At 45.3% G+C, this 115,343-nt stretch carries 100 protein-coding genes, 15 tRNA genes and 3 rRNA genes (1 of these 118 running past the window's edge); 36 read left to right on the forward strand and 82 right to left on the reverse strand.

The genetic code is table 11. The features are described from left to right. Positions 1 to 988, reverse strand: partial view of a beta-aspartyl-peptidase gene (gene iadA, locus ACV3PA_RS14680; protein WP_456125138.1) — the 5' portion only. The gene continues 146 nt to the left of window position 1, outside the view; the window shows 988 of its 1,134 coding nt (coding positions 1–988); it begins with the start codon at positions 986 to 988; its stop codon lies beyond the left edge, outside the window. A gap of 63 nt (positions 989 to 1,051) precedes the next feature. Next, positions 1,052 to 1,246 carry a YjzD family protein gene (locus tag ACV3PA_RS14685; protein ID WP_023467415.1) on the reverse strand — a complete coding sequence of 65 codons (195 nt, stop codon included), beginning with the start codon at positions 1,244 to 1,246 and terminating at the stop codon, positions 1,052 to 1,054. A gap of 198 nt (positions 1,247 to 1,444) precedes the next feature. On the opposite strand from ACV3PA_RS14685, the gene ACV3PA_RS14690 reads away from it, so the two are divergent. Continuing rightward, complete coding sequence (locus tag ACV3PA_RS14690) at positions 1,445 to 2,254, forward strand: Cof-type HAD-IIB family hydrolase (protein WP_053452694.1); 810 nt, start codon at positions 1,445 to 1,447, stop codon at positions 2,252 to 2,254. 47 nt (positions 2,255 to 2,301) lie between these two features. Here the strand turns inward: ACV3PA_RS14690 and ACV3PA_RS14695 are convergent, their stop codons facing one another. From ACV3PA_RS14695 to ACV3PA_RS14725, 7 genes are all read right to left on the reverse strand, one after another. Then, positions 2,302 to 3,153: a YitT family protein gene (locus ACV3PA_RS14695; protein WP_053452693.1), complete on the reverse strand. Its 852-nt coding sequence runs from the start codon at positions 3,151 to 3,153 to the stop codon at positions 2,302 to 2,304. Positions 3,154 to 3,339: 186 nt separating this feature from the next. Beyond that, positions 3,340 to 5,640: a glycoside hydrolase family 65 protein gene (locus ACV3PA_RS14700; protein ID WP_053452692.1), complete on the reverse strand. Its 2,301-nt coding sequence runs from the start codon at positions 5,638 to 5,640 to the stop codon at positions 3,340 to 3,342. A 225-nt stretch (positions 5,641 to 5,865) separates the two neighbouring features. Then, a complete protein-coding gene (locus ACV3PA_RS14705) occupies positions 5,866 to 6,897 on the reverse strand; it encodes a LacI family DNA-binding transcriptional regulator (RefSeq protein WP_053454489.1) in 1,032 nt (343 codons plus the stop codon). A 35-nt stretch (positions 6,898 to 6,932) separates the two neighbouring features. Next, the gene (locus ACV3PA_RS14710; RefSeq protein ID WP_053452691.1) at positions 6,933 to 8,456 is read right to left on the reverse strand and encodes an alpha-amylase family glycosyl hydrolase; all 1,524 of its coding nucleotides are present in this window, start codon (positions 8,454 to 8,456) and stop codon (positions 6,933 to 6,935) included. 22 nt (positions 8,457 to 8,478) lie between these two features. Further along, the gene (locus tag ACV3PA_RS14715) at positions 8,479 to 9,312 is read right to left on the reverse strand and encodes a sugar ABC transporter permease (protein ID WP_053452690.1); all 834 of its coding nucleotides are present in this window, start codon (positions 9,310 to 9,312) and stop codon (positions 8,479 to 8,481) included. A 1-nt stretch (position 9,313) separates the two neighbouring features. After that, on the reverse strand, positions 9,314 to 10,669 hold the full coding sequence (locus tag ACV3PA_RS14720) for a carbohydrate ABC transporter permease (protein WP_053452689.1): 1,356 nt from the start codon (positions 10,667 to 10,669) through the stop codon (positions 9,314 to 9,316). A gap of 126 nt (positions 10,670 to 10,795) precedes the next feature. Then, a complete protein-coding gene (locus tag ACV3PA_RS14725; protein ID WP_053454488.1) occupies positions 10,796 to 12,052 on the reverse strand; it encodes an extracellular solute-binding protein in 1,257 nt (418 codons plus the stop codon). Positions 12,053 to 12,507: 455 nt separating this feature from the next. Between ACV3PA_RS14725 and ACV3PA_RS14730 the strand changes: the two genes are divergently transcribed. Both ACV3PA_RS14730 and ACV3PA_RS14735 read left to right on the forward strand, forming a co-directional pair. Continuing rightward, positions 12,508 to 14,295 (forward strand): glycoside hydrolase family 13 protein, encoded by a 1,788-nt coding sequence (locus ACV3PA_RS14730; RefSeq protein WP_456125139.1) that lies wholly within the window; start codon positions 12,508 to 12,510, stop codon positions 14,293 to 14,295. Between the two features lie 140 nt (positions 14,296 to 14,435). After that, complete coding sequence (locus ACV3PA_RS14735; protein ID WP_053452687.1) at positions 14,436 to 15,587, forward strand: cation:proton antiporter; 1,152 nt, start codon at positions 14,436 to 14,438, stop codon at positions 15,585 to 15,587. A gap of 56 nt (positions 15,588 to 15,643) precedes the next feature. Here the strand turns inward: ACV3PA_RS14735 and ACV3PA_RS14740 are convergent, their stop codons facing one another. Next, the gene (locus tag ACV3PA_RS14740; protein ID WP_053452686.1) at positions 15,644 to 16,417 is read right to left on the reverse strand and encodes an enoyl-CoA hydratase/isomerase family protein; all 774 of its coding nucleotides are present in this window, start codon (positions 16,415 to 16,417) and stop codon (positions 15,644 to 15,646) included. Positions 16,418 to 16,610: 193 nt separating this feature from the next. Here ACV3PA_RS14740 and ACV3PA_RS14745 point away from each other — a divergent pair, with 193 nt between their 5' ends. The 7 genes from ACV3PA_RS14745 to ACV3PA_RS14775 all read left to right on the forward strand — a co-directional run bounded on the left by ACV3PA_RS14745 (position 16,611) and on the right by ACV3PA_RS14775 (position 23,311). Continuing rightward, positions 16,611 to 17,993 carry an MATE family efflux transporter gene (locus ACV3PA_RS14745; RefSeq protein ID WP_053452685.1) on the forward strand — a complete coding sequence of 461 codons (1,383 nt, stop codon included), beginning with the start codon at positions 16,611 to 16,613 and terminating at the stop codon, positions 17,991 to 17,993. Beyond that, a complete protein-coding gene (locus tag ACV3PA_RS14750) occupies positions 17,953 to 18,420 on the forward strand; it encodes an aminoacyl-tRNA deacylase (protein ID WP_053452684.1) in 468 nt (155 codons plus the stop codon). Before ACV3PA_RS14745 ends, ACV3PA_RS14750 begins: the two co-directional genes overlap by 41 nt. Before the next feature lie 21 nt (positions 18,421 to 18,441). Further along, positions 18,442 to 19,188: a CDP-diacylglycerol--serine O-phosphatidyltransferase gene (pssA, locus tag ACV3PA_RS14755; protein ID WP_200904889.1), complete on the forward strand. Its 747-nt coding sequence runs from the start codon at positions 18,442 to 18,444 to the stop codon at positions 19,186 to 19,188. 136 nt (positions 19,189 to 19,324) lie between these two features. Beyond that, complete coding sequence (locus tag ACV3PA_RS14760; protein ID WP_053452682.1) at positions 19,325 to 20,080, forward strand: carotenoid biosynthesis protein; 756 nt, start codon at positions 19,325 to 19,327, stop codon at positions 20,078 to 20,080. After that, positions 20,049 to 20,750, forward strand: coding sequence for a lysophospholipid acyltransferase family protein (locus ACV3PA_RS14765; RefSeq protein WP_053452681.1), 702 nt, complete (start codon positions 20,049 to 20,051; stop codon positions 20,748 to 20,750). Before ACV3PA_RS14760 ends, ACV3PA_RS14765 begins: the two co-directional genes overlap by 32 nt. Beyond that, complete coding sequence (locus tag ACV3PA_RS14770) at positions 20,747 to 21,823, forward strand: glycosyltransferase family 2 protein (protein WP_053452680.1); 1,077 nt, start codon at positions 20,747 to 20,749, stop codon at positions 21,821 to 21,823. The genes ACV3PA_RS14765 and ACV3PA_RS14770 overlap by 4 nt, the downstream gene beginning before the upstream one ends. 15 nt (positions 21,824 to 21,838) lie before the next feature. Then, on the forward strand, positions 21,839 to 23,311 hold the full coding sequence (locus ACV3PA_RS14775; protein ID WP_456125140.1) for a phytoene desaturase family protein: 1,473 nt from the start codon (positions 21,839 to 21,841) through the stop codon (positions 23,309 to 23,311). Between the two features lie 422 nt (positions 23,312 to 23,733). Here ACV3PA_RS14775 and ACV3PA_RS14780 read toward each other — a convergent pair whose 3' ends face one another. The 9 genes from ACV3PA_RS14780 to addB all read right to left on the reverse strand — a co-directional run bounded on the left by ACV3PA_RS14780 (position 23,734) and on the right by addB (position 39,293). After that, positions 23,734 to 24,567 (reverse strand): phytoene/squalene synthase family protein, encoded by an 834-nt coding sequence (locus ACV3PA_RS14780; protein WP_053452678.1) that lies wholly within the window; start codon positions 24,565 to 24,567, stop codon positions 23,734 to 23,736. Next, positions 24,527 to 26,008, reverse strand: a complete 1,482-nt coding sequence (locus tag ACV3PA_RS14785) for a phytoene desaturase family protein (protein WP_053452677.1) — start codon at positions 26,006 to 26,008, stop codon at positions 24,527 to 24,529. The genes ACV3PA_RS14780 and ACV3PA_RS14785 overlap by 41 nt, the downstream gene beginning before the upstream one ends. Then, complete coding sequence (locus ACV3PA_RS14790) at positions 26,005 to 27,495, reverse strand: phytoene desaturase family protein (RefSeq protein ID WP_053452676.1); 1,491 nt, start codon at positions 27,493 to 27,495, stop codon at positions 26,005 to 26,007. Before ACV3PA_RS14790 ends, ACV3PA_RS14785 begins: the two co-directional genes overlap by 4 nt. Positions 27,496 to 27,601: 106 nt before the next feature. Beyond that, positions 27,602 to 28,600 (reverse strand): class I SAM-dependent methyltransferase, encoded by a 999-nt coding sequence (locus tag ACV3PA_RS14795; protein WP_456125141.1) that lies wholly within the window; start codon positions 28,598 to 28,600, stop codon positions 27,602 to 27,604. A gap of 140 nt (positions 28,601 to 28,740) precedes the next feature. Next, positions 28,741 to 29,121 carry a DUF1516 family protein gene (locus ACV3PA_RS14800; protein ID WP_035409357.1) on the reverse strand — a complete coding sequence of 127 codons (381 nt, stop codon included), beginning with the start codon at positions 29,119 to 29,121 and terminating at the stop codon, positions 28,741 to 28,743. 84 nt (positions 29,122 to 29,205) lie between these two features. Then, positions 29,206 to 31,749, reverse strand: coding sequence for a sensor histidine kinase (locus ACV3PA_RS14805; protein ID WP_082318508.1), 2,544 nt, complete (start codon positions 31,747 to 31,749; stop codon positions 29,206 to 29,208). After that, complete coding sequence (locus tag ACV3PA_RS14810; protein ID WP_023467390.1) at positions 31,730 to 32,107, reverse strand: response regulator; 378 nt, start codon at positions 32,105 to 32,107, stop codon at positions 31,730 to 31,732. Before ACV3PA_RS14810 ends, ACV3PA_RS14805 begins: the two co-directional genes overlap by 20 nt. 206 nt (positions 32,108 to 32,313) lie before the next feature. Further along, positions 32,314 to 35,865, reverse strand: coding sequence for a helicase-exonuclease AddAB subunit AddA (gene addA, locus ACV3PA_RS14815; protein ID WP_053452674.1), 3,552 nt, complete (start codon positions 35,863 to 35,865; stop codon positions 32,314 to 32,316). After that, positions 35,862 to 39,293 (reverse strand): helicase-exonuclease AddAB subunit AddB, encoded by a 3,432-nt coding sequence (addB, locus tag ACV3PA_RS14820; RefSeq protein WP_456125142.1) that lies wholly within the window; start codon positions 39,291 to 39,293, stop codon positions 35,862 to 35,864. The genes addA and addB overlap by 4 nt, the downstream gene beginning before the upstream one ends. Positions 39,294 to 39,429: 136 nt before the next feature. On the opposite strand from addB, the gene ACV3PA_RS14825 reads away from it, so the two are divergent. Both ACV3PA_RS14825 and ACV3PA_RS14830 read left to right on the forward strand, forming a co-directional pair. Next, complete coding sequence (locus ACV3PA_RS14825; protein WP_053452672.1) at positions 39,430 to 39,807, forward strand: truncated hemoglobin; 378 nt, start codon at positions 39,430 to 39,432, stop codon at positions 39,805 to 39,807. A 60-nt stretch (positions 39,808 to 39,867) separates the two neighbouring features. Then, entirely contained in the window at positions 39,868 to 40,209 is a 342-nt protein-coding gene (locus ACV3PA_RS14830) for a hypothetical protein (protein WP_053452671.1), read from the forward strand. 44 nt (positions 40,210 to 40,253) lie between these two features. Here the strand turns inward: ACV3PA_RS14830 and ACV3PA_RS14835 are convergent, their stop codons facing one another. From ACV3PA_RS14835 to ACV3PA_RS14900, 14 genes are all read right to left on the reverse strand, one after another. After that, positions 40,254 to 40,661: a hypothetical protein gene (locus ACV3PA_RS14835; protein ID WP_053452670.1), complete on the reverse strand. Its 408-nt coding sequence runs from the start codon at positions 40,659 to 40,661 to the stop codon at positions 40,254 to 40,256. A 97-nt stretch (positions 40,662 to 40,758) separates the two neighbouring features. Beyond that, on the reverse strand, positions 40,759 to 41,232 hold the full coding sequence (locus ACV3PA_RS14840) for a competence protein ComK (RefSeq protein ID WP_053452669.1): 474 nt from the start codon (positions 41,230 to 41,232) through the stop codon (positions 40,759 to 40,761). 110 nt (positions 41,233 to 41,342) lie between these two features. Further along, on the reverse strand, positions 41,343 to 42,737 hold the full coding sequence (locus ACV3PA_RS14845; protein ID WP_053452668.1) for a sensor histidine kinase: 1,395 nt from the start codon (positions 42,735 to 42,737) through the stop codon (positions 41,343 to 41,345). Further along, positions 42,734 to 43,396 (reverse strand): response regulator transcription factor, encoded by a 663-nt coding sequence (locus ACV3PA_RS14850; RefSeq protein WP_023467381.1) that lies wholly within the window; start codon positions 43,394 to 43,396, stop codon positions 42,734 to 42,736. The genes ACV3PA_RS14845 and ACV3PA_RS14850 overlap by 4 nt, the downstream gene beginning before the upstream one ends. A gap of 134 nt (positions 43,397 to 43,530) precedes the next feature. Beyond that, positions 43,531 to 43,686 (reverse strand): hypothetical protein, encoded by a 156-nt coding sequence (locus ACV3PA_RS14855; protein ID WP_200904888.1) that lies wholly within the window; start codon positions 43,684 to 43,686, stop codon positions 43,531 to 43,533. A 96-nt stretch (positions 43,687 to 43,782) separates the two neighbouring features. Then, entirely contained in the window at positions 43,783 to 44,217 is a 435-nt protein-coding gene (gene mgsA / locus ACV3PA_RS14860) for a methylglyoxal synthase (RefSeq protein WP_053452667.1), read from the reverse strand. A gap of 66 nt (positions 44,218 to 44,283) precedes the next feature. Then, a complete protein-coding gene (locus ACV3PA_RS14865; RefSeq protein ID WP_053452666.1) occupies positions 44,284 to 45,831 on the reverse strand; it encodes a fatty acid--CoA ligase family protein in 1,548 nt (515 codons plus the stop codon). A 124-nt stretch (positions 45,832 to 45,955) separates the two neighbouring features. Then, positions 45,956 to 46,843, reverse strand: coding sequence for an SDR family oxidoreductase (locus ACV3PA_RS14870; RefSeq protein ID WP_456125143.1), 888 nt, complete (start codon positions 46,841 to 46,843; stop codon positions 45,956 to 45,958). A gap of 50 nt (positions 46,844 to 46,893) precedes the next feature. Further along, on the reverse strand, positions 46,894 to 47,883 hold the full coding sequence (locus ACV3PA_RS14875; RefSeq protein ID WP_456125144.1) for a lipoate--protein ligase: 990 nt from the start codon (positions 47,881 to 47,883) through the stop codon (positions 46,894 to 46,896). A 40-nt stretch (positions 47,884 to 47,923) separates the two neighbouring features. Beyond that, positions 47,924 to 48,604 (reverse strand): DsbA family oxidoreductase, encoded by a 681-nt coding sequence (locus ACV3PA_RS14880; RefSeq protein ID WP_456125145.1) that lies wholly within the window; start codon positions 48,602 to 48,604, stop codon positions 47,924 to 47,926. 144 nt (positions 48,605 to 48,748) lie between these two features. Further along, positions 48,749 to 50,404, reverse strand: coding sequence for a glycerol-3-phosphate dehydrogenase/oxidase (locus ACV3PA_RS14885; protein WP_053452662.1), 1,656 nt, complete (start codon positions 50,402 to 50,404; stop codon positions 48,749 to 48,751). Positions 50,405 to 50,537: 133 nt separating this feature from the next. After that, a complete protein-coding gene (glpK, locus tag ACV3PA_RS14890; protein WP_053452661.1) occupies positions 50,538 to 52,028 on the reverse strand; it encodes a glycerol kinase GlpK in 1,491 nt (496 codons plus the stop codon). 30 nt (positions 52,029 to 52,058) lie between these two features. Further along, positions 52,059 to 52,883, reverse strand: a complete 825-nt coding sequence (locus ACV3PA_RS14895) for an MIP/aquaporin family protein (protein WP_053452660.1) — start codon at positions 52,881 to 52,883, stop codon at positions 52,059 to 52,061. A gap of 195 nt (positions 52,884 to 53,078) precedes the next feature. After that, on the reverse strand, positions 53,079 to 53,642 hold the full coding sequence (locus ACV3PA_RS14900; protein WP_023467370.1) for a glycerol-3-phosphate responsive antiterminator: 564 nt from the start codon (positions 53,640 to 53,642) through the stop codon (positions 53,079 to 53,081). Between the two features lie 170 nt (positions 53,643 to 53,812). Here ACV3PA_RS14900 and ACV3PA_RS14905 point away from each other — a divergent pair, with 170 nt between their 5' ends. Next, a complete protein-coding gene (locus ACV3PA_RS14905) occupies positions 53,813 to 54,454 on the forward strand; it encodes a YczE/YyaS/YitT family protein (RefSeq protein ID WP_053452659.1) in 642 nt (213 codons plus the stop codon). Between the two features lie 58 nt (positions 54,455 to 54,512). Here the strand turns inward: ACV3PA_RS14905 and ACV3PA_RS14910 are convergent, their stop codons facing one another. Then, positions 54,513 to 55,256 (reverse strand): ABC transporter permease, encoded by a 744-nt coding sequence (locus ACV3PA_RS14910; RefSeq protein ID WP_053452658.1) that lies wholly within the window; start codon positions 55,254 to 55,256, stop codon positions 54,513 to 54,515. Beyond that, positions 55,234 to 56,151 carry an ABC transporter ATP-binding protein gene (locus ACV3PA_RS14915; RefSeq protein ID WP_456125146.1) on the reverse strand — a complete coding sequence of 306 codons (918 nt, stop codon included), beginning with the start codon at positions 56,149 to 56,151 and terminating at the stop codon, positions 55,234 to 55,236. The genes ACV3PA_RS14910 and ACV3PA_RS14915 overlap by 23 nt, the downstream gene beginning before the upstream one ends. A gap of 151 nt (positions 56,152 to 56,302) precedes the next feature. Between ACV3PA_RS14915 and ACV3PA_RS14920 the strand changes: the two genes are divergently transcribed. From ACV3PA_RS14920 to ACV3PA_RS14930, 3 genes are all read left to right on the forward strand, one after another. Next, entirely contained in the window at positions 56,303 to 56,773 is a 471-nt protein-coding gene (locus ACV3PA_RS14920) for a GNAT family N-acetyltransferase (RefSeq protein ID WP_456125147.1), read from the forward strand. Positions 56,774 to 56,798: 25 nt separating this feature from the next. Beyond that, positions 56,799 to 58,382, forward strand: coding sequence for a diguanylate cyclase domain-containing protein (locus ACV3PA_RS14925; RefSeq protein ID WP_053452655.1), 1,584 nt, complete (start codon positions 56,799 to 56,801; stop codon positions 58,380 to 58,382). Between the two features lie 86 nt (positions 58,383 to 58,468). Then, the gene (locus ACV3PA_RS14930; protein ID WP_456125148.1) at positions 58,469 to 59,935 is read left to right on the forward strand and encodes a glycoside hydrolase family 32 protein; all 1,467 of its coding nucleotides are present in this window, start codon (positions 58,469 to 58,471) and stop codon (positions 59,933 to 59,935) included. 49 nt (positions 59,936 to 59,984) lie between these two features. Here ACV3PA_RS14930 and ACV3PA_RS14935 read toward each other — a convergent pair whose 3' ends face one another. Further along, positions 59,985 to 60,482 (reverse strand): GNAT family N-acetyltransferase, encoded by a 498-nt coding sequence (locus tag ACV3PA_RS14935; RefSeq protein ID WP_053454486.1) that lies wholly within the window; start codon positions 60,480 to 60,482, stop codon positions 59,985 to 59,987. Between the two features lie 237 nt (positions 60,483 to 60,719). Here ACV3PA_RS14935 and ACV3PA_RS14940 point away from each other — a divergent pair, with 237 nt between their 5' ends. Next, the gene (locus ACV3PA_RS14940) at positions 60,720 to 62,882 is read left to right on the forward strand and encodes an ATP-dependent helicase (protein ID WP_456125149.1); all 2,163 of its coding nucleotides are present in this window, start codon (positions 60,720 to 60,722) and stop codon (positions 62,880 to 62,882) included. Between the two features lie 51 nt (positions 62,883 to 62,933). Here the strand turns inward: ACV3PA_RS14940 and mscL are convergent, their stop codons facing one another. The 7 genes from mscL to ACV3PA_RS14975 form a co-directional block, all read right to left on the reverse strand. Continuing rightward, positions 62,934 to 63,326: a large-conductance mechanosensitive channel protein MscL gene (gene mscL, locus ACV3PA_RS14945; RefSeq protein WP_053452652.1), complete on the reverse strand. Its 393-nt coding sequence runs from the start codon at positions 63,324 to 63,326 to the stop codon at positions 62,934 to 62,936. A gap of 12 nt (positions 63,327 to 63,338) precedes the next feature. Then, a complete protein-coding gene (locus ACV3PA_RS14950) occupies positions 63,339 to 64,220 on the reverse strand; it encodes a Cof-type HAD-IIB family hydrolase (RefSeq protein ID WP_053452651.1) in 882 nt (293 codons plus the stop codon). A gap of 75 nt (positions 64,221 to 64,295) precedes the next feature. Further along, positions 64,296 to 65,747 carry a cardiolipin synthase gene (gene cls, locus ACV3PA_RS14955; RefSeq protein WP_456125150.1) on the reverse strand — a complete coding sequence of 484 codons (1,452 nt, stop codon included), beginning with the start codon at positions 65,745 to 65,747 and terminating at the stop codon, positions 64,296 to 64,298. A gap of 138 nt (positions 65,748 to 65,885) precedes the next feature. Continuing rightward, positions 65,886 to 67,295, reverse strand: coding sequence for a protoporphyrinogen oxidase (hemG, locus tag ACV3PA_RS14960; protein ID WP_053452649.1), 1,410 nt, complete (start codon positions 67,293 to 67,295; stop codon positions 65,886 to 65,888). Then, positions 67,285 to 68,217, reverse strand: a complete 933-nt coding sequence (gene hemH, locus ACV3PA_RS14965; RefSeq protein WP_456125151.1) for a ferrochelatase — start codon at positions 68,215 to 68,217, stop codon at positions 67,285 to 67,287. The genes hemG and hemH overlap by 11 nt, the downstream gene beginning before the upstream one ends. After that, positions 68,214 to 69,260 (reverse strand): uroporphyrinogen decarboxylase, encoded by a 1,047-nt coding sequence (gene hemE, locus ACV3PA_RS14970; protein ID WP_053452647.1) that lies wholly within the window; start codon positions 69,258 to 69,260, stop codon positions 68,214 to 68,216. Before hemE ends, hemH begins: the two co-directional genes overlap by 4 nt. 143 nt (positions 69,261 to 69,403) lie before the next feature. Next, positions 69,404 to 69,706, reverse strand: a complete 303-nt coding sequence (locus tag ACV3PA_RS14975; protein ID WP_023467353.1) for a MerR family transcriptional regulator — start codon at positions 69,704 to 69,706, stop codon at positions 69,404 to 69,406. A gap of 117 nt (positions 69,707 to 69,823) precedes the next feature. On the opposite strand from ACV3PA_RS14975, the gene ACV3PA_RS14980 reads away from it, so the two are divergent. Further along, positions 69,824 to 71,122 (forward strand): ammonium transporter, encoded by a 1,299-nt coding sequence (locus ACV3PA_RS14980; RefSeq protein WP_053452646.1) that lies wholly within the window; start codon positions 69,824 to 69,826, stop codon positions 71,120 to 71,122. A gap of 65 nt (positions 71,123 to 71,187) precedes the next feature. Here ACV3PA_RS14980 and ACV3PA_RS14985 read toward each other — a convergent pair whose 3' ends face one another. Together ACV3PA_RS14985 and ACV3PA_RS14990 are read right to left on the reverse strand one after the other, a co-directional pair. After that, positions 71,188 to 72,324 (reverse strand): ABC transporter permease, encoded by a 1,137-nt coding sequence (locus ACV3PA_RS14985; RefSeq protein ID WP_456125152.1) that lies wholly within the window; start codon positions 72,322 to 72,324, stop codon positions 71,188 to 71,190. Beyond that, the gene (locus tag ACV3PA_RS14990; protein ID WP_053452644.1) at positions 72,321 to 73,055 is read right to left on the reverse strand and encodes an ABC transporter ATP-binding protein; all 735 of its coding nucleotides are present in this window, start codon (positions 73,053 to 73,055) and stop codon (positions 72,321 to 72,323) included. Before ACV3PA_RS14990 ends, ACV3PA_RS14985 begins: the two co-directional genes overlap by 4 nt. Positions 73,056 to 73,372: 317 nt before the next feature. On the opposite strand from ACV3PA_RS14990, the gene ACV3PA_RS14995 reads away from it, so the two are divergent. Together ACV3PA_RS14995 and ACV3PA_RS15000 are read left to right on the forward strand one after the other, a co-directional pair. Continuing rightward, the gene (locus ACV3PA_RS14995) at positions 73,373 to 73,621 is read left to right on the forward strand and encodes a GlsB/YeaQ/YmgE family stress response membrane protein (protein WP_053452643.1); all 249 of its coding nucleotides are present in this window, start codon (positions 73,373 to 73,375) and stop codon (positions 73,619 to 73,621) included. A gap of 32 nt (positions 73,622 to 73,653) precedes the next feature. Beyond that, positions 73,654 to 73,905 carry a GlsB/YeaQ/YmgE family stress response membrane protein gene (locus ACV3PA_RS15000; RefSeq protein WP_029340936.1) on the forward strand — a complete coding sequence of 84 codons (252 nt, stop codon included), beginning with the start codon at positions 73,654 to 73,656 and terminating at the stop codon, positions 73,903 to 73,905. A gap of 37 nt (positions 73,906 to 73,942) precedes the next feature. On the opposite strand, the gene ACV3PA_RS15005 is transcribed toward ACV3PA_RS15000, so the two are convergent. Next, positions 73,943 to 74,995 (reverse strand): TcaA second domain-containing protein, encoded by a 1,053-nt coding sequence (locus tag ACV3PA_RS15005; RefSeq protein ID WP_053452642.1) that lies wholly within the window; start codon positions 74,993 to 74,995, stop codon positions 73,943 to 73,945. A gap of 129 nt (positions 74,996 to 75,124) precedes the next feature. Between ACV3PA_RS15005 and ACV3PA_RS15010 the strand changes: the two genes are divergently transcribed. The 4 genes from ACV3PA_RS15010 to ACV3PA_RS15025 all read left to right on the forward strand — a co-directional run bounded on the left by ACV3PA_RS15010 (position 75,125) and on the right by ACV3PA_RS15025 (position 77,836). Beyond that, a complete protein-coding gene (locus ACV3PA_RS15010; protein ID WP_053452641.1) occupies positions 75,125 to 75,550 on the forward strand; it encodes an HIT family protein in 426 nt (141 codons plus the stop codon). 114 nt (positions 75,551 to 75,664) lie between these two features. Beyond that, positions 75,665 to 76,006: a hypothetical protein gene (locus tag ACV3PA_RS15015; protein ID WP_053452640.1), complete on the forward strand. Its 342-nt coding sequence runs from the start codon at positions 75,665 to 75,667 to the stop codon at positions 76,004 to 76,006. A gap of 83 nt (positions 76,007 to 76,089) precedes the next feature. Next, positions 76,090 to 76,659: an HTH-type transcriptional regulator Hpr gene (locus ACV3PA_RS15020; RefSeq protein ID WP_023467344.1), complete on the forward strand. Its 570-nt coding sequence runs from the start codon at positions 76,090 to 76,092 to the stop codon at positions 76,657 to 76,659. Between the two features lie 259 nt (positions 76,660 to 76,918). Next, positions 76,919 to 77,836, forward strand: coding sequence for a peptidylprolyl isomerase (locus tag ACV3PA_RS15025; protein ID WP_456125153.1), 918 nt, complete (start codon positions 76,919 to 76,921; stop codon positions 77,834 to 77,836). Between the two features lie 53 nt (positions 77,837 to 77,889). On the opposite strand, the gene namA is transcribed toward ACV3PA_RS15025, so the two are convergent. Further along, entirely contained in the window at positions 77,890 to 78,921 is a 1,032-nt protein-coding gene (namA, locus tag ACV3PA_RS15030) for an NADPH dehydrogenase NamA (protein ID WP_456125154.1), read from the reverse strand. A 12-nt stretch (positions 78,922 to 78,933) separates the two neighbouring features. Continuing rightward, positions 78,934 to 79,854: an HD domain-containing protein gene (locus tag ACV3PA_RS15035; protein WP_053452637.1), complete on the reverse strand. Its 921-nt coding sequence runs from the start codon at positions 79,852 to 79,854 to the stop codon at positions 78,934 to 78,936. A gap of 104 nt (positions 79,855 to 79,958) precedes the next feature. Between ACV3PA_RS15035 and ACV3PA_RS15040 the strand changes: the two genes are divergently transcribed. The 3 genes from ACV3PA_RS15040 to ACV3PA_RS15050 all read left to right on the forward strand — a co-directional run bounded on the left by ACV3PA_RS15040 (position 79,959) and on the right by ACV3PA_RS15050 (position 82,278). After that, on the forward strand, positions 79,959 to 80,864 hold the full coding sequence (locus ACV3PA_RS15040) for a magnesium transporter CorA family protein (RefSeq protein WP_053452636.1): 906 nt from the start codon (positions 79,959 to 79,961) through the stop codon (positions 80,862 to 80,864). Positions 80,865 to 80,927: 63 nt separating this feature from the next. After that, entirely contained in the window at positions 80,928 to 82,007 is a 1,080-nt protein-coding gene (gene dinB, locus ACV3PA_RS15045) for a DNA polymerase IV (protein WP_053452635.1), read from the forward strand. Between the two features lie 58 nt (positions 82,008 to 82,065). After that, positions 82,066 to 82,278, forward strand: coding sequence for a YhzD family protein (locus tag ACV3PA_RS15050; RefSeq protein ID WP_053452634.1), 213 nt, complete (start codon positions 82,066 to 82,068; stop codon positions 82,276 to 82,278). A gap of 55 nt (positions 82,279 to 82,333) precedes the next feature. Here ACV3PA_RS15050 and ACV3PA_RS15055 read toward each other — a convergent pair whose 3' ends face one another. Together ACV3PA_RS15055 and ACV3PA_RS15060 are read right to left on the reverse strand one after the other, a co-directional pair. After that, positions 82,334 to 82,708, reverse strand: coding sequence for a YlbF/YmcA family competence regulator (locus ACV3PA_RS15055; RefSeq protein WP_023467337.1), 375 nt, complete (start codon positions 82,706 to 82,708; stop codon positions 82,334 to 82,336). 20 nt (positions 82,709 to 82,728) lie between these two features. Beyond that, positions 82,729 to 83,865, reverse strand: a complete 1,137-nt coding sequence (locus ACV3PA_RS15060) for a DUF445 domain-containing protein (RefSeq protein WP_456125155.1) — start codon at positions 83,863 to 83,865, stop codon at positions 82,729 to 82,731. Positions 83,866 to 83,939: 74 nt separating this feature from the next. On the opposite strand from ACV3PA_RS15060, the gene ACV3PA_RS15065 reads away from it, so the two are divergent. The 5 genes from ACV3PA_RS15065 (at position 83,940) to ACV3PA_RS15085 (ending at position 87,906) form a co-directional block, all read left to right on the forward strand. After that, complete coding sequence (locus tag ACV3PA_RS15065; protein WP_053452632.1) at positions 83,940 to 84,773, forward strand: PucR family transcriptional regulator; 834 nt, start codon at positions 83,940 to 83,942, stop codon at positions 84,771 to 84,773. 118 nt (positions 84,774 to 84,891) lie between these two features. Beyond that, positions 84,892 to 85,998 carry an ABC transporter ATP-binding protein gene (locus tag ACV3PA_RS15070; protein ID WP_053452631.1) on the forward strand — a complete coding sequence of 369 codons (1,107 nt, stop codon included), beginning with the start codon at positions 84,892 to 84,894 and terminating at the stop codon, positions 85,996 to 85,998. A 163-nt stretch (positions 85,999 to 86,161) separates the two neighbouring features. Beyond that, positions 86,162 to 86,929, forward strand: coding sequence for a transporter substrate-binding domain-containing protein (locus tag ACV3PA_RS15075; RefSeq protein ID WP_053452630.1), 768 nt, complete (start codon positions 86,162 to 86,164; stop codon positions 86,927 to 86,929). Continuing rightward, the gene (locus ACV3PA_RS15080; RefSeq protein ID WP_053452629.1) at positions 86,926 to 87,576 is read left to right on the forward strand and encodes an amino acid ABC transporter permease; all 651 of its coding nucleotides are present in this window, start codon (positions 86,926 to 86,928) and stop codon (positions 87,574 to 87,576) included. Before ACV3PA_RS15075 ends, ACV3PA_RS15080 begins: the two co-directional genes overlap by 4 nt. Before the next feature lie 141 nt (positions 87,577 to 87,717). Next, entirely contained in the window at positions 87,718 to 87,906 is a 189-nt protein-coding gene (locus ACV3PA_RS15085) for a hypothetical protein (protein WP_053452628.1), read from the forward strand. Between the two features lie 195 nt (positions 87,907 to 88,101). On the opposite strand, the gene ACV3PA_RS15090 is transcribed toward ACV3PA_RS15085, so the two are convergent. After that, on the reverse strand, positions 88,102 to 88,998 hold the full coding sequence (locus ACV3PA_RS15090; protein WP_053452627.1) for an aldo/keto reductase: 897 nt from the start codon (positions 88,996 to 88,998) through the stop codon (positions 88,102 to 88,104). 137 nt (positions 88,999 to 89,135) lie between these two features. Further along, a complete protein-coding gene (locus ACV3PA_RS15095; protein ID WP_456125156.1) occupies positions 89,136 to 90,872 on the reverse strand; it encodes a phospho-sugar mutase in 1,737 nt (578 codons plus the stop codon). Between the two features lie 92 nt (positions 90,873 to 90,964). Here ACV3PA_RS15095 and ACV3PA_RS15100 point away from each other — a divergent pair, with 92 nt between their 5' ends. Continuing rightward, entirely contained in the window at positions 90,965 to 91,783 is an 819-nt protein-coding gene (locus tag ACV3PA_RS15100) for a sulfurtransferase (protein WP_456125157.1), read from the forward strand. Between the two features lie 43 nt (positions 91,784 to 91,826). On the opposite strand, the gene ACV3PA_RS15105 is transcribed toward ACV3PA_RS15100, so the two are convergent. The 4 genes from ACV3PA_RS15105 to ACV3PA_RS15120 are packed head-to-tail and all read right to left on the reverse strand — an operon-like array spanning position 91,827 to position 98,019. Then, a complete protein-coding gene (locus tag ACV3PA_RS15105) occupies positions 91,827 to 94,250 on the reverse strand; it encodes a glycogen/starch/alpha-glucan phosphorylase (RefSeq protein ID WP_456125158.1) in 2,424 nt (807 codons plus the stop codon). A 28-nt stretch (positions 94,251 to 94,278) separates the two neighbouring features. Further along, positions 94,279 to 95,730 carry a glycogen synthase GlgA gene (gene glgA, locus ACV3PA_RS15110; RefSeq protein ID WP_053452623.1) on the reverse strand — a complete coding sequence of 484 codons (1,452 nt, stop codon included), beginning with the start codon at positions 95,728 to 95,730 and terminating at the stop codon, positions 94,279 to 94,281. Between the two features lie 14 nt (positions 95,731 to 95,744). Beyond that, on the reverse strand, positions 95,745 to 96,845 hold the full coding sequence (gene glgD / locus ACV3PA_RS15115) for a glucose-1-phosphate adenylyltransferase subunit GlgD (RefSeq protein WP_053452622.1): 1,101 nt from the start codon (positions 96,843 to 96,845) through the stop codon (positions 95,745 to 95,747). A gap of 13 nt (positions 96,846 to 96,858) precedes the next feature. Further along, a complete protein-coding gene (locus ACV3PA_RS15120) occupies positions 96,859 to 98,019 on the reverse strand; it encodes a glucose-1-phosphate adenylyltransferase (protein ID WP_053452621.1) in 1,161 nt (386 codons plus the stop codon). Between the two features lie 205 nt (positions 98,020 to 98,224). On the opposite strand from ACV3PA_RS15120, the gene ACV3PA_RS15125 reads away from it, so the two are divergent. Continuing rightward, positions 98,225 to 100,000, forward strand: a complete 1,776-nt coding sequence (locus ACV3PA_RS15125; protein ID WP_456125159.1) for a transglycosylase domain-containing protein — start codon at positions 98,225 to 98,227, stop codon at positions 99,998 to 100,000. A 1-nt stretch (position 100,001) separates the two neighbouring features. Here the strand turns inward: ACV3PA_RS15125 and ACV3PA_RS15130 are convergent, their stop codons facing one another. From ACV3PA_RS15130 to ACV3PA_RS15240, 23 genes are all read right to left on the reverse strand, one after another. Next, complete coding sequence (locus tag ACV3PA_RS15130; protein WP_053452619.1) at positions 100,002 to 100,568, reverse strand: DUF5366 family protein; 567 nt, start codon at positions 100,566 to 100,568, stop codon at positions 100,002 to 100,004. 248 nt (positions 100,569 to 100,816) lie between these two features. Then, the gene (trmL, locus tag ACV3PA_RS15135; protein ID WP_053452618.1) at positions 100,817 to 101,290 is read right to left on the reverse strand and encodes a tRNA (uridine(34)/cytosine(34)/5-carboxymethylaminomethyluridine(34)-2'-O)-methyltransferase TrmL; all 474 of its coding nucleotides are present in this window, start codon (positions 101,288 to 101,290) and stop codon (positions 100,817 to 100,819) included. Between the two features lie 3 nt (positions 101,291 to 101,293). Further along, positions 101,294 to 101,773 (reverse strand): methylated-DNA--[protein]-cysteine S-methyltransferase, encoded by a 480-nt coding sequence (locus ACV3PA_RS15140; RefSeq protein WP_053452617.1) that lies wholly within the window; start codon positions 101,771 to 101,773, stop codon positions 101,294 to 101,296. Further along, the gene (gene queG / locus ACV3PA_RS15145; protein ID WP_053452616.1) at positions 101,748 to 102,908 is read right to left on the reverse strand and encodes a tRNA epoxyqueuosine(34) reductase QueG; all 1,161 of its coding nucleotides are present in this window, start codon (positions 102,906 to 102,908) and stop codon (positions 101,748 to 101,750) included. Before queG ends, ACV3PA_RS15140 begins: the two co-directional genes overlap by 26 nt. Positions 102,909 to 102,997: 89 nt before the next feature. Beyond that, positions 102,998 to 103,068 (reverse strand) — tRNA-Gly (locus ACV3PA_RS15150). A gap of 38 nt (positions 103,069 to 103,106) precedes the next feature. Beyond that, a tRNA-Gly gene (locus ACV3PA_RS15155) sits at positions 103,107 to 103,177 on the reverse strand. Between the two features lie 4 nt (positions 103,178 to 103,181). Continuing rightward, positions 103,182 to 103,262, reverse strand: a tRNA-Leu gene (locus ACV3PA_RS15160). Between the two features lie 36 nt (positions 103,263 to 103,298). Further along, positions 103,299 to 103,372 (reverse strand) — tRNA-Cys (locus ACV3PA_RS15165). 6 nt (positions 103,373 to 103,378) lie between these two features. Further along, positions 103,379 to 103,453: transfer RNA gene (locus ACV3PA_RS15170), tRNA-Gly, on the reverse strand. An 8-nt stretch (positions 103,454 to 103,461) separates the two neighbouring features. Then, positions 103,462 to 103,533 (reverse strand) — tRNA-Gln (locus ACV3PA_RS15175). Between the two features lie 10 nt (positions 103,534 to 103,543). Continuing rightward, positions 103,544 to 103,616 (reverse strand) — tRNA-His (locus tag ACV3PA_RS15180). Positions 103,617 to 103,625: 9 nt separating this feature from the next. After that, positions 103,626 to 103,696: transfer RNA gene (locus ACV3PA_RS15185), tRNA-Trp, on the reverse strand. Between the two features lie 4 nt (positions 103,697 to 103,700). Next, a tRNA-Tyr gene (locus ACV3PA_RS15190) sits at positions 103,701 to 103,784 on the reverse strand. Between the two features lie 31 nt (positions 103,785 to 103,815). Next, positions 103,816 to 103,891 (reverse strand) — tRNA-Phe (locus ACV3PA_RS15195). A gap of 7 nt (positions 103,892 to 103,898) precedes the next feature. Further along, positions 103,899 to 103,974, reverse strand: a tRNA-Asp gene (locus ACV3PA_RS15200). 8 nt (positions 103,975 to 103,982) lie between these two features. Beyond that, positions 103,983 to 104,056 (reverse strand) — tRNA-Met (locus ACV3PA_RS15205). Positions 104,057 to 104,066: 10 nt separating this feature from the next. Beyond that, positions 104,067 to 104,141 (reverse strand) — tRNA-Glu (locus tag ACV3PA_RS15210). Positions 104,142 to 104,162: 21 nt separating this feature from the next. Next, a tRNA-Ser gene (locus tag ACV3PA_RS15215) sits at positions 104,163 to 104,253 on the reverse strand. A gap of 26 nt (positions 104,254 to 104,279) precedes the next feature. Next, positions 104,280 to 104,354, reverse strand: a tRNA-Asn gene (locus ACV3PA_RS15220). 6 nt (positions 104,355 to 104,360) lie between these two features. Continuing rightward, positions 104,361 to 104,476, reverse strand: a 5S ribosomal RNA gene (gene rrf / locus ACV3PA_RS15225). A gap of 102 nt (positions 104,477 to 104,578) precedes the next feature. Continuing rightward, positions 104,579 to 107,491, reverse strand: a 23S ribosomal RNA gene (locus ACV3PA_RS15230). 165 nt (positions 107,492 to 107,656) lie between these two features. Beyond that, a 16S ribosomal RNA gene (locus ACV3PA_RS15235) occupies positions 107,657 to 109,218 on the reverse strand. Together the 16S, 23S and 5S rRNA genes with 15 tRNA genes alongside form the textbook arrangement of a ribosomal RNA operon. 349 nt (positions 109,219 to 109,567) lie before the next feature. Further along, positions 109,568 to 110,437: a nucleotidyltransferase-like protein gene (locus tag ACV3PA_RS15240; protein WP_456125160.1), complete on the reverse strand. Its 870-nt coding sequence runs from the start codon at positions 110,435 to 110,437 to the stop codon at positions 109,568 to 109,570. A gap of 114 nt (positions 110,438 to 110,551) precedes the next feature. On the opposite strand from ACV3PA_RS15240, the gene ACV3PA_RS15245 reads away from it, so the two are divergent. Further along, positions 110,552 to 110,914, forward strand: coding sequence for a DUF2614 family zinc ribbon-containing protein (locus ACV3PA_RS15245; RefSeq protein ID WP_029340912.1), 363 nt, complete (start codon positions 110,552 to 110,554; stop codon positions 110,912 to 110,914). A 14-nt stretch (positions 110,915 to 110,928) separates the two neighbouring features. Here the strand turns inward: ACV3PA_RS15245 and perR are convergent, their stop codons facing one another. Further along, a complete protein-coding gene (perR, locus tag ACV3PA_RS15250) occupies positions 110,929 to 111,351 on the reverse strand; it encodes a peroxide-responsive transcriptional repressor PerR (RefSeq protein ID WP_369792039.1) in 423 nt (140 codons plus the stop codon). Positions 111,352 to 111,526: 175 nt separating this feature from the next. Here perR and ACV3PA_RS15255 point away from each other — a divergent pair, with 175 nt between their 5' ends. Further along, positions 111,527 to 112,825, forward strand: coding sequence for a glutamate-1-semialdehyde 2,1-aminomutase (locus ACV3PA_RS15255; protein ID WP_456125161.1), 1,299 nt, complete (start codon positions 111,527 to 111,529; stop codon positions 112,823 to 112,825). 42 nt (positions 112,826 to 112,867) lie between these two features. On the opposite strand, the gene ACV3PA_RS15260 is transcribed toward ACV3PA_RS15255, so the two are convergent. Both ACV3PA_RS15260 and ntdP read right to left on the reverse strand, forming a co-directional pair. Beyond that, entirely contained in the window at positions 112,868 to 114,601 is a 1,734-nt protein-coding gene (locus ACV3PA_RS15260; protein WP_456125983.1) for an ABC transporter ATP-binding protein, read from the reverse strand. Between the two features lie 90 nt (positions 114,602 to 114,691). Continuing rightward, the gene (gene ntdP, locus ACV3PA_RS15265; RefSeq protein ID WP_023467311.1) at positions 114,692 to 115,234 is read right to left on the reverse strand and encodes a nucleoside tri-diphosphate phosphatase; all 543 of its coding nucleotides are present in this window, start codon (positions 115,232 to 115,234) and stop codon (positions 114,692 to 114,694) included. Positions 115,235 to 115,343: the final 109 nt, after the last annotated feature.

The raw sequence follows: 115,343 nt of genomic DNA on the forward strand, positions 1-115,343 counted from the left end.
CGACATGTCGCGTGATCGTCGCAATTGCACTATCGAAATCAACACCATGCGTCACCGCATCACGCACGGCTTGCATCAGTGAAGACGGTTTCCCCGTGTCGATCCGGACTAGTCTTCCGGCATCGTCAAACGCTGGAAGACTAGCACCAGCATCGCTCGACATCGTAATCTGATCGAGTCGAACTCCTTCTGCCAAAGCACGAGAAACTGCCTCACCTGCTGGAATCTCGCCTTCTGCAATGAAGCTTTCTGTCGTACACGCCGTGAAATCAATCCGCCCCCCTCGTTTCGCCCAAGCGAGCCCCGCTTCAAAAATCCGCTCACTTCGATTGATATGCGTCGGCAGGAATTGTCCGATTGGTAAATCAGTCGTGTCGATCACTTCATGTAACAAATCGAGCCCTTGCTTGCCGTCTCCGATATGGACGTTCATCGTTCCCGACACTCCTTTGACCATTCCAGCAATTCGGGCTTCTGACGCCAACCGCGCCAACTCATGGGCAGTCGGTTGGGTCGACCGATGATCATTGATCGCAATCTCTCCAATACCGATCACTTCATTGATAAGAACGATATCATGTCCTGTCGATTGGGTTAACGTCACCGGCGGTACAGCATAACTTCCACTTAATAGAAACGGACGGATCCCAGATGCGGCATACCCGCGTATGTGTGCGAGGAGATCAATTCCCGTCCGTGTCCAGCCATCTGTGCCGAGTAACCCGACGACCGTCGTCACACCACCTTCAAAGATGTCACGCACGGTCAAAGGTGCCGTTCTTGTTGCGAAACCACCCTCTCCACCACCACCGATTGGATGTAAGTGCCCATCAATGAATCCAGGTACTAACCGTTTGCCACGACCATCGATTCGGTGGGTAATCAGCGCTTGATCGATGGTATAGGAACCGATACCGATGATTTGATTTCCTGCTATGTAAACATCTTGGGGCGTCTGCCGCCACAAGACTTGTTCAATGATAATCATTGATTCTTCCTCCTTAAGACAAAAAGCGAGCCTATCGTCCATATGACGACATCTCGCTTTTCCTTATTCTGCCTTAGTCCCTTGACCAAGACCTAAATCTTCATTGACGGCATCAAGTGCGAAGACGACAAGTGAAGTAACGACAGACATCGCTGTCGCGAATCCGAAGCTATACGTTACTGCATCAACCGCTGATACGATGAACACAGCAGTGTTCACGAGTAAGAATGACCAAAAGAATGTAACGAGAAAACGCATGATTTCCCCTCCGTTTCCATAACGTACTATAGTGTTGTCCTACGATTTGTAGTATACCATTTTTTAATCCAAGCAACAGCCTTTCTCTATTTTTTTCAAGCGCTTTCTTTTACTTGAAAAACTTAATCGTTTCATACAAAGGACAATCGCTTCATGTGCTACAGTAGAATTAACGAAAAGAAAGCGGAGGATTTCATCATGACCCGTCACTTAATCGCTGTCGATCTCGACGGCACCCTTTTAAAAGATGATAAAACGATCAGTGCTGCGAACATCGCTGCGCTGCAACGTGCGCGTGCGAACGGTCACGAAGTCGTCATTGCAACAGGACGACCATTTCGTCACGCTCGCAAATACTATGAACAGCTTGGTTTGACGACACCAATCGTTAATTTTAACGGTGGTCTCGTCCATCACCCGCAAGATGCGCACTTCGAAGTCCAGCATCATCCGATTCCGCTAAAGACTGTTCAACATATTTTGGAATCGGTCGCTGAAACAAAGACACAAAATATTGTTTGTGAAGTCACGGATCATGTCTATTTTCAATATGATCCAGTCGGTATCTACGAATTTTATACCGACCATGCCCTATCCGTCACTACAGGTGATTTACGTAAGGTACTTCTTCACGAACCAACGTCTCTTCTGATTCATGCGAAGGGTGAACATGTTGATGAGATTCGCTCTGAACTATCTGGTGTCCATGCCGAGACCGTTCTCAATCGCCAATGGGTCAAACCCGAGTTCATGGTCGAAGTGATGCGAAAAGGGACAAGTAAAGCAGTCGGACTCGCACACATTGCGCGCCATCTTGGCATTGACTCGAAACAAATCGTCGCGTTCGGTGACGAGGAAAATGACTTAGAGATGATTGAATATGCGGGACATGGGGTCGCGATGGGGAATGCGATTCCTACTCTAAAACATCTCGCGAACGGTACGACGAAACGAAACGAGGACGACGGGATTGCTTACTACTTGAGACATGTCTTAGGACTCGCTTAAAGACTAAAAAAGCACTTGCCTGCATTTCGCAGAGCAAGTGCTTTTCATTATCCTTTTCGGAAATATCCAACGACTGAATCCGTCGCCACGACGTTGATGAAGACTGTTTCATCTGCATCCCGGCAAATTCGTTCGATATCCCGCAATTCGTGACGCTCGATGACCATCATCAATGTCGCTTTTTCAGCTCGTGAATACGTACCAATCGAAGGAATCTGCGTGATTCCGCGAATGATATGCTGATGTAGCGCCGTCGTGATGTCATCTGCATGGTTCGTGACGATGAAGATCGTTAAACGCTGATTGCTTGTATGAATCTCATCGACGACCTTAGACGTCACGTAGATGAAGACGATCGTATACAAAGCAGTCGACCAACCGAATAATGCGCCTGCTAATAAAGCGATCAAGAAGTTCAAGACGAACAAGTATAATCCGACGCTACGATCGGAGAAACGGGCGAAGATTAAAGCTACGATGTCAAATCCGCCGGTCGAAGCACCGAACTTGATCGTAATCCCTGTACCGATCGCAAGCAAAACCCCACCGAACACTGCGTTCAGTGTTTGGTCACCTGGTATGACAGCATATTGAGGAATCAAACCGATAAAAATCGTCGTTGCTAAAACCGAAACTAACGTAATGATTGTAAAACTCCGACCTAGCATGATCCAGGCGAGTACGATCAAAGGCAAGTTCAACGCTAAGAACCAGACGTTCTCCCCAAACGCAAATGCTGTATTTTGAAGTACTTGCGTCAAGATTTGAGCAAGTCCTGTAAATCCAGTCGAATATACACCACTAGGAATCAAAAACCAGTTCATGGCAACGGCGATGACTAATCCTCCAATTGAAGCCACGATCACTTTTAACATACTTTCCTTTACTACTGCTGTCACACGCCGTTCTCCTCTCATTCATAACTATCTTGAAACACTTTAGCACATTCAAATGTCGTCGGATAGTCAAGATTTCCAAAGATTGATGTTCTTTTTGATGATGGCGTTTTCATTTGTGACAAAGGTGTCTTGATTCTTGTTACACAAAAAAAGAACCGACTAAAAAATCGGTTCTTTTTATCTTTCTTACACTGTCATTGAAGCAGGAACCGTAATTTGTCCTCCTGCTGGAACTTCTACAGTCGTTCCGTGGACGTTTAGGCTAAATGTCTCGCCTTCTGTTTGAGCGATTTCGACGGCATTCGGCTGTACATGGACATGGATATGATGACCGCGCCATTGCATCCGGAATGTATAACTCGTCCATCCTTTTGGCAACATTGGTTTAAAGGATAGCGTATCATTTGCTACTCGTAGTCCAGCAAATCCGTGAACAATCGACATCCACGATCCAACCATCGACGTGATATGCAACCCGTCTTCCGTGTCATTGTTGTAGTTATCAAGGTCTAGTCGCGCCGAACGTTGATACAATTCGACTGCTTTTTCCTCATAGCCAACTTCTGCTGCGATAATCGAATAGATACATGGAGACAATGACGATTCGTGAACGGTACGTGGTTCATAGAAATCGAAGTTCGCTTTTTTCTCTTCTAGACTGAAGCGATCCGTCAAGAAGTAGAGACCTTGCAAAACATCCGCCTGTTTGATAAAGACAGAACGAAGAATCCGGTCCCAAGACCAATTCTGGTTCAGCGGGAGATGTTTTGGATCGAGTTCAGCGACCAAGATTTGTTCTTTATCCATGAAGCCGTCCTGTTGCATGAAGATGCCAGGAGCTGCTTCGTCTTTTGGATAATACATCTTCGCATCGATATCCGCCCATTTCGCCAGTTCCTCATCCGTCAACGCTAATTGATGCATCAGTTCTTGTAGACGTCCTGGTTCTTCCTGTGCTAGATGACGATGAACGGTCTGTGTATACTCGAGACACCATGCCGCAATCAGGTTCGTATACCAGTTGTTGTTGACGTTGTTCTCGTATTCGTTCGGTCCCGTCACACCAAGAATCATGTAGACGTCTTTATGCGGCACGTAATTGACACGACTTGCCCAATAACGAGAAATTTCAACCAATACTTCAAATCCGTATTGTCCGAGATACGACGTGTCTCCCGTGTAGTTCGTGTAATTATAGATTGCATGTGCAATCGCACCGTTTCGGTGAATCTCCTCGTGAGTGATTTCCCACTCGTTGTGGCATTCTTCTCCGTTCATCGTCACCATCGGATAAAGAGCACCCTTCATTCCAACATTCTTATCCGCATTTTCTTTCGCTTGCGGCAATTGATTGTGACGATACTTAAGGAGGTTCCAAGCCACTTCTGGTTTTGATGTCGCAAGATAGAAATTCAAGCAGTATGCTTCCGTATCCCAATACGTCGCACCACCATACTTCTCGCCTGTGAATCCTTTTGGACCGATATTGAGGCGAGAATCTTCGCCTGTGTAGGTCTGGAACATATGGAAGATATTAAAGCGAATTCCTTGCTGCGCTTCAACATCTCCTTCAATCTTCACGTCTGCTTCTTCCCAGTGGTGTAACCATGCTGCTTCATGTGTCGCAAGTAATGGTTCAAAACCTGATTCAAAAGCAACATGAACCCGTTTCATCGCTTGTTCGAGTAACGCCTCGATGTCATGATCACGATTCGTTACGAGCGCAACGAATTTCTCGACTGTGACGCCTTCGCCAACTGCTGCTTGTTTCGTGAAGCGATTCGCTACATATTGCGTATTGCCATCGACGACTTCACACTGTGCGCCTTCAACATCTGTGATCATCGCTGCTGTTACGTGCCAATCGAGCTTTTTTGTCTTTGATGTGACGTAACCGAAACGCTCTTCGATCCCATGTTCAACGGGGAGCCAGAACTTTTCATCATAGTTCGAGTCTTCATTCTCAACATCCGCATCAAGATACGATTCGATGACGATCTCTGCCTCAAAATTGACTGGTGTCACTGTATATTGCAATGCGGCTACTTCCTTATCGACAATCGAAAAGAAACGCTTTGATTCAATTTTTGTTTCTTCGACACCATTCTTCAATAGCATCGTCCGTGTCAATACGCCATGTTGCATGTCTAGTTCACGTTTGAAGTCGATGACTTCCCATGTATTCAAATCAACAGCTTTACCATTGACAGATACTTTCAAGCCCATGATGTTAATAGCATTGAGTACTTTCGCGAAGTATTCCGGATAACCATTTTTCCACCAACCAACACGTGTTTTATCCGGATAGTAGACTCCTGCAACATACATTCCTTGATGCGTATCACCTGTATATTCTTCTTCAAACGTACCACGCATTCCCATATGACCGTTTCCAATCGATGTCATGGACTCTGCTAGTCGATTATCTTCTGGATGAAAACCAAGCTCTGTAATTTTCCACTCATTGACCTCAAAAAGTCGTTTCATCGTCAAGTCGCTCCTTTTATGCTACGCATGCCGGATTCACCGTTCATGTAAGCGTTTCATCTATACTCTACATCCTTTATTGTACACATAAAAAGATTCAATGCAATCGTTTGCACGAAAATAAATTTCTTTTTCTGCAACCGCTTCCTTTTACTAGAAATACGCGTTTAAACTTAAGCAAAAAAGTCTATTTCCAAACCATTCGGTTTAAAAATAGACTTTATTTCATGCTTCAACTTTTCCGCCACATGACTGTCGGACAACGAGATAATGTGGAACGATGACGCGTTTTCCATAAGGTGTCGCATCCTCATTGATTTGTTCAATTAAACAATTCGTTGCTTCAAAACCTAGTCCAAAGATATTGATTTCAACAGAAGTCAGTGGTGGACTTGAAAATTCAGCGATGAACAAATTGTTGAAACTGACAACGGCCATTTGATCAGGAACACTGATCCCCATCTCATTCAGTGTACTCATGACACCAAGTGCCATCATATCGTCACTGACGACGACAGCAGTCGGAGGATGTTCAAGTGACATCAATCGTTTAACTGCTTCTGCGCCACCTGTCGTCATGAACGGTGCACTTACGATATAGGATTCATGAATCGGAATGCCCTCTTCCATCAGAGCTGTCTTGTACCCACCAACACGTTCTTGCGTCACGGCTAAGTCCTGTGCTCCTCCAACGAATGCAATGCATTCGTGTCCGAGTTGATGAAGATATTTTGTCACTTCACGTCCTGCTAGATAGTTGTCCGTGTCAACATACGTGACATGTGATGAATCGCTGAATGGTTTTCCGACAACGACGAATGGAAATTTCGAGTCTTGCAAAAATTGGACGACTTTATCATCCGTACGTGAATAGAGGACAACTACACCATCGACTCGACGACCCTGAACCATCGAGACGACTCCTTCGTACACTTCTTCTTCCGAAACACCTGTCGTCATGTACAATGAATAACCATTTTGATGTGCTTTTGTACTAATCCCTCGAATGACTTCCGAAAAAAATGGATTTTGAAGCGTTTTTGTTGCTGCACTTGGCATGACGAGACCGATCGCCTGTGTCGTCCGATTTGCTAGGCTACGTGCATGAACGTTCGGATAATATCCGAGTTCATCCATCGCCTGCCGAACACGTTCTTTTGTCTTTTGACTGATGCGTGAACTGTTCGCAATGACGCGTGATACCGTCGAGGGTGCGACATTCGCTTCCCGTGCTACATCCTTGATTGTTACTTGCATCCCCTTCACCTCACCATTTCCCCTACTTGAGTATTTTATTTTGTTTGACGTTGCATGCGTTTACGATGAACGAGAAGAAGAACGAGTGCTAAAATCGGAGCAATTGCACCAATTGCGATGATCGACCACCAGTTGACTTGTGATTTTTCAATGACATAGCTGTTCGCACTACTCGCATCGAGCGTGATTTCATAAGCGTCACCATCTTGACGCACTAAGTCTGAGAACAATAGACCTCTTAGGCGCTTGTCATCACCGATTTCTTTCGCAGATACGCGCAAGCTCGTTTTTTTCTCTCCAAGATTGATGGCGTAAACGACTTGTTGTTGTTTCGTCTCCCGTGAGTAGACTGCCATATGATCTGTCTTTGCAATCAAGCGTTGCTTCCCTGTTGCAAACGCTGGATAATCTTGACGCATCTCGTTCAACGTCTTGACGTACTGTTGCATCTTCTTGTTTTGATCAAATATCATCATCATCCGGTTTCCGGGATCTTCACCGCCTGGCATCGCGATTTCTGTTCCTTGATAGACGATCGGCATACCAGGTGCAGCGTAGAGTGCGAACAATGCTAACCGCAACTGACGCTCCTCTTCATCCGCTCCACCAACCTTTGCTTCTGTGATGAAACGTTTAACATCATGATTGTCAATGAAGGTTGCAAGTCTCTTAGCATTCGGGTTAAACGTAGTATCTCGATTATAAACTGAATCTAACTCTTCCGCCGAACCATTTTTCCGAGCAAATTGATCCTTCACGCCATAATAAAACGGGAAGTTCGTCACGGAATCAAAACCTAATTTCGAATAAGACGCGATTTTTCGTGGATCTCCATCAAAGACTTCTGCTAACAAGAATAAGTCTGGATGCTTTTCCTTTACTGCAGGAATGAATGTTTTCCAAAATGCGGCTGGCACATGGCGAACCGTATCCAGTCGATAACCGTCTATACCCGTTTCATCGACCCAGTAGTTCGCAACATCCACTAAGTAATCCACGACTTCCGGATTTTCCGTATTGAAGTCTGGTAAATCAAATAACCAATTATTTTCGACTTCCGATGCATTATTCCAGTTCATGATTGGTTGATTTTTATGGAACCAGTCCGGTTTTTCTTTGACCATGGGGTGATTCGGTCCTAAGTGATTGACGACAAGATCGAGAACGACCTTGATATCCCGTTCATGCGCTTCCTTGACGAGACGCTTGAACTCTTCTTTTGTTCCGAAGTGCGGATCAATCTCGTAGTAATCATCCGTCCAGTATCCATGATAGCCATTCGGGCGGTTCTTGAAGATTGGCGTCAACCAAATCGAAGTAAAGCCTTTTTCCTTAATGTAATCAAGACGTTTCGTCACCCCTGCTAAATCTCCACCTTGGAAGGCTTTTGGATTTTCAGGATCCGCCTCTTTATCATTACTCGGATCACCATTCTCAAAGCGATCGACCATGATGAAATACATCCGTTCCTTTTCCCAACTTGCTGCTTCTCCGGTCATCGGTTGAAGTCCGATAGACAAGAGAAGCGGCAAGAGGAGAAGCATTATGCCTCGTCTCATGCCGCTGATTTCCCCCTTATGATTATCCTTTCGTTCCACCTGCTGTCAAACCAGATACGAAGAAACGCTGGAATGCGAAGAAGAGAAGAACGATTGGAACTGCTGATAATACGGCACCTGCCGCGAATAACGTAAAGTTATTGTCGAACTGCTCCGACACCATGTTGTACAACCCGACCGCAAGCGTCTGTTTCTCAGGAGAACGCAGAACAAGCGATGCTAAGATGAAGTCGTTGAATGGTGCCATGAAGTTGAATAACGCGATGACGGCGACCATCGGTTTTGCGAGCGGTAAGATGATTTGCCAAAAGATTCGTAAGTGACCGGCACCATCCATCCGTGCTGCCTCATCAAGTTCTTTTGGAATCGTATCGAAATATCCTTTTGCAAGATACGTATTCATTGGAATCGCGCCACCTGAATAGAGCAAAATAAGCGCCAGATGCGTATCAAACAATTCTAACATATTAAGCAGGACATAGATCGCAATGATCGCAACGAATTGCGGTACCATTTGCAAGACGAGGAACAGAATCAGTGAGTTTTTCCGACCGACGAAACGGTAACGTGAAAAAATGTATCCCGTTAACGTGATCAAAGCGACAGAAACGACCATCGTGATGACAGCGATTTTAATCGTATTCAAGTACCACATGCTATAATCCGTTTTCGACGGATCAAATAAATCAAAGTAGTGAATCAATGTCGGATTACTTGGGAAGATATCCGATGTAATACTTTTCCCTGGGTTGAGTGAAGTACCCACAACCCAAAGAAGTGGATAGACGATAATGATGGAGGCGATCGTCAAAATGAGATATGACAACGCCATATTGATTCGGTTTTGTTTTCTCATATTAGATCATATCCTCATCTTTGAATGATTTTGAACGCTTGAACTGAATGACGGCAATCGTCATGATGAAGAACGACAACACAAGCGTGATAGCTGCTGCAAATCCATACTGTGGATTGGAGCCAAGTGACAATTTGTAAATCCATGAAATCAAGATATCCGTTCCACCTGCCGATTGACCTGGTACTGCAGGTCCACCGTTGTTGAAAAGATAGATGATATTGAAGTTATTGAAGTTAAACGTATACTGCGTGATCAAAATCGGTGCCGTTGCAAACAAAATCATCGGCAATGTAATCAAGCGGAATTTTTCACCTGATGTAGCGCCATCGATCGTAGCAGCTTCATAGAGATCCTCTGGAATCGACTGTAAGATACCTGTTGTCAACGTCATGATGTACGGGAATCCTAACCACCACTGAATTCCGATCAAGGCAAGCTTCGTATAGGTCGGATCCGTCATCCAATCAATACCATTATTAAGACCAATTGCTGGTAGTAACGTCGTATTGAAGACACCAAATGTTTCATTGAACATCGAGCGGAAGATCAAGATCGTGATGAAGGCTGGTACTGCCCATGAAAGAATCAAGATTGAACGGAAGAATCGTTTTCCTTTGAGTCCTTTTTGGTTCAGTAAGACAGCAAGTCCAATCCCGATTGCGATGACTCCTGTCGTTGAAGCGACAGTCCAGACAAGCGTCCAACCAAGAACACTGACGAACGTATCACGGAAAATATCGACCGTAAAAATGTTCAGGAAGTTTTGAATCCCAATCCATTCGACCAACTTCGCTGGTGGTGAGTTGTTAAATTTATAGTTCGTAAAGGCAATCAAGAAAGTAAAAATCAACGGTAAGACGACCGTGAACACTAAAAGTACTAACGAAGGAATCAACATCGCGTATGGGAATCCGTTATCGCGGAAGTTGCGAAGTTGCATTTTCAAAGAAGGTACTTCAAGGTTCATATCACGTAACTTACCGATTCGATACGCATCGATAAAGTTCCAGACGTAAATGGCGATACCAAAGATAAGTAAAATCAAGGCAATGATGCCCTCGACCATTAGAAAGATCGAGTGATCCCCTCTTACGCCTGGTACCTCACCGAGTGTAATCAAGCCCCAGATCGCTCCGCGATCGCCAGGACCATTTCCGGCTCCTTTAAAGAACAATTCAAAATTGACGAGGAAATATGAAAGTACAACGACAAAAAATGTCGCGCCTTTAAGGAATTGTTTATTGTATAGTTGTCCCACTCCTGGAATGATCGACATCAGCGCCGCAATCGTGCGGTGGTTCGTCTTTTTTTCAGGCGTTGGATTCGTCGGGTGTGGTGTTGCAATCGCAGCCATCGTCCGTTCTCCTTTCCAAAGGTCATGTCTGACCTCAGGCTTCTCTTCCAACCATAAAGATGAGGGGGAATCCAAGATCCCCCTCTCTTTATCTCTTTGTCATGGATTCACGCGTTCCACTTACGCTTATTGATTGTTTGCTTCGATTTGTTGCTTGATTTGTTTCACAGCGTCATCAGCTGATTTTTGTGCGTCTTGTTTGTTCGTTGCAACAAGCTGGAGTGCTGCTGCCATTGGCTCCCAAACTTGACCCATTTCAGCGATGTTCGGCATTGGTACACCGTTTTTCGCTTGTGCGAAGACTGCTGCTGCAACTTCGTTATCTTTGATTGCTGCATCTTCTTGGAGCTCAGTAACTGGTGGGATCTCGTTGTATTTCTCAAACATTGCTTTCGCATTGTCTTTACCAGTAAGTGAAGTTAAGAACTTCTCAGCCCACTCTGCATTTTCCGAGTATGCAGAAATCGCGTACGTTTTTACACCAACGAATGTTTTGATTGGCTCACCGTTAGGAAGTTTCGGAAGCTCAGACGCTCCAAGGTTGATGCCTTTTTCTTTGTACCCTGCGACAGCCCAAGGACCGTTCATAACAGCTGCAGCTTTTTTATCGCCGAAGAGTTGGTCCATAGCTTGACCACCGCCACCACCGATAAGCCCTTTCGGGAAGAGACCTTCTTTGTACCATTTACCGATGTAATCCATTCCTTCGACTGCACCTTTATTATTCAAGCCGATATCCGCTGGATCCAATTTACCACCGTTGTCTTTGAAGACATAACCACCGTATCCACCAATTGGACCGTGTGCGAAGTAGAAGTTATCCCAAAGTGCGAGGAAACCGTACTGACCGTCTTTTTTCTTTTCAGTAGACAGTTTGTATAAGTCATCCATTGAAGTTGGCGCTTCTTTTAGTTCATCTTTATTGAAAAGGAGGATTGGTGTTTCAATTGCTTTTGGATATCCGTAGACTTTACCGTCAAACGTAACTGCTGATTTCGCTGTATCAATGAACGGGTCAAGTGCTTTTTCACCATCTTTAAGTTCAGCGATCAACCCTTGGTCGACGACTGTACCAATCTGATCGTGTGGAAGAAGCATGATATCTGGTCCTTTACCTGCTGGTCCGTCAAGTGCTACTTTCTTCTGCTGATCCGTCATTTTGACTTCTTTGACTTCGACTTTCACGCCTTCTTTTTCTTCAAATGCTTTTGCTGCCGCTTTTGTCGTTTCAGCTTTATCAGTATCTTCCCAAACGACGATTTTAGATGGTTTTTTGCTACCTGATTCTGAAGATGAAGAATCAGAATCTGATCCACCGCCACATGCTGCAAGAGCACCGATTGCCATGACAGATACAGAAAGACCTGCTACGAATTTTTTCATTTCCATGATTGAAATTTCCTCCCCAAGTTAACTTATAAATGATAAGTTTTAATGCACAACGTTTGCATAAAGGCACAACCATTTTCTCATGATAACAACCGGGAGGTTGTAAGCGTTTTATGAAAACGTTTGCATCACCTTTACATTTTTATTATACAATCTAAAATCCTTTTGACAAGACCTTTTGATCAATTATTTTCTTACATTTCAAAAACTTTTTATTTCTGAATTCATTATTTGAATCAAATGCTATCTTGAATAAGTGAGCAAAAAGAAAACGTTTTCATTTTTAATGTTTGCACAACATGATGCAATCGTTTGCATCATACTCTCGACTTTTATCAGGAATCCTTGATTTCATAGGATTGCAATTGACTTTAAGAAAGCGCTTTACTATTCTTAGAGCGAAGACATAATCAATACGATGCAAGCGATTGCGTTAAGGAGTGACTGCCATGTTCAAAGAAGCTGTGTTCCACCGTGCGATGTCTCCATTCGTCTACAAGTACGATGAGCGAACAATCCACATCCGCCTACAAACGAAAAAAAATGACGTTGATCGCGTCGATTTGATTTGGGGTGATCCGTATGATTGGCATACTGAAAATCCAGATGCTGCCGACTGGAACTTTGACCCTTCGAAATCAAACTACTGGAATACATTTGAAACACCGATGAAGCGTAGTGGCTCAGATGAGTTATACGATTACTGGTTCATCGATGTTGTTCCTCCGTTTCGTCGTTTACGGTACGGTTTCCGCCTCCATGACGGTGCAACCAGCCAAGTCTTTACGGAGCGTGGCTGGTTCGATGAAAAACCACTCGATGATACAGGATACTATTTCTGTGTCCCTTTTCTTAACGCAGTCGATGTATTTACTGCACCAGATTGGGTCCAGAATACGGTCTGGTATCAAATTTTCCCAGATCGCTTTGCAAATGGTGATACTGCGAATGATCCAGCCGGTACGCTTCCATGGAACAGTACCGAACCGACGACGACAAATCTATTTGGTGGAGACTTTCAAGGTGTCATCGACCATATTGATTACCTCGTTGAGCTCGGTATCACCGGAATCTACTTCTGTCCAATCTTCTTAGCAAAGTCGAATCATAAATACGATACGATTGATTACTTAGAAATTGATCCACAGTTCGGCACAAAGGAAAAATTCAAAGAAATGGTTGATTTATTACATGCACATGGCATTCGAATCATGCTAGACGCGGTCTTCAATCACGCCGGCTTCCACCATAAAGCATTTGCTGATATCCGTGAACATGGTAGTCATTCCACCTATAAAGAATGGTTCCACCTGCGCGACTTCCCGCTCGTGACCGAGCCACTCCCAAATTATGATACATTCGCTTTCGTACCTGAGATGCCGAAATTCAATACCGAAAACGATGAAGTAAAGTCATACTTACTCCATGTCGCGCGCTACTGGGTCGAAGAATTTGGAATAGACGGTTGGCGTCTCGACGTCGCCAATGAAGTTGATCACGCGTTCTGGCGTGACTTCCGCCAAGTCGTCAAAGACGTTAATCCTGAAACCTATATCCTTGGTGAAATTTGGCACGATTCACAGGAATGGTTACTTGGAGATCAATTTGACGCTGTCATGAACTATCCATTTACAAATGCTGCTTTGAACTTCTTTGCATTAGATAAGACTAAAGCAACCTCGTATGCGAATGATATGTCACACGTGTTGTTCTCAAACACGATGAATGTTAATGAAGTGACCTTTAATTTGATTGGTTCTCACGATACACCGCGTGCATTGACGCGTGCAGGGAATAATAAGAGTAAGTTACGTCTCTTATTACTTTCGATGCTGACATTCTCCGGTAGTCCGGTCATTTACTATGGTGATGAGATTGGTCTGGATGGAGATCAAGATCCGGGATGTCGAAAATGTATGCCATGGGATCCTGAGGATCAGGATCAAGAATTGTTTGCCTATACGCGACATTTATTACAGCTTCGCAAGCAACATAAGACGCTTGCGAATCAAGGGCATATCTCGTTTGTTCATGCTAATGACGAGACAAATACAATCATCATGCGCCGCATGAGTCAGGACGGATTGTATTACATCTACTTTAACAATTCAGATGTTGCCGTTTCCTTGACTGCCCCACAAGCCGGTCGTGGACTCGACTTATTAACGAATTTACATCAGCAGACGCTTGATGTCTCTCTCCCTGCGTATTCAGGAACGATTGTTCAAGTCTTATAACCATCTAAAAGCCTGTACACTTACCTTCTAATATAGAAGTTTTGTGTCCAGGTTTTTTCTGTATCCGTTCTCTAGGATAGAAACGAGTTAATGAATGTCAGCGAATTAGGGTATAGGGTACAGAAAGGAGGACATCCTCCATGGAAATTTTCTTTTACGCCGGTTTAATTCTGATCGGCTTGTTTAGTATTAGTTATTTAAGTGAGCGTTTCCATGTTCCCAGCATTCTTGCCTTCATCCTGATTGGTATCGTTCTCGGATTTTACTATGATCCACCAGAAGAGCTAAAGCTCGGTGGTGAAGCAGGAATCATCGTCTTATTCTTTTTACTCGGTCTAAAATTTTCAGTGGCGGACTTGCTGATTCAGCTCCGTTCCATTTGGAAAGCGGGAGTCATCGATATTCTACTTTCGTTTGGTGGAACAATCCTGTTGACCCTATCGTTTGGCTTTTCAGTCGCCGAATCGTTTTTGATCGGCTGTGTCTTGTATGCGACGAGTTCTTCGATTTCTGCTCGGCTGCTCGACCGTGAACCAGATAAACACCAAGACGTGAATCGCTTCGTGCTGTCCTTACTCGTCTTCGAAGATTTGATGGCACCAATCCTACTGACGACGGCACCGTTCGTTTTAGGGACTGCGACGTTCTCAGTTGCCAAAATCAGTATCATCTTTCTCGGGTTCGCCTTCTTCTTCATTGCTCTGATGATCATGACGTTGTTTATCCGAAGACGTGGGCGGCTAGTCGACTCCCTCTATCGACATCCCGATGCTGGGATCGGGATCATCGGCTTGATCTTATTGTTTTCTGGAATTGGAATCTTATTTGGTCTATCGGAAGTACTCGGTGCCTTCATCATCGGTATTCTGCTAACCGAACTGGATGAGACGCGTTATCTTAAACGGCTAGTCACTCCGTTCCAAGACTTATTATTACCATTGTTCTTTATCACGTTCGGAATGTCCTTCGAGTTAACTGAGGGATTACCGATTGATTTCTTTTTCTTTGCTCTTGTCATTTGGGGAGTCGTCTCTAAATTCTTAGTCGGTTACCTCGGCGGAAGGTCCTTTGGTTTATCCAATTATCATGCGATCGAATCAGGCTTTTGTCTTGGACCACGGGGTGAATTTTCAATTCTCTTCATTACACTCGCTAGTGGCGCATTCGTGACGTTGACCGGGATATATATTTTCGTTTCCGCTTTTCTCGGAATTCTACTATTCCGTATCTCTACGGGATTGACGAATCGTACACATGCGACTGCACGAAAAATCAAAAAGAAATTGAATTAAAAAGACGTCGGCGCATGTGCGTTTCCGACGTCTTTCTTCTATATATGTTTTTCAATTCATCGTCCGACAAAAACAGGTCGCTTTTTTTCAATGAACGATTCGACCGCATGGCGATGATCTTCTGTCTTTCCTGCACGTGACTGGTAGATGATTTCTTGAGCAAGCATCTCTTCTAAATTATTTTCATAGCTCGCTGCTTGAAGTTGCTTAATATATCCAATCACCTTCGTCGGACGATTAGCAAGCGATTGAGCAAACAACGTGACTTCCTCGTCAAAGCGATCAGCTTCAATGCGACGTGTCGCAAGATTGAGCGAAACGGCTTCGTCTGCTGAAATCGTGTCCCCAAGTAACGCAAGTTCCATTGCTTTGGCGGCTCCAATTAGACGAGGCAAGAAATACGGCGCACCTGCATCTGGGACAAGACCAATATTAATGAAACCAAGCGACAATTTTGCTTCCACATGGACTAGTCGAAAATCACAAGCTAGCGTTAAGGATAAACCAGCTCCTGCTGCAACGCCATTGATGGCAGCGATTGTTGGTTTTTTCGATTTAGCTAACGCACGGACGACCGGATGGTAGTACTGTTTGAGGTATTCACCGTGATCAAGTTCAGGTGAAACCGTCTTTAAATCCTGCCCTGCACAAAAGCCTCGTCCTTCTCCGGTCAGAACGATGACACGTACTTCCTCATCCTGATTCGCTTCTTCTAAGGCGTCTGCGAGTTCTTCTAATAAGTTCGAAGTTAAGGCATTCAGTTGTTTTGGTCGAGCAAGGGTGAGTGTTGCGACCTGATCCTTGACGACATAATTCATTTCTCGTTTCATCGGATTCCCCTACCTTTTAAAAATGAATGATTGTTCATTATGATGTATTCGTGATATTTTATGAAAATCCTTTTAAATCTCTTTTTTTTTAATGAAAGACAAAAAAGCCTCTTTCATTATGAAAATCGAAGGCGTATAGTTTCAAAAAGATAAAGAAACACTATTCGTTTTATGAAACAAAGGGGATTTATTTATGAAAACAGTCAAGCAACCTAGCTTATTCCACATTACGTGGCCATTATTTATTGAAATCGCATTGCACATGAGCCTCGGGATCATTGCAACGTTGATTTTAAGTTATTACTCAGATAGCGCTGCTGCCGCAGTTGGCGTATCTAATCAAATTTTGAACATCTTCATTATTCTATTTAACATCACCTCGGTCGGTGCAACGATCATTATTGGTCAGTACCTTGGTGCAAGAAAAACGCAAAACGCTCGTCAAACTGCTCGTTCTGCTTTTGCGATTAACTTGTATACTGGTTTGATCGTTTCTCTGACCGTCGTGTTGTTCGGAAGACAACTCCTTGGATTTTTCTCTTTAGAAGGAGAGACACTCGTCTATGGCGAAACGTTCATTAAGATCGTTGGTCTATTCCTTTTCTTAGAAGCAATTTCACTGACACTTGGCGCGATTCTTCGAAGCCACGGATTCACAAAAAACGCCATGTACGTCACGTTACTCATGAATTTCGTCAGTGCCTTTGGTAACGTCATCGCCGTTCTCGGTCTCTTCGGCATCCCGGTTCTCGGTGTTGCCGGTGTCGCTTGGTCGATCGTCATCGCTCGGACAATTGCTGTCCTCGTCTTGTTTTTTGTCGTTTACCGCAAACTTTCATTACGTTTTACAGTAAAAGATTTGATTCATTTCGATCGTGAAGATGTAAAACGGATCATGAACATCGGAATTCCATCTGCAGGAGAAGGGATTTCGTATCAATTTTCACAACTCATCATCACTGGATTCATCGCAACAATCGGTGAAGCAGCATTGTCGGCTCGTGTCTATGTATCAAACATCACGATGCTTTGTTTCCTATTTACACTTGCGATTGCTCAAGGAACGCAACTCCTCGTCGCACGCCAAGTTGGTGCTCAACAATTCGAACAAGCATACGGACGTGCTGTGAAGACATTAAAAATCGCTGTCTTCGCAAGCTTCATCTCAGCTGTCGCTCTCGCTTCGTTCGGTTCGTCGATTTTATCAGCGTTCACATCGAGTCCTGAAATCATCGCAATCGGTATTCCATTACTCTGGGCAAGCGTCATTCTTGAACCAGGACGTGCAATGAATATCGTGCTTATGGGAACTCTTAAATCTGCAGGAGATGTTCGTTTCCCTGTCGCGATTGGTATTTTGTCGATGTGGGGTATCGCAGTCGTGTTGAGTTACACGCTTGGTCTCGGTTTCGGTCTTGGTTTACTTGGAATCTGGATTGCCTTCTCTGCTGACGAATGGTTCCGTGGCGTTTTTGCCATGAAACGTTGGCATGGACGGAAATGGGTCCAATACTCACTCGTCAAAGGAGAAACACATGAGCAAAACGAACGTCGAGAGGCTACTGAAGCAGTCTAAAATTGACTTCGAATCTCTCACTTACCCTGTTGATCTCGATGATTTATCTGCTGAAGCTGTAGCTAGAAAGATTAATTACCCGCTTTCGACCATTTTTAAAACCCTTGTTTTGAAAATGGTCGAAAATAAATATGCGTTCGTCGTCATTTCGGGGGAAGAAGAACTCTCTTTGAAAGCGGCGGCTAAAGCATTGCACTCGAAAAAAGTCGCACTCGTTCCGATGAAAGACTTAGAAGGATTGACTGGTTATGTTCGAGGTGGCGTCTCTGCCATCGGTGCCAAAAAGAACTTTCCGGTCCTCCTATCGGATCGTGCTATGAATGAAGCATTCATCATCCTATCTGCCGGCAAGCGTGGACATCAAGTTCGGTTGAGTCCTTATGATTTTTTAGCTTTTACTCAAGGGATTCTCTTTACGAACGGCTGAATTCCACCTCCTAACTATGATATGATGAGTAGTATCGATGAAGTGGCAGGAGGAATCATTTTGTGGAAAGATCGTGTTCGTAATTCAATACCTAATCTATTTACGTTCGGAAATCTGTATTGTGGTTTTTTAGCCATCGTCATGGCAGCAAAAGGTGATTTTCAAAACGCCACCTTACTGATCGTCATTGCGATGATGCTTGATAGTCTTGATGGACGCCTAGCTCGTATGCTTGGTGTAGCAGGCGACTTCGGAAAAGAACTGGACTCATTGGCAGATATCGTGACATTTGGTGTCGCGCCAGCGATGATGGCCTACTATACGTATTTTTATGAATTCGGAGAAATTGGTTTACTGATTTCAGCCCTGTTCCCACTGTTCGGTGCCTTTCGTCTTGCCCGGTTTAATTTATCGGCAACGAATGTCGCTTCCGCCTACTTCTCTGGCGTACCGATTACGGCTGCTGGGGGTATCCTCGCCGTCGTCACTTTGTTCAGTGGACGAATGAATGACTTGATGGTTCCACTCGTCTTCACAGGTCTTGCTTTCTTGATGGTCAGTCGTGTCAAGATTCCGAGCTTCAAAGACATTCCCGTTCCACGTCATACATTCGTCATTACTTTTACGCTACTATATGTAACGTATGTCATGATTGCTCGCAACAATGAATGGTCAACGTTTTGGTTCGTTGCTGTTCCATTGTACATCGCGTTTCTTCTCTTCTCGTTCATTAAAAAGAAGAAACAAAAACAACATTCAAACGGATGATGATATCAAGTGGTCTAGTTCCTCGCATGAGAAGCTAGACCACTTTTTTAATAGGACCGCTTCTCCCTCGCTCGTTTTTAAGATATATGGGTATACTTATGACAGAAGCTATCTTTGAAATGGAGGAATGTCACGCATGGAACAGTTCCATAAACGTCTTTGGATTTTTTTCTCGATTTGGTTCGCCATCGGTTTGATCCTAGTCGGTTTTTCTTTACTCCCCCCTTGGCTTGAGTGGGCAAATGCCGTCTTTCTATTCGCTTCCGGATTATACGCAGCACTTTACTTTTGGCATGTCTTACCGAAAGGACGTCTCGTCATCCTATTCATCTTCTTCGGTTCCATCATCATCGAATCGATTGGTGTTCATACCGGTTGGCCGTTTGGAACGTATCGTTATGAGTCTGATTTTGGGGTGCAATTACTCGGTGTACCGATTACGATTGGGGCAGCATGGCTTTCTGTCATGGGCGCGAGTCTCGCCTTCTCTCGTTTGTTCTCGTTTCGTTATAGTACGCTGATTCTTGTCCCACTGTTTGCCGTCTGGCTCGATTTAGCGATCGATCCCGTTGCTGCTAACGTAAAGTCTTATTGGCTCTGGCAAGACGGTGGATGGTATTACGATATTCCAACACAAAACTTTCTCGGATGGTACGGAACGGCTCTTGTCTTTTCGATTTTCATCCATCGTTATCAAGTAAGAGCGACAGACAACGTACTCGAGCAAAACAATCAGTATCTCTTTTTAATGTTGCACACCTTATTTGGCGTGACGGCAGGTGTTGCCGGTCTATATGGTGTCACCCTAGTCAGCTTAAGTGCATTCATCATCTATTTCATTGTGAAACGAGGGGTTATCGTTGAAAGAAGCAAACAAAAGCAAATTAGCTGAGTCCGTATTTCATACGTATGTGGATCATGCCTTAATCCGTCGTCACTTTCATCGCGTCTTATATCGTGCAGACGATTTACCACTTCCGGGACTTATGCTTGCCACTCACGGTTCTTGGTGGGATGGCATGATTTTATTTCACTTGGACCAGACCTGTCTTCGTCAAGATCCATATGTCATGATTGACCAAGCGGGTCTTGCTCGCTTTCCTTTCTTCTCACGCTTAGGCGCATTCTCTGTTGATCGAACATCGTTCGCTGATATTAAGAAAAGCCTCCATTATGCAAAAGAACAACTGCTAAACGGTAGTAGCGTCTGGATGTTTCCTCAAGGTGAAGAGCGCCATCAAGAGGAACGTCCACTTCGCTTAGCGAGTGGCGCGACACATTTGACACGACATACGGATCACGTGTCTCTCGTCGCTTTTTATTATTCCTATGGACATGAACAGCAACCGGATGTCTACATCCGGACGCGACGATTTCACCCAATGCCCAACGAACGCTCGAGCGATCAGGCAAAACGTCTGACAGCTGAACTAACTGCCTTGTACGACGACATTCGGGCGGATGCCATCATGGAACGCACTGATTTATATCGTCGTGTCACTACACGAAGGGAGCCACTCCCCGCTCGAACGGAGCGCTGGTTACGGGCACTCCGTCCATGAGTTGGTTCTTTCTTTTCTTCGCTCTAGCAGTCTGTCTCTACACATGGATTAACTTGGCTTTCCTGCCTCGGTTAGTGGACCAAGTCCAACCAGACAGTCTAGCGATTTGTATTCCTTTACGTAATGAAGAACGCAATGTACAAAAGTTATTAGACTCATTAGCGCCTGCACTGACTCAAGGAATGCACGTTTATTTATATGAAGATCGATCGACCGATCGAACGCGTGAGCTACTGATAGAACGGATTGGTCAAGACGATCGTTTTACGATCATTGACGGTCTCCCTTTACCGGAAGGCTGGGCTGGAAAGGTTCATGCATGCCATCAGCTTGCGCAACGGACAACAGAAGATCATTTGTTATTTCTTGATGCGGATGTCACCTTGCAATCTGATGCGATTTGTCGCTTGTACGGAACGTTACGAGCAGAACAAGCCGTGTTTCTTTCCGGATTCCCATCATTTCCTGTACCGACGTTTCTCGGAAAATGTCTGATTCCGATGCAACATGTTCTCATAGCACAGCATCTCCCGATTCCTTTTCGTAAAGTGAAGCATCCAGCGTTTGCTGCTGCTAACGGGATGGTCGTCCTCGTCGAACGACGGGCGTATGAACAAGTCGGTGGACACAAAAGTATTCAAGCCGCTCTCGTTGACGACTTAGAACTTTGTCGTACATTTAAACGGCACGGATTGACGACGACACTTGTCGAAGTCGCTCCAGCAGTGTCTTGTGATATGTACGCGACGAACGAAGAAGTCTGGCAAGGTTTTTTAAAGAATGTCTTTCGTGGGATGAACGATTCTTATAGTGTCGGTTTGTACTTTCTTTTCTTTTACCTTATACAAGCAAGCGTTCTTCCTCTTTTCATCATTCAGCCCTCTTGGCAAATGGGAGGAGCACTGATTCTTCTTTACTTGGCTCGATTCCGGATCGATGCTGCTGCAAGGATTCGGCATGTTTGGTGGCTCCATCCGCTAGCGACACTCTTGTATGTTGTCTTATTAGCAAGTGCGATGGTTCGAAGTTTCAGGAAACGGGAAATCACATGGAAGGGTAGGACCTATTCATAAGGAGGAATCAGTACCATGAAACATATAGCTGTCATCGGAGCCGGTCTCGGTGGACTAAGCGCTGCAATTTCATTAGCGGCAAAAGGGTTCCGCGTTACGGTCATCGAGCGAAATACACACATTGGCGGTAAGATGATGCCGATCGTCACGGAAGGACATCGTTTCGATTTTGGTCCGAACACGATTACGATGCCGGAAGTCTTTCAGTCTGTCATTCTCGAATCCGGCGCGGATCCCGATGAATACTTTACATTTACGAAACTCGAGCGCCATACGGTTAATCATTTTTCAGACGGACGCACCTTAACCTTTTCGTCTGGACGCGAAGCGATGCGAACGGAAGTAGATCGTTTTACGAACGGTCAGTTAGCGAAAAATGATATTACAGGTTATCAAGAGGAAGTAGCAAAGTTGCATACGATTGCGAAACGACAATTCTTTACGAATATCGATTCGTTTCTACGCCCTTCCCTTTGGCGAGACATGTTGAAAGTGCATCCATTCCAAACCCTTCACGGTCTTCATAAACATTATTTTAAGGATAAAGGATTGATTCAAGCACTTGATCGTTATGCCACGTATATTGGTAGTAGTCCATATCAAACGCCCGCTACCTTCAGTTTAATCGCTCATTTAGAGCTGAATGATGGTGTTTACTTCACGAACGGCGGCAACACAGCAATCGCAGAAGGATTCGCTCGGCGTGCAAAAGAACTCGGAGTCATTTTCCGACTCGGAGATGAGGTGACACAAATCGAAGTCGTCGATGGACAAGCGACGGAAATTGAATTGAATCACTTAGAATATCTACCAGTCGACTTTGTCGTCATGAATGGCGATTTGTTGACACAATATCCACGTCTCATCTCAGAAACAGTACGACCTGACTTTAAAAACCCAACGCCTGCTCAAGTGGAACCTTCGATTTCTGCCTATGTCCGCTGTATTGGTCTTTCGCGGCGTATTGAAGGCCTTGCTCATCATAACGTCTTCTTCTCTTCTGATTATGAAGCTGAGTTCAAGGCTCTATTTGATGAAAAACGTTACGCGGAGGAACCGACGATCTATATTTCAAACTCTTCCGTCACAGCACCGGAAATGGGAAAAGCGGGTGACAATTTATTCGTACTCGTCAATGCACCGGCAACAGATACTGGAAATGCGATTGATTTTGATACGTATGACCAAGTCATCAATCAACGACTCCAGTCATTTGGAATTGATATTTCGTCTGATGTCGTCTTCGAACAACGTGTCACACCACAGGATATCGAAAAAACCTTCTTTGCCTATCACGGTTCTTTATACGGCTTGTCTTCCAATGGCATACGCTCGTCTTTCCTTCGTCCTAGCAACCGTTCAAAGAATGTTCACAATTTGTTTTTTGCTGGTGGATCAACGCATCCTGGTGGTGGTAGTCCAATGGTGACGCTTTCAGGAAAATTAGCGAGTGAACGAATTGTATCTGCTGTCGCCGCTACCCTGTGAACGTTATGTGAATTGCATATCAATCACTTGTACGGACAACTGAGATTTGATACGATTACTTCGAGTTCAAGAGGTAGTGATTGACCCCACATCCTCAATCAAGCGCAAGGTGACTTCCCCGAGTCAAGAGCGTTGAAGAACTTACTTTTTCTAACCAGCGAAATCAAATGGGACCCACCCATTTCATCACGTGACTCATCGTGTGTTCATTCGCATGACTTACGACGTTCCCCCTTAGATCGTCTCATCCGAATGGACCACAGATAGCTCGATAAAGAAAAGACCATCCCCGTGGTCGAAACAGACCTATCTCCGTAGTCCAGATGTTCGCTCTGGTGTAGAAGTAATCTGAGACTCCCCGGTCTCAGACCATAGAAAAAAGACCTTGGTCCCCGCCGAGGTCTTTTTTCTATGGTCTGAGATTAAATCGTTGCGAGTAACTTCATTTTTTGCCAACGGCTGACATAAGCACGTTTCGTAAAAACATCATAGTGATTGTCCCGCGCCGCATCAAGAATACCACGATAGAGGAATGCAGCAGCTTTTAGAGCGCGACGGCTCTCCCGTGGATACCGTTCAAACGATGGAATTGCCGCATCGTATAGATGCTCTGCTCGGAGTGCGACCTCTTCCCAGAGCCCAATGAAGTCTCCCGACGGATGACCAGCGAGTAACGATTCTGGTGTGACACCATACGTTTCCATCCAAGAATGTGGTAAGTAGATACGACCACGCTTGGCATCTTCACCGACATCTCGCAAAATATTCGTCAATTGCATCGCAATTCCAAGATCAATGGCAGACTTTCGGAGATCTGGTTGTTGCGGCGCAAGAATCGGTAATAGCATCAAACCGACGGTGCTTGCTACGTAATAGCTGTATTGCTCCGTCTCTTCGAGCGTCTGGTAGCGATTCTTCTCGATATCCCAGCGCATGCCTTCCGCAAGTTCGAGGAAAGGCGTCTCATCCATTTCATAGCGTTCAAATACATCTGCTAAAGCAATCCATAATGGCTTATCGAGTACTTCACCATTACGGAATCGTTTGAATTCATTCAAGAAAGCCATCAAACTTTCTTTTGGTGTGTCCGATTCATCGACGGTATCGTCGAGGAATCGGCAAAATGTATAGATGGCATAAACAGCTTGTCGATCTGCTTTTGGTAAGAGTGAAAAGGCTTTATAGAACGTCTTAGATCCGGATTGAATGACTTCCTCACATTTGATATACGCGTTCTGGATCGTCACTGAATTCATGTTTCCACCCCATCTCTTGTTCCATTCGGTCTACAAGTATCGTTGCACCCATCATGACGACTGGTACCCCTCCACACGGATGCACCGATGCACCAACGGCATACAGTCGATCAATATCAGGATACGGTTTTGCCTGTGTCTTTAATGCAGCCGATTGACGAATCGTCGGAGCAATCCCAAAACTGCCTCCCTGATATAATCCAAAGGCCTGTGCATCATTCGGTGTACGAACCTTCATTTCTTGTATCTTTTCCCGGAATCCCGGATGATGATGCTCAATTTTTCCAAGTACAGTCTCGATGAAGCCAACTTTTTCATAATCTTCTATGCCGTAACCACGCGGAGAAGGTATCAATGAGTAGACGACGCTATCCTCAGTCCCTGTCAAACTAGAGTCAATCTGACTCGGGTGGAATAGGTATACTGCCGGATAATCTGGTAAACGTCCTTTTTTAAAGATGTTCGTCATGAGTGGTTCCAAATCATTTGGCATCAAGAAACGATGCACCGGCAAATCGACTTTCCCCTTCATTTTGAAATACAGCAACAACGTGCCGCCTGAAGGAGCATACGTTTTTGGTTTCTTACCTTCCACAAGACGCTCCATCAATGGAAACTCACCGTTTAGTACGATTTGATCGAATGCCTCATGTGTTCCATCTTGTAAGACGATTTCCTTTGCCCGTCCTCGATCGACGACGATCCGTTCGACTGGTGTTTCAAAGACGAATCGGACACCGCGCTCGACCAACGTGTCATACATACGCTCAGCAAGCGAGAAATAACCGCCTTTTACATACCAAACACCTTCTGCTTGTTCCCGGTATGGAATCAGACCATAAATCGATGGAGTCGTATATGGGTTCCCACCGATATAGAAGGTTGGGAAGCTATATGCCATGCGTAAATATTTACTTTTGAAATAACGCTTCAAATGGTCATGTGCTGTTTCTAAAGCATGCATCTGTAATAATGGACGCATCATTTCTGGATGCAACAACTCCGTTTTGCGATGATATCCACGCTCTAAAAATTTCGATACACTCGTCTCATAATCCTTTTCTTTTTGATGCATGAATTCGTAAAATCCACGACCTTCTCCAAATTGGCGTTCAATCGCGATGGCTTGATCCACGACATCCGCTACTTTCGTAACGACTGTTCCATCATCAAAGTGAAGATCATATAGTGGATCAACTCGCTCAAGTTGTACTCCCGTTACACCGGCTTCTGCCAACTGTTCTTTTAACTTACCTGGCATCAAGACGATTGTTGGTCCTTCATCGATTCGTCCACCCGATTCAAAATCGACGGATTGTAATCGTCCACCGACTCGTGATTCTTTTTCAAAAATCGTAATCTCGACTCCAGGGTGTCTTGCTGTCAACAAAAGCGCTGCATGCAATGTACCAACGCCTGCTCCTACGAATCCTATATTCATGTCCGCACCCCTTCTTTTTTGAGCACGAGTTCTGCTGTAATGCGAGCGGATTCGAATATCGTCGGTAAGCCGCTCCCAGGATGCGTGCCCCCGCCAACGAGATACAAGTGATCGAGCTCTTCGAATTTGTTGTGCGGTCGGAAATACATCATCTGTGTCAACTGATGACCGAGATTGAATGTTGCCCCTTGATGAATCCCCATCGCTTCCCAGTCGTCCGGTGTAAACATCTCTTCAACTTCGATTGCCGCTTCAATGCCTTGATACGGTGAGCGCGTCTCGAGCGCATCAAGAACACGACGACGTAGTTTTGGTCCTTCAATCGACCAATCGAGTTCAGAGTAATTGTTTGGCACTGGCACTAAGACATACATAGCAGACTTACCTTCAGGTGCTAGTGTCGGGTCAAGGACGGATGGATTTTGGACATAAAATGAAAAGTCATCTGAGAGTTCTAGGGTTTGTGTCATTTCCCGAACGTTTTTCTCGTAATCTTCCGCAAAATAAATCGTGTGGTGAGGTGCATCAAACGTTCGGTTGACACCAAGGTATAGCATGAACGTCGAACACGAGAACTTTTTACGATCGATTTTTGGTCGGGACCATTTTTTCAACACACCTTCTGGAACGAGATGATTCATCGCATGTGCAAAATCAGCACCGATGATGACTTCATCGAATAACTCATGTTGACCTGACTCGAGGATGACTCCTTCAACGGCTTTCCCGTCTAAGATCAACTGTTTAATTCCCGCACCTAACTGGATTGTCCCACCGAGCTCTTCGATTGCGCGTTGCATTGCAAGCGGTACTTGATGCATCCCGCCAATCGGATGGTGGACACCGTAAGCATGTTCCATATATGACAAGATAGAAAAGCCACCTGGACATTCCCAAGCTGACATGCCTAAATACTTCGCTTGGAACGTAAAGGCATACTTCAGTTCTTCGCTCGTAAAGTAATCGGATAAAACGTCATAGAGGGATCGACCGAGCGAAAGACGCGGAAGTGCCGTTAAGACACGCGATGATAAGTAATCCGTCAGCCGATCGTGACGCGTCTGCAAGATTGGCATGAGTTTTCCAAGCTTAAGTGCTTGCTCTGCCATGAATCGATCGTATCCTTCTCCATTTCCAGGGAAGTGTTGTTCAATCGTCTCTTTCATTCGATCCCGATCCGTCGTCATCGTGAAATGCTCCGTCCCGCCTTTAAAATAGAGCGTATACATTGGATCAAGTGCCTTTAGATTTAAATAATCTTCTAACTGTAGACCAGATTCACGAAAAACATTTTCTAAAATATGCGGCATATTAAGGAACGTTGGTCCTCGATCAAACGTGTAGTCACCTAGCTTGACGGCAGAAGTTCGTCCACCGACTTGCGTTTGTTTTTCGTAAACGGTGACGTCTACTCCTTTTCCTGCTAATAACAAAGCACATGCAAGTCCCCCAGGTCCTGCTCCTATCACTGCTACGCGTCGCTTCACCCAAATCTCTCCTTTTTATCTCTCATCGTTTCAACTATTATACTAAGCACATAGTAAAAGCAACAAATTTAAACTGTTTGCTAACTGTAAAAACGCCAGACTTCGCTTAGGAAGTGGCGTTTGCAGTGACAATATACCAGGCACCTTCTTTTAAGAACGGTGTGATCGAAATGTTTTCAAACCCAGCTTTTGATAAATCTTCTTTCAATTCTTCCTTACTTGGTAACGGATACAGATTCTCATGCAACGTCATGAATGCATTGAAAGCTGCCGAGAACGGTGCGCCATGTGAACTGTCACGTAATGGTGTGACGAGAATGACCGTACCATCATCCTTGACGAAACGACGAACTCCTTCTAATAGCGCAAGTCGTTCTGGTTGCGGGAAATAATACAAAATATTATTCATCATGACTCCATCATAGGTCTCTTTGACATCATAGGTCTTGATGTCACCGACAACAAAATCAATCTCCTCGCTCGTGTCTCGTCGTTTTGCTTCTGCAATGACTGACTCTTCGATATCAATTCCGGCAAGTCGCAAGTCAGGCAACGCCTCGTGAATTTTGCGAAGATATCCACCATACGCACAACCGATATCGAGCAGAGATGTTAGATTGCGACTCCGAATGATATGGCGTACGGCTGGAAAAGCAACAGTCTCAACGAGAGCTGAAGTTTCAGCTACGATGTCTCCATGTTCCTCTCCATTAAAAGTCTTCTGTTGACCATCTTCTAAAAACTGTGGATAAGAGAAGAGTGCTGGTAAATGTAGTTCCATCATTTCAGATAACATAAATCCAATACTTCGATCGTCTGATTGAGAGAGTTCCGGAAGAACGTGGCGCGTCGCCGTATATCGTAAGTCTTTTTTCTTCAAGTGACCGACTGCAACCCCAACTTCGAACCAGCGGGATAATGCTTCCTGTGTCAGCGGACGCTGCATCCGTAGCTGCGCCTCTGCTTGTGTCGCTCCCGTTTGAAGAGCATCGAATAATCCATATTTATAACCGATATACCCATGCCAAAGTGGTAACACCGGTTCTGCGCGTTTCATCCATTTTCGTGCCCGGAAAACTTTCGTCCATTCCTTCAACTGTGCCACAAGCGTTCCCCTCTCTACTGTGTAATACATCCCTTTTCCCAAATAACAACCACTTGTAAACAAAAATTACTAAGCGACACGACAAAAAGAGTCCTTTCCAACCTGTGAGGTCGAAAAGGACTCTTTGATCCCGCATGAACTTAGAAGAACTTCATACCGTATGGGAGTGAATAACCGAGGAATACGGTAACAAGGACGAGCACGATGAAACCGATGACGAAACCGGAGTAAGCTTTTCCTTTTTTAACACGAACAAGTGTCAACTCTCCGAAGATGAGCGTCAATAATCCTGCTGTGATCTTCGCATGGTAGAGTGGATCTGGATTTTCAGACATCCCCATGATTTTGATGTACAGATAAAGACCTGTTGCGAACGTCAATAAAAGTAGAAGACGGAACGCCATATGAATGCCTTTTGCGGCTTTCTTATTGTTCTTGTACATCGAAAATGCAACGAAGAACGTGACCAATAAAAGTACCCAAAGTAAGACGTGTGTGTGAACGAATGCTGTGATTGGCATTTCATTTCCTCCTTTCTTTTCCTATTTCATCGTATCTGATTTCAAGGCGAACACCTAGTGTTATTTTGTTGATATATGGTTTTTTCAGGAGATTGTCACATGTGTCGACTGGACGAGTGGGAATTTGACAGTGAAAAGACTGCCTTCCTTCACAACCGACTCCACATGAATTTCTCCACCATGACCGGTAACGATTTCCTTACAAATCGCTAGACCTAGACCAGTACCACCAATTTTTCGACTATCTGAGTTGTCGACGCGGTAGAACTTTTCAAATAGACGACTGAGCGACTGTTCTGGAATTCCGATTCCCTCATCTTGAACTTGAAGAATGACTTGATCAAGTGATGTCGTCAGTACAACATCGATCGCACCACCAGACGGTGAATACTTCACCGCATTATTCAATAAATTATTGAGCAACTGTCTGATTTTTTCTTCATCTGCTTCAATGACAGGCAACTGACTTCCTTCATGACGGAATGTAATCTGATGTGCTTTTGTCGAAGCGGCATAAAACTGTGTCGTTTCTTCAGCAATCGTATAGACGTTCACCGCTGCTTTTTTATACGATTGTGTCCCTGACTCCATACGCTGGACGTCTAAGAAATCGTTGACGAGATTCGCAAGACGTTCCGTTTCCGAATGAATCGTTCGTAAATATCGATCTTGACGCGATTCTTCGATATCGCGGTTGAGCATGAGCTCTGTAAAACCATAAATCGAAGAGAGTGGCGTCCGAAGTTCGTGCGATACAGTTGAAACGAGTTCTGATTTCAATCGATCCATCTCAGTCTCTTTCGTCACATCTCGCATGACGAGCATCGTTCCTTTATGCACGTGATGGATTTGGATCACCTCGACATAAAATTGAATGAATACTGTTTCGTTTCGAATCGAGAACTGTAAACTATCCGTCGGTAATTTTCCACGAAGAACTGAATCGACGTATCGACTGAAGACTTCCGGTTCGTCGACAACGGATCGAATGACTTCTAAGCACGATTGCAATGTCTCCTGTTCAGTCTCAACACCATAGCGTAATTCCGGGAATAAATCATATAAAGGTCGATTGACGAAGACCTCTTCTTTACCCGGTTCAAGATAGATGACAGCCTCTCGAATCGAATCGAGAATCCGCTCCGTCTTTGTTTTCTCTTTCGTCATTTCGTCAAATAACCGCATCCGTAAAAGGGATAGCGATAATTGCCGGGAGAAAGACATGACATCACGCATCTGTTCGTTCGTGAACTGATCACGATAACGAACTAAATAGATGTAGGCGATGATATCACCTGACGTCGGTTCAAGAATCGGTACCGCCGTTTCGTACATATAGTACGGGTAAGGTAAGGGATGATTACTTGCGACTTGTTTAGAAGAATGGACAGGCGCTTTCAGCGATTCGGCTCGTTTTAAGAGTGACGCATCGTTTTGAAGTAATTGTTCTGCCAATTCATCCGTCATTCCATACGTAACGACAGAATAACTATCTTCTTCATCAACAAATACTAATGCACCAATCTCAGAATCCGTGATCGTGACGAGCTTCTCGATGATTTCCGGATAGGCAGTCAACGACTCACGTGCCGCTAATGTCTCCGTCAAATCATTACGATATTGAAGATGTTGCTCATTACGCATCGTCAACTCGAGTGCTTCTTCGAGCTCCTCTTGCTGTGCTTGAAGTTCTTCTTGTTGCGCCTGTAATTCTTCCTGTTGCGCCTGTAATTCTTCATTTTTCGCTAACAAATGCTGTTTGTTCTCAGAAATCGAACTTGCCATCTGATTGAAGGATAACGCGAGAATACCAATTTCATCTTTACGATTTGGCACTTTTACACTCGAAACGTCCTCACCGTTTGCAAGCCGCTGACTATTTTTGACGAGAGATAGCAATTCCATCGTAATCCGGCGAATGAATGGATAGATAAAGAAAATCAAAACAGCAATCAAAACGACGATATTCGCTAACCAAATCAGTTGCGTCGTACGGATTTCCTGTTCTAACTGATCACTTGTCCGCTGGGCCCAATCTTCCAAGAACTCACGATAGCCACCGAGCGCTAACTCACTTTTATTGATTTCTGACAGTACGTCAATGTTTCCTTGAGCATCTAATTGAATTTGACCTTCAGCTAACAATTGCCGACCGAGCGGTAACTCAGCAAGCGTTGTTCCTTTTAAAAATGATTCCGTGACGTCTCCTGACTCTTTCGCTTGAACGTAGGATTGGATCAGCGGCAAGATGGCATCGAAGTAATACTGATACAATTCTCTCGAGGACTGGGCGAATGCCTTTCCTTGAGCATAAATGGCATTTTCTTCGAACCACGCTGTCTGTTGATCAATCTTATCTTGTTGAGTCATGACTTGATTGTATAATTCTCCATTTCCCATCAAGGCATATCCACGCATGTTGAACTGGACATCCTGCCATTCTTCCCATAATGCACCCGCACGCGCGCTCCGATCACGAATGTCTTCTAGTTTCGCCCGTGTCGCCTGCAATTTCGTGTCAGTATAGTTGTAGACGATCAATGATGAAATCATCAATGTAGCTAATACGACATAAAAGGATGCCATGAGTTGGCGTCCGATTTTTCGATTAATCCACTTGGTGATCACTCAGTATTCCTCCCACGACATCAATCAGTTCTAAAGGACTAAATGGCTTTGAGAAGAAATAGTTCGCACCGATTTCTTCTGCTCGTTCTCGATCTGATTGTTGGCTCTTAGCAGTCAGCATCATGATTTTCAGATGTTGCTTATCCGGATGTTGTCGTACTTTCTCGATGACTTCAATTCCCGTCATTCCAGGCATCATATAATCGAGTAGAACGAGATCGTATTCTGCGTTCATAATTTTTTGATACGCCTCGTCTCCGTCAGTCGCTTCATCGATTGTATATCCTTCATCTTCTAGTGTATCGAGTACCAACATTCGTAAGACATCTTCGTCTTCCGCTAATAAAATACGTGCCATCTATTAAAACCTCCCAAAATTATCCATCATCAAAGTGACATATCTTCTTTATTTTACACAGTTCCTTCACAATAAGAAATGGAAATCACTTAAGAATCTGATTTTATCCCTTTATTCCTCATCCCTCTTTCGACCTATACTAAAACCTCCTTCGTCTCTACCTTAAGTAGGAGGACGAAGGAGGTTTCGATAGTAGCAACACTAAATCAAACTAAATCAATCGTTTCGTTTAAAGCAAACGCATAAATGACTTTGCGTGAAATTTGAATATGCAGAATCGCTTCTAATGCTTCTTGATACAGGTTCAACTGAGTCGCATACCTTTCCCGTAACATGTCAGCAGGTGTCTGTCCGATTTCAGTCGTAACGATTTGATCCGATTTATAGTCTAGTAGAATATACGATTCTCCATCCTGAATCAAACAATCGACGATTCCTTGCATGACAGCATCATCTGACGGCCCTGCCCAATCTTTCCGGAAACGTGACGCTTCGATTTTATAGGTAAATGGCAACTCTCGATAGACTTGGTTCGTCCGCAATCGTTCACAGAACAGCTGACCGATTTCTGAATCAAGGAATCCTTGTAATTGCACTGTTGCCTCCCGCATCGTCGTCGCTTCGATTGGCGTGATCCGCTCAGTCGCTTCCCATTGATCAATTTGTAGCGCAATCGCTTCATCCGGTTCATACAATTGCATCGCTAAGTGTAAGACCGTTCCTCGTTCCGCCCCACTTAAAATAGGTCCGAGGAATTGTGGTGTTCGGTAATACGTCGTCTGACGATATGTCGTTTCAAATGCCGCACGCTCAAGCTGTTCCGCACGTTTGAGTTCCGTAACGGTCTGCTTCGCTGCCGTTTCCGTCGCAAGTAGGTGTGGATACTGATACGCAAACGCCGATTCGACAAGTTCTTTCACTTGAGAATTAACTGGCACATCAATTTTTTCAAGCTTCTGGACATGTTCAAGCTGCTCTACAAGTGTTGAAATTTCTTGATACGGTGCCAATTCTTCTAGGGACATCACACGAATGGACCAATCCGTCTCATCTGGGCGCAATAAGCTGCTGCGTAACACTGCCGGAACAACCCATTCCGCGTAACTTTTAGCTTGCCTTCGGTCATTTTCAGGTAGTAAAACTTCATCCGGTGGCGTCATCTGCCAATTTACCATTTGATCTTCTAGATCCTTGACGGTTCCGACAAGAATTAATTTTTCCTTCGCTCGCGTCATCGCAACATACAGAACCCGCATCTCTTCTGCTTTCATCTCTCGATCCATTTCGCGGCGAATGACTTCCTTCAAAAGTGTCCCAGATCGCAAACGACGAATCGGATCGATAGCGTCTAAGGCAATACCATATGTCTTATGCAACTGAATCGCCTGCAGTTGATCCTGTTTGTTAAATTGTTTCGTCAATTGACTGACGATTGTTACTGGAAACTCAAGCCCTTTTGATTGGTGGATCGTCATGATTCGAACAACGTCCTCGTCTTCTCCAAGTGAGCGAGCTTCAGCAAAATCTTCTCCTCGTTCAATCAATCGATTGATCAGACGAAGGAAACGATATAGTCCACGATAACCGGACGTCTCATACTGCTTTGCTCTCTCGTACAGGGCATTCAAATTCGCCTGTCGACTTCTCCCTCCGGCGAGGCAACCAACATATTCAAAATACCCAGTTTGATCAAAGAGCGAACGAATGAAAGCAGGCAGTGCACTTCCACGTGCTTCTGTTCGCCATGCTTGAATCTGACGGATGATTTCATCGATTCGGAGACCGAGAGAAGACTCCTCTGTCGCCATTGCTAGCGCTGCCTCATAAAAGCTTCCCTCTTTTTGTTTGGCACGAATCCGTCCCAAATCACGATCCGCCACTCCGAAAATCGGAGATCGGAGTAGACTCGCAAATGGAATGTCTTGGAGTGGATTATCGATCGTCTTGAGCAATGCCATCATGATTTGAATTTCCGTCGCTTGGAAATAGCCACCGGTTGTATCTGCATAAACAGGAATCTCATACTGTTCGAGTACTTCAACGAGTGCCTGAACGCGCTTGCCGCGTGAGCGTGCTAACACGACGATGTCACGATATTCACAGGTTCGGAATCGATTTGCTTTTGCATCATAGATGAGATGCGGATGCTTCGAATCAACAAGTTCGAGAATTCGTGTCGCAATCGCTCGTGCTTCCACCTCTTCCTTTTCACTATCAAGTGGATCGATCAATAGCAACTCTGGCGCTACTTGCTCCGATTCTAGATAACTCAGATTCCCGAGTCGAAGGTGCGCCGCTTCATCGTAATCAATTTCGCCAACCGTCTCATCCATGACTTGGCGGAAGATTTGATTCGTTCCATCCAGCACCTCAAGACGACTTCGGAAGTTTTTTGTTAAATCGATGCGTGTTCCGACATCGGTCTGCTGGAATCGTTTGAATTTCTCAAGGAATAATCCCGGTTCAGCATGACGAAATTTATAAATCGATTGTTTGACATCACCGACCATGAATAAGTTTCCTGTCGCCTCATCTGTTTTCGAGACCAATTGAATGATTCGTTCCTGGACTTCGTTCGTATCTTGATATTCATCGACGAGAACCTCAACGAAGCGTTCTTTGAGAAGTTTTGCTACATCTGACGGTTGATCTTCTTCCGTCAAAATCTCTAGTGCAAAATGTTCCAAATCCGAAAAATCGACGATCCCACGTTGTTGTTTCGCTTCGAGATAATCGCTTGCGAATTGACGTACGAGTGTGACGATCGTTTCCACATGTCGGAGCTGAGACCGTAAGTCCTCTAAATAATCGACGCCAGTTTTTTGAACGAATAGTTCTTTCATTTTCTTAAACTCTGCAACAAGTCGCGTTCGCTCTGTTTGAAACGGTTTGATGCCTTCATCTCCGCGTGGACTCTTCCAGCGACCAAATTCTAATGCTTGAAAAGCAAGTGCAACCATCGACCATTGTCGTACCGACGTCTCAAGTGAGGTAAAAGGCGCAATATCCTGTCGCATCATGTTTCCCATTTCCACGTATCCAGATTGCTCCAGCTCAAACGCCAGTTCTCGGTAACGCCCTAATAAATTCGAGAGACTCTCCCATTCTAGTTCGACCAGTCGCTGCATGAGTGGAGAATCATCCGGGTCAATCGGCTGATCGTACTGACTGATTAAGTGTGCATAAAAAGCTTCTGGATCCGGTAAGGAACGAGAAAAGCGATAAAGATTCGAAATCAGTGACAACATTGCTTGATCATCTCGATCTGACGTATAACTATCGATCAAATCATAGAATCCTGAATCCTCAGAGGCATAAAAGGACTCAAAGACTGCTTCTAAAACATCGTCTTGTAATAATAGTAGTTCAGATTCATCAGCGATTCGAAACGCCGGATCCAGACCGATCCGGTAATAGTTTTCGCGTAGAATCGATAAGCAGAATGAGTGGATCGTCGTGATTTGGGCTCGGTTCATCAATTGACGTTGTTTTTTTAAATATAGATCGTCCGGTGCCTCTTTAATACGCTGATCCATGACCTCGATGACCCGAGTCTTCATTTCACGTGCTGCCGCATTCGTAAAGGTAGCGACAAGAATCCGGTCTGCAGATAACTCATCTTCAGGATCAATCAATCGTTGTGTCAGTCGCTCGACCAGGACGGCTGTCTTCCCTGACCCTGCTGCCGCTGAGACTAGGATATGTCCACCTCTTGCTGAAATGGCTTGTTGTTGTTCTTCCGTCCAACGTACACTCATTCTTCTTCCTCCTTCAGCCGTTCCAGTACTTCTTTTTCAGACATCGGTTTTAGTGGGCGATAGTGATTACCGAGTGATTCATCGAACTGACAAACTGAGCGATACTCACAAAAACTACATGGTGTCCGCTCCTGATAATCAAATGGATTGATGGCGATATCTCCGTCATAAATATCTTGACTACTCTCTTTTAATGCCTCCCACGCATGATTCATCAATGCCGATAAGTCTTCCTCTTGTACGACACCTTTCGTTTGTGTCTTATGAAGTCCATTTTTCGTAAACGTCACTTTGACAAGCGGTGATTTTTTTCGTTCGTCGTACGCAATATGATCCATCGCTCGTAGTACCTCGTCATTTTCTAGGATGACGCCTTGCATCTGATAGGACTCGAGTAACAATCGATTGCGCTCTTCTTCGTCAGCAGATAGATCGCCCCGCAACATCGGATTTTTGACGTGGAAGTAGAGTGCACCAGCTGGTTTTGCCTGCTGTTGATACAGTAACTCCGACTGTTCTACGACCGTCTTCAAATAAAGCAACATTTGAATGGCGAGCCCGTAATAGATTTCCGCGAAATCTAGTCCTCGTGCACTGGACTTATAATCAATGATTCGAACGTATAACTGATCACCGATCGTCGCCTGATCAATCCGGTCGATTCGACCCGTGAATTCAATTTCGGTTCCGTCCGGTAACGTAAAGCGTAATGGTGGGAAGGTCGCATTCCCAAAACTGATTTCAAATAAGTCAGGTTCAAAATCTGTTCGTTTTGCTTGTTCGACGAGCATTTTTGCTGTTTGCTCCACGACATCCGTCAATTTTTTCTTAATATATCCGAACCGACTCGAACTCATCAAGATCGCGTTCTGAATTTCCGGTGTCACCTTTTCGACAGCTTCCTTCGCGAGTGTTCCACATGTTTCTCCATCAATGTCTTTCCAATGTCGTCCCGAAGACTTGATACTGAGTGAAAGATCATTTAGTGCACCGTGGAACAAATTCCCGATGTCCGGCGCTTCGAATTTATACAGCTTCCGCTCGCGTAAACGAAGACCATACCGAGCAAAATGCTTATACGAGCAGGCGTTATACGTTTCAAAACGCGAAACGCTCGCTTGTAACGAATCACCGTATAAACGATGCGCTAACCCTTCTGGCAAGGCTTCTGCTTGATTTTGATAGAACAATGCGCTCGAGAATAGTCCCATTCGTTCGCGTCCCTGACCGTTCTCAAGAAGCGTATTGTATACTTCGAACCAAATCGGCTGAATCGGATAACGTCGTTGAAGACGACGGAGTTCGATTGCTGTCGCTGCTGCTGCACGACCCGGACTCGTCACGAAATCGAGTTGTTCTTGCGGGACGTGTTCACCAGCCTCCGCAAAGTGTGTCTTAATCGGACGGTCCAGCAACAGTTGTCGCTTTAATTGTTTCGTGATGGCTGCTGGCTGAAGCGCCTTTCCTTCTTCATCGACAAGTGCATAACTAACATACAATGCTTCGCTTGGAGCCATCATTCCTTGATAGAGATAAAACAGCTCATCATCAAACACGTCGAGGGACGCCTTTCCGACCGGAATCCCATGTTCGTGTAAAAAGTCATGATCACTTTCAGACAGTAACTTCGATTGATCTTGAACAAACGGAACCAGTCCATCATTTGCGCCAAGTAAAAAGACGACTTTCACCCGTTGGAGCCGTCCACGGACATAGTCCGTCGCGATGACTTGATCGAGCGATGGAGGAACAAGCGCAAAACGAAGGCTCTCGAGTCCTGTCTCGACCATTTGAACGAATAGGTCTGTCGATAACGTATGCTCGGGTGCAGCAGCTTCCAACTGTTCAAATAGGTGCAGCATCGCTTCATACACTTGATCATGCTCTCGGGCAGCAAGAAGCTGGTCTTGCTCTAGTGCTTGTTTACGCCACTCCATCAAACGTGCTGCAATTTTTTGTTCTTCAAGGAATTGATAGAGACCTTTCGTATAGGCACTCATCGTCTTCGCCTGCTTTAATCGACGGTGCAACGGTTCAATCAATTCGACTACGAAAGTCCGGAGTCGATTCAATTCCTCTTCTTGTACGAGTTCTTCTTCCGTCAAGCGAACTTCTTCTGCTAAGCGCCGCTTTAATTGCCACGGTTGTTGCCACATCGATCCTTTGATTCCTCGTTCGAGTACGAATGTCTCGAAACGATCGAGCGCTAGACGCGCATCTACTGCTGGAATTGGTAGTAGCTCCGTTTTGAGCAAACGAAATACCGTTTCCTCCCGATATCCCGATGTCACAATGTCTAAAGCGGATTGAATGAGGTCAACGAGCGGATGATGTACCATCGACTCACGTTGATCCAAGAAATACGGGATATCATACATTTGGAAGGCTCGTTCCAAGTGATCCGCATACGGCTCTAAGTGTCGCACGACGAATGCCATTTGATGGAAGCGATATCCTTTTTGCCGCACGAGTTGAATGGCCTTCCGAACAGCCGCCTCTGCTTCAACTTGACGGTTGACCGCAGCTGTCATCTGAAAGCCGTCGACGTCGTGATCGACAGATGGATATCCTGGCTTTAACAGTGCCTGCTCCAAATGTCTTAGCCCTTCAGAGCGGAACTTAACCGGCTGTTCATACAATACTTCTTCGTATGGAATTGATTGTTCTTGCATTTGACCAATCAACTGCATATAGCACCGCTGCGAAACGCCAAACGAGGTTTGCTTCGCATATGGATCCGTTGCGTCCATCGTAAAACTGATGTGCATCTCACATACTTGTTGCATTAAGGCAAGCAATACTTGCTGTTCCTGGAGCGAAAACTCGTAAAATCCATCAACGATGATCGTCGCTTGATTCAGTCGTGCTTTAGGAAGTAGCATGAGTAACGTCGTGTAGTAGTCGTCTGCATGAAGTGCTTTATTCACAATACGCTCCGTAAAGCGTTCATAAATCAAAGCGAGATCGTTTAATTTTGGCGATCGTTCGAGGGAGCGATCACTCACTTGGCGTAACATGTCTGGCTCAATCAACGAACGTTTAAATGATGCAATCAGTTCATCGAGTCCTTGGAAGAATCCCGGCATATTTTTCGTTCGTTTAAAGATTTTCAGTTCGTCTTCTGATTCCTCGACGACTTGCCGGAGTAATAACTGCGTCCCCGTCTCATCAAGAAATGGAATGGCTTGATTCCCGTAATCGCGTAAAATATGAAACGCAAACCGACGTAAACTCATGACCTCAAGGCGAACAAGACCAGCAATCCGTTCGTCCGTCGCAATCCGACGCTCCATTTCAAATGACATCTGATCTGGAACGATAAAATACATCTTCTCACCGAGTGGTCGTTGCTCGAGTTCTTGTACGACGCGTTCGATCAACTGTGTCGTTTTCCCGCTACCGGCACGTCCAATGTGCATATGGTTCATCAAGAAAACCTCCTCTTCGTTTTATCTACATCTAGTATCGCATAAACAAGAACAAATGTACTGTTTCTGACGAATGTCTTTTCCATCCGCATTTGCTATAATCAGGACAAATCTTATGTAAAGTTGGTGATGGTCCATGTCACTCTATGCAATGATCGGCGGCGAGCACGTTCTCGCATCCTTGATTCGTTCGTTCTATCATCAAGTCTACCATGATTCGTTGTTGCGTCCGTTGTTCCCTGACGATCGACATCGTGTCGAACAAGCACAGCTCTCTTTCTTGACCCAGTTGACGGGCGGTCCTCGTGATCCGGATCAAGAACCAACGAGTTTAGCAATGATTCACCGTCTCTTACCGATTCATGAAGAGCACGCCATTCGATGGTTAGAATTGATGGAAGTCGCTTCCGTCGATGCGATTCCAAATATAGAGGCACGGGGACAACTCATGGAGCGACTACGGATTGGTGCGATGAATGTGTTGCGCGTTTGTGAAGCACACCAGATGGATTGAGGGATTTTCCTTTCTCATCTGTCCAATTCCATGTAAAATAATAAATGGAGGCGATAAAACATGACGGAAGAACAAGAACAACGACCGGAACTCGTAAAGAATGCGATCGAGCAAGCAGAAGCATCGACGAACCAGGACGATACACTCGAAGAAGAGCAAACCGAGGAACAAAAAAAGTTAGACCATATTAAAGGTCTCGTAACACTTGAACGCGGATCTGATTACTATCGTGTCGTTTTTTATGACGACCATAAACATCTGATTTTCAAGGAACTTGATTACGATCGTGTAGACTTCGTAGGTCGTTTCTACAATGATAGCTTTGATCCGACAAACTTGACGGAACTAGAAGAAATCGCAGAAAAAGCACTCTCGACTTCTTTACGGAAGCGATTCCTTTAATGCATAAAAGAAGCCGCACTCCTAAGGGAGAACGGCTTCTTTTTTTATTGCTCGGATTGCTTTTTCTTACGACGGAGGACGTAAGCCAAAACACCACCAGCAACAGCGATTCCTGTTGCTGCCAAGATTGGGAATAAGACTTTTTTATTCGATGTAAGTTTTTGTTTGACCTGTTCGAGACGCGATGTGTTCGTCTCTTTTAAAGCGATTGATGTCCGACGATTCATCGTGACGTGTTTCGCAGCATCTGTCACGACGATTCGTTTCGTGACCCAGCGACGATTTCCACCATCATCAACGACCAATTGTCGTGCTCGTTTAATTCCCTTGATTCGTTTACCCGGTGTATTTTCTGGACGCACGATGCGGGAACTGATAAAGCGTCTGCCACCTGTCGCACCAAATCCAGGCTGTAATTTCCGGCGATTTAACCATTCATATGATTCATTCATTGTGTCGCGGTAAAAGTTACCGCTTCACCTCCCTATGATTTCTCTCTCTACTGTTTCTCCTTACGTAAGTAAGATTCCTGTTATGTGATTCCACTTTTCATCGATTCTTAAACTCAGATATCTGAAAACGACGTTGCATTTCATACGCTAACTCAAGTGTTTTAATCCGTTGTCGTTCGATGCTGTAAGCAGATGCGTCCGTATCAATGCATTGACCAGTCTGAAATTCGACCTGTACTTTACCGGATTTTTTCTGAACAGTCTTCATCTGCTTGAAATTAATCCACACACATTCTTCTTTTTCCTTAGCTGTCGTCGGAAAAAAGATTGTCTGCGCCTGCCAATCAATTAAAACAGGTGTTTTTCGATTTGGTCCAAGAACATGTCTTGCCGCTTCAATCCTACCACGCATTGATGAACCAAAATATAAGCACGATTCTTCAATCAATTTAATCGGATGTCCCTCTAAAATACTTTCAGAGTGCTCTTTGATGACAAGTGTCTGTGGTTCTCCGTACTGACCATATCGTGGAATGAGGGCAAGTGTCTCTTCAGTGATCGGATATGACATATTCTTCGCTCCCTTCTTGGATTAAATTGGTTATATCAAATTTCCGTTGCCTCTGCATGAATATGACGATTATTTCCTACTCAAAAAAACGAGATCAAAAGATCCCGTTTTTAGTATTCTTTCCTATTTTTTTCATCTTGTTCTTCATTCTGTTCAATAAAATGACGTGGAAAATTAAAAATCACACAAACTTTTCCGACTCCATTTCCCGCAGACCGATTCTCAATTGCTACCGTACCGTCATGACGTTCGACGATTCGTTTGACGATATAGAGACCAAGACCAAACTTCCCTTCCTTGCCCCGTGAAAATTGATGGAACAGTGGTGAAGAGGCATCGAGCGGTGGTCCATCATTTTCAATTTCAATATGAACGTGATCTGCTGTTCCAGACAATCGGATGTCAATCTGTGTTTCGGCATAACGAATCGCATTGTCCATGACATTTTCGAGTGCAACTCTTAATTGTTCCCCTTCCCCAAGAACAATTCCAGCTTCTCCACTGACATGCCATTTTAGTGACTTCGTTCCGGAAAAGCGATTTTGCAACAGATGGATCATCCGGTCAATATCAACATTATCCCACGTCGAACGGTCGAGTTCGAAATAATCGAGTTTCGTGACGTAAAGAAGTGCTGCGACTTTTTTCTCCAACCGTTCCGCTTCCTCATCGATAACCGATACGGATCCGGTTAAATCACCGTCGGGGTAAATACCATCTGAGATGGACTGAGCATAACTTCGAATGACCATGATTGGCGTCTTCAAATCATGCGAGATGTTTTGAAGTAGTGATTTTTGTGCTTTATCTTGTTTTTCAAGATCCATCCGCATCGCATCGACGGATCGTGCCAGTCGTCCAATTTCATCCCCACGATCGAGCGGTAGTGGTGTATCCCATTTTTGAGCCGCGATTTTTCCAACTGCTCTTTCGATTTCGACGAGCGGATGCGTCAGACGACGCGCCAACCAAAAAGCAATGAATAACGTAAAGATACTACCAATGATCACGACAAAGCCGATTTTTGAAAAGAGTTGTGTAATCAATTCTTGTCGATAAGCATCCCATACGTATGAGACACGATAGTAGGTTTCGCCGCTTTCTTCCATTTTACGAATACTATAATAGACATCTTCTTTATCAAGACGTGTCGTATATTTCGCCGTAATCGTTTTTTGATCAATCGCGTCACGATACATCTGATTAATCAGTTGTTGCGGCGCCCCACCGTAATAAAGTTTTCCGTTTTTTGAAAGGAGAAGAATATTAACGGAACGGGATTCTTGTTTTCGACGATCGAATTCAATCGGATTATCTTGTAGCATCTCGATGACAGAGGCATCCTTTGAGAAGAATACTTCGCTATTCTCGAGCGTCGCATAGACTTGTTCATCGATGAAGTTTCCAATCGATGAACGGATGACAAGGAGAATGACTGCAGATAAGGTGACGATGACGAGCAGAAACATCGCCCAAATCTGAAATCCGAGACTGCGATTTTTCATGCAGACACCAGGCGATAGCCGATGCCGTAAATCGTTTCGAGTTCTAGTTTCGATAATTTTTTACGGACACGACGGACAAGATCATCGACGACGCGGTCCGAACCGAAATAATCGTCACCCCAGACACTGACTAGAATCTGCTCGCGAGACATCGGCGTCCCGATTTGTGTCGCAAATAAAATTAAAAGATCATACTCTTTCGACGTTAGATCGATTTCTTGACCATTTTCCTCGATGATTCGTTTCTCAGGATAAATCATATAATCGCCGTATTGAATGACGCCACTTTTCGGTGTCGCATACGTGCGTGCCAAGATTTTTTTGACACGAATGACCAGTTCACGCGGAAGGAACGGCTTCGCGATATAATCGTCCGACCCCATCTCGAGACCAATGATTTTATCGATATCCTCATCACGCGCTGAGATGAAAATGACGGGTGTCGTTTCATCATGTGCCTTGATTCGTTTAATCAATTGAAAACCATCCATATCCGGTAACATGATATCTAAAATCCATAAATCTGGCTTCTCTACGATGGCAGAGGCTGCTGCCTCACCAGACGTAAACGATTTAACTTGCCATCCTTCTTGTTCCAAGTACTTCACGAGTACACGATTCAAGTTCACTTCATCATCAACCAAATAGATTGTATGCATGGCTCTCACTCCTCGACTAATGTGCTTTGTTTCAGTGTATCAAAGGAATTCCGCAAAATTATGGGAGAGTGGATAATAATTCAAAAAAACCTTTCTTTTCAAAAGAAAAGAAAGGCGAAGTCATAAATTTTCTATTATTTGACGAGACGGAGCGCTGGATACGCTACTTGCTCGTTCTTTGAAGTCACAGGTGTTACCTGTTGACGCCGTTCGATTTTTACGACGTGCGTCAAAAATCCGACGCCGCCTCCTAGTAATACCGTTACACCCGTCATTAATAGAATCTCCATTTTCTTCGCCACCTTTTCCATCGCAATTGATAATCAGTATCATCCTCAACCTGACTATAGCATGCTTAAACGAAAATGAGAAGCGTTCTCATAAAATTAATCGTCTAAAAACTTTTTTTGTTCCAGTTCATGACGTTTTCGGATGATTTCCTTCCAATCGAATTGCCCTTGTTCGAGTCCATTGATTAAAATTTCAGCTGTCCCGACATTCGTTGCGAGCGGCAGATCGTACACATCGCATAATCGAATGAGTGCCGAGACATCCGGTTCATGCGGTTGCGCCGTCAGCGGATCGCGTAAAAAAATCACGATATCAATCTTTCCTTGCGCCACGAGTGCTCCGATTTCCTGATCACCGCCAAGTGGACCTGATTTACAGCGATGGACATGCAAATCTGTCGCCTCCATGATTCGTTGCCCAGTCGTTCCTGTCGCATACAATGTATTTTTCTTGAAAAACTCTGCGTAAGCTCGAGTAAAGCCCATCATCTCGTCTTTTTTTTCATCATGCGCGATCAAAGCGATATTCATCTGTATCCCCTCCTTCTTGTCTATGCACAGAAAAAGAACTTCAGAAACCTGAAGTTCTTAAGCCACTTATGAATTCGTCGGTTGTTTCTTCAACACGGTCCGTAAAATTTTACCGGTCGTATTACGAGGCAATTGTTCGATGAATTCAATCTGTGTCGGACATTTATATTTGGCAAGTGATGTCGCACAGAACGTCTGTGCTTCCTCTTCCGTCATGGGCTCTCGGGCGACGACGAACGCTTTAACAGCCTCTCCCATCTCCTCATCTGGTATGCCGATGACCGCTGCTTCAATGACGTTCGGATGCTGGTAGAGCACTTCTTCGACTTCGCGTGGGTAGACGTTATAACCACCAACGATGATCATGTCTTTTTTCCGATCTACGATATAAAAATAGCCATCCTCATCTCGACGTGCTAGATCACCCGTATACAACCAGCCATCTCTTAACGTCGCTTGTGACTCTTCTGGCATCTTATAATAGCCCGTCATGACGTTCGGACCACGAACGATCAATTCTCCGACCTGACCATCTGGTAATTCTTGTCCGAGTTCATCGACGACTTTATTTTCGACATCAACGATCGATGTCCCAATCGAGCCTGGCTTCTGGACACCATTGACCGGGTTAAAACAAGTAACAGGTGACGCCTCTGACAGACCGTACCCTTCAAGGATATGACACTGGAACGTCCGGTCGAATGCTTCAAGAAGCGGCACCGGAAGACTTGCTCCCCCTGAGACGAACAAACGCGTCGACTCAAAATAAGTCGCATATTCCGGATGTGCTTTCACAGTTTGCAGTAAGAAATTATACATCGTCGGAACACCTGCAAAGATTGTGACCTGTTCTTTTTTCGCTAACTCGAATGTCTCTTGTGGCGAGAAACGTGACGCAATGATGATTGATGCCCCATGTGCGAGTGAAGCATTAACGACGACCGTCAAACAAAAGACATGAAACATCGGTAACACAGCAAGTGTCCGGTCGCTACTCGATACATGTAGATAATCGCCGATCGAGCGCGCATTTGATGTCAGATTTCGATGCGATAACATCGCGCCTTTTGGTTTTCCTGTCGTCCCACTCGTATAGAGAATGACAGCGATATCGTCCAGTTCATTTGTTACTTCAGTCAATGGATGCTCGATTTCGAGCCAGCGATCAAGTGTAATGAATGTCACTTGTTGATGCGTCTCGTTTGGTCCTTCCTGACCCGCGTAAGGAACAGATACGACGATCTTGAGGTTTGGTAAATGGACAAGACGATCTTTTGCTGCTTCGACGAGCGGCGCAATTCCTAAAATCCCTTTCACATCACCGTTCATCAGGATATACCCGATTTCATCTGGCGTGTATGTAGGGTTAATCGGAATCGCAATAGCGCCTTGTTTCATGATGGCATAGTACGCGACTAGGAAGGATGGACTGTTTCCTAAGATAAGCGCAACATGATCACCCTTTCGAATTCCGTTCGCTTCGAGCGCGCCGGCTGCCCGGTGAAACTTCTCGACGAACTCACGATAGCTGACTTGCGTGTCCTCAAACACATACGCCGTTGAGTCCGGATGCGTCCGAGCTGTTTCCTCAACGGATTGAATCAATCCAAGCATGAGCAAAATTCCCCTTTCGAATGAATGACTATTCATTTTTTACGTAAAAAAAATCCATACGTAGTCAAAAGCGACCGTATGGATAGTGTAACACTTTTTGGAAACGTTTTCACCGAGTTTCTTTTTAACCGTTAACGATGACACCGCCATTTAAATGAAGGACCTGTCCTGTCATGTAACTCGAATCATTACAGGCGAGGAACACGTAAGCAGATGCCATCTCAGCCGGCTGACCTGGACGATCCATTGGCGTGTTTTTTCCGAATGTCTTGACTGATTCATCCGGGAACGTCTCCGTGATGAGCGGTGTCCAGATTGGACCTGGCGCGACGGCGTTGACACGAATGCCCTCTTTTGCCAGATTCATTGAAAGACTCCGCGTGAAGCTGACGATTGCTCCTTTAGTAGCAGAGTAGTCGATCAATAATGCGTTCCCCTCGTATGCTGTCGAAGAAGTCGTATTGATGATAGCAGAGCCAAGTGAAAGGTGCGGTAAAGCAGCACGCGCAAGACGCATCATTCCGAAGATATTCGTTTTAAATGTCTTCTCCATCGACTCATCCGTGATGTCCTTCAGACTATCTTCTGGTTTTTGCATACTCGCATTGTTGACGACGATATCTAAGCGACCAAAACGGTCGATCGTTTTTTGAACAAGTGTTTCACAGTAGTCTGCGTCCCCAATATCTCCTTTAGAAAGTAGGACTTCGCCTCCCAATTCTTCAAGACGCGCCTTCGTTTCTTCCGCCCCCTCTTGATCGCCATAAAAGGCAATCACGACTTTTGCCCCTTCTCGGACATAAGCAATTGAGACAGCGCGTCCAATCCCAGAGTTACCTCCTGTGACGATTGCGACCTTGCCTTCTAGTTTTCCCGCTGCTTTATAATCATCACGTTCATAATATGGTAACGGCTGCTCGTCCTCAGTCTTTGGTAACCCTTCAGAAATGCGTTCAAAATTAATAAAGTCCGTCAAAGAACCTTCTAAAAAGTTATCTTTATTGTAGCCCATGAAAAAAACTCCCCCTATGCAGTTGATAGAAGGAGTTTTCCCATAAAGACTTATGCTAAAACGTCTAGGACCTCGTCGAGTTCGACAGCTCCAAAATATTTTTTCAATTCATAACGACCCAGAACTTCACGAAGTGACGCGCGATCATAACGTGAACCTTCTAGCGCCCGTGCGATTTCTTCCGCGTCTTCGACCCCGAAGAAGTCGCCATAAATCTTTGCATCTTCGATGATGCCTTTTTTGACGTTCAATCGGAAGTCAATCGTCCCGATCGGGAAACGCTTCTTATGGATGACGTCGAATTTCGGGGATTTCCCGAAGTTCCAGTCCCAGTTGCCATAACGTTCTGCTGAAATGGCGTGTACTTTATCCCAGTCTTCCTCTGTCAAGATGTACCGTTCAATCTCTTTCCCTTCATAGATCGAGGCAAGGAGATGGTCAACGAATTGTTCCATCGTCAACGGTTCTGTTAGAAATTCCGAGATATTCGCGACGCGGCTCCGAACTGATTTAATGCCTTTTGAGCGCATTTTTTCTTCGCTAACGACAAGCGCATTGACGACTTCTTCGATGTTTGAATCGAGCATTAATGTACCATGGCTAAACATCCGTCCTTTTGTCGTGAACTGAGCGTTACCACTGATTTTTCGGCTTCCGACATGGATATCATTGCGACCAGAAAGCTCTGCTTCGACACCGAGCTTATGCAATGCTTGTACAACCGGTTCCGTGAATTTTTTGTAGTTGTTGAAAGAATCGCCATCATCTTTCGTCAAGAAACTGAAGTTCAAGTTTCCTTCGTCATGATAAACAGCACCACCGCCGGAAAGACGACGGACGACGTGGATGCCGTTTTCTTCGACATACTTCAAATTGACTTCTTCATTCGTGTTTTGATTTTTTCCGACAATGATGGACGGACCATTAATATAAAACAAGAAATAGTCTTCTTCATTGACGTTCAAGTTGTTCAAGATGAATTCTTCGACAGCGAGATTGATTCGCGCATCGCGAATCTCAGGATGGAAGATGAATTTCATTGGGGATTCGTGCTCCTTTTATAATGGAATCAAAATACGATCAGTTACAGCCGTCAACACCACAAGCATCGCCTTCCGCGATGATTTCAAGTGTTTGTTCTTGACGCATCTTCGCGAAAACTTGTTCAAATGCTTCGACTGGTTGGGCACCAGAAATGGCATATTTCCGGTCAAAGACGAAGAATGGAACACCGCGGACGCCCAGTTGTTGCGCCATTGCTTCTTCTTCCCGAACATCTGTCGCTAGTTCTTGTGACGCGAGAAATGCTTTGACGTCTGCTTCAGCAAGTCCTGCTTCTACTGCGATTCGTGTCAGAATGGTTGGGTCATTCAAGTCTTCTCCATTCATGAAATAAGCTGTGAACAAGGCTTCTGATACTTCATTCATCTTACCATGTTTCTTAGCGAATTGAGTCAGACGATGAGCCTCGAATGTATTGGCTGGGATGACTTGATCCATCTCGTAATGTAATCCTTCTTCGCGTGCCGTATCAACGACACCTTGCGACATATTTCGTGCTTGCTCGAGAGTCGTTCCATATTTAGAAGCAAGAATTTCATACAATCCTTGCGTCGGCACTGCCGGCGCATTTGGATCAAGTTCAAAACTCTTGAATTCGACCTCGACATCTTGCTTTTCGTTCACAATCGCTTGTTCTAAGCGACGCTTCCCAATATAACAAAACGGACACGCGTAATCAGACCATACTTCTACTTTCATCAGTGTTCTCTCCTTTTTGTGCAGTATCATACATTAAGCATAGTCGCCTCTAAGCAGAGTTGCAATCTTTCCGCCCAAGTCACTCTTAATCCATACAAAAAGAGCCAAGATCGTTTTGATCTTGGCTCTTTAACTACTTATCGTTTATTCTGTAACGATTGCATGTGCTGCATCTTCGATTTCGATATCGAGTTCTTTCGTGTAAGCAGCCGTTTGATCTGCTGTCCAGTTTAGAACAGATTTCATCTCTTCGATGACCGCGTCTTTATGAGCACGAGCCCATGCGATGTCAAAGAAGACGGCACCTGTACGACGAATGAAGAAGTCAATCGGACGAGCGACCATTTCATGTTCGATACCATAATGAAGTTGAACGTAAACCGAACGTGGAAGAGCTGTCGTAGCTGCATCGTATGCTGCTGCATATTCAAGCACTTTCGGTAGGTTCGAACCGTAGCGTTTCGCTAAGAATTGAACTTCTTCTGTCGATAAACCATTTGAAGCCGTTTGAGCTTTTAGGAATTCAGCAAATCCTTTTGCTCCACCGACGTGTCCACCAGACATTGGCATGTTTTTCGTCGAGCAACGTGCATATGCGACGTTGTCTTCTTTTTTCAAGAGTTTTGCGACGAGATCAACGACATGTTCGCCCATTTTACGGTATCCTGTCAATTTCCCACCAGCAATCGTGATGAGACCTGACTCAGATTGCCATACTTCGTCTTTACGCGAAATTTCAGAAGGATCTTTTCCTTGTTCATAGATCAACGGACGTACACCAGCCCAGCTTGATTCCACGTCTTCCGCTGTTACTTTGACGTCTGGGAACATATAGTGAATCGCATCTAAGACGTAGTCTTGGTCTTCGACTGTGAACTTCGGATGTGCTGTATCTTTATCGAAGAACGTATCTGTTGTACCGACGTATGCTTTTCCATCACGTGGAATCGCAAAGATCATCCGACCGTCCGGTGTATCAAAGTAGACTGCTTGTTTGAGTGGGAATTTCGATTGGTCGATAACAACGTGGACACCTTTTGTCAGGCGAAGTTGTTTTCCGACTTTTGATCCATCTTTTTCACGTAATTCATCGACCCATGGACCTGTCGCATTGACGACTTTTTTCGCACGGATTTCATGTACGTCACCAGTTAAAAGATCTGTTACACGCATCCCAACGACTTTTCCAGCATCGTAAATGAGTTCTTCTGCTTTTGTATAGTTGACGACGCGTGCGCCGTGCTCGACCGCTTCTTTCATGACTTCAATCGTAAGACGAGCGTCATCTGTACGGTACTCGACGTAGTAACCGCCACCTTTAAGACCTTGTTGTTTAACGAGTGGTTCTTTTGCTAATGTTTCTTTCGCAGATAACATCGAACGCCACTCGGAACGTTTAACACCTGCTAAGAAGTCATAAACACGAAGACCAATTGACGTACTGAACGGTCCGAACGTACCGCCTTTATGCATCGGAAGTAACATCCACTCTGGTGTCGTGACGTGTGGTCCGTTTTCGTAAACGATCGCGCGTTCTTTACCGACTTCAGCGACCATTTGAATTTCGAATTGTTTTAAATAACGTAGACCACCATGGACTAATTTCGTTGAACGACTAGACGTACCGGACGCGAAATCCTGCATTTCGACGAGGCCAATCTTCATACCGCGTGACGCTGCATCGAGTGCGATTCCCGCACCTGTGATCCCGCCACCTACGACGAGTAGATCGAGTTCTTCACGTGTTAATCGATTGTAGACATCTGCGCGGTTTTTGCTTGAAAATGGTTGGTTAGCCATGAATAGTTCCTCCTGTTTAGGTTCGAAAAAAAAGAGACCACAACAAACACGCTGACTATGTCAACTGCTGCTGTGGTCTCTCCATATTCTCCGACCGATTTATTAACTTGACCTTACTATAACATAGATCACATCATTTGAACAACATCGTAGCTTGAACAGCTTTTTTCCATCCACCGTAGAGTGCATCCGTCTCTTCTTTTGCCATGCTTGGCTCAAAACGACGTTCTTTTTTCCATTGGGTAGCAATCTGTTCACGGTTCTCAAAGAATCCGACAGCAAGACCTGCGAGGTATGCTGCACCTAACGCTGTTGTTTCATTGATTTCCGGACGTTCAACCGGTGCTTGAATGATGTCACCTTGGAACTGCATCAAGAAGTTATTCTTCACCGCTCCACCGTCAACACGAAGTGTCTTCATCTCGATTCCTGAATCTTGCTCCATTGCCGATAGGACATCACGCGTTTGGTAAGCAAGTGATTCAAGTGTTGCACGGATGAAGTGTTCTTTTTCCGTCCCACGTGTTAAACCAAAGACCGCTCCACGGACGTCAGAATCCCAGTATGGTGTTCCAAGACCCACGAAAGCAGGTACGACGTAAACGCCGTCTGATGACGTGACACGTGTCGCATATCCTTCTGATTCTTTAGCATCATCAATGAGACGTAATCCGTCACGTAACCATTGAATCGCAGAACCTGCGACAAAAATACTTCCTTCTAAAGCATATTCGACTTTTCCGTCGACACCCCACGCAATTGTCGTGAGCAATCCATGGTCTGATTTCACGGCCTCTTCACCTGTATTCATTAACATGAAGCAACCTGTACCGTACGTGTTCTTCGCCATTCCTTTGTCGAAACACGCTTGACCAAATAATGCGGCTTGCTGATCGCCTGCTGCTCCTGCAATCGGAACCGCCTCACCAAAGAAATGATATCCTGCTGTTTCAGCATAGACTTCTGAAGAAGGACGAACCTCTGGAAGCATTGCTTTAGGGACATCTAAGATTTCAAGTAATTCATCATCCCATTTTAATTCGTGGATGTTATACATTAACGTACGACTTGCATTCGAATAGTCGGTCACATGTGCTTTTCCGCCGGATAATTTCCAGATGAGCCACGTATCGATTGTACCGAACAAGAGTTCACCACGTTCAGCACGTTCCCGTGCTCCTTCGACATGATCCAAAATCCATTTGACTTTCGTACCAGAGAAATAAGCGTCAATCAATAGACCTGTCTTCTCACGGAAGAGCTCGGCATGACCGGCTGCTCGAAGGGCTTCACAAATTTCAGCCGTTTGTCTCGATTGCCACACGACTGCGTTGTGAATCGGTTTCCCTGTTTCCTTTTCCCAGACAACGGCCGTTTCACGTTGATTCGTGATCCCGATACCGGCAATCTGTGACGGTTTTACGTTCGCTTCCGTCAGACAAGTCGCCACGACCGCAAGGACACTTCCCCAAATCTCGTTTGCGTTGTGTTCGACCCAACCTGGTTTCGGAAAATACTGTGTGAATTCCTGTTGCGCTGAATGTACGATCTCACCGGCACGGTTAAACAGGATCGCACGTGTACTCGTCGTACCTTGATCCAATGACAAAATGTAGTTCTCCATCTCTTCCCCATCCTTTTGTATCTAAATAAGTTAAGCTGACTTTGACTCCACTGACGTTGTTTTGTTCGGACGAACACCGAATCTATAGCATAAGCCTAATATGATGATTGTCACAAGTCCTACAATCCAAAAAGCTGGTGTGTCTTTTCCTGTGAAGACCGAACGATAAAACAATCCACCAAGACTTCCACCAAGAACTGGTCCGAGAACCGGAATCCAAGAGTAAGCCCAGTTTGAGGATCCTTTACCATGAATCGGTAAGATGAAGTGGGCGATACGTGGACCAAGGTCCCGCGCTGGATTCATCGCATATCCTGTCGTTCCTCCAAACGACATACCGAGACTGACGATCAAAAAACCGACAATCAAAGGATTTAGACCATCTGAGAACTTATTCGCTCCGATCGATAACAACCCAATGACAAGTAAGAACGTCGCAATCATTTCACTCATTAGATTGGCGAATGTATGTGGAATCGCTGGTGACGTCGCAAAAACACCAAGCTTTGTTCCTGGATCTTTCGTCTCTGCCCAGTGTGGTAAGTAATGGACGAAAACAAGACTCGCACCAAGTATCCCACCCGCAATTTGAGCGACGATATAGCCCGGTACATCTGCCCATGCAAATGAACCGTCAAAGGCTAAGCCAAGCGTCACTGCAGGGTTAAGATGAGCGCCACTAAACTGACCAACGGCATATGCTGCAATCGCTACGGCAAAGCCCCAGGCAAATGTAATGACAATCCAGCCTGCGTCCTTCGCAAACGATTTCGTTAAACTAACGCCTGCACCAACACCATTTCCAAGTGCGACAAGTAAGGCTGTGCCTAAAAATTCCGCTAATATGGGTGACATATGTGTTCCTCCTTTTAATTATGTGAAAAAAGCAACATAAAAAGAAGATCCACGTCAGCTCATACTTGAAGTTGCTTCAAGCAGAACTCACACGTGAATCTCCCTTTTCTCCGTCACTTTGTATCAACTTGATATCACTATAACAATCAGTGAAAACGCTGTCAAACATTCCGAATGATTTTCATCACATTCCGATTAAGAACGTGGTTCAAAATGACGCCATAAATCCTTATTTGAGGTCGTAATACTTGAGGCACCGGCTTCAATCGCTTGTTCGACTTCTTCGACCGTATCGATGAGCCCACCCGCAAATACGAGGCGTCCCGTCTTTTCTTTCACTTCTTGAATGTACTTTGGCATTAGTCCTGGAAGCACTTCGATGTAATCAGGTTGTGTTCGTTCCATGAGTTGATAACTTTTTTCAAGCGAACTGGAGTCAAGTAAAAACATGCGTTGCATCGTCTTGACCTTTTTTTGACGTGCTTTTAAGATGACGCTCGCCTTCGTTGATATGACGCCATACGGCTTCAACTCCTGGCAGACATACTCGGTTGCATACTCATCATTTTTTAACCCTTGAACAAGATCCATATGCAAAAACATTTTCTTGTCGTAACGATGTGCCATTTCATAAACTGCTTTCAGACGCGAGACATGCATTTCGAGTAAGACCCCATATTCATACGGACTCTTAAGCATCTTTTCGAAGTCTTCTAATTTTCTAACGGAAGGCAGGATCTTCTGTCCAAAATATGTCATACGTTCTCCCCCTGATTCGTAATGTGTCCTAAGTATGTCGTGAAACCTAAGGATTAGGCAATGCTCTTTTCATGAAAATAAGTGAAAAGAGCGCTACGATTAGGGTATAGCTTAACGAAACGATTTATTATCAGGAGGTGAACGCGCAGTCCTACCGTCTGTGCACGTCAATGAGTCAGCAAAAACGGATCATCATTTATTTATTCTCAATTCTAATCAATGCCTTAGGTAACAGCTTCATGGTGACCGCCTCGATCGGAAGTGCACCTTGGACTTCCGCAAGCGAAGCCGTCGCCGCCATTTCACCGTTAACCGTCGGACTAGCGATTATTGTCTTACATGTGCTCGCCTTGATTGCGGCACTTTCTCTTGGGAGCCGCTTCAGTTGGTGGACGATCGTCCTCAGTTTTGCACTCGTCGTCCTCTTTGGTGCCGCGATTGATTTCTTCTTATCGATCCATCAATTGATCTACACACCCCAAGGACTTTGGATGCGTGCTTTGTACATGTTGATTGGTATGCCATTAATTTCACTTGGACTCGCACTCTATCTCCAAATCGGATTTGTATTAATGCCACCGGATTACTTGATGAAGTCACTCATTAGTCGATTTAAAAGTACATCGCTCGGAGCAACGATTAGTCTTGGGATTCCTTTCGTAATCGCTAGTCTCTTTTCACTGATCGAACGTGAACTGATTGGAATCGGTGTCGGAACTTTTATTTTCTTATTGTTGAACGGTCCACTGATCGAATGGTTCCAACGAATCTTCCCGATTACGGCACGTCCGCCAAAACGAACCAGTTCTTAATACTGCAAAAGAGCTTCTGCTGATTGATGAATTCATCGATCAGCAGAAGCTCTTTCATTTACGTGTATGATTTTCTTTGGAAGACAAGAATCGATGCACCTAACAGGACAATGATATGTGCCAATACGAATAAGATAGAGAATGTCAAAGATGTCCCCATTGCTTCACTGATACCATAAGTCATAGAATCCTTGAAATACATCGACCAGTCTAAGTGCATGAATACGATCCACTTAGCGATTGCTGGCTTGAAGTTGATCAGTAAGTTACCAGCAATGCTCGTAAAGAACTGTGCCAGTACAGTGAAACCGATGATCATTCCAACAGAACGGAATAACAATGAGAAGAATAGCGTCATGAATATCGTAAAGATCGGACTAACGACTCCAACGATTGTGTCTCGGAACAGAATCGGATCTCCTGCCTCTGAAAACGCAAATGAGCCTGCATAGACGATTGCAGCGATGAACACGAATTGAAGTAACATGATCAAAACCGAGAAAATCAGCTTCGAAAAATAAATCGTCATTCGTGAATACGGGCTCATCAATAAATGCTTCATCGTATCATAACGCACTTCATTCCCAATGGCTTCTGCTGTAAAGACGATTGTTATGATTCCTAGTAGCGATGTCAGCAAAAGGAATGTCAGTGAATAATAGTCATAACGTGTGAACTCAAAATCATTCGTCTTTGCAACGATGATAATACCAACTGCGATAACGACATATAGCGCTAAAACGATCTTCGCTTTTTTAGTCACCCACCATTTCATCCATTCATTTTGTATGAGCGAAAGCATGTGAATCCCCCTCTTTTTTCGTTACTTGTAAGAATTGTTCTTCGAGCGTCAAACGTTTGACCGTCAGTTCATGTAAATCAGCAATCGGCACGACAAGTCGGGCAATCGCTGGACATTCGCTTTCTGGTGCCGTGATGATGATTTGCTCATCCAGCACTTCTGACGGATAGTTTGCGACGCGAAGCGCTTCAAGGACGTCTATTTTCGCTTCCGCATTAACACGAAGAGCGATTTTCGCTCCCGTTTCATTACGAACCGATTCGACCGATTTAATGACACCTTGGTCAATGATGGCATAGCGATCACTGATTTGCTCCATTTCACTTAACATATGGCTAGATATTAAAATCGCGATATCCTGCTCACGTGCCATTTGTCGTAAATATTCACGGAGCTCTGCAATCCCTGACGGATCTAAACCGTTCGTTGGCTCATCTAGAATCAAGACCCGCGGATTATGTAACAGTGCACGTGCGATACCAAGTCGCTGCTTCATCCCGAGCGAGTACTCACCGACCTTCTTAGACAGTTTCCCTTCTAGACCAACAAGACGCGCTAATGCGTCATAATCCACTTGATCGAGTCCTGGAATTAAATTTTTCGCATGAATCAGGTTTTGTTTTCCTGTCAAATAAGGATAAAAGGCTGGATTTTCGACGATTGCTCCGATTTGCGTCAACGCTTTCGAACGCTCTTCGACGACATCGAACCCATTAACCGTAACTTTCCCTGCATCCTGTTCGAGTAGACCCGTGATGATACGAATCGTCGTCGTCTTCCCTGCCCCGTTTGGTCCGAGGAAACCGAATACTTCACCTGGGGATACCTCAAAACTGACGTCTTTTAAAATTTGCTCTTTTCCAAGACGCTTTGAGATATTTTCAATTTTTAACATCAACTCTTCCTCCTTATTCATATTTTGTCTATGCTATTAGTGTACGTGATTTTAACAAGAAAAGTTCCATTCCTTACAAATCTGTAATCTGATTCCAAATATAAAGCTTTAATGTTAGAAACTTTATATCAAAAAGGAAAGGAGCCTTCAGATGATTCTTTTTGAAGAAGTGACACGCAATCACTTCTCGATCATTCAATCTCTATATAAAAGCGTACCTGAATATGCATTAATGGAAGAACGTATACTTCCGCTCTCTGATTCAATCTTACAAGAAGAGTTCCTAAATCCTGATACGGTATCATTGATTGGGTATCTTGAAGGAGAACCTGTCTTACTAGTTGATTATCTACCGAAACATCCGCAAGACGGTACGCCTTGGATTGGACTATTCTTACTTGATGCTTCTCAGCACGGTACGGGCACTAGTAGTCGGTTACTCTCCGCTTTTTGTGATCAATTCCTAAGTCAGGAACCTCACATCCATCTCGCAGTCTTATCTGATAATTTTAAAGCCCAGCGTTTTTGGGAAAAACACGGTTTCCGCTACGTGCGAACGAGCATCTCAAACCGCGAGCAACAAGTAGACGTTTATGTATCTGATTCGAACGCGAACAAATGAAAACGTATGAATGGAGTATGACACAATGTCCAGACCCTCAATTCGCTTTGACATCCTGTTAGCAGGATTGATTTCCCTATTATTTTTCAGCATGACACTCTTGTTGACCTTCTTTATTAGTCAACATGCGACAAGCCGGCTTCGATCAGAAGTTGGGATGAATCTGTCAACGACCGCTCACCAGCTATCCGATAAGCTCGATCATTACATGTGGTCACGCTATGCGGAAGTGAAATTGCTCGGCTCCTTGTCAACCATTCAAAAAGAAAATCAAACAACAGAAACGCGCCAAACACTCGAAGAATTACAACGGCAGATCCCTGACTTTTCTTGGATCGGTCGCTTAGATGTCGAGGGTAAGGTCATTGCCTCAACGAATCAGATTCTTGAAGGAACGTCAATTAAAGAACGACCTGTCTTTCAAAAAGCCTTATCACAGCCATTCATTGGTGATGTCCATGAAGCCGTCCTATTAGCGAAATTATTACCAAACCCAAGTGGTGAACCGCTACAATTCGTTGATATCAGTACGCCATTATATGATAAAGGACGATTTTCCGGTGTCCTCGCGACTCATCTCAGCTTCGAATGGGCAAAAGCAATCGAACAAAGTTTTCAGAGTGCTACGTCCTCTCTTCAACAAGTAGATGTCTTCATCATTAGTCAAGACCGAAAAACGATTTTGCTTGGACCGAACGGATGGAGCGGTCAGACATTGCCCGGTAATGTCACACTTTCTGAGAACGCTTCTATGACCGCCTCCTGGAAAGGAAAAGAATTCGTATCAGGTCAAAGTACAAGCAGTGGCTATAAAGAGTATGATGGACTCGGTTGGACGGTTCTCGTGCGTCAACCGACTTCAGTTGCATTCGCTGATGCTGATGCCTTACGTCAAACGATTTTCATCGCTGGATTGATTGCTTCTCTCATTACAGCGGTACTCGGCTGGATGTTAGCAAGACTATTAACACGACCGCTACTAAAAATCACCCACGCGGCACAACAAATGCAGGATGATCCCTCAAAATCACTTCCGAACCATCGCGGAATTAGAGAAATTGAGACCCTAACGGACGCCTTACAACAACTGATTCACCGGTTACTGCATACAGAACAAGAGAAATTAACGTTCGAACGATTGTCGCAACGCGATAGCCTAACTGGTCTTGCGAACCGAAATGGTCTTGCGCAATACATCGAGCAATTGCCTACGGATACGCATTCTATCTACCTCTGTCTGGATTTAGATGGTTTTAAATCAGTTAACGATACATATGGTCACGCCCTTGGTGATCTTCTCCTGATTGAAGTCAGTCAACGGCTAGAACAGTTGCTTCCGCCTGGTGGCTTCGTGGCTCGTCTTGGTGGTGATGAGTTCATCATCGTCTTAACGACACAATCGTTAGTAGAAGCACAATACTTAGGTGAGCAGTGGATTGCTCATGTCTCGATGCCGTATCATTTAGAAGAACAGACCGTAAACATCGGAATGAGTATCGGACTCGCTGAACAAGTGACAGGAGAATCCCTCGAACAGGTCATGCATCGGGCTGATTTAGCACTCTATCGTTCGAAGCAAAACGGCAGAGGATGTATGTCGGTTCATTGACCATTCCGGACGGAGGATTGACAAGCGTTGCTCTCCTCCGTAAGGTGAACGAGAAGCGTATAAATTTTCAACAAGGAGCTGTCAGCATGAATCAATGGACACGTGAAGCACGATATCGTCCCCTCTCGGATGTCGATCCGAGCGTTTACCAAGCGATGAAGGAAGAAGTTCGAACGTCTCCTTGGCGATTTTCCTATCATATTCAACCACCAACTGGACTCTTGAATGACCCGAACGGTTTCGTCTATCACAACGGTCTCTATCATTTATTCTATCAATGGTTTCCACTCGGACCCGTCCATGGGCTGAAGTACTGGTATCACATGACATCAAAAGATCTAGTACATTGGTTTGATGAAGGAGCCGCCTTGATTCCAAATGACGATCCTGATTCGCATGGTGCTTATTCTGGTAGTGGATTCATTAAAGATGACCAAGTCCACATCATGTACACCGGTAACAAGCGGGATGCCGATTGGAATCGTCATACGAGTCAAATCGTCGGACATCTTCGCTCGGATGGTCGAATCGAAAAACATTTACCCCCTGCTATTCCAACTGTTCCTGAAGGGTACACTGAACATTTTCGTGATCCGAAAGTATTTCAAAACGCATCCGGTATGTGGTACTGCATCATTGGTGCACAGCGGAGTGATTTAACAGGATGTACTGTCATTTATCAATCTCAAAATGCAGAGCACTGGACGTTCCTCGGTGAGCTACAGACGAATTATCAGACATTCGGTTATATGTGGGAATGCCCTGACTATTTCGAACTCGATGGAAAAGGTATTCTTCTATTTAGTCCACAAGGGATCGAGCCCGACGGTGCGAACTATCAAAATATTTTTCAGTCCGGTTATTTCATCGGTGAACCATTAGCATTACCAAACTTAGAATTCACACATGAATCATTCCAAGAACTCGACTTCGGATTTGACTTCTATGCGCCACAAACAACAGAGGCAGCAGACGGTCGACGGATTCTCGTTGGTTGGATGGGCTTACCAGATATCAATTATCCTTCTGATATCTATAACTGGGCTCATGCTTTGACATTACCTCGTGAACTATCGATTGAATACGGACAACTTCGTCAACGGCCCGTTCGCGAACTGACACAACTCCGAAAAGAGACGCTGTTTGACGAAACAATTCTTTTCGAACAGAATGTGACGATTGGTGAAGCTGAGATTTTCGAACTCGTCCTTTCAGATCTGAAACTGACGTCTGATTCGTTCCGCTTCTCTGTTCGCCAAGAGGCAGCAGAAGAGACGGTATTCCACTATGATGCTGCGTCTCGTCAATTTTCGATTGATCGAAGTCGTTCAGGTGTGGAAGTGCCTGCCGAATCATTCGGCACTTCGCGGTCGACTGTTCTTACGAAGGACTTGCATACGTTACGCTTGTTCATCGATCGATCTTCATTCGAACTTTTCCTGAATGATGGAGAAGCCGTTGCAAGCGGACGTATTTTCCCGAAAGGATCGAGCCGAGGGATTGAATTCTCAGGTGAAGCCACTGCCCACCTCTCACTCTATGATTTATCATAAATGAACAAAAGCATTTTCCTGAACAGAATCAGGAAAATGCTTTTTTGCTTCACTGCTTTAATCGCAATTCTTTTTCTAAATCGAACGCGAGGATGTGCTGCTCTCCGATTGGTCCCATGACAGACTGTAGCGTATCAACGTATCCCGTCTTGAAATAGAGTGATTTTGCTGCAATGTTCTTTTTATTGACCGCAAGTGTAATCGCTGTGACTTCTGGGAAATGATGATGAACAAACTCCGGTAACTGCATCATCGCTTCTTTTGCGTACCCTTGGTGCTGATGACGCGCATCAATGGAGAAGGCACGTAACAAGACACTTTGTTCGTCGGTTCGATGCGTTTTAGGTGGATTGAGGTGGAGAATAAAAAATCCGACGACGAGCTCATCTTTTTTAATGACAACTGGAAATTTATCTGGGTGGGCAACTGCGTCTGTGACGACATCCGTTGGAAAAGAAGTGAATTGGACTTGCTCTTCCGGAAGAATGAACGCATCACATTGTTCATAATGTTCATTCGTATACATGTGTAATTTCACTACAGACATTCTCATTCCGCCTTCCCTCTTTGTACAGGACAAGAGAGTAATCTCTTACATCTATTCCCATTTTAATGTTTTTATGCTCATTTGCCTAGTTTTTTAAAAGATCTAGCGTCCAAAAGGCTTTTGTCTCTTTATTCCACAGTTCCTCTTTCCGTAATCCATTCTTGCTATTAAAAATGCTACACTAAGGAAAGTTCGATTTAATAAACACGAAATAAAATGCTCGAGGTGAACTGTATCATGCATGAAGATTTTTTCGAACAGATGGAGCGATTGACCGGTATTCAGCTGAATCCTGTTCAACGACAGGCAATCGAACATGACCATGGTCCTTTGCTGTTGCTCGCCTCACCCGGCTCTGGAAAAACAACGACTCTTAATTTTAAGATTGCTTATTTGATTTTACAAAAACGCATCGAACCGCATCGTATTCTAGGTCTGACGTTCAGTAAAGCAGCAGCCCGTGAGATGGCGGACCGATTCTATCATTTGTTCCATGAACTAATCGGAACAACTGCGGCTTTTTCGACGATCCATAGTTTTGCTTTTCAAGTCGTCCGGGATCATACGTCCCAACAACGTCTCTCCTATACGATCATCGAAGGTCCGATGGATCAACAACATCCAAATGCTCCACATAAACGGATGTTACTCCGAAGGATTTTCCAAGAAATCAATCGAAGTGTCGTCACTGATGATCAGATGGATGAGTTATTACGAATGATTTCCTTCGTCAAAAACCGTCTTCTTTCTTTAAAGGAAATCAAGGCAGTTCCGACGACGATCAAACATTTTCCTGACATCTATGTCGCATATGAACAATTCAAATCGCGTGATCCATTACATCCCTTACTCGACTTTGATGATATGTTGACGTATGCGAATACGATTCTTGAACAAGACCGTCGTTTATTGCAACATTACCAACGTCGTTTCGACTATATCTTAACGGATGAGAGTCAAGATACGTCACTTGTCCAACATCAATTGGTTGAAAAGCTAGCCTTACCACACAATCGTCTTTGTGTTGTCGCCGATGATGATCAGACGTTATACAGCTGGCGTGGCGCAGACGCTTCTAAAATTTTGCACTTCAAGGATACGTATCCAAATGCGACAGTCCTATACATGGAACAAAATTATCGTTCGTCTCAAGACATCGTCTCGGTTGCTAATCAATTCATTCAGCGTAATAAAGCACGCTATCCAAAACAGATGTTTACAGAGAATGATTCTGTTCGTCCGATCATCTTAGAAACACTACCTACTTACGAGGATCAAACTCGCTATCTATTGAACCAATTACGAACAGAGACGAATTATCGTGAAGTAGCCATCTTATATCGCAACAATGCCTCATCGATTAATGTGATGAACGCCTTGGATCAAGCAAACATTCCGTTCTACATTAAGGATGTCGACCATAAATTCTTCAGTCATTGGATTTTGAAGGATATTTTAAACTTCATGACATTCGCACAAGATCCGACAGATATCGAGGTTTTAGCAACCATTCATACAAAGTTTGCCGGGTACATCTCAAAAGCTCAGCTCGCTCAACTACAGCAGTTCGGTACAGGTGAGTCTTTGTTTGATCTACTCATCAATAAAATTGATATGAAGTTCTATCAAAAGAAACAACTTCAGCAAATGAAGCGCACCTTCGCTTCGATTCAGACTGTTCGACCGTCCGCTGCGCTATCCTTGATTCGTCATGAGCTAGGCTATGAAAAGAATTTGCGAAAAATGAGTGAGAGTCTTGGTTTTAGCCTCGATCACTTGCTCGAGACATTGAATACGATTGATAATATCGCGAGCGATGTACCGACGTTACTCGCCTTCCGCGAACGGATATCGCATCTTGAACAATTAATGCGTGATGCCAAACAAAATAAAAATCAAAATGCAGTCACCCTTTCAACCTTTCACAGTGCGAAGGGACTCGAATTTGATCGTGTCTTCATGATTGATTTAGTCGCGGGTATTCTTCCATCCGCTGATACGATTAAGGCCTATAAGAACGGACAACTCGATGATATGGAAGAAGCAGCACGATTGTTTTATGTTGGGATGACACGAGCCCGTCACGAGCTACATCTCCTTTCGTATCGATTTAAATCGAAGTCGTTCGATGTTTCCCCATTCGTCGAAGATGTTCACCGTCTCGTTACGCCGGATGATGCCAAACGGAAGACAGAACGTCAGCGCCCTGCTGTTGCAACAAGAGCTAGTGTTCCTCCGTTACCGATTACCGAGAACATGCGTGTCTCTCATACGGCGTTTGGTCCAGGGACGGTTTTGCATCTGGTCGATGACGTATTAGAAATTTCGTTCGATCAAGGAATGAAGAAACAGCTATCACTACAAGTCTGTTCCGAGAATGCCTTACTCGAAATTTTATGAGCTAAAAAAGCCTGTTTCACATGTAGATGTGAAACAGGCTTTTTGTATACGTCAGTTTTTCGTTGATGACCCATTTTGACGAATCAGGGCATCCCGAATTTCTGTTAATAATTTTTCTTCTGTCGTCGGGACTGCTTCTTCTTCAACGACTTCTTCCTTTTTCCGGAACGAAGTAATGCCTTTAACAAAGATGAACAGAGCAAAGGCAATCAATAAGAATTCAATACTCGCTTGAAGAAATTGACCATATTGTAACTCCGCATTTCCGACCATGACTGATAATCCTTTGACATCAATGCCACCAATGATGATTCCGATCAACGGCATGAAGACACTGTCGACGAGCGACTTGATGATACCGCTAAAGGCTGCACCAAGAATGACCCCGACCGCTAAATCAATCACATTCCCGCGAAATGCGAACTCCTTGAAGGCCTTAAACATGAAACGTCCCCCTTACCAAGCACGGGACGCCAACTGCTGAATCGCATATCCGACGCCGTGCTCATCGTTTGTTTTCGTCACGTGATGGGCGATTGCTTTTGCTTCATCGTGACCATTCCCCATCGCAATCGCCTTGCCAGCAACTTTGAACATCGGAAGATCGTTCAAGTTATCGCCGATGACAGCAACTTGTTCAATCGGTACACCGAGATGATCGGCAAGAATTTTGACCGCTGTTCCTTTATCAGCACCAACTGCCATGACTTCGATGTTATCATGTCCTGACGACGTAACATATACACCGTCGACCTTCTGTTCGATTTCTTGCCAAATCGTTTTCATTAATTCTTGATCAAATGAAAACGAAATGAACTTGAACACTTGACCCGCTTGATTGCGAATGTACGAGCGGAATCCATCAATCATCTTGACATCTTCATGGACATAATAACGATCGTGGAAGAAATCAAGGACTTGTTTTGCCCGATCACTTTCTTCACTTAGCTCTTTCAGCGAATCGTAGGCTGCATCGATCGTTGCCCCCTGTGCTGTCACGAGTCCTTGATCACAGAACATCTCGAAGAAAACTTCATATTGGCTGATGATGCCGTAAATTTGTTGCGCTTGCTCCGTCGTTAACGTCGTCGCACTCAATTCTTCTCCATCGACCGTCATGACGCGCGCTCCGTTTGAGGCGATAATCGGACAGTGAATACCTGCTGCATCCGTTAATTCCTTCGCGTTTAAGTAGTTACGTCCTGTTGCGATTGCAAATTCTACACCTTGCTCGCGTGCTGCTTCAATTGCTTGAATCGTCTCCGGTTCAATTCGTTGTTTACCCGAAAGAACGGTACCATCCATGTCTGATACGAGTAGTTTGATTGGATTTGTCATCGTCTTCACTCTCCTCTTTTTCTCTTTCCATACCACTATACCATTTTTCACATTTTGGCTGGTCCTAAACACCATTTACAAGATTGGTGACAGTAAACGTGAAATACTTTCTTTGAATTTGATCATTCTTGAACGTGCCGCATAGGACTCGACCGTCATGAGTTTCGAGACGTCACAATCAGCTAGGAAAAGTCGTTCCAATTCAGTTGCGATACCTTGATCATAGACAATCGTATTCATCTCAAAATTCAAACGAAAACTTCGCGCATCAATATTCGTTGTTCCAACTGAAGCAATTTCGCCATCGACGACGATTGTTTTCGCATGCAAAAATCCAGGCTCATACGTATAGACGTTAGCTCCGTAAGACAGCAGCTCTCCTACAGCAGCAGTCGTTGCCCAGTAAACGAAAGGATGATCCGGTTTGTTCGGGATCATGATGCGCACTTCCACTCCTGATAATAAGGCTGCCTTACACGCATCTAAATAACTCGTGTCTGGAATGAAATAAGGCGATTGGATATAAATCGTTCGTTTCGCTTCGTTGATCATCTTGATCAAGGCAAGCTTTAAATATTCTGAGCGAGAATCCGGTCCAGACGTGACGATTTGCATCGGTAAAATATCATGAATCGTATGTGTTCCGTAGTAAAACAGCGATTTTTCCGTGTAGATATCACTTGCTTGGTTCCAGTCGAGAATAAAGCGATCCAGTTGATCGTGAACGACGTCACCTTCTAAACGAAAATGCGTATCTCGCCAGTAGCCGAACTTTTCATCGATTCCGAGATATTCTGTACCAACGTTAAATCCACCGATATAACCAATGCGACCATCGATGATACAGGATTTACGATGATTGCGATTATTTAATCGAAAATTGACGAACCCGATCGTCGACGGAAAAAAGGCAAACACTTCCCCACCGTGTGCTAATAACTCCTTAAAATCTGTTCGTTTGAGGCTACGTGAACCGACAGCATCGTATAACAGTCGAACTTTGATCCCGCGGCGGGCACAGTCAGTTAATGTATCAATCAACGCTAATCCGAGGCGGTCCTTTTGAATGATGTAGTACTGAATATTCACTTCATGCTCAGCCTGTTGAATATCTTGAATCATCCGATTGAACTTCTGTTCCCCATCTGAAAGGATCTGCAATTGATTCGAAAGACTGAGTAGCGAACCGTTCGACATCAAATTCATTCGAATCATGTCTCGGTGTTTTTGAATCATCGGATGTCTTCCCATCGTCGTTAATTCTTTTTTCTGCAAAGTAATCCGTCTATCATGTTCCAATTGTTCTTCTTCCGTGATCCGATAAAAATTCGTTTTTTTCAATAGTCTTCCGAAAAAGAGATAGACGAAAAATCCGACGAGTGGAACGAAATACAAGATAAATACCCATGCCCACGTCGCTCCAATATCGCGCCGTTCCAGAAAAATAACCGTTAAAACAGCTAAGATATTCATGATAAGCAATCCGTAAACGATGATGATCGTGAACGTACTCCATACTTCCACCATACAATTACCTCCCGTTTCAACGGTATCCTTCAATTTTTTGATTCCTCTGTTTCTTATTCCCGTTTCCTTCCTCGTCATTCTTCTGAAGACAAAAAAACCTTTTTAAAGCACGAAAGGCTTCAAAAAGGTTTCCATCGATCATGACTCTTGGCACGGTTCCGGTTGTTGTAACGCCATTTGTTCAAGTGTCGTTTTGACACCTGCGACACAATCTGGCAGTCCAACACCATCATAGGCAAGTCCTGCTAAATAAATATGTGGATAATGAGAAGCGACAGTGTCTCGCACTTCTTGAATCCGTTCCGCATGTCCGACCGTATAGGCAGGTAATCCATCTAATAAACGACTGATAACGATGCGTTCCGGTTGAAGTGCACGACCACAAATTTTTTCTAGATCTTCTAAGACGACGCGCTCGATCACTTCGTCTGATTCTCGAACGAGGGCGTCTTTCCCAGGACGTCCAATGAAGGCACGAAGTACCGTATGATTCGGTGCTGCATGATTCCATTTTTGATCAATCGCCGTGCACGCTGTAATCGAATACGGTGCTCGACGATTGACGATGAACCCTGTCCCATCAATTGGTAACGCTGTTTCCTTGTCAAAAATCAATGTGACGGTCGCTGTCGAGTGTGTCGAAAGGTTCGCGAGTCCGGGAAGTGTTACTTCTGGTAACAAGGAAACGACTTGGCGATGTGGGATCGTCAATAAAATATCATCAGCGAACTCCGGACCATGGTCTGTTTCGAGACGATACCGTCCGTCGTTCTCACGTTCGATTGATCGAAGCGGTGTTTCGAGACGAATCTCTGTCCGTTCGAGCACTTCTTCCAATCGTTCGACGAGCGATTCGAGTCCTGTTGCGAGCGACAAGAATTGACCTGTCGCTTTGAGCGTCGGACCTTGTTGCTGATCAAGCGGACGCATGAGGCGCATCCCCTCAAACAAGCTTCCTGCCTTTTGCTCATTCGCGACAAATTGTGGATATGTCGCAAACGTGCTCATCCGGTCGATATCCCCCGCATAAATACCTGAAAGAAGCGGTTCGATCAACTTCTCGACGAGTGCATCCCCTAGGCGTGGACGCAAGTATTCCCCTAGTGGAATATCTCGTTCCGGAATCGTTAAATCAGCAGCAGGATGGAGCAATCGCTCCGTCACTTCTGCTTTTTCCTCTTCCGTCAATAGAGAGGTTTGTACGAACAACTCTAAATCCGTCGGGATTCCCATCACGGCACCTTTCGGAATTGGATGAAGACCACGCGCATCTAAGATATAGGCTTGCGACGTATTGTTCCGAACGAGCTGATTGCCTAATCCAATCTCTTCGATGAGATCGGTCAGCACGTGTTTTCGTGCAACATACGAATCTGGACCACGTTCGATCGTTAGTCCTTCATCTCGGAATGTCGCTACCTTCCCACCGAGACGACCTTCTGCCTCGAGTAACGTGATGTTCATATCCGGAAACTGTTTCTCTGCATAGTAGGCAGCCGCAAGTCCTGAAATACCGCCGCCTACGATGACGAGACGTTTACTGGACATAACTACCCACCTGTTTCGCAACGGCTTCCGTGACAGCTTTCATGAAAGCTGGATCCGCATTTGGCATGACAGGTCGAGCATAATGAATTCCGAGTTCGTCGCAGACGACTTTACATTCGTAATCATTATCGAACAATACTTCTAAATGATCGGCAACAAAACCAACCGGTACGTAGACGAACGCTTCGTACCCTTTTTCTTCATAGACGTCCCGTGTCAGATCCTGAACATCAGGTCCGAGCCATGGTTCTGGCGTTTGTCCAGCTGATTGCCAACCTGTGATCATATGCGATACACCAGCACGTTGGGCGATCAATTCTGCAGTTTCTTTCAATTGGTCTGGGTATGGATCACCGTTTGCAATGATTTTCTCAGGCAGACTGTGTGCTGAAACAACGAGCACGGCTTTTTCTTCAGGTACTGGTAAAGCGTCGAACGTCTTGCGGATTTCTTTTCCCCACCAATCGAGGAACGCTTCTTCTTTATACCAAGATTCAACAGATGCGAGGCGAATACCATGTTGATCCGCGACTTCCTTCGCACGACCATTGTACGAACGGATACTGAACGTAGAGTAATGTGGTGCTAAAACGACCGTGACCGCTTCTGTGATGCCGTCTTTTGCCATTTGCTCGACAGCATCCTCAACGAACGGTTCAATATGTTTTAGACCAAGGTAGAGTTTAAACTCAATCTCGCCCGCGTATTTCTCAGACAATTGACGGTGCAACTCTTCTGCTTGATCAATCGTGACTTGCGCGAGTGGTGAGACACCCCCGATTGCTTCGTAACGTTCCGTCAACTCTGCCAATGCTTCGGGAGTCGGTTTGCGTCCACGTCGGATGTGCGTGTAATAACGCTCGATATCTTCTGGTTTATACGGCGTACCATACGCCATGACAAGTAATCCTAACGTCTTCATTTTCCTACCTCCATTTTTTCTTTCGAATAATCATGGATAAATGCAGTCAAACGTTTCAATACTTCTGGATCGACTTCTGGAAAAATACCGTGACCGAGGTTAAAGATGAAGCCTGGTTGCTTCATACCCATATCGAGAATCTCTTTCGCTTTTGCTTCAAGGATATCCCATGGTGCTAATAGGTAAGATGGATCGAGGTTTCCTTGGACAGGTTTCGTTAAACCACGCTCACGTGCTTCATCGATCGACAAACGCCAATCAAGTCCGACGACGTCTAACGGTAAGCTGTGCCATTCTTCTGCCAAATGACTCGCCCCTACACCAAACATGATCATCGGTACACCCGTGTCTTTTAATTCCGTGAAAATACGTTCCATCGTCGGCTTGATATAACGGACATAATCTTTCCGGCTTGTCGTTCCGACCCATGAATCAAAGATTTGGAACGCTTGGATCCCTGCATCTACTTGTGATTTGATGTAATCGATGACCATGTCACCTAGTTTCTCCATTAAGGCATGCCATACCTCAGGTTGTCCATACATCAATGCTTTCGTTTTATGGTATCCCTTTGAAGGTCCACCTTCAATCATATAGCTCGCAAGTGTAAATGGTGCTCCAGAAAAACCGATCAACGGTACTTCGAGTCGTTCGCGCAACAAACGAATCGTCTCATAGATATACGGAATATCTTCGCGGTTGAACGGCTGCAGTGCTTCGACATCCTCCATTGTGCGAATCGGGTTCGCGATGACTGGACCAATGCCACTCTTGATTTCGACATCAACGCCCATCGATGGAAGTGGTGTCATGATATCTTTATACAGAATCGCTGCATCGACCCCTAATTGTTTTACAGGTAGTTCTGTCACATATGCGCCTAGCTCCGAGTCATGTGTGATCTCGAAAAGCGTCCGTGTCTTCTTGATTTCACGATATTCCGCTTGATAACGACCTGCTTGTCGCATGTACCAGACGGGAACGTGATCAATCTGCTCGCCACGGATCGCCCGCAAAAACGTATCATTGAATTTCTTCATCATAACTACCCCTTTATACTCGTTCTAACGCCCCAAAAAAACGTACGATAAGTTTGTGAACACAGAAACATTATATCTGAAATTAAGAAGTCTGTGCCAATAAATCGTTTACAAAATGACAGTTCTGTTACCAGTTCATGAAATGTTCACTGTTTCTTGTAAAGACCGAATGCAGCATTTAATTGACCACGGATCAAATCAGAACGTTGCTGTTCCGTTACCTTCCGTTCTTTTTCACGTATTTCATGTGTCCGCCAACCATCTTCAATTTTTTCCGCGACTTCAACGAGTCGCTCGACATCCGTAAATGAATATTTTCGCGTCTTTCCATTTGTCCGTTCTGGAAAGATTAGTTTTCGTTCTTCATAGTAACGAATCTGACGTTCCGATAATCCGGTCAATTCACAGACGATTCCAATCGACATCACCTTTTTTTCACGGTAGTTCATCTTCGTCACTCCTTTCCACAAAAATACCATGTCAGATTTTCTGACACAACACGTTTCTTCCAAAGTGTTTCCGTCTAAAGTAAACACATACTTTAAATGGATAAAGGAGGAACGACAATGAAACTGGAACAACTCGCTATCTCAGTCGATACGTTTTATGTCTTATTCGCAGCACTGCTCGTCTTTACGATGCAAATCGGATTCTTACTTCTAGAAACAGGGATGTTACGGGCCAAGAACGCAGGGCATGTCGCCGTCAAACAGATCATCAGCTTCTCAGTCGCCGCCCTCGCCTTTTGGGCAATTGGATTTGGATTGACCTTTGGCGATGGTAATTCCATTATCGGAACGGAAGGGTTCTTCTTACATGGAGGATTCAGTAGCCTTGATTGGTCGAACATCACGATCGATGTGAAATTCCTCTTCCAACTCTCATTCGTCGCTGTCTCCCTTGCGATTGCTTGGGGTGGATTCGCAGAGCGCGCTAAATTATCCGTCTACCTGTTGTTTGGAACGTTTTTCGTTGCTATCATCTATCCGATCATTGCACGTTCCGTTTGGGCAGGTGGATTCCTCGGTTCGCTCGGAATGCAAGACTTCGCTGGATCAACGGTCGTTCACTTACAAGGCGGAATTGCCGCACTCGTTGCTGCTCTATTGCTCAAGAAACGAATTGGTGCTGAAAAAACGCCTTTACTCGGACACAATGTCATCTACTCTGTCGTCGGTGCTTTTATTCTTTGGTTATGTTGGTTCGGATTCAACGCCGGTTCGACATTAACGATTGCCGACGGATTCTTTAGTTATGTCGCCTTAACAACATTACTTGCGACTGCAGCAGGTGCACTCGGCGCACTCGCCATCTCATTCTGGCACCGCCGTGTCGCAGATATCCCATCAATCATCAATGGTGTCCTAGCTGCACTTGTTGCGATTACAGCAGCCTGCGCCTTCGTTGAACCATGGGCAGCCGTCGTCATCGGATTCCTTGCTGGTGTGATCACGTATGGCACAAGCATACTTCTCGCAAGTCGCGTTGATGATCCGCTTTGTGCCTTCTCCGTCCATGGTGTCGCTGGTATCTGGGGAACACTCGCAACTGGATTCTTCGCTTCACCACGTCTTGTTGAAATCACAGGCATCGGACAAGCAGGTCTCTTCTACGGTGGCGGTTTTACGCAACTCGGTGTTCAAGCACTCGGTGTCGTCTTCGCTATCGTCATCGTCAGCGTCTTGAGTTACGCTTTCTTAAAGGTACTCGATCTTACGATTGGCCTTCGGATTACTCGGGAAGATGAACTTCGTGGACTCGACGTTGCTGAACATGGTCAAGCTTCTTACGATCTTCCAGCTCCGGTCAGCAAAGAATTACGGATGGTCGAAGAAGAAGAGCTATCAAACGAACGCGTCAATTAATAATGGGTAATGAACAAGAGCCTACACGATGAGAGTTCATCGTGTAGGCTCTTTCTAATTGTCTATCATTTTCGTGCATAATACTCGCCGATCATAAGTGCCAAGGCTGCTCCACCAACGACATAAATGGACCCGCTTAAAAAGAAACCAATCAGTGTCAGTACGATGCATTGACTGATGGATGCGAAGCGAATGATTTTCCGTTTAGCGTTTACGGAATTTCCATACGGCAATAGACGGGTCAATAGGTGCTGATCCACTGCTTTCGTAAATGGTGCCAACTGAAAACTCGTTAGTCCGCTAAACGCTGGAATCGCTAACGCGACGAACCAAACGTTACCGCTTGCCAACCACATGAAGACAGCTCCAATTAACGTCAAACGAACAATTAATCCGATTCCGTCTCCACTCCGAATAAATTGTTTGACGTACAAGTAATCAAATGTCGTTTGCGCCCGGTACGGAATTCGCTCGACCATGTTGCTTAGAAGACGACGTCGTTTGTACATTGCTGACAGGTGTGGAACATCGACGAACCAATTCGCTAACCGATAAAATCGATCGCGCGATTCCTGCTCAAGCGCAATCCATTCGCGAAGCGGAAGGTGGTCCTGACGCTTCAAATGGAGTACGACCATTAGGAGAAGTGCGACGACGATCGCCATCCACGCCATGTCGATGATGACGAGAAGTGCTGCTCCGAACGCGTATAACATCACCGTCCGATGTGCAATCCCTTCAAGCTTTGATAAATTCGCTGCCGCTCCGAACAATGCAAGCGATGCTCCAAGCAAAACAAGTTCAAGTGGTGTCGTCTGTTCCGTCCGAACATAGAGGACGACAACCGCTAAAAACGGAATCACCGCACGGATGATACCAAAGACTGCATTATACGCTCGTACTTGTTGCATAAACCCTGATAGCCGTGCTAACACCGGTAATAGAAAAACTTGATCCGCCTCGACGAGAAACGTCCGACTCGTCCGGTAAAGCGGTAATATTAAAAATAAAGCGGCCATGACGAACCGACCAGGAAACGTTGGATCGAGTTGATCAAGGAAACGACCATAAACAACTAAACCGTACAAAATAACGAAGTACACGGTAAACAATAGTCCACCATTCGCCATGTATCTTGTGTATTTCACCGTTTCCGTCATCGCCGCCTGATACCGTTCCTTCCATAAGGATTGGCTGTTCATCGTTCCGCCTCCTCGATCGCGGCAACGTACAGATCATCTAACGTTCCATCTTGTAATCCATATCGTGCGCGTAAAGCGGCTGTCGTCCCTTCCGCTGCAATGTGTCCCTCATGTAAGAGTACAAATCGATTACAATGCCGTTCTGCTGTCTCAAGAATATGCGTCGACATTAAAATCCCTTTACCATCCTGCTTGAGTTCACTAAAAATTTGTAGTAATTCGCGAATTGCGAGCGGATCGAGTCCAACGAACGGTTCATCGACGATCAACAGCTCACTGCCTGTGACGAGTGCACACAAGATCATCGCTTTTTGTTTCATTCCTTTTGAGAAGACACTGGGAAACCATTCTAGTTGCTTCGTCATCCGAAGCCGTTCAGCGTAATGTTGCGCACGTTCTGTCGCGATTGCTTCTTCGACGTCATATCCTTGCGCCATCAGTCGAAGGTGCTCCCGTAACGTCAGTTGTTCATATAACATCGGCTGTTCTGGAATGTATGCGACTTGACGACGATAGTCGGTTTCGTTCGTTGCTAAATCCATTCCATTGATTCGAACTGATCCCGTCTTGACTGGTAAAAGACCAAGAATGTGCTTGATCGTCGTTGATTTCCCCGCACCATTTAAACCAATCAAACCGACGAGTTCGCCCTGATCGACTTCGATATTGATGTCATGCAGAACGGTTTTTGATCCGTATCCTCCTGACAAACCTTTGATATCTAATAACATATTTGCCACTCCCTTTAGCCTCATCGTAAAGTAGATTCTGTTAATTTTTCTAGCTTAACGCCTAGTTTTTTTAAATATAATGTTTTAATACTTGTTTTTTCGGCAATTACTCTAAGTGTAATCGTTACATCAATATATGAAAACGATTTACATGCAAATTGAAAGTGAAATCAATGAATCGTTCATTCATTCTTTATCAAGTGGTCTAATCATCTAGTCCTTTTATCGAACGAACGATTTCAGATTTTTTCATTTTCGCACGTGTTTATAACTGCCTGAAAACAGGTAAAACTAATATGTAGAGGAGATGTTTAAAAATGGGATTCTTATGGGCATTAATCGTTGGTGGTCTCATCGGTTGGATCGCAAGTCTTATTATTGGGAAAGACGTACCGGGTGGCATCATCGGTAACATCATTGCTGGTTTCATCGGTTCGATGATCGGTCAAGCTATCTTTGGTTCAATGGGACCGAAACTTGGCGGATTTGCTGTCATTCCGGCTATTCTCGGAGCAGTCATCTTGATCTTCATCGTTTCAGTTATTCTCCGGGCAGTACGTAAGTAATCATATATTCTAATCGAAAAGGAGTGTTTTAAATGGGATTCTTATGGGCATTAATCGTTGGTGGTATTATTGGTTGGTTAGCAAGCTTGATTTTAGGTAAAGATGTTCCAGGTGGTATTATCGGTAACATCATCGCCGGTTTTGTCGGTGCATTGATCGGTCAAGCATTATTCGGAGATTGGGGTCCAATGGTCGCTGGATTCGCAATCGTACCTGCTTTACTTGGTGCTATTATTCTTATCCTCATCGTATCGTTCATTCTCCGTGCGGTGAATAAACGATAAACAAAAATTCCCCCGGACAGATGTTCGGGGGATTTTTTTAGTCTTTCAATTGTAACCACATGCCATCTTCTCGCTCGACAACTCGCTTTTCTGCTCGTAAATTCAACCATTCGAACACACCTTCAAGAAAACTAGATGGATACTCCCAAATCGTACCGACTTGTTCTCGCTTCTTTCCTTCTGGTTTTCCAGCGATGGCTTCAAGTTCTTCTGGCGTCTTATTCAAGCGAATTAATAACTCATCGACTTGACCTGACTGATAGGTCACTTCATACCCATCGTATCGTGCTCGATTGGCGACCGTCGAATCAGGCGTTCCGAACGTATTCTCAAACGAATCACGCGAACGTCCAAGGTATCCGGTCATCGTATCGATACTTTTCCCGGTCCGCGCTTTCACTTCTGTCTCTAGTAACGTTTTGATATCGACCGCATATTCGTTCGACACCGTCGTGTTGAACTGATCGGCTAATTTAAAATCAACTGTCGCGTTCGGTTCATCTCCGAGTTGTACGGTCTTCGACTCCTGAACCGTTTGTCCTGACTGCTCCGCACTCACCTGAACATCGTATTCTCCCGGAGAACGCTTGATTTCAAGTGATTTCTGATCAATCGTTCCGATCTCTTCTCCATCGAGTGAAACTTCTGTCTTAGGCACATCACTCGAAACAGTCAATCGTTGAAGGTTCACATCAAGAGAGTACCGGTCATACCAAAGCCATCCTTCCTCTTCTTTTAACGTAAACACGTGTATTTTTACCTGTTTCCCTGCGTCTTGATCCTGTTTGACTTGTGCGACGACCCGATCCGTTCGCTCTGAATCAGCCGTCAACCAATTAATGAGTCGCGTCGCTTCACTCAGCGGCAACGACTTACCATTCATCGTGACTAGCTTCTGGAATCCACGCTGATCCTTTTCCTTCAGTAAACTGGCAAGTCGCTCGTCGGTTCGTTCAAGCTTCGATGCCTCTTGCATATTACGCCCGAACCAAAAGGCAAATAATAAGAAAAGACCGACCATGATGATGCTACCGATGAGCAGTCGCTGTTTTCGTTTTTTTTGTGCTGTCGAGGCTACTCGTGATGCCATGCAGTTCGCTCCTTTTCTTCATTAGCTGTATGTGTCTAAGTGTATCGACTTCAAATTGACTGTCAATCGTGCGGAAGTCGGAAACTTTCCGTATACTAATACTATCTTACCCAAAGGAGTGAACGTCCCATGCAAAAAGAGTCATGCATCTTCTGTAAAATCGCTCGAAAAGAAGTCCCAGGTCATATCGTTTTCGAGAACGAACAAGTTCTCGCATTTCTCGACTTGTCACAAGTGACAAAAGGACATACGCTCGTCATCCCTAAACAACATGCAGATAACATGTACGACCTCTCTCCTGAACAGGCACAAGATATATTTGCGACGATTCCGCAAATCAGCCGTGCGCTACAACAAGAAACTGGTGCAGCCGGGATGAATCTTTTGTCGAACACAGGAAAAGTAGCGGGTCAATCGGTATCCCACTTCCATCTCCATCTTATCCCGCGTCACGATAAACAAGACGGCTTTGGTGCAAAGTGGGAAGTTCATAACGAGGAATACACGACGGAAGAATTAGCTGAACTCGCAAATTCGATCGCCTCACGTATCTAAGTTTGTTCTTTTTCTTCTATTATTAGAAAAATATTGCCGAAATAGGTTTCTTCCATTCAATTTTCGGTAAAATAATATGAAACAAATATTTTAATATTAAAAAGGAGGTTCAGTATGTCGAAGCGTCCCCCCCGTAATTGGGTCGCTTTTGGTGCTACGCTAACACTTGTGACTTTTTACGGTCTGAAGGCGCTTCGCCAAGGTACGAAAAGCGACTCTTCGAACGGTCATCAACGTCGAAATTCTTATTCTACAATCGTAACGAATGTGCAGGATTTGACCCTAGAGGGCAAGAACTTAGTAGAGACAGCAAAAGCGTCTGGTATGCACTTCAAAGAAGAAGTCATGCAGAGCGTCTCGGAATACCAAACGGAAGTCCAAGCATCGCTCACGAAAATCCAGTCTCTCGCTGATGAAGCGAAACAGGAAGCAGACCAACTTTCTCCACAAAAGTAAGATCCGTTGCTTCGATTTGTTTTTGTATAGTTTGCATTTTGCGCGTTTGAGCCATTGTCACCTTTCGAAAGGATGAGTCAGATATGGAACACGAAAAGTTATATCCTGGACAAGAAGCATTGTTGTATAGCCACAAGATTGTCCAGTTAAGCAAAGCACTATGGAAAACGGTAGAAAAAGATTGGCAAAACTGGATCAAGCCTTTTGATCTGAACATTAACGAACACCATATCTTATGGATTTCGCACGCACTAGGTGGCGCATCGATTTCTGAGATTGCGAAGTATGGTGTCATGCACGTCTCGACGGCATTTAATTTCTCGAAGAAGTTAGAAGACCGCGGACTGTTGACGTTCTCGAAAAAGGAAACTGATAAACGAAATACCTACGTCCAGTTAACGCCGGAAGGTGAATCACTCTTACTTGAGACGATTCAAGCATTCCGTCCTGAAGAAAACGGCGTCTTCCGTGCCTCACTTCCTCTTCAGGAACTGTACGGGAAATTCCCAGAATTAACGGACATCTCCGCGATTGTACGTCGCTTATACGGCGATAGCTTCATGGATATATTCGCCGAAACATCGAAAATGATCACGGAAGAAGCAGATCGTCGTCCGCAAGATCCAGTCATGGACTCGATCAAAAAAGCATAACATCGTCAAAAGCGTTTTAGCCTTTAGCTAGAATGCTTTTTTTAGGTCTTTTTTCCTCATGACAAGGACATTACTACTATGTCTCAAGAGCGTTATTTCCCTCACAATTTCCCATAAAAATTATCCTCAACCGGCTACTTGGATATGATAGCATGGAAAAGAGCAAGTATCTCTTGGAATGACAAGATACAGCTGTCAACCAGACGAGAATATGATATGATAAAACGGTTGAAATAAATGGTAAATTAGGGGTGTATGTATGAAAAAGAAATTGTTAGGCGCAGCAGCAGTCGCAAGTGTATTTACGTTAGCAGCATGTGGATCAAATGACGAAGCCGTCATCAATTACAAAGGTGGCGAAGTCAACAAGGCTGACGTCCAAGAAGAAGCATACGAAAAAGCTGGTGCTCAAATCGCCTTCCAGCAAACGATGAACAAATTGCTTGAGAAGAAGTACGGCAAAGAAGTCACAGATAAAGAAGTCGAAGCAGAAGTCAAGAAAACTAAAGACCAGTTCCCAGATAAAGAGCAGTTCAATACAACATTGAAATCTGCTGGAATCAAGAACGAAAAAGAATTCGAGACAGTTCTTCGTACACAAATGCTCTTAACGGAAGCAAAATCTGCGAAATCAAAAGTAACAGATAAAGAAATCCAAGAGCGCTTTGATCAAGAAAAAGTCGAAGTCAAAGCAAGCCACATCCTTGTTGCAAAAGAGTCAGAAGCAAAAGACATTAAAAAGCAATTAGATGAAGGTGCAGACTTCGCGAAACTTGCTAAATCAAAATCTACTGACACAGGTAGTGGTGCAAAAGGTGGAGACCTTGGTTACTTCACAAAAGGTAAAATGGTCAAGGAATTCGAGGATTACGCGTTCAAGGATGGCGTTGAAGGTAAAATCTCCGATCCGATCAAAACACAGTTCGGTTACCACATCATCAAAGTAGTCGATCGTAAAGAAAAGAAAGACTTTACGCTTGATAAAGAAAAAGCACGCATCAAAAAAGCACTTGCTGAAGAAAAAGCAGCACAAGTCAACCCGAACGATATCTACCGTTCACTCATGAAAGAATACGATGTCAAAATCGAAAATAAAGACTTCAAAGATGCTTTCGATTTAGACAAACAAGAACAACAACAGATGCAACAACAAATGATGCAACAACAACAGCAGTAATCAAAAAAGGAAGCCTTCTCGGCTTCCTTTTTTTCGTTTTCAAGACGTAATGTTTAGCGAACAGTCCGGATTGGTGCCCGTTCGTATTGTTTCGGCAAGGCGACCGTATCTCCTAACTCAGCCGCTGCATGATAGACCCAGTAAGGCTGGCGAAGTAACTCACGTGCGAGCAGAACGATATCTGCGCGACCGTTTCGAACGATTTCTTCTGCATGGGCTGCCGTCGTAATCAATCCAACCGCTCCCGTTGCAATACCCGTTTCTCGTTTCAACTCTTCTGCGTAGCTCACTTGATAACCCGGATACACTTGCGGCACCGCATTTGCTACGACAGCACCTGAACTACAATCGAGTAGGTCGATGTTGCGTGCTGCTAGTTCCTTCGCAAGTGGAATATAGTCTGTTGCCGTCATTCCACCTGCCGCATGGTCAGCTGCTGAAATCCGAACCCAAATTGACAGCTTCGTGACTTCCTGAATACCATCAATGATCTCTAACAACAAGCGCATCCGATTTTCCGTCGATCCACCGTACTGGTCCTCACGCACGTTCGATAAAGGAGAGAGGAATGTGTTCAACAAGTATCCGTGAGCACCATGAATTTCAATGAAATCATATCCTGCTCGTTCCGCACGTAAAGCTGCATCGATGAACTGCTGTTTGATTGTTGCAATTTCTCCAAGAGTTAATGCTCGCGGATGTGTATACGTATCATCAAACGGTAAGTCACTCGGTGCAACGGGAGGATTAGCCGTTGTGCTTTTACGTCCCGCATGCGCCAGCTGAATTCCTGCTTTTGCACCCGCCGCTTTGACTTGCTCTGCGATTCGTTGTAAGCCTTCGATATGTGCATCTGACCAGATACCGAGGTCACCAGCTGAAATCCGACCGTCTGGCGTGACGGCACTTGCTTCCAAAATGACGCCACCGACACCACCCATTGCACGGGTTGCATAGTGTGTGACATGCCAATCCGTAACGAGTCCATCTTCTTTTGCACTGTACATGCACATCGGTGCCATGATGACCCGATTGCGGAATGTCAGTGTTCCGAGTTGAACCGTATCAAACAACTTCGTCTTCATCTTTCTTCCCCCTTATAGCTTCGGACGGTAAAAAGCACGATTATCCAAGGCAAATGATCGTTCCGAGAACTGTCCTGGTTCAACATATTCAAGGAGGCGATCCATCATCGTCATCCGTGCATCGAGGTTATCGATCAAGAATAAGACTTCCGCTTCACGCATTTGTGGTGCAACGGCAGAACCCCATTCTGGTCGTCCGTGATGACTTAAGACGAGATGTTGCAAGACCGTCAGTACTTCTGCGTCGATTTGTAATTCTGCTCCGACTTTTTCGAGTTCCGCTACCATCATCGTAATATGACCGACCAGCTTTCCTGGTAACGTGTATTCTGGTGCAACCGGATCGGATAACTCCTTGATTTTCGCATAATCATGTAGAATGATGCCACTGATTAGCACATCACGGTTTAGCGTCGGGTAGAGTTGAGCAATTTGGTCTGCTAGACGCAACATGGAAAGGACGTGGTAAGACAGTCCTGAATAAAACGCATGATGATTCTTGACTGCTGCCGGATGCGTGAAGTAGGCGTCGAATCGTGATGTAATCAAATGCTTGACGAGCTTTTTCATATCACTATTTTGAATCGATTCTACGAACGCGAGTACTTCCGTCTCGATCTGTTCTCGTGGAATCGGTGCGGATTGGACATAGTCCTCTACATTCGTCTCCTCAAGGACCGTGATTTGCTTGAGTTTCAATTGCGTCCGCCCTCGATAGTCCATGACTTCTCCAGCGGCATGGACGATCGACTTTGGTGCATATTTCTCAAGATCACTCGTATCCCACATCTTCGTCTCAATTTCACCTGTCTTATCCGTCAAGATAATCGTCAAATACGGCTTCCCATTTGCCGCGATTCCTTTGACCGCTTGCTTGATCATCGCTCGCTGATCGAGCGTTTCTCCAATCGCTAACTTACCGATTCCTTTCATACTTGAAACACGTCCTTTATCTGTAAAATAGGTGTCTTTTTTATACTCGATTAACTACACTTAAGGTATATACTATTTCATTCTACTATATGGGAGTCATGAACATGGAACTGGAACCTCAATTTAATTGGTCCCGCTATCTTGATTTAGCTGACTATGAACAAACATTTCCGACAACTGTCGTCGACCAATCTGAAATGGATTGGGTCACACAGCTACGATCAAAAGATATGAACTTCACTCGTTCGGAAAAAGGAGTCCTTTACGGAGCTGTCGTCACATGGCAAAATCCTGTCGATAAAAGCGATCGTCGATCGATTTGTTTTTACGTGACAAAAGAAAAGTTGATTACGATCGGACTATCTGAATCGATCGTAACACTTGTCGCCCCCTACTCACCCGCGCATCCGTTCGCTGCCTTTTATACGATTCTTGCCTTACAGCTGAATACCTATTTTGCCGGTATTGATTTATTTGAGACGGAATTGTTTTCAAGACAAGACGAACTGCGTGGCAGCATCAATGAAGATTCGCTCGATAGTATCTTCGCGCTACGCGATACGATCGAGAACTGGTCCGATTTGATTGTTCCATTTCAAGAACTCGTCATGGCCGGAGAGGAATCGTTTCTTGAAGAAGAATCGTATCTAAAGGATCTCTCATTAAAGCTAGCTACGAAACGCGTTCGTCGCCTATTGATGCTCATTGAACACTATCAAAAAGACATTGAGGTCCTTCTCGACTTATCGACGACCGTCTCGAACTTCCGCGGAAACGAGATCATGAAGGCACTGACAATTTTTACTGCCGTCGCGACACCAACGATGGCTCTCGGTGCGATTTGGGGGATGAACTTTAAAATCATGCCAGAACTAGAATGGAAATATGGTTATGCCATATCTCTCGCTCTAATCTTTCTCTCGACCGGTGGCATCTTCTACTGGATGCGCTGGCGTGGATGGTTAGGCGCTCTTGTTCGTATGCCAAAAAACAGTCAACCTAAAAAATAGATATCAGAACATAAGTTCGTTATACTAATTGTATCATAACTACTGAAAGGAGACGCGTGAACGATGGAACGAAAAATCATTCATATTGATATGGACGCCTTTTACGCTTCCGTCGAGCAACGCGATCGTCCTCGATTAAAAGGTGTTCCCGTCGTCGTTGGTGGACCGCCGCATGCTCGTGGTGTCGTAGCGACCTGTTCCTATGAAGCACGTAAATACGGTATCCATAGCGCAATGCCATCAAGACGTGCGTTCCAGCTTTGCCCCCGTGCCGTCTTCATTCGTCCCCGCTTTGACGTCTATCGTGCCGTCAGTGCGCAAATCATGGAACTTTTTCGAGAAGTGACACCACTCGTCGAACCGCTCTCGCTTGATGAGGCATACCTTGACGTCACGGAGAATTATTTTGATCAAAAAAGTGCGACCTATATCGCACAATATGTCTTACAACAAATTAAAGAACGGACAGGTTTAACTGCTTCTGCTGGTGTCTCCAACTCAAAGCTCGTCGCAAAAGTTGCTTCCGGTTATAAGAAACCGGACGGCATGACGGTCGTTCCACCAGAGGACGTCCTCAGTTTCTTATCCCCTTTGAAAATCGGAGATTTACACGGCATCGGAAAAGTAACGGAACAAGCGTTACGGAAACAAGGAATTGAGACTGTATCTGATGTCCAACAGATGCCGGTCGAACAATTAAGAGCATTGCTCGGACGCGATCGTGGAACCGAACTGCATGCGATGGCACATGGGATTGATGAACGCCCTGTCCGTCCGGAACGAGAACGAAAATCGATTGGTTCTGAGACGACTTTCGAAGAAGACACAGAAGATATCGATACGATATTTGAGACGTTGATTCGAGAATCAAAATCTGTCATTGCGAGCCTACAGAAAAAAGAACTCGTATGTCGGACGATCACAATCAAGTGGAAGACTGACACGTTTCAATCTCGCTCGAAACGGCATACCTTTTCAGAAGAAACAGCAGACGAAGAACGCTTGCTCGAAGAAACAACCAAACTATTCAACGGTATCGCCTTTGACGGTCCGATTCGCTTGATTGGTATGACCGTCAGTCACCTCTCTACTCCTCCAGCTGCGAGACAGCTGACATGGCAGGACTTGGACTTACGCTTGTAAAATGAATGGTTATTCATTATACTGAAGGCAAGAACGAGCGAATAAGGGAGGAACAGGTATGCAGTATACGATTACAGTATTTTCAGATCGTGGGGAAACATTGCTCGATGACGTCTTCGAAGCAGAGTCGGATGGACAGGCACGGGAAGAAGGTATCCGTCGCCTAAGTGCGAGTGAGTATGCTCATCACGCAGCTCGTGTCACACTTTCCGGTCGTTTGATTCACTTCGAGCGGGCTTACCTGCCACGGATTGTTCCCACTTCATCTTGAGCGATATATGAAAAAAGGAAGACGCGCCATATCGGCACGTCTTCCTTTTGCTTACTTATTGAACGTCGTCTTGTTGCTCCATCATTGGTGCGTAGAGTTCTTCTAACGGCTTCATGATGATTTGTGTGACTTCCGTCAGCATCGTGTGCATCCGTTGCTCCTCTTGCATTAACTGGCTGATCAATGGATTGTTTTGTACTTCAAGCATTTTTGTTTGTGCCGATGCCATATCGTCTGGTGTAATTTCTTCACCTTGCATCTGTTTTTGTTGTAATTCGAGTTGGATGTTGCGGAATGAAGCGAATAACTCGTTTGATTCTGGATCTGCGTTGACTTGTGTATACAAATCTTTTAATGTCGTATACTCAGAAGTTTCGCGTAAAGCGCGCTCCAGTGTGTACGCGTGATCGTATAAGTTTGTTTCTGCCATGAGTAAAACCTCCAATTTGTTTAGACGAGATAAAGCCCCGCCTGTATCAATCCAATTAAACCACCTAACAACCCTCCAAGCCAAGTGATAGCCCGGAATTCTCGCTTAGAAATCGATAAGACGATTTCCTCTAAATAGGCGGTGTCTAGCAAATCGACTTCTTCTCGAACGATTGTTTCGAGATCGAGCGTCTGAAGGATCTGTCCGATTTGATTCGTTGTCCGTTCGAATAGATGATCGATGACGACAGGGACATGTTGCTCGAGCAGTTGTGACTCAAGTGGACTTAACCAGACACGTAACGGTGTAGCAAGCATCGATTCAATCGGTAAACGTGCCATAACCTGTTCCTTGACAGTCTGTCGAATTCGCGACTCTGTCTCTTCCGTCAGATAAGACGAAAGTGGACGATCCAGTCCCTTCTGCCATTCCTGACGTAATAATGCCAAGATGAACTGAGACGTCGACTCTGATTGAAGTACCCGTTTCAGCTCTGGCTGAATCATATCGACGACGTTAACGTTCGCGAGCAACATCCCGAACATCCCACCACCGAGTCGCTGTTGGATGAAACGCGCAACAGTTTCCTCAAGTTGCAAACGTCCTTCTGGTCCGTCAAAATATTCTTCTGCCTGTTCCAATACGGATGTGACGAGTTGCGGCATGACCTCTTCGATTTTTTGTTCTCCAGCTTCTCCAATCAGTTCGCGTATGGACTGCTCGCGCCACTTCCCCATTAAGTTTGAAAACTCCTGCTCCAAATGGTAACTGATTTTCCCTTGAATCCGTTGTTTCGGTTCATTAATGAAACGACTGATCCATGCTTCCGTCGTCTCTTCGGAACGTGTCCATTTCAAAACTTCTTGTTCGACGAGACGTGTAACGGCACCTCGAACAGCTGGCGATGCGAGTCGCTTCCCGATCCCTTCTGGCGTCAACAGATGCTTGACAACTGTCCGTCCAAGGTTTGCTGCCAGTTCATCCCGTCGTTTCGGAATCAGACCAGGTGTAAACGGCACGCGAAATTTTCCGATATATTTCGGTTCAAGCGGTCGAAACAACATCCGAATCGCCAAGTGGTTCGTGATTGCTCCAATAAGAGCACCAATGACGACAATTCCAACGAGCTTTAACACGAGTAAAAATGTATCTGACATAAGTTATCATTCCTTCCGATTTTCGACTTATGGTAAAGTCGAGATAGTTATGTACGATTTAGGAGTGATGCCGTGTGTTACGACAACTAATGACTTTATTCAATGACCAGCTTACGACCGATCCGAATCTATATTGCCAGGAACAGTATAGCGTATATCGCCTGGCAGATGGACTTTGTTTTGGAATCAAGACGACCGCTATCTCTGACCGTGAACAACAACTGCTTGATGTATTTGCTGAACGCATTATCACGACATCTCGGTCAGATACTGATACATGGCGAGAGCGTCTTCAATCTGCTCATGCGCCGGAAGAACAGCCCTTTCGGCTTGTCCATTTTTTATTCAATCCAACCGATGAACGAACAAGTGAAGAAATTCAACAACTACTCTCCTCTTTCTTTTCGCAGACGAGTATCCTGATTCCTTTTAGTACACACCGTTTTACGGTCGTCGAACGTGAAGAGTTCGCCATCGAGTCAGAACTATCCGATTTATTTTTAGCATTACAATCTGATTTTGTGCTCGACGGTAAGGTCTTGCTTGGTCAACAACGTACTGCAGGTGATATCGCCATTCAGTTTCAATTAGAGCAAGCAGCACTTGTATCCGTTCCTTCGATGCAAGTCGAGCGCTTTTTGCCTGCTATGACTCGTCTTGCAAGTCTTGATGATCGTTACCGCGCAACACTTATCGACCGGTTCATCCTTTCACTCGAGCCAGAGTCTCGTGAGACGATCCTCGCCTTTTGTCGCGCCAATTTGAATGTCTCCCTAACCGCAAAACATCTATTCCTACATCGTAATAGTCTTCAGTACCGACTCGATCGATTGACGGAACAGACCGAAATCGACGTCCGTTCATTTGAAGGGGCTACTTTTCTCTATACCTTGCTTCTTGTAGCATGATGCCTAATTGAAAACGTTTGCATTTAGTCAGGTTGTCCATAGGCAGACCACCTGACTTCTTTTATACTATTTCTTGTAAGCGTTATTATTTCATCATTTACATTAGGGGGAACTACACATGGCTGAAATTCGTCTTGAACATATCGATAAAATTTACTCAGGTGATGCAAAAGCGGTTGATGACTTCAACCTTCACATTAAAGATAAAGAATTCATCGTCTTCGTCGGACCATCAGGTTGCGGTAAATCAACGACGCTCCGGATGATCGCTGGTCTCGAAGAAATCTCAGGTGGAGACTTCATCATCGATGGTAAACGTATGAACGATGTAGCACCAAAAGATCGCGATATCGCGATGGTCTTCCAAAACTATGCGTTGTATCCACACATGAACGTCTTCGATAACATGGCATTCGGATTAAAGCTTCGGAAGTTCCCAAAAGATGAAATTAAGCAACGCGTTGATAACGCAGCTCGTATCCTTGGTCTTGAAGAATATCTTGAGCGGAAACCAAAAGCTCTTTCTGGTGGTCAGCGCCAACGGGTAGCCATCGGACGTGCCATCGTTCGTGATGCAAAAGTCTTCTTAATGGATGAGCCACTCTCGAACTTAGATGCTAAATTACGTGTCCAAATGCGTAAGGAAATCATTCAGTTACACAAACGTCTCGAGACGACGACGATTTATGTCACCCACGATCAGACAGAAGCGATGACGCTCGCGACACGAATCGTCATCATGAAAGCGGGTATCATTCAGCAAGTCGGTACGCCAAAAGAAGTCTATGATCACCCAGATAACATGTTTGTCGCTGGATTCATCGGTTCACCATCAATGAACTTCTTGACAGGTAAGCTTGCGGAAGACGGTCTCTTCCATGTTTCCGGAACAGAAGAGAAATTCGAAGTACCAGAAGGAAAAATGAAAGTTCTTCGCGATCGCGGTTACACAAACAAGGATCTCGTCCTTGGAATCCGCCCAGAAGACATCCATGCAGAATTAATTTATCAAGATACAAAAACAGCACATCGCTTCCCAGCGCATATCGAAGTGTCTGAATTGATGGGTGCAGAGTCTTATCTCTACTCAAAAGTCGGGCAACAAGCGTTCACGGCTCGTGTCGACTCACGTTCACACGTCGAGATGGGATCAGATCTTGATCTCTTCTTCGATATGACAAAAGCACACTTCTTCGACTCTGCAACGGAAGCAACGATCCGTTAATCACATCATTGATAAGTTACGATGTTTCAGACTGTCCTTTTAAGGGCAGTCTTTTTTATTGACAGACGTTCCTGTAACTTTGTATGATACTGCTTGTAGCTTAAAATTAATCCTATTCGAAAACTAGGAATTGAAATCATTCATTTATAAAGGAGAGAGCGCTATGAAACACGGTTTGAAATTAGCTGTAGCAGCATTATCGACAGCGGGGGTGCTTGCAGCATGCGGCGCTTCGAACGACAACGCAGGTTCTGATAAAGAGTCAAAAGTCATTACAGTCGGTACGGAAGCAACATACCCACCTTTCACGTATAAAGAAAAAGGAAAATTGATGGGTTATGATGTAGACGTCATGAACGAAGTCGCAAAACGGGCTGGCTATAAAGTCGACTACAAAGCGATGGACTTCAAAGGACTCATCCCAGCACTTGATTCAAAACGAATCGATGTCATCGCGAACCAAATGGGAATTACACCTGAGCGTCAAGAAAAGTATGCCTTCTCTGATGCGTATACAGTTTCGGGGTCAACGATCATCGTCAACAACAAAACAAACGATATTAAAACACTCGATGACTTAAAAGGTAAGACAGTCGGTTCGACACAAGGTTCACTTTACGCAAAAACGGCTGAAGAAGCAGGCGCTAAAGTAAAATACTACAAAGGTGCGAATCAAGTCTTAAAAGATCTTGAAGCAGGTCGTGTTGACGCAGCAATGAACGATCGTCTCTTCGTCTTGACTGAGCTGAAGAAAGCTGGCTACAAAGTTAAAGCAGTCGGTGAGACATTCGACAAGAACGAATCAGGTTTCATGATGGCGAAAAACAGCAAGTATACGAAAGACTTCAATAAAGCACTCGCTGAGATGCAAGAAGACGGCACTCTTGCAAAAATCGGTAAGAAGTACTTCAACGAGGATATCAGTAAGTGAGTGAATTACTGACGATCGTCCGAGATAACTCGGACGTCTACGCAAAGGCGATTGGCACGACCCTTCTAGCAAGTGGTCTCGCCATCGTCTTTGCGCTTATTCTTGGATTGATTCTTGCCGTCATGCGTGATAGCCGCCTTGCCGTCTTCAGCGGTTTTGCACGTTTATACGTCTCGTTCTTCCGCGGAACGCCACTCTTGTTGCAAATCTTGATTCTTTATAATGGTCTCGTCACGCTTCAATTGACTGGATTCCAAGCCCTTGCTTTCGGCTTATCGCTTCACTTTTCCGCATATATCTCGGAATCGTTCCGCGCTGCCATCTCATCTGTCGATCGCGGACAATGGGAAGCTGCTGATTCACTTGGAATTCCGCGTCGGAAGACATTCAAGGATGTCATCTTGCCGCAAGCACTATCTCGAGCGATTCCACCGCTCTCAAACTCGGTCATCGATATCATCAAGTCAACTTCACTCGGTACAATCGTTGCTGTTGAGGAATTGACGTACGTCTCTGACCAGATTTCAGCGACAACGTATCTCGTCATGCCATTGCTCTTGTTCTCGGCTGCGATTTACTGGATCATGTCGACACTCATTCAAAGTGTTCAACATCGCTTAGAAGCACGCTTCAGTATTCCAGAATAATCTTTCCCACACTTGGAACCGTATGGATACCAAGTGTTTTTTTTAGATTTTTTTAGGTTTAGCACTAGGCAATCCGGGAATAATCAAGTATACTAATAAAAATCAGAATTATCTGACAACTTAAAAAGGAGCGTGGCCGAGATGAAACAAGTAATTGAAGCTTTCCGTAGACAAGATGCAGAGCAGCGAATTCCAGTGCTACGTCTCGAAATCGATTATGAGCTCAGTACGCTCTTCGATGCGATTCAAGTCAATGACCAAGCTGCCGTTTCAGCAAGTAAAGATCGTCTAGATAAATACCGTCAGGAGATGCTTCGTTTAGAAGCTTAACCTCATAGATCCCCCATCTCTCCTCCCCCTTGAGATGGGGCTTTTTTTGTCTAATTTTCAAATGAGAAGAACATTCGTCATTAAATCATCTCAACATTGAATAAAGGAGGGCCGTTTCCGAATGATTCGGCAAATGGTCCTCCCTCTTTCTTTAGCTAACGGAGGGCATTATGGTCCGTCCGTTTCAGTTCTATCTTAATCGACGTCACGGCCTCGTGATGCTTTCAAGATCTCAAACCATTGCTCACGCGTCAACGACAGCTTCGTCGAACGCACAGCAGATTCGATACGTTCGATCTTACCAGAACCAACAATTGGCATGATTCGCGCTGGATGTTTGAGCAACCATGCATATGCCACTTCATCGATTTCTTCTGCTCCAATCTTCTCTGCGATTTCAGCTAGTTTCTCACGTAGTGGTGCATATTGCTCGTCCTTGAACAGACGACCGCCCGCAAGTGGACTCCATGCCATCAACGGCATCTCATTTTCGTGACACAGATCAACCGATCCATCTTCGAAGTGTTTCAATTCTGAAACTGACAACTCGAGTTGGTTCGTCACGAGCATGAACGGTAAGCGTGACTGAATCAGACTTTGTTGAGCAGGTGTATGGTTTGAGAGACCGAATGTCCGTACCTTACCCGCATCCTTCAATTCAACGAATGCTTCTGCAATCTCGTTCGGGTCCATTAATGGATCGGGACGATGAATCAATAATGTATCGACGTACTCGACACCAAGTTCTTGCAGTGAGCGGTTCACTTGTTTGATGATATGGTCTTTCGTCGTATCATAAAACGATAACGACTGATCCGAGAAATGATTGCCCTTCATCTTGATGCCTGTTTTCGTAACGATCTCCATCCGATCACGTAGCTCCGGTTTTAAAGCGAGCGCTTCTCCGAATAATCGTTCATTCGTATAGTCACCATAGATGTCCGCGTGATCAAACGTCGTAATTCCTAAAGCGAGACATGCTTCAATCAATTCGAGACGTTCTTCCGTTGTCATCTCCCATTCATTCAATCGCCATAAACCATGAATGATTCGTGAGAATGATAAATCTTCTGTTAGCTGAATCCGTTCCATGTGTCCTTCACTCCCCTATTGTATAAACTCTATCTCGTTTACTGTACCTCAAAATGGTACCGGTTGCACGAATTTCACTTTTGGATGATCCAAGACAAAAAACAGGACCCCGTCGATGACGTGATCCTGTGTAAGACTTATTGAATTTGTTCGACTTCTTGCATGACCTCATCTTCGATTTGCTGACGTTTTCGTGTTGTCTCGGCAGCATCTGGTGATGTGACGCTGAAGTAGAACTTGATCTTCGGTTCTGTACCTGATGGACGAAGGCAGAACCATGATCCATCGCTGAGCGTGAACTTCAGAACGTTTGATTTTGGTAGGTTAATTGGTGACGGTTGATGTGTCTTTAAATCATGCGCGATGCTCGCATCGTAATCTTCAAATAAGACAACTTGTTCTCCAGCCACTTGTTTAGGTGGATTCTCACGGAACGTATCCATGATACGACCGATTTGCGCCACACCGTCCTTCCCTTTTAACGTCAGAGACCGGAGTGACTCTTCGAAGTAACCGAACTTCTCGTAAATCGCTTGTAATGCCTCATAGAGCGTCCGTCCTTCGTTCTTGTGATACGCAGCCATCTCAGCAGCAAGCAAGCACGCTTGGACCGCATCCTTGTCACGACAGAAGTCACCGATGAGATAACCATAGCTCTCTTCATATCCGAAGAGATACTCGTATTGACCGGATGCATTGTATTGTTTGATTTTCTCACCAATGAACTTAAAGCCTGTCAATGTATTCTCAACGTGAAGATCATAGTGACGTGCAATCAACGCACCTAGTTCCGAAGTGACGATCGTTTTCGCGACGAACCCGTTCGCTGGCAGAGTTCCTTGCGCCGCTTTTTGTGAAAGGATGTAGTCGAGTAATAGCGCGCCTGTTTGATTCCCTGTCAGGACTGTCCATTCGCCATCTGCATCACGTGTCGCAACGCCGACACGGTCAGCATCTGGATCCGTCGCAATCAAGATATCAGCATCTGCCCGGTCACCATATTCGATGGCGAGTTTAAAGGCAGCATGTTCTTCCGGGTTCGGTGACGTCACGGTCGGGAACGCACCGTCCGGCTCCGCTTGCTCCTGAACGACTGTCACATGTTCGAATCCGTAACGTTTCAAGCCTTCCGTTACCGGAACAAGACCCGTTCCGTGAAGTGGTGTGAAGACGATTTTTAATGGATCTGTTAATTCCGATTGAATCGAAGGTAAGACACGAATCGTTTGTAATTTTTCTTGGTACGCTTCGTCGAGTTCTTCTCCAACGCGGACGATTAGTCCGTTCGCACGAAGGACTTCTTCCGACTTCAGTTCAATCGATAACTCATCTTCGATCTGACTGACGTACGAAACGAGCTCATCCGCTTCTTTTGGTGGGAGTTGTCCACCGTCATCACCGTAGACCTTGTAGCCATTGTACTCTGGTGGGTTGTGACTCGCCGTGATGACGATCCCTCCCGCTGCTTTTAAAGAACGAACTGCAAATGAAAGTTCTGGTGTCGGACGTAGACCGTCAAACAGATACGCTTTAATCCCATTGCTTGCAAGCGTCCGTGCTGCTTCAAGCGCAAACTCCGGTGAGAAGTGGCGTGAATCATGCGCGATGACGATTCCCTTCCCCGCTGCTTCTTCTCCCGATGCCTTAATAAAGGCTGCAAAACCTTGTGATGCTTTACGCACTGTGTACACGTTCATCCGGTTCGTCCCGACGCCGATTTCTCCGCGCATACCACCTGTCCCGAATTCGAGTTCTTTGTAGAATGCTTCTTCGGCTGCTTTATCATCTGTCGCTAGCGTGACGAGTTCTTCTTTTAATGTGCGATCTAAATCAGCGAACTGATCCCATTTTTGATAGGTTTCTTTCCATGACATGGTAAATCGACTCCTTTTTTAATAAGGGTAAGACTTGCGATGATGCGATACCTTTCATATGATTAACACTAGAAAGGGTAAGGTGATGAGGCATGTTTCCTACGATTCAAATGGCAGACCTTCAACAGCTCGTCCGAACGGATCAGATTCGCTGGTTTGACTGCCGCTATGACTTACAACAACCTGAATATGGCCGAAATGCTTTCTTAGAACAACACGTCGAAGGTGCCCAGCACTTGGATTTAACGACGGACCTATCTGGTCCAATCGATCAGGTCGGCGGTCGACATCCGCTTCCTTCAAAAGAAGCGTGGCAACACACTCTCGAACAGCATGGCGTGACTCCGGAAGACTTCGTCGTCTTGTATGACGATGGTTTTCCGTATGCGGCTCGTGCATGGTGGTTATTTAAGTGGATCGGACATGAACGTGTTGTCGTCCTCGAGGGAGGATTCTCCTCTTACCTAGCGTTCGATCTTCCGGTCACGAATGACGTTCCTACTTATGAATCCTCTCAGTACACGCCCCGTTTCCAAGACGATATGCTTGTCTCGTTCGATGACCTAAAAAATCAACTGACAGAGAGCGTGCTCGTCGATTCCCGTGCGCCTGATCGTTATCGGGGAGAGATTGAACCTCTCGACCACGTCGCTGGACATATTCCTGGTGCCGTGAACTGTTACTTTGAACAAGCACTATCACCAAACGGTCGCTTGCGAGATGCAGAAGATTTAAAAGAACTATACGCCGATATCTTACCAGTCACAGCACCTATCCTCTACTGCGGAAGCGGTGTGACGGCGTGTGTCAATGTCATCGCTCTTCATTCGCTCGGAAAAACCGATGTCCGGCTTTACGCCGGCTCTTATAGTGATTGGGTGAGTCGTGGTGAGAACGTCTCCCGTTCGTAAACATAAGACACTGACAGAAACATCTGTCGGTGTCTTTTTGGGTTTATAGTTGAATCGGCTTGATGTTCCAAATCGCATTCGCATACTCTTTAATCGTTCGATCACTTGAGAAAACACCTGAGCGCGCAATATTGAGAATGACTCGTTTATACCACTCTTCCGGTTGCTGATACATCCGATCGATTCGTTCTTGTGCCTGTTGATAGGACAAGAAGTCTTTCAAAATCAGATACTCATCATTATACGTCAATAACGAATCATAAATCGCTTGGAATTCACCTGGAGCGAACAACGTCCCATCCACAAGGCTATCGATGATTCGTCGTAACTCAGGTTGCGCACTGTATTGATCATAAGCACTGTAACCGCCGTATTGTTTATAATTCATGACTTCCTGCGGCGTTAAACCAAAGATGAAAATATTCGCATCCCCGACCTCGTCTCGAATTTCAATATTCGCTCCGTCGAGAGTTCCGATCGTCAAGGCGCCGTTCATCATGAATTTCATGTTTCCAGTTCCAGAGGCTTCATAACTTGCAGTCGAAATCTGTTCACTGACATCACTTGCCGGGAAGATCTTCTCAGCAAGCGATACTCGATAGTTTTCTAGGAAGACGACTTTCAAGTATGGACTGACGTCTGGATCCTGATTGATCAAGCGAGCTAACGCATTGATATAACGAATGACTTCTTTTGCATAATGATAGCCTGGCGCAGCCTTTGCACCAAAGATGAATGTCCGCGGTGTCATCGTGAAAGAACGGTCCTCCTTCAGACGATAGTAAAGCGAATGAATGTGTAACGCATTCAAGAGTTGACGTTTGTACGCATGCAATCGCTTGACTTGAACATCAAAAATCGAGGTCGGGTCCACGACGATCCCGGTTTCTTTTTCAATGAGCAACGCTAATTCTTCTTTACGCTGAAGTTTGATCTCGGCGATGTCCTTCTGTAATGCTTCATCCTCTGCCCATTTCGTCAACTTTTGCAAATCGGACGGATGCTGAATCCAACTATCCCCGATTGCCTCTGTCACACGATTTGCCAGTGCTGGGTTTGATGAGAGGAACCAGCGACGATGTGTAATTCCGTTCGTCTTATTATTAAAGCGAAGTGGGAACATCTCATAAAATAATCGCATCTCGCGTTGTTTCAGAATTTCAGTGTGGATTTGCGCGACACCATTTGTCGAATGCGTACCGACCACAGCAAGGTTCGCCATGTTAATCCGGTCATCCGCGATGATGGCAATATCCCGCATATGCGCTTCCATGTGCGGATAATTCGCGAGCACATCCTTACAGAAGCGTCGATTAATCTCCTCAATGATGAGGTAGATGCGCGGCAATAAGCGACGGAATAAATCAATCGGCCAGCGTTCGAGTGCTTCTGATAGTAGCGTGTGATTCGTAAACGACATGACACTCTTCGTGATTCGCCATGCTTCTTCCCATCCAAATCCTTCTTCATCGATAAGGATCCGCATCAGTTCCGGAATCGCAACGACTGGATGCGTATCATTAATATGAATAGCAATATGGTTCCCAAGCTGCTTTAATGAATGATTCCGCTTTTTAAAAGATGTCAAGATACTTCGTAGTCCGGCAGAGACGAAGAAGTATTGTTGCTTCAGACGCAACTCTTTTCCTTCGTACGTTGTATCATCCGGATACAGAAACTCTGAAATCGTCTGAATCGATTGTTTATGTGCCAGTAAATCTTTATAATTCCCACGGTATTGGCTAAGTAGTTCATCATCATCAAGCGGAGACTCCGCACTCCAGAGCCGTAGATTGTTCACGACTCCATTTTGATAACCGACGATTGGCATATCATACGGAACAGCGCGAACGATTTCAGCTGGTTCATGATGGACACGATACCCATCACCAACCTCTTCAAGCCAGACATGTCCACCAAAAGGAACGTCGACCGCTTTATCAGAACGTCTGATTTCCCACATGTTCCCGTTCTTCAACCAGTTGTCTGGTAACTCGACTTGATAACCATCAATGATTTTTTGTTTGAACAAACCATACTGGTAGCGGATACCATTCCCATGTCCAGGCAGACTAAGCGCGGCTAACGAGTCAAGGAAACATGCCGCGAGACGACCGAGCCCTCCGTTTCCAAGACCAGGCTCTGGCTCTTCTTCTGTCAGATCACTGAGCTGATATCCAAGTTCTTCAAGTCCTCGTTCCACATCCTTTAAGACATCGAGGCTTAACAAGTTGTTGTGCAGAAAACGTCCGAGTAAAAACTCGAGTGAAAAGTAATAGACTTGTTTACTTTTTTTATGAGTATACGTTTCCTTCGTTCGCAACCAGTCAGTCGTAACCGTCTCGCGTACCATATAGGCAAGTGTCTGATAAATATCGTTTTCTGTTGCTTCTGTTATAGCCTTACCATGCATCGAAACGAATCGTTCCGTAAACCTCTCCTTGAACTTCTCTTTATCTTTAAACATGATGTAACCCCTTTTCCCAGTGACACGATCAAGTGGCGGACGGTGCAATCAAACGATATAATGCCAAGTATTCATCCGCTGAGCGCAACCAACTGAAGTCTTCATTCATCGCTGTCTCAATCAGATGTTCAAAGACGGGCTGATCATGATAAACCTCGATCGTGCGCTTAATCGCTTCTAAAAACTCATGTGCATTATAATTCGCGAACGAGAATCCATTTCCTTCTAACGTAAACTGATTGAACGGTTTGACTGTATCACGGAGTCCACCCGTTTCTCGGACGACCGGTAAACAGCCGTACTTCATCGAAATCAACTGACTAAGTCCACACGGTTCAAAGCGTGACGGCATCAAGAAGGCATCACTACCCGCGTAAATTCGTTGCGCAAGACCAACGTCAAATCCGATATATGAAGCGATTTTGTCTGGACGAATCGACGTCGCATGATGGAATAATCCTTCATACTCTGCTTCACCTGAACCTAGAATGATGAACTGCGCATCAAGTTCGAATAAATCAGGTAGAATGTGTGCCAGTAAATCGATTCCCTTTTGGTCGACAAGACGTGAGACGAAGCCGAACAGTGGCACATCCGGATTGATCGGAAGACCAAGTTCTTCTTGTAACGCAGCCTTATTCTTGGCTTTTCCTTCTTTCGCCGTATCGATTGAGTACGTTTCAACGAGATGTGTATCATGCGCTGGATCGAACTGACGATAATCGATTCCATTTAAAATCCCACGCACGTCAACAGCACGATGCTGCAAGACAGGTTCAAGTGTTTCCCCGTAATACGGATCCATGATCTCATCACGATAGGATGGACTAACTGTCGTGATTTGATTAGAGTGTACAAGACCTGCTTTCATGTAATTGACGAGACCATTATGGGCAATACCATCTGCCGTAAAATGTTCTTGTCCAAGACCAAGTAAGTCACCGAGCACTTCCTCTGGGAAGACCCCTTGATACTGCAGATTATGGATTGTAAAGACCGTTTTGATGTCTTGGTAACGCTCAAGATGCTGATAATGGATGCGTAAGAAAGCTGGAATCACACCTGTTTGCCAGTCATGACAATGGATGACGTCTGGTACTTCTTTTCGATCCAAATGTTGAATCATTTCAAGAACGGCACGCGAGAAATAAGCAAACCGCTCTGCGTCGTCATAATGTCCATAAATGACGCCATCTCGCTTAAAGTAATATTCATTGTCGATAAAATAGAAAGTCACGCCATCTTGTTTCAGACGGAGGACCGCACCAAATTGTTGGCGCCAACCGACTGGTACGATGAAGTCGAATAAAAACTCCATCTCTGATTTATACTGTTCCTTGATTTGACCATAATTAGGTAAAACGACTGAAACGTCTGCACCTTCTTCAGCAAGCGCTAAAGGGAGCGAGCCGACGACGTCAGCTAGCCCCCCTGTCTTGATGAAGGGTGTCGCTTCCGTGGCAGCAAACCATACCTTCATGAGTGACATCTCCTTTAAACGATTGTTTGTTTTTTGATGACGATTGGTTCTTCTGCCGTACCGCGTATGACTTGACCACGCTTAACGGTAACTTCTTTGTCGAGAATCGCGTACTCAACAACTGCGCCCTCTTCAATGACCGATTTTTGCATGATGATCGAGTTTTTGACGCGAGCGTGTTTTCCGACTTTGACACCACGGAACAGGATGCTGTCCGTCGTTGTTCCTTCTAATTTACAGCCGTTTGCGACAAGTGAGTTCTTGATGTCAGAACCCGGAAGATAGCGTGTCGGTGGCTCATGTTTGATTTTCGTATAGACGTGCTGGAAATCGTTGATTGCTCCCCATTGCTCAAGTAATAGCATGCTCTCACGATAGTATGAACGAAGCGAATGAATGACTTGTGATGTACCACTGTACTCATAACCGTGTACATGTAGACGGTTCAGTTGCGAACGAATGATACTTTGAAGTAAATCGTACTCCCCACGTGCGATTGCCTCATCGACTAAACGAACGAAGAGATTTTTCGACAGGACGACCGTTTCCATGTAGAATGTCTCATCTGCCGGTTGGAACCCTCGTGACCCGATGGCTGTCACGTGGTTCTGTTCGCTAAAACGAATCGGACGACAGTATTTACACGGCAGTTCACGCTTCGTATAAACAACCGTAATATCGGCATTCGACTCTTTATGTTCGCGTAGCACGTCGCGATAATCTACCGCAGACAAAATGTTCGAACCAGAGACGACGACGTAATTTTCCTTACTACGAAGGAAGAAATCACGGTGGAGATGGAAGTTTGATAAATCTCCACGGAACTCGTTCGCATCTTGTGATAGTGCGGGTGGGAAAATGTACAGTCCACCGTTTGAACGGTCAAGATCCCACTCTTTACCTGATCCAAGGTGATCCATCATGCCGCGATATTTCTCGAGCGTAAAAATCCCGATGTTGGCGATATCATTTTGTACCATGTTCGTTAATGTAAAATCGATCAATCGATAACGACCGGCAAATGGAACTGCCGCTAAGTTACGATGCTCCGTCAATTCCTTGAAAAATCCTTCTTCGCCACTCAGATTGATGACACCTAATAAATCGACCTTCATTCGAATATCCCCCTTATTGAATCGCTTCTTTGATGACTTCGTTTTTCTTGACGATACTGTCTGCTTCAATGACGAAGACTTCTCCGTCTGGAGATCCAATCGTCGCACCATCTTCAACGATGACGCCATCCGCTAAGATTGCCCGGTGAATCGTGACATCTCGTCCGATTTTGACGTTCGGGAAAATGACCGAATCTTTGACGAGCGATCCTTCTGCTACATCCACTCCATAGAAGAGGACCGAATGATTGATTTCGCCTTCAATATGGCATCCTTCATTGATGATCGATGTCTCAACTGTCGCAGCATTCCCGATGTATTGAGGTTGTTGATTCGGGTTGACCGAATAGACTTTCCAAGATGGATCATATAAATCAAATTCTGGTTCTGCTGTTAGCAGATCCATGTTTGCTTCCCAAAGAGACTGAATCGTTCCGACGTCTTTCCAGTATCCTTTGAATTTATACGCACGGATGTTGAGGTTTTCAAAGAGCATGTTCGGAATGATGTTTTTACCGAAGTCAAAGCTCGATTCCGCATCACCAGCATCTTGGATCAAATGGCGCTTCAATACATCCCAGTTGAAGACATAGATTCCCATTGATGCAAGGTTCGATTTCGGATTTTCTGGTTTTTCTTCGAACTCATTGATTCGAAGATCATCATCTGTATTGAGAATCCCGAATCGTGGTGCTTCTTCCCATGGTACTTCACGGACAGAAATCGTTACGTCTGCTCCACCAAGTCGGTGTTCTTCAATCATTTGCTCGTAATCCATTTTATAAATATGATCGCCTGATAGGACGAGTACATATTCAGGGTCGAATTGGTTGATATAGCTCATGTTCCGATAAATAGCATTTGCTGTCCCTTCATACCAGTTCTTTCCGTTTTGCGCCTGGTAAGGAGGTAGAATCGTCAAACCACCATTACGCCGATCTAAATCCCATGCGCTCCCGATTCCGAGATAGCGGTTTAATTCAAGCGGTTCGTATTGTGTCAACACACCAACTGTATCGATTCCTGAATTCGTACAGTTTGAAAGTGGGAAATCAATGATCCGGTACTTTCCTCCAAATGCAACAGCTGGTTTTGCAGTATGTTTCGTTAAAGCTCCCAGACGTTTCCCTTCTCCGCCTGCAAGTAACATCGCAACGACATTCTTCTTAGCCATTTCGTCCCCTCCATTTATGCTCTTTTTTTCAGACAAATCGCGTTCTAAAATCCACAGATACTTCTATATACCCAATCTTTTCTCTTTTTAATATAACATTCCTGCAAAATAGGTTTATTAAAATACAAAAATCGAAAAAAAATCTATTGATTTCTCCATAAAAGACCGATAATAGGAATGAAATGGCTTTTTGAAAGGAGTTCTCATGCGAATTACGACAGGATATCTCGTCTTACTTGGTCTTGCGACGCTGCTTCTGTTTTCCTTATTTTCAATTAAAGATGAGTTAAAAACAGCACGCACATTCTTTTTCTGGGCCGATGAACAGACGACACGACATCCATTGACCTCCTACCAACCGATCACTGTAACCTACGAAAACAAACGGGTCGAGCTCTATGACGGACTGCGACGGGATGACTTAACCCCTCGAACATTACCGAAAAAAGTCGAGCAAGCGTTTGTTGCTATCGAAGATCAACGTTTCTATCAACATGACGGTTATGACATCACAGGAATCTTACGCGCATTTACGAAAAATCAGTCTGATTCCAAATCTCAAGGTGGTAGTACAATCACCCAGCAATTAGCAAGAATGACGTATCTATCAAACGAAAAAACATATACTAGGAAAATAAAAGAATTACTCATCGCGGTATCTTTGGAACAAAAATACTCCAAAAAAGAACTGATGACGGCGTATGTCAATCAAGCGTATTTTGCCAATAATATCTACGGAATTGAACTTGCCGCAAAATCATATTTTAATAAACCAGCACGCGATTTGAGTTGGTCTGAAATCAGTTTTCTAACAGCAATCCCGAACAATCCTTCTCTCTATGACCCGCTGCGCTTTCCTGAAAACACAAAAAAGCGCCAGCAACGAATCGTTCAAGCGTTAGTGCGCGATCGTGTACTGACGAAGGATTTTACTGTTTCTCGGGTGTCGCCTCGCTCCTATAAACCAAGCGTTCCTTATCCAGACTATATCGATGCAACCGTTCAAGCTGCTGTTCGGATGACGGCTCAAAAACACGGTTGGAGTAACAAATACGCTTTAGAATATCTGCATCAACAAGGAGCAGTCATCTCGACGTATCTCGACTCAACAGAGCAACGGCGAGCTAAAGAGGCCCTTCGTAATCTACCAAACGCGATTGAGGGCGCTTATGTTGGCATTGACGGACAAACGCACGGTGTCACGGCTCTTGTCGGCTATAAATCCAATTTAACGGGGCAGTTTAATCGAGCTGTTCAGTCTTACCGACAGCCCGGCTCAGCCATTAAGCCGTTACTTGTCTATGGTCCATATCTCGAGAAAACAAAAGCTCGTTTGTCGAGCACGTTAGACGGTAGTCCGGTTTGTATCGATGGCTACTGTCCATCGAATAGTGGGAATCGCATACTTGGACAAGTGACAATCGCTGATGCAATCGCCTATTCTTATAACACCCCAGCGATTCGGGCATTCGCTGTCTCGTTTCGAGAAGGTTTGAAATCGATTCGTCCGTTCCAGTTCAGTCAATGGACACGGGAGGATGATGCTTTTACGAGTGCTCTGGGGGGGTTACAATACGGTATCAGCCCGTATGAACTGACAAATGCTTATACTGTATTCGTTAATGATGGTATTTATCGACCGGCATCGATGATTAAAAGTATTACGCTCAAGGATGGTAAGGTCGAACGACCAGAAGAAAAGGAACAACGGATTTGGTCAAGTCAAACGAACCGAGAACTACGTGCCGGTTTAAAAAATGTCATGACGTATGGAACGGGGCGCAAAGGATACGATCCTTCTGCTAGCTACATTGGAGGAAAAACAGGAACAACGAATGATAATAAGGATATGTGGTTCGTTGGTATCAAGAATCAACACATCGGCGGTATTTGGTTAGGCGCTGACCGCCCGCGCCCGTTTCCTGTCGAAGCCAATGCAACGTTACAGGTCAAGACGTGGGCGACGATTTTACGCCCTTGATTCAACTTGGAAATAAAATTGCTTCCCCGAAGGAATTGAATAAGGTCAGACCGACCCAGGATAGACCGGCAAGCAGAACACCCCAGGCCAAAAAGGAAAAGATGATTAACCCGATCGCTCCTGCTGCAGTCGTCATTTTACTGATTTGTACCGTGTAAAAGATAAAATAGATAAAGAAGGATACAAACAACACGATACCTACGTGTAAAAAGGACGTCATAAAGGCGAAGCTGACACATCCTCCAACGAGCAGGAGAATACTTCCCGGGCGTAACATGCTGAGTGTCGTTCCCTCTTGTTCCTTGATGAAAAAGGCGAAACCGAGCTGATTAATCGTATCTGATAATAGTTTAAGCGAACTAAAGATCATAAAATAGACGATTAGAAAGCCCATCCAAACAACAAGTTTTGTATCGCGTGCTGTCAGAAGTTGAAGTAACTCATCGTACACACCGACTTGATCGAGCCAGTGCAATGCGAGTTCGGTCGTTGCAATCGCAAGGGACGTACTAAATAACAAAATGCTAATTAGCGGGGCATAACTTAATAGGTAAACATTCGTACGCATGTGGAGTCTCCATTCATAGAAAATTCATATGTAGCACACAATTTCACTTACAGGTATACTATAATAGATTATATCGGTTCAAGAGACTGAAGGGGGAAACAAAAATGGCATTTATCTTAATGGTCGGCGTAAGTCTTGCGTTTTTGACAGCAATCTTCACTGCAGGCTACAACAAAAAACCTGAAGGTAACGAATAATTCATAAAAGCTCCGTCCTGAATCAGGATGGAGCTTTTGCTTATCTTAGACTCAGAGAAGTCCTGCGTAACCTTGCTGACGCAATGCTTCATAGACAATGATTGCTGCTGTGTTTGAGACGTTCAATGAACGAACCAGATTCGATTGGGGTAGACGAATACAACGTTCTGCATTCGCGTCGATGACTTCAAGCGGTAACCCTTTCGTTTCCCGACCAAAGACGAAGAAGTAGTCTTGGTCAACGTCCGATAAGTCGATTTGACTCGGATACTGCTCTCCGTATTTCGTAATATAGTAGAAAATACCTTCCGGGTGCTTCTCCCACAACTCTTCCAAAGAATCATGATAACGGACGTCTACGAATTCCCAGTAATCAAGACCTGCACGTTTTAAATGTTTATCGTCTGTCGAAAAACCGAGTGGTCGAATCAAATGAAGAACGGAATGTGTCGCCGCACATGTTCGTGAAATATTTCCTGTATTTTGAGGAATCTCTGGTTGATACATAACGACATGAATAGCCATGGTTCAATTCTCTCCTATCTCATGCGCTAAAAGCGCTTCTTTATGGGCAATTCCGCTTGCAAACCCGGTCATTTTACCGGTAGCCCCAATAACTCGGTGACACGGATAAATCAATGCAATCGGATTACGATTCAAAGCACCACCAACAGCGCGTGCTGCTTTTGGTTTTCCAATCATGTGAGCAAGTTCACCATAACTGATTGTCTGACCAAACGGAACTTGTCGTAAAGCGAGCAACACTTGCTCTGCGAAAGGTGTAACACGTAACTGACAAGGTAGCAGATCGAGAGCCTGTCGATCACCTTCTGCGTAACGATCAAACGCTATTTGCCAATCTTTCGGTAACATACCTTCATCTGTCTCTTCCGCTAAATATGTCCGAGCTCGCTCTACATTTAGTCCAAAGTCGAGGTAAACGATCTGTTCTCTCTCCCAAGCGACAAGCAATGTACCGAACTCATAAGTGAGCTGCTGAAATGGCATCTGCTTCCCCCCACTCTTCGAGTAATCGCTGACCTTCTGTTTGTACATCTACTGCAATGTCTGTTGCAAGACGTGATTCAATATATGACTTTTCTTCAATTCCACCAATTCGACCAACTGCCCAGAGTGCAAGGGCACGCATATCTTCACGGGCATCGCTTTCTGTCATCAATCGTAGCGCATCCATCGCACTCTTATCTCGATAATGGACAAGCGCACAAATCGCATTACGCTGAATTGGCTTCTTACCACGCCATGCGCCAGATAACGTCCCAAACCGACTCTTGAACTCACGGTTACTCATCGATAAAAGTGGAACTAAGAGCGGTTTGACTTGTTCTGGATCCGGTTGTAGTTCAGCATGATGTGTGGCGTTCTTCTTCCGGTTATACGGACACACTTGCTGACACGTATCACAACCGTACAGTCGGTTACCAAGCGCCATTCGGAATGGTTCTGGCAGTAACGTTTTCGTCTGTGTTAAAAACGAAATACAGCGTTTTGCATCAATGACACCTGGTTCAACTAGTGCATCGGTCGGGCAAGCATCAATACATTTATTGCACGTTCCACATAATTCTTCGACCGGTTGATCGGGCGGCAACACGAGATCCGTAATCAACTCACCGAGATAGAGATACGATCCGTGCTCCTCACTGATGATGGAACAGTTTTTCCCACTGAACCCGATACCTGCTCGTTCTGCTACTGCACGGTCGACGAGTTCTCCTGTATCGACCATCGAGCGTGTTCGTGCACCTGGACTCAATTCTTGAATTTTTTCTTCAAGCAACGTCAAACGTTGTCGTAGTGCCTGGTGATAATCAAGTCCCCAGGACGATCGACAAAAGATACCGCGCCGCTCTCCTTCTTTGCCGCGTGGAGCATTTTTGAGTGTACTTGGATAGGCGACTGCAATGGCAATGATTGAAGCAGCATCTTCTACGAGTAAAGATGGTGTTGTTCGAAGATCGAGATTGGGCTCTTCAAAACCAGAAGCGAATCCTTTTTCTTGTTGCGCTTGCAAGCGACGCTTCAAGACAAGAAACGGATCAGCCGTCGTCACCTTCAACTCATCGATTCCAATATCTGCTGCATACTCTTGTAAAGCCAATTTCAATTGTACACCATCCATCACGATCCACTCCTTTCCTCATTAAGATTCCATTCCTAAACAAAAAGAGCAAGGTGTCAGCGAAAACGACACATTGCTCTTTTTTGGTAAGCGGGTGAAGGGAATCGAACCCTCGTCATCAGCTTGGAAGGCTGAGGTTTTACCATTAAACTACACCCGCATAATCAGGTGAAACATCAGATTGTGTAAAAAGTATAAAGCGGGTGAAGGGAATCGAACCCTCGTCATCAGCTTGGAAGGCTGAGGTTTTACCATTAAACTACACCCGCAAGATACCGGTGGTCGGAATCGAACCGACACTCCAAAGGAACACGATTTTGAGTCGTGCGCGTCTACCAGTTCCGCCACACCGGCACAATCTCTTGCAAAACTATTTAATTGAGAAATAGTTGGAGGCGCCAGTCAGAATCGAACTGACGATAAAGGAGTTGCAGTCCTCTGCCTTACCACTTGGCTATGGCGCCACTCATTGGAGCGGAAGACGGGATTCGAACCCGCGACCCCGACCTTGGCAAGGTCGTATTCTACCACTGAACTACTTCCGCTTGAAAAGCTGGGCTGGAAGGGATCGAACCTTCGCGTGCTGGAATCAAAATCCAGTGCCTTACCACTTGGCTACAGCCCAATAATAAGAGGGCGACTGATGGGAATTGAACCCACGAATGCCGGAATCACAATCCGGTGCGTTAACCACTTCGCCACAATCGCCATGGTAAACAGGGGCAGCAGGAATCGAACCCGCGCTGACGGTTTTGGAGACCGTAGTTCTACCGCTAAACTATGCCCCTATGGTGGTGGGGGGGGGCGGATTCGAACCGCCGAACCCGAGGGAGCGGATTTACAGTCCGCCGCGTTTAGCCACTTCGCTACCCCCCCACAAATGGGAAATTCATGTTATTTTTAAAGGTGGTGGCTTTGGACGGAATCGAACCGCCGACACAAGGATTTTCAGTCCTTTGCTCTACCAACTGAGCTACAAAGCCTTAACAATGGCGGTCCTGACGGGATTCGAACCCGCGATCTCCTGCGTGACAGGCAGGCATGTTAACCGCTACACCACAGGACCGTATGTAATTGCGGGGGCCGGATTTGAACCGACGACCTTTGGGTTATGAGCCCAACGAGCTACCAGACTGCTCCACCCCGCGACGCTATAAATGGTGACCCGTACGGGATTCGAACCCGTGTTACCGCCGTGAAAGGGCGGTGTCTTAACCGCTTGACCAACGGGCCATTATGAATTGAAAGTGATGATGGCGGAGAGCAAGGGATTCGAACCCTTGAGACGCTTTTGACGCCTACACGATTTCCAATCGTGCTCCTTCGGCCACTCGGACAGCTCTCCATTGTACGTGGTGAAGAAGTAATAAATGGCTCCGCAAGTAGGATTTGAACCTACGACCTACCGGTTAACAGCCGGTTGCTCTACCACTGAGCTATTGCGGAACGATCGCCTGGCAGCGTCCTATCCTCACAGGGGGAAGCCCCCAACTACTTTCGGCGTTCAAGTGCTTAACTTCCGTGTTCGGCATGGGAACGGGTGTGACCACTTGGCTATCGCCACCAGACATTTATTATCTTAACATTATGTTCACATAACGTCAAGACTTTTTTTCGTTTTTTTGAAAGGCTCGCGCCCTCAAAACTGAAGTCATCAACAATGCATCTGCTAGAACAAGGCCTCGACCGATTAGTATCACTCAGCTCCACATGTCGCCATGCTTCCACCCGTGACCTATCTACCTCATCGTCTCTGAGGGGTCTTTCTTGATTACTCAAAGGGAAATCTCATCTTGGAGGGGGCTTCATGCTTAGATGCTTTCAGCATTTATCCCGTCCGCACGTAGCTACCCAGCGATGCTCCTGGCGGAACAACTGGTACACCAGCGGTGCGTCCATCCCGGTCCTCTCGTACTAAGGACAGCTCTCCTCAAATTTCCTGCGCCCACGACGGATAGGGACCGAACTGTCTCACGACGTTCTGAACCCAGCTCGCGTACCGCTTTAATGGGCGAACAGCCCAACCCTTGGGACCTACTCCAGCCCCAGGATGCGATGAGCCGACATCGAGGTGCCAAACCTCCCCGTCGATGTGGACTCTTGGGGGAGATCAGCCTGTTATCCCCAGGGTAGCTTTTATCCGTTGAGCGATGGCCCTTCCATGCGGAACCACCGGATCACTAAGCCCGACTTTCGTCCCTGCTCGACTTGTAGGTCTCGCAGTCAAGCTCCCTTCTGCCTTTGCGCTCTACGAATGATTTCCAACCATTCTGAGGGAACCTTTGGGCGCCTCCGTTACTGTTTAGGAGGCGACCGCCCCAGTCAAACTACCCGCCTGACACGGTCCTCCAGCCGGATGACGGCTGCGAGTTAGAGACTCTATGCATGAAGGGCGGTATCCCAAGGGTGACTCCTCCGAAGCTGGCGCTCCGGGCTCGACGTCTCCCGCCTATCCTGTACATCATGCACAAAGCCTCAATATCAGGCTGTAGTAAAGCTCCATGGGGTCTTTCCGTCCTGTCGCGGGTAACCTGCATCTTCACAGGTACTATGATTTCACCGGGTCTCTCGTTGAGACAGTGCCCAAATCGTTACGCCTTTCGTGCGGGTCGGAACTTACCCGACAAGGAATTTCGCTACCTTAGGACCGTTATAGTTACGGCCGCCGTTTACTGGGGCTTCGGTTCAAAGCTTCGCTTGCGCTAACCCATCCCCTTAACCTTCCAGCACCGGGCAGGCGTCAGCCCCTATACGTCATCTTGCGATTTAGCAGAGACCTGTGTTTTTGCTAAACAGTCGTTTGGGCCTATTCACTGCGGCTCTACATGTGTAGAGCGTCCCTTCTCCCGAAGTTACGGGACCATTTTGCCGAGTTCCTTAACGAGAGTTATCCCGCGCGTCTTAGAATTCTCATCTCGCCTACCTGTGTCGGTTTACGGTACTGGCGCCTTCCCCTCACTAGAGGCTTTTCTTGGCAGTGTGAAATCGTGACCTACGTCCCTAGGGGACTCCGCGTCGTTCCTTGACTTTGATGCCTGACGGATTTGCCAATCAGACGGTCTTGAAACTTGCACATGCACTTCCATCCGCATGCGTCACTATCCTCCTGCGTCCCCCCATTGTTCAAACGGTGGATCGGCGGTACAGGAATATCAACCTGTTATCCATCGCCTACGCCTTTCGGCCTCGGCTTAGGTCCAGACTAACCCTGAGCGGACGAGCCTTCCTCAGGAAACCTTGGGCTTTCGACGGAGGGGATTCTCACCCCTCTTTTCGCTACTCACACCGGCATTCTCACTTCCAAACGCTCCACTGCTCCTTCCGGTACAGCTTCACAGCGGTTTGGAACGCTCCCCTACCATTCCTTACGGAATCCGCAGCTTCGGTGGTATGTTTAGCCCCGTTACATTTTCGGCGCGGCGCCACTCGACTAGTGAGCTATTACGCACTCTTTGAATGGTGGCTGCTTCTAAGCCAACATCCTAGCTGTCTAGGCAGCGCCACATCCTTTTCCACTTAACATACACTTTGGGACCTTAGCTGGCGGTCTGGGCTGTTTCCCTCTTGACTACGGATCTTATCACTCGCAGTCTGACTCCCGAGTATAAGTTGCTGGCATTCGGAGTTTAACTGAATTCGGTAACCCTGTGGGGGCCCCTAGTCCAATCAGTGCTCTACCTCCAGAACTCTCAACCTCGAGGCTAGCCCTAAAGCTATTTCGGGGAGAACCAGCTATCTCCAGGTTCGATTGGCATTTCACCGCTACCCACACCTCATCCCCGCACTTTTCAACGTGCGTGGGTTCGGACCTCCAGTCAGTGTTACCTGACCTTCATCCTGGACATGGGTAGATCACCTGGTTTCGGGTCTACGACAACGCACTGAACGCCCTGTTCAGACTCGCTTTCGCTACGGCTCCGCCTCATCGGCTTAACCTCGCGCGTTATCGTAACTCGCCGGTTCATTCTACAAAAGGCACGCCATCACCCATTAACGGGCTCTGACTACTTGTAGGCATACGGTTTCAGGATCTATTTCACTCCCCTTCCGGGGTGCTTTTCACCTTTCCCTCACGGTACTGGTTCACTATCGGTCACTAGGGAGTATTTAGCCTTGGGAGATGGTCCTCCCGGATTCCGACGGGGTTTCACGTGTCCCGCCGTACTCAGGATCCACTCTGGAGGGAAAACAGTTTCAGCTACAGGGCTGTCACCTTCTTCGGCCGACCTTTCCAGGTCCTTCACCTACTGTCTTCCTTTTTGACTCCGTATAGAGTGTCCTACAACCCCGAAGAGCATGCTCTTCGGTTTGGGCTGTTCCCGTTTCGCTCGCCGCTACTCAGGGAATCGCATTTGCTTTCTCTTCCTCCGGGTACTTAGATGTTTCAGTTCCCCGGGTCTGCCTCACGCTACACTATGTATTCATGTAACATGTCCCATCCCATTACAGATGGTGGGTTCCCCCATTCGGAAATCTTCGGATCAAAGCATACTTACTGCTCCCCGAAGCATATCGCTGTTCGTCGCGTCCTTCATCGGCTCCTAGTGCCAAGGCATCCACCGTACGCCCTTCATACCTTGATCTAGCGTTGGTATTCTAAGAACACACGTCTAATGACATGGTTATAAAAAGTTTGATGTCTTGTTGATGTCTTCAGTTTTCAAGGTGCGAGTGTCTCTATCGAGACGTGAGAGACGAGCTCTCAAAACTGAACGATGGGCATGTCCCGTAAGGGACGTTTTCCTTAGAAAGGAGGTGATCCAGCCGCACCTTCCGATACGGCTACCTTGTTACGACTTCACCCCAATCATCTACCCCACCTTCGACGGCTGGCTCCTTGCGGTTACCTCACCGGCTTCGGGTGTTGCAAACTCTCGTGGTGTGACGGGCGGTGTGTACAAGACCCGGGAACGTATTCACCGCAGTATGCTGACCTGCGATTACTAGCGATTCCGACTTCATGCAGGCGAGTTGCAGCCTGCAATCCGAACTGGGAACGGCTTTATGGGATTGGCTCCACCTCGCGGTCTCGCTGCCCTTTGTACCGTCCATTGTAGCACGTGTGTAGCCCAACTCATAAGGGGCATGATGATTTGACGTCATCCCCACCTTCCTCCGGTTTGTCACCGGCAGTCTCCCTAGAGTGCCCAACTAAATGCTGGCAACTAAGGATAGGGGTTGCGCTCGTTGCGGGACTTAACCCAACATCTCACGACACGAGCTGACGACAACCATGCACCACCTGTCACCATTGTCCCCGAAGGGAAAACTTGATCTCTCAAGCGGTCAATGGGATGTCAAGAGTTGGTAAGGTTCTTCGCGTTGCTTCGAATTAAACCACATGCTCCACCGCTTGTGCGGGTCCCCGTCAATTCCTTTGAGTTTCAGCCTTGCGGCCGTACTCCCCAGGCGGAGTGCTTAATGCGTTAGCTTCAGCACTGAGGGGCGGAAACCCCCCAACACCTAGCACTCATCGTTTACGGCGTGGACTACCAGGGTATCTAATCCTGTTTGCTCCCCACGCTTTCGCGCCTCAGCGTCAGTTACAGACCAAAGAGTCGCCTTCGCCACTGGTGTTCCTCCACATCTCTACGCATTTCACCGCTACACGTGGAATTCCACTCTTCTCTTCTGTACTCAAGCCTTCCAGTTTCCAATGGCCCTCCCCGGTTGAGCCGGGGGCTTTCACATCAGACTTAAAAGGCCGCCTGCGCGCGCTTTACGCCCAATAATTCCGGACAACGCTTGCCACCTACGTATTACCGCGGCTGCTGGCACGTAGTTAGCCGTGGCTTTCTCGTAAGGTACCGTCAAGGTACGAGCATTCCCTCTCGTACGTGTTCTTCCCTTACAACAGAGTTTTACGATCCGAAAACCTTCATCACTCACGCGGCGTTGCTCCATCAGACTTTCGTCCATTGTGGAAGATTCCCTACTGCTGCCTCCCGTAGGAGTCTGGGCCGTGTCTCAGTCCCAGTGTGGCCGATCACCCTCTCAGGTCGGCTATGCATCGTCGCCTTGGTGGGCCGTTACCTCACCAACTAGCTAATGCACCGCAAGGCCATCTCAAGGTGACGCCGGAGCGCCTTTCATCAGCGGACCATGCGGTCCGTTGAACTATCCGGTATTAGCTCCGATTTCTCGGAGTTATCCCAATCCTTGAGGCAGGTTCCTTACGTGTTACTCACCCGTCCGCCGCTCATTCCACTGCCTTCCCTCCGAAGAGTTCCGTCAGTTTCCTGCGCTCGACTTGCATGTATTAGGCACGCCGCCAGCGTTCGTCCTGAGCCAGGATCAAACTCTCCATAAAGTGTTTGACTTGCTCGTTGTTGTGACCGAAGTCACGATTGACGAAGTTTGCGCTTCATTCGTTTTTGTATTCCGTAGAATACGTTTTTTTTGCCTCATCGTTCAGTTTTCAAAGTTCGTTGTGTCGTTTTCAGCGACTTTAATAAGATATCACGGAATAACTTAAGCGTCAATCCCTTTTTGAAATCTTTTTTCTTTCTCGTCGCCGTCCAGCGCGTGTTGCCCTGTCGACATGTATTAATATACTATCTCAATATAACACCGTCAATAGTTTTACTAAAAAAACTTTTAAAATCTTTTTCTTTCTATATATAGCAAAAACAATCAAATGTATAAAATAAAGCCGATCGTCATACGACCGGCTCATATGTTACGAGTTCAACCCCTGCTCCTTTAGTTGTTTGATACGAAATCCTGATCAAACCTTTGCGCATGAAGAAATCAATCAGACTACTTAAGTCTACTTTGACTTCCTGCAGTCGCTCTTCTTCCATTAGTTCATACATCGTCCAAGGCACAGTACGTTCTCGCATGATTTCAAATAAATAGCGACCTCCCGATAAGACTTTGGACTGCAACAGATGCTCGAGTCCAATCAAAGCGAGATGAATACGCTGATCCAACGTTTCTTCACTCATTAATAATTGCTCATATAGTTTATAAACATCCGGATCATCTAGTCGCGCCTGTTCCCAAACGACCGTCTCAGGATGTTTGCCTTTTTCGAGAACAGATAATCGTGCGAGATGATGCAACGCATGATGGACGTGTGTATAGGCATCGTAATGGTGACCACGACTGAATAAGTTTCTTCCGTCTTGGAAGCGACGTAACAATTTAGCAAACGAGATCGTCATCTGTAAATGCCGCTCTTCATCTGGAAAGTTCAATAGTTGACGTTTCAAATCAACTATGTAATCGTTTCGCTCGAACACGATCGTTCCTTCAGCAATCCAATGAATTGCTCGTCGATTAGCGTTCAATAAAATCCAGCGTGACAATACATCCTCGTGTACAAGATGTAAGGAGACCTTTAGTGTATTTAATCGATAATGTTTGATCGTCCACTCGACTTCTGGATCTCTTGTGATGACGACAAGAAGTGTATCAAATTGATCCGTCAAGGAATCCCGTGGTTGCCGTTTCTCTACAGCAATGATCCCTTGTGTTTCACGATAAGCCGCGTATTCCGAATAAATCGTTCGTGTTGCTTGTTCCATTTACTTCTCACCCTTCTATACGAACTCGTCGTTACCATTTTCGACAAAAAAACAAGCTTTCCTTCTTCAGCCAGTTGCACTTCTTATGCTAGACTGACAACAGGGGGAATTCACTTGAAAAAACAACGTAAAAATAAAATAAACCGTGCGCGAAACCTTGCTATGTTTCTTGTATTCGGTGGTATGCTCGTCATGTACGGCGGTCTATTACTAAAACAATTTGAAATCATCATGGTCTTACTCATGCTTCTCGGCTTCGTCATGGTCCTTGCTAGTACCGCACTCTACTTCTTGATTGGTCTTACATCAACTAAAGCAGCTGTCGTCACTTGTCCGAACTGCGGAAAAGAAACAAAAGTACTCGGACGCGTCGATTTATGTATGCATTGTGACGAACCACTTACGATGGATCCGTCTCTCGAAGGAAAAGAATTCGATGAAAAATATAATAAACACAATAAACGAGCTCCCCGCTAAGGCAGCTCGTTTTTTTATTGGACATTCGATTGACAGTCCGGACAAGTACCGTACACTTCTAATCGGTGACGATCGACTTTGAAGCCCGTTAAGTGAGCCGCAACCGTTTCGACATCATCGAGCACAGGATAGTTGAAATCAACGATTTTTCCGCAGTTTTCACAGATCATGTGGTAATGGCGCGTCGTAACGAAATCGAAGCGACTTGAAGCGTCTCCATAATTCATTTCTTCAACGATTCCCTTTTCTCGAAAAACGCGTAAGTTATTATATACAGTCGCCACACTCATATTCGGAAATCGATGTTCAAGAGCACGATAAATCTCATCCGCTGTCGGATGCGTGTGTCCAGTCGTTAGATATTCCAAAATCGCGTGACGTTGTGGTGTCATTCGAACGCCTGATTCCCGAAGTGACTTCACGGCGTCATCCAGCATTTCGTTAGCCACGTCCATCCCCTCATTTCTATCTTTCATTGATTATCAGATTGTAATCTTTATAATTAGTCTACCTACAAATACCCATTCCGTCAACGGCTCTGCACCGGATTTGACGTTCATGATACAATCATATCGTGATATTTTTCACGAATCATCGATTGGAGGAATCCTCATGTCTACCCACACTACACGTCCTACTTCAGAGGCGTTATATGAAATCGCGCAAGAGTGTATCGTTGGTGGCGTTAACAGCCCATCCCGTTCATTCAAAGCCGTCGGCGGCGGCGCACCTGTCTATATGGAACGCGGAGAAGGTGCTTATTTTTATGATGTCGATGGCAATCGCTATATCGATTACTTAGCAGCTTACGGTCCAATTATCACAGGACACGGTCATCCCCACATTACTGAAGCAATCACGCATGCTGCCCAAAATGGACTTCTCTACGGAACACCACACCGTTTAGAAATCGACTTTGCACATAAATTACAAAAAGCGATTCCCTCGCTGGAAAAGGTTCGTTTCACGAACTCAGGAACAGAAGCTGTCATGACGACAATTCGTGTCGCTCGTGCTTATACAGGACGGGAACTTGTTGTTAAATTCAGTGGTTGCTACCACGGTCATTCGGATCTGATGCTGATCGCAGCTGGCAGTGGACCGGCTACACTTGGTTCTCCTGATTCGGCCGGCGTCACGAAAGCGACAGCAAAAGAAGTCATTACGACACCTTTCAATGACATCGAGTCATACCGTCAAATCATGGAACAATGGGGCGATCAAATCGCTTGTGTACTCGTCGAACCAATCGTCGGAAACTTCGGTATCGTCGAACCACAACCTGGTTTTCTTGCTGCAGTCAACGAAATCACACATGCTCATGGCGCACTCGTCATCTATGATGAAGTCATTACGGCATTCCGCTTCACATACGGCAGTGCACAAGAGTTACTCAATATCCGTCCCGATATGACAGCACTCGGGAAAATCATCGGCGGCGGTTTACCGATTGGTGCTTACGGTGGTCGAAAAGAAATCATGGAACATGTCGCACCACTCGGTCCTGCTTATCAAGCGGGAACGATGGCAGGTAACCCCGCATCGATGGCTGCAGGTATCGCTTGTCTTGAATTACTCGAGCAACCTGGTGTCTATGAACAACTCGATCATCTTGGCGCCTTACTCGAACAAGGGGTTCTTGAAGCAGCGAAACGTCATGATGTCACGATTACGATCAATCGTCTAAAAGGTGCCATGACGGTCTACTTCACGGATGAAACAGTCATTGATTATGATGGTGCAGAACGTGCGGACAGTGAAATGTTTGGTCGCTTCTTCAAATTGATGCTTGAAGAAGGCATCAACCTCGCACCGTCAAAATACGAAGCGTGGTTCTTGACGACAGAACATACGGAAGCCGACATCACGGAGACGATTGCAGCAGTCAATCGTGCCTTTGCTCGACTTTAATCAAATAAAAAGCAGCGACCCTCGTGAGGATCGCTGCTTTTTTTATTCGACAAGCTCCAAATTTTGAATCGCATACAATTCGAAATAAGCGCCTCGTTTTTGCATGAGGACTTCATGTGTTCCGATTTCTGTAATCTGACCATTCTCAATGACGACGATCTTATCAGCATCAGTGATCGTCGATAGTCGGTGTGCGACAGTGAACGTCGTCCGTCCTTTCGCAAGACGTGCGAGCGAATCTTGAATCATCGCTTCGCTTTCTAAATCAAGCGCACTCGTTGCCTCATCCAAGATCAAAATCGGTGGATTCTTCAAGAAGACCCGCGCAATCGCAAGACGTTGTTTTTGACCACCCGATAATTTGACGCCTCGTTCACCGACCGGCGTATGATAGCCGTTTGGTAACCGTTCAATGAACTCGTGCGCATTCGCCGCTTTTGCCGCTGCGATGACTTCTTCGTCCGTCGCCTCAGGATTCCCCATCTTAATATTCATCTGAACCGACTCACTGAAGAGAATCGACTCCTGCATGACCATCCCAATTTGATCACGAAGACCACGTAGCTTCAGGTCACGAATATCGACACCATCGAGCGTGATCCGTCCGGCAGAAACATCATAGAAGCGCGGAATCAGACTGACAAGTGTTGATTTTCCACCACCCGACATCCCGACGAAGGCGATTCGCTCTCCTGCTTGGACGTCAAGCGTCAAACGATCAATCGCAAGTTCGCCGCCTTCTTCATAAGCAAAGCTGATGTTTTCGAACTGAACATTCCCGCGAACATCTTTCGGATCGCGTGCATTCGATTTTTCTGTAATGTCATACGGCTCATCTAAAAACTCGAACATCCGGTCCATCGAAGCAATTGACTGTGTCAATGTCGTTGAGGAGTTGACGAGACGACCGAGCGGTGCATACAGGCGATCAATGTAACCAATGAACGCGACCATTGTCCCGAGCGACACTTGTCCATTTAAGACGAAAAAAGCTGCTGTCCCGAAAATAAGAATCGGTGCGAAGTCTGTAATCGTCGAAACGACGACGTACGTCCGCGCATTCCAGTTCGTTTGGCGAAGTGCTGCTTTTAAGAACCCATCATTTTGATGTTTGAACGCTTTATTCTCATGTGGTTCGAGTGCAAAACTGCGAATGACCGCCATTCCGTTGACACGTTCCGTCAAATGACCTTGTAGTTCCGCAAGGGCTGCCGAGCGTTCCCGTGTCAACCCACGTAAGCGACCGTAAAAGAACTTCACGGCGAGCGCATAGAATGGTAACGGAATGATCGCGACAAGCGTCAATTTCGGATCAATCGTCCACATGATTGCGATTGCAATGAAAATCGTAATCATATCAAGCCATAGGTTCATTAATCCCGTTACGACGAAGTCTTTCGTCTGCTCGACATCATTAATGATTCGCGAGATGACTTCGCCCGTTTTCGTATTCGAATAAAAACGAAGTGATAATTTCTGAACATGATCAAACAACCGGTTCCGTACGTCAAATAAAATCTTCGATGCTGACCATTGCGCGAGGTATTGACGGACATATTCAAGCGGTGGCTTAACAATCAAGAAGATGAAGACACCTCCTCCGATCAAATACGCCAATTGCTTACTTTTTTCCGCCATCGGCATCGTATTCCCCGTCAGGATATTGTCGATGATGTACTTATACAACAACGGAAGTCCGAGCGGGATCGAGAACTTGATGATCCCGACGAAGACCGTCAGGAGAATCTGTTTTTGATACGGCTTAACGAACGCCATATAACGGCGGATCGAGCCTTGTTTCTTACGTTTTGCTTGTGTTGCCACGTGTTTCACTTCCTTCAATTAAAAAAAGACGATGGCGAACCATCATCTCCGATATCTTGTTTCATATTCACGATACCACATATCCACGAAAGCCGGGTTAAATGGACCCTTTCGACTACGAATCCACTGAATCAGGATTTGGACATTGTCCTTCAAAATACGATCAATTGCCTTCGGATAATTCATCTCACGGCGATGTTTCTCGTACTCGTCCTCATCGAGAATCATGTAGGACATATCCGGATACACTTTGATATCTAAATCATAATCAATGTACTTGACTGCTCGATCTTTCTCATCAAACGTAGAAGGCGATCCGAGGTTGCAATAATAATAAATGCCGTCCTCCCGAATCATACAAATGACATTGAACCAGAGTTCTGTTGAAAAATAACAGATTGCAGGCTCTCGCGTTCGCCACTGACGACCATCCGATTCGCTGACCATGATGCGGTCATTGAACCCAATCAATTCTTCTTCCGTCGATTTCAGCACGAGCGTTTCTTCCCAAACTCTGTGTAAGCTCCCGTTATGTTTGAAACTTTGAATCTCAATCTTGCTACTTTCTTTTGGGAATCGACTCATGTGCTACTCCTTTCTAAAGCGTTTTTCTTCCATTCTGCTATACTCTCGTGCTTATTATACCCATTTTCAGAACGCATGAAAAACGAAAGGGTATTTTTTCAGAAAAATG

It is taken from the genome of Exiguobacterium sp. EA-TM-5, assembly GCF_053878415.1.

Excerpts from the sequence above, each read along its gene's own strand:
- ACV3PA_RS14685 (WP_023467415.1), bottom strand. The coding sequence starts at position 1,246 with ATGCGTTTTCTCGTTACATTCTTTTGGTCATTCTTACTCGTGAACACT.
- ACV3PA_RS14690 (WP_053452694.1), top strand. The coding sequence starts at position 1,445 with ATGACCCGTCACTTAATCGCTGTCGATCTCGACGGCACCCTTTTAAAA.
- ACV3PA_RS14700 (WP_053452692.1), bottom strand. The coding sequence starts at position 5,640 with ATGAAACGACTTTTTGAGGTCAATGAGTGGAAAATTACAGAGCTTGGT.
- ACV3PA_RS14705 (WP_053454489.1), bottom strand. The coding sequence starts at position 6,897 with ATGCAAGTAACAATCAAGGATGTAGCACGGGAAGCGAATGTCGCACCC.
- ACV3PA_RS14710 (WP_053452691.1), bottom strand. The coding sequence starts at position 8,456 with ATGAGACGAGGCATAATGCTTCTCCTCTTGCCGCTTCTCTTGTCTATC.
- ACV3PA_RS14715 (WP_053452690.1), bottom strand. The coding sequence starts at position 9,312 with ATGAGAAAACAAAACCGAATCAATATGGCGTTGTCATATCTCATTTTG.
- ACV3PA_RS14720 (WP_053452689.1), bottom strand. The coding sequence starts at position 10,669 with ATGGCTGCGATTGCAACACCACACCCGACGAATCCAACGCCTGAAAAA.
- ACV3PA_RS14725 (WP_053454488.1), bottom strand. The coding sequence starts at position 12,052 with ATGAAAAAATTCGTAGCAGGTCTTTCTGTATCTGTCATGGCAATCGGT.
- ACV3PA_RS14730 (WP_456125139.1), top strand. The coding sequence starts at position 12,508 with ATGTTCAAAGAAGCTGTGTTCCACCGTGCGATGTCTCCATTCGTCTAC.
- ACV3PA_RS14735 (WP_053452687.1), top strand. The coding sequence starts at position 14,436 with ATGGAAATTTTCTTTTACGCCGGTTTAATTCTGATCGGCTTGTTTAGT.
- ACV3PA_RS14740 (WP_053452686.1), bottom strand. The coding sequence starts at position 16,417 with ATGAAACGAGAAATGAATTATGTCGTCAAGGATCAGGTCGCAACACTC.
- ACV3PA_RS14745 (WP_053452685.1), top strand. The coding sequence starts at position 16,611 with ATGAAAACAGTCAAGCAACCTAGCTTATTCCACATTACGTGGCCATTA.
- ACV3PA_RS14750 (WP_053452684.1), top strand. The coding sequence starts at position 17,953 with ATGAGCAAAACGAACGTCGAGAGGCTACTGAAGCAGTCTAAAATTGAC.
- pssA (WP_200904889.1), top strand. The coding sequence starts at position 18,442 with ATGATGAGTAGTATCGATGAAGTGGCAGGAGGAATCATTTTGTGGAAA.
- ACV3PA_RS14760 (WP_053452682.1), top strand. The coding sequence starts at position 19,325 with ATGGAACAGTTCCATAAACGTCTTTGGATTTTTTTCTCGATTTGGTTC.
- ACV3PA_RS14770 (WP_053452680.1), top strand. The coding sequence starts at position 20,747 with ATGAGTTGGTTCTTTCTTTTCTTCGCTCTAGCAGTCTGTCTCTACACA.
- ACV3PA_RS14775 (WP_456125140.1), top strand. The coding sequence starts at position 21,839 with ATGAAACATATAGCTGTCATCGGAGCCGGTCTCGGTGGACTAAGCGCT.
- ACV3PA_RS14780 (WP_053452678.1), bottom strand. The coding sequence starts at position 24,567 with ATGAATTCAGTGACGATCCAGAACGCGTATATCAAATGTGAGGAAGTC.
- ACV3PA_RS14785 (WP_053452677.1), bottom strand. The coding sequence starts at position 26,008 with ATGAATATAGGATTCGTAGGAGCAGGCGTTGGTACATTGCATGCAGCG.
- ACV3PA_RS14800 (WP_035409357.1), bottom strand. The coding sequence starts at position 29,121 with ATGCCAATCACAGCATTCGTTCACACACACGTCTTACTTTGGGTACTT.
- ACV3PA_RS14810 (WP_023467390.1), bottom strand. The coding sequence starts at position 32,107 with ATGGCACGTATTTTATTAGCGGAAGACGAAGATGTCTTACGAATGTTG.
- addA (WP_053452674.1), bottom strand. The coding sequence starts at position 35,865 with ATGAGTGTACGTTGGACGGAAGAACAACAACAAGCCATTTCAGCAAGA.
- addB (WP_456125142.1), bottom strand. The coding sequence starts at position 39,293 with ATGAACCATATGCACATTGGACGTGCCGGTAGCGGGAAAACGACACAG.
- ACV3PA_RS14825 (WP_053452672.1), top strand. The coding sequence starts at position 39,430 with ATGTCACTCTATGCAATGATCGGCGGCGAGCACGTTCTCGCATCCTTG.
- ACV3PA_RS14830 (WP_053452671.1), top strand. The coding sequence starts at position 39,868 with ATGACGGAAGAACAAGAACAACGACCGGAACTCGTAAAGAATGCGATC.
- ACV3PA_RS14835 (WP_053452670.1), bottom strand. The coding sequence starts at position 40,661 with ATGAATGAATCATATGAATGGTTAAATCGCCGGAAATTACAGCCTGGA.
- ACV3PA_RS14840 (WP_053452669.1), bottom strand. The coding sequence starts at position 41,232 with ATGTCATATCCGATCACTGAAGAGACACTTGCCCTCATTCCACGATAT.
- ACV3PA_RS14845 (WP_053452668.1), bottom strand. The coding sequence starts at position 42,737 with ATGAAAAATCGCAGTCTCGGATTTCAGATTTGGGCGATGTTTCTGCTC.
- ACV3PA_RS14850 (WP_023467381.1), bottom strand. The coding sequence starts at position 43,396 with ATGCATACAATCTATTTGGTTGATGATGAAGTGAACTTGAATCGTGTA.
- ACV3PA_RS14855 (WP_200904888.1), bottom strand. The coding sequence starts at position 43,686 with ATGGAGATTCTATTAATGACGGGTGTAACGGTATTACTAGGAGGCGGC.
- mgsA (WP_053452667.1), bottom strand. The coding sequence starts at position 44,217 with ATGAATATCGCTTTGATCGCGCATGATGAAAAAAAAGACGAGATGATG.
- ACV3PA_RS14865 (WP_053452666.1), bottom strand. The coding sequence starts at position 45,831 with ATGCTTGGATTGATTCAATCCGTTGAGGAAACAGCTCGGACGCATCCG.
- ACV3PA_RS14870 (WP_456125143.1), bottom strand. The coding sequence starts at position 46,843 with ATGGGCTACAATAAAGATAACTTTTTAGAAGGTTCTTTGACGGACTTT.
- ACV3PA_RS14875 (WP_456125144.1), bottom strand. The coding sequence starts at position 47,883 with ATGAAATTCATCTTCCATCCTGAGATTCGCGATGCGCGAATCAATCTC.
- ACV3PA_RS14880 (WP_456125145.1), bottom strand. The coding sequence starts at position 48,604 with ATGAAAGTAGAAGTATGGTCTGATTACGCGTGTCCGTTTTGTTATATT.
- ACV3PA_RS14885 (WP_053452662.1), bottom strand. The coding sequence starts at position 50,404 with ATGGCTAACCAACCATTTTCAAGCAAAAACCGCGCAGATGTCTACAAT.
- glpK (WP_053452661.1), bottom strand. The coding sequence starts at position 52,028 with ATGGAGAACTACATTTTGTCATTGGATCAAGGTACGACGAGTACACGT.
- ACV3PA_RS14895 (WP_053452660.1), bottom strand. The coding sequence starts at position 52,883 with ATGTCACCCATATTAGCGGAATTTTTAGGCACAGCCTTACTTGTCGCA.
- ACV3PA_RS14900 (WP_023467370.1), bottom strand. The coding sequence starts at position 53,642 with ATGACATATTTTGGACAGAAGATCCTGCCTTCCGTTAGAAAATTAGAA.
- ACV3PA_RS14905 (WP_053452659.1), top strand. The coding sequence starts at position 53,813 with ATGAGTCAGCAAAAACGGATCATCATTTATTTATTCTCAATTCTAATC.
- ACV3PA_RS14910 (WP_053452658.1), bottom strand. The coding sequence starts at position 55,256 with ATGCTTTCGCTCATACAAAATGAATGGATGAAATGGTGGGTGACTAAA.
- ACV3PA_RS14915 (WP_456125146.1), bottom strand. The coding sequence starts at position 56,151 with ATGTTAAAAATTGAAAATATCTCAAAGCGTCTTGGAAAAGAGCAAATT.
- ACV3PA_RS14920 (WP_456125147.1), top strand. The coding sequence starts at position 56,303 with ATGATTCTTTTTGAAGAAGTGACACGCAATCACTTCTCGATCATTCAA.
- ACV3PA_RS14925 (WP_053452655.1), top strand. The coding sequence starts at position 56,799 with ATGTCCAGACCCTCAATTCGCTTTGACATCCTGTTAGCAGGATTGATT.
- ACV3PA_RS14930 (WP_456125148.1), top strand. The coding sequence starts at position 58,469 with ATGAATCAATGGACACGTGAAGCACGATATCGTCCCCTCTCGGATGTC.
- ACV3PA_RS14935 (WP_053454486.1), bottom strand. The coding sequence starts at position 60,482 with ATGTCTGTAGTGAAATTACACATGTATACGAATGAACATTATGAACAA.
- ACV3PA_RS14940 (WP_456125149.1), top strand. The coding sequence starts at position 60,720 with ATGCATGAAGATTTTTTCGAACAGATGGAGCGATTGACCGGTATTCAG.
- mscL (WP_053452652.1), bottom strand. The coding sequence starts at position 63,326 with ATGTTTAAGGCCTTCAAGGAGTTCGCATTTCGCGGGAATGTGATTGAT.
- ACV3PA_RS14950 (WP_053452651.1), bottom strand. The coding sequence starts at position 64,220 with ATGACAAATCCAATCAAACTACTCGTATCAGACATGGATGGTACCGTT.
- cls (WP_456125150.1), bottom strand. The coding sequence starts at position 65,747 with ATGGTGGAAGTATGGAGTACGTTCACGATCATCATCGTTTACGGATTG.
- hemG (WP_053452649.1), bottom strand. The coding sequence starts at position 67,295 with ATGTCCAGTAAACGTCTCGTCATCGTAGGCGGCGGTATTTCAGGACTT.
- hemH (WP_456125151.1), bottom strand. The coding sequence starts at position 68,217 with ATGAAGACGTTAGGATTACTTGTCATGGCGTATGGTACGCCGTATAAA.
- hemE (WP_053452647.1), bottom strand. The coding sequence starts at position 69,260 with ATGATGAAGAAATTCAATGATACGTTTTTGCGGGCGATCCGTGGCGAG.
- ACV3PA_RS14975 (WP_023467353.1), bottom strand. The coding sequence starts at position 69,706 with ATGAACTACCGTGAAAAAAAGGTGATGTCGATTGGAATCGTCTGTGAA.
- ACV3PA_RS14980 (WP_053452646.1), top strand. The coding sequence starts at position 69,824 with ATGAAACTGGAACAACTCGCTATCTCAGTCGATACGTTTTATGTCTTA.
- ACV3PA_RS14985 (WP_456125152.1), bottom strand. The coding sequence starts at position 72,324 with ATGAACAGCCAATCCTTATGGAAGGAACGGTATCAGGCGGCGATGACG.
- ACV3PA_RS14990 (WP_053452644.1), bottom strand. The coding sequence starts at position 73,055 with ATGTTATTAGATATCAAAGGTTTGTCAGGAGGATACGGATCAAAAACC.
- ACV3PA_RS14995 (WP_053452643.1), top strand. The coding sequence starts at position 73,373 with ATGGGATTCTTATGGGCATTAATCGTTGGTGGTCTCATCGGTTGGATC.
- ACV3PA_RS15000 (WP_029340936.1), top strand. The coding sequence starts at position 73,654 with ATGGGATTCTTATGGGCATTAATCGTTGGTGGTATTATTGGTTGGTTA.
- ACV3PA_RS15005 (WP_053452642.1), bottom strand. The coding sequence starts at position 74,995 with ATGGCATCACGAGTAGCCTCGACAGCACAAAAAAAACGAAAACAGCGA.
- ACV3PA_RS15010 (WP_053452641.1), top strand. The coding sequence starts at position 75,125 with ATGCAAAAAGAGTCATGCATCTTCTGTAAAATCGCTCGAAAAGAAGTC.
- ACV3PA_RS15015 (WP_053452640.1), top strand. The coding sequence starts at position 75,665 with ATGTCGAAGCGTCCCCCCCGTAATTGGGTCGCTTTTGGTGCTACGCTA.
- ACV3PA_RS15020 (WP_023467344.1), top strand. The coding sequence starts at position 76,090 with ATGGAACACGAAAAGTTATATCCTGGACAAGAAGCATTGTTGTATAGC.
- ACV3PA_RS15025 (WP_456125153.1), top strand. The coding sequence starts at position 76,919 with ATGAAAAAGAAATTGTTAGGCGCAGCAGCAGTCGCAAGTGTATTTACG.
- namA (WP_456125154.1), bottom strand. The coding sequence starts at position 78,921 with ATGAAGACGAAGTTGTTTGATACGGTTCAACTCGGAACACTGACATTC.
- ACV3PA_RS15035 (WP_053452637.1), bottom strand. The coding sequence starts at position 79,854 with ATGAAAGGAATCGGTAAGTTAGCGATTGGAGAAACGCTCGATCAGCGA.
- ACV3PA_RS15040 (WP_053452636.1), top strand. The coding sequence starts at position 79,959 with ATGGAACTGGAACCTCAATTTAATTGGTCCCGCTATCTTGATTTAGCT.
- dinB (WP_053452635.1), top strand. The coding sequence starts at position 80,928 with ATGGAACGAAAAATCATTCATATTGATATGGACGCCTTTTACGCTTCC.
- ACV3PA_RS15050 (WP_053452634.1), top strand. The coding sequence starts at position 82,066 with ATGCAGTATACGATTACAGTATTTTCAGATCGTGGGGAAACATTGCTC.
- ACV3PA_RS15055 (WP_023467337.1), bottom strand. The coding sequence starts at position 82,708 with ATGGCAGAAACAAACTTATACGATCACGCGTACACACTGGAGCGCGCT.
- ACV3PA_RS15060 (WP_456125155.1), bottom strand. The coding sequence starts at position 83,865 with ATGTCAGATACATTTTTACTCGTGTTAAAGCTCGTTGGAATTGTCGTC.
- ACV3PA_RS15070 (WP_053452631.1), top strand. The coding sequence starts at position 84,892 with ATGGCTGAAATTCGTCTTGAACATATCGATAAAATTTACTCAGGTGAT.
- ACV3PA_RS15075 (WP_053452630.1), top strand. The coding sequence starts at position 86,162 with ATGAAACACGGTTTGAAATTAGCTGTAGCAGCATTATCGACAGCGGGG.
- ACV3PA_RS15085 (WP_053452628.1), top strand. The coding sequence starts at position 87,718 with ATGAAACAAGTAATTGAAGCTTTCCGTAGACAAGATGCAGAGCAGCGA.
- ACV3PA_RS15090 (WP_053452627.1), bottom strand. The coding sequence starts at position 88,998 with ATGGAACGGATTCAGCTAACAGAAGATTTATCATTCTCACGAATCATT.
- ACV3PA_RS15095 (WP_456125156.1), bottom strand. The coding sequence starts at position 90,872 with ATGTCATGGAAAGAAACCTATCAAAAATGGGATCAGTTCGCTGATTTA.
- ACV3PA_RS15100 (WP_456125157.1), top strand. The coding sequence starts at position 90,965 with ATGTTTCCTACGATTCAAATGGCAGACCTTCAACAGCTCGTCCGAACG.
- ACV3PA_RS15105 (WP_456125158.1), bottom strand. The coding sequence starts at position 94,250 with ATGTTTAAAGATAAAGAGAAGTTCAAGGAGAGGTTTACGGAACGATTC.
- glgA (WP_053452623.1), bottom strand. The coding sequence starts at position 95,730 with ATGAAGGTATGGTTTGCTGCCACGGAAGCGACACCCTTCATCAAGACA.
- glgD (WP_053452622.1), bottom strand. The coding sequence starts at position 96,845 with ATGAAGGTCGATTTATTAGGTGTCATCAATCTGAGTGGCGAAGAAGGA.
- ACV3PA_RS15120 (WP_053452621.1), bottom strand. The coding sequence starts at position 98,019 with ATGGCTAAGAAGAATGTCGTTGCGATGTTACTTGCAGGCGGAGAAGGG.
- ACV3PA_RS15125 (WP_456125159.1), top strand. The coding sequence starts at position 98,225 with ATGCGAATTACGACAGGATATCTCGTCTTACTTGGTCTTGCGACGCTG.
- ACV3PA_RS15130 (WP_053452619.1), bottom strand. The coding sequence starts at position 100,568 with ATGCGTACGAATGTTTACCTATTAAGTTATGCCCCGCTAATTAGCATT.
- trmL (WP_053452618.1), bottom strand. The coding sequence starts at position 101,290 with ATGGCTATTCATGTCGTTATGTATCAACCAGAGATTCCTCAAAATACA.
- ACV3PA_RS15140 (WP_053452617.1), bottom strand. The coding sequence starts at position 101,773 with ATGCCATTTCAGCAGCTCACTTATGAGTTCGGTACATTGCTTGTCGCT.
- queG (WP_053452616.1), bottom strand. The coding sequence starts at position 102,908 with ATGGATGGTGTACAATTGAAATTGGCTTTACAAGAGTATGCAGCAGAT.
- ACV3PA_RS15240 (WP_456125160.1), bottom strand. The coding sequence starts at position 110,437 with ATGGAACAAGCAACACGAACGATTTATTCGGAATACGCGGCTTATCGT.
- perR (WP_369792039.1), bottom strand. The coding sequence starts at position 111,351 with ATGCTGGATGACGCCGTGAAGTCACTTCGGGAATCAGGCGTTCGAATG.
- ACV3PA_RS15255 (WP_456125161.1), top strand. The coding sequence starts at position 111,527 with ATGTCTACCCACACTACACGTCCTACTTCAGAGGCGTTATATGAAATC.
- ACV3PA_RS15260 (WP_456125983.1), bottom strand. The coding sequence starts at position 114,601 with ATGGCGTTCGTTAAGCCGTATCAAAAACAGATTCTCCTGACGGTCTTC.
- ntdP (WP_023467311.1), bottom strand. The coding sequence starts at position 115,234 with ATGAGTCGATTCCCAAAAGAAAGTAGCAAGATTGAGATTCAAAGTTTC.